This window comes from Pseudomonas frederiksbergensis (assembly GCF_900105495.1).
Taxonomy (GTDB): domain Bacteria; phylum Pseudomonadota; class Gammaproteobacteria; order Pseudomonadales; family Pseudomonadaceae; genus Aquipseudomonas; species Aquipseudomonas frederiksbergensis.
This window is the reverse complement of the sequence record NZ_FNTF01000002.1, coordinates 3,101,867-3,217,209: the sequence shown is the minus strand read 5'-3', so window position 1 is coordinate 3,217,209 and position 115,343 is coordinate 3,101,867. Positions and strand designations below refer to the sequence as shown.

Sequence of the window (115,343 nt, the reverse complement as noted above, 5' to 3'; positions counted from 1 at the left end):
CCCGGCCGAAGGCGCGGACGGTGCGGCACCGAGCAAGATCGAACTGCACTTCTCGGAGAACCTCATGACCCAGTTCTCCGGCGCAAAACTGGTCATGACCGAAATGCCTGGCATGGCGCACTCCCCCATGCCGATGAAAGCCAAAGTCTCCGGCGGCAGCGATCCGAAAACCATGGTCATCACCCCGCTTTCGCCACTGCCCACCGGCACCTACAAAGTCGAATGGCGCGCGGTGTCGTCGGACACCCACCCGATCACCGGCAACGTCACGTTCAAAGTGAAGTGATTGATGAGCGACTCGGTCAGCATTGCACTGCGCTTTGGGTTGTATGTGGATTTGATGCTGCTGTTTGGCCTGGCGCTGTTTGGGCTCTATAGCCTTAAAGGACAGGAACGGATTTCCGGCGCGGTGTTGCCGTTTCGGTCGATGTTGGTGGGCACGACGGTGCTGGGTGTGCTGTTTTCCATCGCCAGCATGGTGATGATGGCGAGCGCCATGAGCGGTGAGACTGACTTTGCCGAGTTGCGCCCGCATATCGAAATGATGGTGCTTGAGACAGATGTGGGATTGGCCTGGGTCGTGCGCCTCATCGCGCTGGTGGTCGGCGGTTTGGCGGTCGTATTCAACCGACGAGCACCAGGATCCAGCCTGCTGATCGCGTCTATTGCCAGCGCTAGCGCCCTCGCCAGCCTGGCCTGGAACGGTCATGGGGCGATGGATGAAGGTGACCTTCGTTTTTGGCATTTCATCACTGACATCTGGCATCTGCTGGCTTCGGGGGCCTGGTTCGGTGCGCTGGTCGCGCTTGCCTTGATGGCAAAGATCAACGCGCTGCAAACCGAGGAACGCATCAGATTGCTGGCTCGGGCTGTCCGCCGATTTGAGTGGGTGGGCGCGGTGATCGTGGCCGTTATCACGGTCACAGGCGTCGTGAATTACCTGTTCATCGTGGGCCCGACGCTCGACGATCTATTGCTCAGCACCTACGGGATTTTACTGTCGATCAAAATCGCGCTGTTTGCCGGGATGCTGGTGCTCGCCGCGTTGAACCGGTTTCACCTGGGACCGTTTTTGGAGCGGTCGTTGCGTGACGGTCAATATCGGGTGGCAGCGAATGCGTTGCGCCGCAGCGTGGTGGTTGAATTGGCAGCGGCGGTGCTGATAGTGGGGCTGGTGGCGTGGTTGGGGACGTTGAGTCCAGGGATGGAAATGGGCGCGGAGTAACGGAAAGAGGCACCACTTGATATGGATCAATCACGGCCTCTTTCTCGGGACTAAGCTCAAGGTAACTCCTCGGATCGGGTACACACTATGCTCTGGTTCCGCACGCACCTACCGCTGCTGATCCGCCAAGTGCTCGCACTGTGGCTGCCAGCACGCCTGCGCTTCGTTCGCTTCAACAATTAAAACAGTCCTCCGAGCGTCTGGAACTCCGGACGCCCTTTGGCTTCACCTCTTTAGCGCTGCTCCATTCCCGTACGTCCCTGACTCACTGGAGATTGCCATGCAAATGCACTTCAAAGCACTCGTCGCCGCACTGCTCATCAGTAGCCCATTGATTGCCCTGGCTGTCGAGGAACATCACCCCGACACAGCGCCAACCGCACCGACCACCGCAGCTACCGCCCCCGCCCCCGCTACCGCGCAAGACAAAGCCATGAGCGAACAGATGGAAAAAATGCAGGCCGCTCACGAAAAAATGATCGCTGCCAAAACCCCGGCCGAACGCCAGGCCGCCATGCAAGAAGGCATGGCCACGATGAAGGACAGCATGGGCATGATGCACAACCATTGCCAAGGCATGGGCATGGGCAAAGGCATGTCCGGCGGCATGGCTCATTCAGACCAGATGATGGACATGATGATGAAAATGATGGATCAGCAGTCGAACATGATGAAAAAGCCGATGAGCAACTAACGCCCTTTAAAAAGCGCTTGACCTTGCCATCGCGGCAAGGTCAACCATCGATCTCATCCATCCCCCCCCTGCCACTCACGGTAAAAGAGGTTTACGTAATGAACAGCACTGAACTGCAAGTCGATGGCATGAGTTGCGGGAGTTGCGTCAAACACATCAACGCCGCATTGCAACCACTCGCAGGAGTGGGTGAAGTGACAGTCGATCTGACGGCCGGTCGGGTCAAGGTGACTGGAGATGCCGAGAGCGATGTTCTGTTATCGGCACTGAAAGAGGCCGGGTATCCAGCAAGCGTACTGACAGAAGACAAACATGAAGGCGTAAAGAAGAAGTCTGGCTGCGGCGGTTCAAGTTGCTGCTGTCACTGAGTCCGGCCCGGCGAGGATGATGTTGAGCAGAGCAGCAGAAAGTCAGTACTCTCAGCACCCACTCCATCATGGAAGCCGGATAACAATGAACAACCTGAAAAGCACAATGCTGCTCGGTGGCCTGCTCGCTCTATCGTTTGCCGCTCAGGCAGAGCCATCGCATCTGGACAGCGTCATCCAACAGGGCCAACTGCGCGTGTGCACAACAGGCGACTACAAACCCTATACCGTCAAAGCCGAAGACGGCGAATACTCGGGCATCGACATCACCATGGCCCGCTCGCTGGCCGACAGCCTGGGCGTCAAGGTCGAGTGGGTGCAGACCACCTGGAAAACCCTGATGCCCGACATGCTCGCGGGCAAATGCGACATCGGCGTCGGCGGCATATCGGTCACGCTGGAGCGCCAGAAAAAAGCCTTCTTCAGCACCACGCTGGACGTCGACGGCAAAATCCCGCTGGTGCGCTGCGAAGATCAGGCGCTGTACCAGACCGTCGAGCAAATCAACCAGCCTTCGGTTCGTTTAGTCGAACCGGCCGGCGGCACCAACGAAGCCTTTGTTCACGCCTTCCTGCCCAAGGCGCAATTGCGCCTTCACGACAACGTGACCATCTTCCAGGAACTGCTGGACAAGAAGGCTGACGTGATGATCACCGACGCTTCGGAAGCGCTCTATCAGCAGAAACTCAAACCCGGTCTGTGCGCGGTGAACCCGAAGCAATTCATGCAATACGGCGAGAAGGCTTACTTGCTGCCGCGTGATGACATGACCTGGAAGTTGTACGTCGATCAGTGGCTACACCTGGCCAAAGTCACGGGCAACTACCAAAAAATTCTGGGCCAGTGGATAGCAACACCCGAACCCAAATAACCGCCACCTACTCGATCCATGTAGCAGCCGGCGAAGCCTGCGTCCGGCTGCGCAGCAGTCGCCAACTCAGCACTCACCATGTCTCAGGCAAACCACGCAACGGCAAAAACACTTCGGCCGTTGCGTCCGCCCTTAGTCGTGCAGCACCCCCACTGTACTCAATGAAGCTGCTACCGATCGCGCTCCCGCCTAAGTTCAACATGTTGGGGTCGAGGCAGTGATTGCAGGTGCGAATCACGAAGAGAAGGAAGGGCCGGCCGTACGGATGTTTCAGGAGATGATCTGGAAGCGGCTGCAGCGATCCGCGAAATAGAACTCTAGAAGAAAGATCTAAGTCCCCAGCAACTCACCGCCCAACTGGGGTTGAGAACAAATAGGTGCAAGGCCGCTGCATTTATGAGGTGCGGCCTGACCCCTAAGGAAATTCTGTAGGTGAAAACAGAGCCAACGGGAGTCAGGTACGATTGATTCTTTTACCTGATTGTCGCTCGCTACATTTTGCTGTTTCTAGGGTCGTCCGCCGGGTTGAGGTAGGTGATCCCCCAAGGCCCCGTGCCGTGGAGTTGGAGTACGGTTTCCTGCTCTCGACTGGCGCCGTACATCGGCATGCCGACGGGAATGATCAGGGTATCACCCGGTTGATAGGCCTTGGCCCGTGCCGAATCGAATGTGTCTCCGGTGGCGAAGTAGAAAATGCCTGAGATAACGGTTACGCGTTCGGTCACGGGATGGGTATGCACGCCGATTTTCGTATTTGCCGGCAGCTTCAAGCGCAGAGTGAAAGGCTCGGCGGCTTTCAAGTCACCTTCAATCACTGCAATCATCGCACCGGGCCCCACCGACGGCGCGGCTGTCCACTTGAGTTCGGATGGGGTGGAGGCAATCAAACCCGCTCCCTCGGCCAGGGCGGCAGATGTGAAGAAGGCTGCGCTGAGCAAGGCCAGCGAAACAGCGACAGCTTTGTGGGAGTTCATCATGGTTTCCTCGTGTTTGGGAGCTGTGGGTGTATCGCAGCAGAGGCAAATAAATATAGCTTCAACGCACAGGAGCAGAGCCTGCGCAATCAAGTCATATACGATGACGGTAGCCGAATGTTGAAGCGTGGATATACCCATTATGAACAGCGCTATAACGCACAGGTATGGACTGTGGCCTCCTACAGCAGGCGCTGTGCTGTTCGCTGTCAGGTCAGCCATTGGCGGTGCCAAGGATGACGGCCGCAGATCAGCAGTAGCAAGACTCACCAACGCTCCGCCAGCCCAATCCTGATAAACTCCCCACCTTCCAGCCTCACCGATCCAGATTCCTAATGTCCATAACCAACGCAACACCCGCCCCGCTCTCCCGCCGCTTCAGCGTTGCGCCCATGATGGATTGGACTGATAGGCATTGCCGTTTTTTCCTACGCCTACTCTCCAAGCACGCCCTCCTCTACACAGAAATGGTCACCACCGGCGCGCTCCTAAACGGCGATCACGACCGCTTCCTGCGTCACAACGAAGCCGAACACCCGCTCGCGCTGCAACTCGGCGGCAGCGTCCCGCTGGACCTGGCGATGTGCGCGCGCATGGCGCAGGAGCACGGTTACGACGAGGTGAATCTGAATGTCGGCTGCCCGAGTGATCGGGTGCAGAACAATATGATTGGTGCGTGCCTGATGGGGCATCCGCAGTTGGTGGCGGATTGTGTGAAGGCAATGCGTGATGCGGTGTCGATTCCTGTGACGGTGAAGCACCGCATCGGGATTAATGGGCGGGACAGTTACGAGGAGTTGTGTGATTTCGTCGGTACGGTTCGGGATGCCGGGTGCACGAGTTTTACGGTGCATGCGCGGATTGCGATTCTGGAGGGGTTGTCGCCGAAGGAGAATCGCGACATTCCACCTCTGCGTTATGACGTGGCGGCGCGGTTGAAGACGGATTTTCCGGAGTTGGAGATTATTCTCAACGGCGGGATCAAGACGCTGGAAGCCTGTCACGAGCATTTGCAGACGTTCGACGGCGTGATGTTGGGCCGTGAGGCTTATCACAACCCTTATGTGATGGCTGAGGTGGATCAGCAACTGTTCGGCAGCACGGCGCCGGTGATCAGCCGGGCTGAGGCGCTGGCGCAGTTGCGGCCTTATATAGCGGCGCATATTGATGCGGGCGGCTCGATGCACCACATCACTCGGCATGTGCTGGGGCTGGGCACCGGGTTTCCCGGGGCGCGGAAGTTTCGGCAGTTGTTGTCGGTGGATATTCACAAGGCTAAAGAGCCTTTAGTGTTGCTGGATCAGGCGGCGGAGTTGCTTGAAGGGCGTTAACGGTCGCTTGGGTTGAACCTGTGGTCAGATTTGGCATCGTATTTACCGATACCGCGCCCCGCCATTCAAACAGCCGTTTTCCGGTTGTTGCCGCTGGGGCCCTCGATACGTACACGCACCCTTGAGTGGCTGTCAGCGCTCGGGTAATGTCATTAGACCCATAGGACAGAGCACGCCCATGACTTCCAAGCTGGAACAACTCAAACAAATGACCACCGTGGTTGCCGACACCGGCGACTTCGAAGCTATCGCTCGCGTTAAACCCGTGGACGCTACCACCAACCCTTCCCTGCTGCTCAAAGCGGCGGCCATTCCCAGTTATGCCGAGTTGCTGAACGCTTGCGTCAGCGACTGCAAGAGCGATGTGGGCCTGGCCAGCGACCGTTTTGGCGTTGCGGTAGGGCAAGAAATTCTGAAAGTGATCCCCGGCCGTATTTCCACCGAAGTGGATGCGCGCCTGTCGTTCGACACTGACGCCGTATTGAAGCGTGCGCACCGTCTGATCGACTTGTACGACAAGGCCGGCATTGGCCGTGACCGCGTGCTGATCAAGATCGCTTCCACCTGGGAAGGCATCCGTGCTGCCGAAATTCTGGAAAAAGAAGGCATTCAGACCAACCTGACGTTGCTGTTTTCGTTTGCTCAGGCTGCGGCGTGTGCTGACGCCGGGGTGTTCCTGATTTCGCCGTTCGTGGGTCGCATCTACGACTGGTACAAGAAAGCCAACGGCAACGACTACACCGGCGCGGATGATCCGGGCGTGCAGTCGGTGACACGCATATACAACTACTACAAGGCCAATGACTACAAGACTGTGGTCATGGGTGCGAGCTTCCGTAACCTGAATCAGATCGAGCAGCTGGCCGGTTGCGACCGTCTGACCATCAGCCCGGATCTGATTGATAAGCTGGCGGCGGACACTGGCAAGCTGGAGCGCAAATTGGCGCCGGGTCATGCTGGTGAAGCGCGTTTGAGCTTGAATGAAGCGCAGTTCCGTTGGTTGTCCAACGAGGATGCGATGGCGACCGAGAAACTGGCTGAGGGTATTCGCCAGTTCGCTCGCGACCAGGAGAAGCTTGAGGCGTTGCTGCAAGCCAAGCTGTGATCCAGTAAGAAAACGCAAAAGGGCGAACCTTTACGGGTTCGCCCTTTTTTATATGTCGATTTTGGGGCTGCTTCGCAACCCAGCGGGAGCAAGCTCCCTCGCCACAGGTATGCGGTGAATCAGTGACGCTCGAGGGCGTTCACCAGATCATGGAACGCTTCACGATTGGAGTCGTTCAGGCCCATGAGGATCTTGTGCGCTTCGAGCACTTTGATCCGTACCACTTCTTCGGACTGATCCTGGTCTGGCAGGTCGGTCAGGCACTCAGGGCACGGGATCGGGCGGTCAACAATGTTGAACACTTGCTCGAAGCCCATGGACTGCAGCAGACGGGTGATGTCTTCGTGGGTGGTGACGACGGTCGGCAGCAAGCCGACCTTTTGCCGCGACAGGATCGACAGCTTGGCCAGCAGGCCCAACGTCGTGCTGTCGATGCTGCGGGTTTCGGTCAGGTCGATCACGATTGTGTTGAAGTTCAACGCCGTGAAGATCCGCTCGATAGTCGCATCCAACGCCGAACACAGGGTCAGGCGAACTTCACCGACGAACTTCAGGACGAAGGTGCCATCCTGCTCGGCGAACTGGATTCTACCGGTACTCATTAAAGATTCCTGCTCAACACCAACAGGGCGATATCATCCGGCATCTCCCCTAGCGTGGCCAATCCAAAAACCTGCCGCAGACCATCCAGGCTGCCGCCCGCTGCCTTGACCCGCTGGGGCAAAGCCGCCTCTTTTTCTTTGAGTGTAGGTTCTGGCAAAAGGTCCAGAATGCCATCGGACATCAGCGTCAGGCTGAACGTCGGTGGCAGTTCCAGTACGTGATCTTCGTAGGTGGCTTCATTGAAGAGGCCCACCGGCAGACCACGCCCTTCCAGGTAACGAACACTGTCTGGCGTGTACAACACAGGCAACGGCAAATGACCACCGATGCTATAGGTCAACAAACCTGTCTCCTCGTCGATGACTCCACCGACCATTGTGACGTGTTTACCCAGCTTACAACTGATCAGGCCTCGGTTGATATGACCAAGGACCTCTGAAGGCTTGAATTCCGGCAATGTACCGCTGCGCTTGGATTCGAACAGCAAGCGCGTGGTCATGAACTTCAGCAGCACGGTGACAAAGGCTGAAGAGGCGCCATGACCGGAAACGTCCGCCAGGTAGAACGCTACCCGACGCTCGTCGACCCGAAAGTAGTCGACGAAATCACCCGACAGGTACAGCGACGGGATGATCTGGTGAGCAAACTGGAACTCGTCGATGGTCCAGGGGCTGACCGGCAGCATGTTCATCTGCACCTGGCGACCGGCGTTCTGGTCTTCCTGGAGCAGGTTCAGGCTGGCGGCGAGTTCGCGGTTGGCCTTTTCCAGCTTCTCGCGGTAGCGCTGGTTTTCCAGCAGCAGGCGCGCACGATCCAGGGCCCGGCGCACAGAGTGCTCGAGCACAGCCAGATCTTCGAGAGGCTTGATCAGGTAATCCGCCGCGCCCAGGCGCAGGGCCTCGACCGCGTCGTTCATCACGCCGGCGCCCGAAACCACGATCACCGGGGTTTGTGGTGACAGCTCGGTGACCTGGCGAATGAGTTCGAGCCCGCCCATCTGTGGCATGCGCAAATCGCAGATGACCAAGTCGGGCTTGTCTTGCTCGAATACCTGAAGACCCTGCTGGCCATTGCTGGCCTGCAAGACGCTGAAACCACTGTCTTCCAAATAGGCGGCGAGGCTCGCGCGCACTACTTCGTCATCATCGATTATCAGCAGCGTGGCACTGGTTTTTGGCATGTGGGCAAACGGCGCCAGAATTAGGTTGGCGTAGCAGGCAGGGGCTTTGTCCCGGCTCATACTACTGGATTCGCTTTCTAGCCTCTCTAGCGCACTGTTTTCGAGCATTTGCCCTACACACAGGTACACCAGAGGTGCCCTTCTAAGGCGCAGACGGTACTCCCATCCGCGGGTCGTTTCAAGCTCACGCCGATGGTCGCTTGACGTCTTTCAATTTCAAATCACCGGGAGTTATAAGAACCGGCAAAACCGTAACGTAATGGAAGGTTCAAACCATCGCTGAAACTGGTCAAAAAGCCAAACGAAAGAAGGCGGCCTACTGGCCGCCTTCTTCACGTTTTACCGGTCGAGATCAAAAATCGTCTTCAACCTGGCCGTCCTTTACTTTGAATTCGCGGTTCTGCAAGTACGCATTACGGATGAATATGTATTTGTCGCCGCTGATCAGCTTCTCGCTCGACAGCAGGCTGGCGCGGGTGTCAACGATGTTCAGGCCGAAGATGGAGTTACGCACAGGCACGTCGTGGATGTAAGGGTACGGGCCGGTATAGCCGTCGACATACTTGGATGGCGCGTCACGCAAGGTGCTAGGGCCCAGAAACGGCAGCATCACGTACGGGCCGCTGCCTACGCCCCAGTAGCCGAGGGTCTGACCGAAGTCTTCGTCATTGCGTTGAAGGCCCATCTTGGTGCCGACGTCGATAAAGCCCAACAGGCCAAACGTAGTGTTGAAGATCAAGCGCGCGGTGTCGACGCCAGCGGCGGCCGGTTTGGCCTGCAAGATATCGTTGGCAAGGTTGGTGACATCGCCGACGTTGCGGAACATGTTGTGGATGCCGTCCTCAAGAAATTGCGGCGTCACGAACTGATAGCCCTGGGCCAAAGGCTTCAGCGCATAGGTGTCGAGCACATCGTTGAACTTGTAGATCGGGCGGTTGATGCTTTCCCAAGGGTCGTCTTCCGAGGCTGCCTGGGCAACGACCGGAACCAGCAATACGCTGGCAAACACACAAAGCTGAGCTAGATGATTGCTCCAGCGCATAGAAAAACTCCTTGGATTGTACTGACGCGTGGGCTTGGCCCAAGCGTAAAGCTGGCTAGTATAAGACGGAAAAGCCGCTTAAGGCAGCACCGTGCGAGTCAGCCTGCGGATCATTCGTGATGATTGTGAGCGATTCACATCAGTGTCACTCAACTGTCACCGTCGCCCCCTAGCCTTGAGGCTATTTCAGGGACGTTGATATGCCCCATGCCGAAACCTTGCCCCACATTGCGCCCAACCTGACCGCCGTCCTGTTTGGCCTCAGTGGTTGCCTGGTGGATTTCGGTGCCCGCACACGCGCACAGGGAATCCCCTCTTCCATCTATGCCGAGGCCACGCCCGGCGCCCTGGATAGCTTGCGCAGCTTGCAGCATCAGCAGATTCCCTGTGCCTGGCTCGAAGAACTCCCCCCTGCCCTCAGCCATTCCCTGGCCGCTGCCTTGCCTTCATGGATCAAACCCTCGCAACACCCCGAAACAAACAATCCATGGCCGGCACCACATGCCTGTTGGCAAGCCCTGATGACGTTGAATGTTGAACGACTGGAAGGTTGCGTGCTGGTCAGCGGCGAACCACGATTGCTGCAAGCGGGGCTCAACGCTGGATTGTGGACGATTGGGCTGGCGTCCTGCGGCTCACTCTGCGGCCTGGCGCCCAACGAATGGCAGGCGCTGACGCAGCAGGAACGGGAATTCAAACGCGGCAAGGCAACGATGCAATTGTTCGGCCTGGGTGTGCATTCGGTGATCGATCACCTCGGTGAACTCGACACCTGCCTGGCCGACATCAGCCTGCGCCGGCTCAAGGGCGAAAAGCCCTGATCGAGATCATGCAGGTTACGCGCGAGTGGATTAATCTAAAGATCAAGCCATAGACCTTTGGCGTGCTGCTGCGGTCTATGCCAGTGCCTATCGATAAAAGGAAGAACGCCATGCCTGCCCGCGAACTGCAACAACAGCTCAATACTCTGCGCGAGCAATTGGAACAGAATCCACCGCTGACCGAAGCCGAGCGCGACGACCTGCACGCGCTGATGCAACAGATCGAACTGGAACTGGAGCTCGAAACCAAAACCCAGGACTCCAGCCTTGCCGACAATGTGAACCTGGCCGTCGAGCGCTTTGAAATCGAACACCCGACCCTTGCTGGCACCTTGCGCAATATCGTGCAAGCCCTGGCTAACATGGGGATCTGAACCCGCCGAATACAAAAAGCCCCGCTAGTGATAGCGGGGCTTTTTAGTTTCTGCGATTTGCAATGCAATCCCTTGTGGGAGCGAGCCTGCTCGCGATGGCTGAGTGTCAGTCAACATCAATGTTGAATGTGCTGGACTCATCGCGAGCAGGCTCGCTCCCACCGTAGATCTTTATTGGCGGACCAGCCGGTGGTTCGGCAGTTGAACGGTTTCAGTACTGCGATACGGGTTGATGTCCAACCCACCGCGTCGCACATAGCGCGCATACACCGTCAATTTCTCCGGTTTCAACAACCGCTGCAGGTCGAGAAAGATCCGCTCCACGCACTGCTCATGAAAGTCCGAGTGCTGACGGAAGCTCACGATGTATTCCAGCAAACTCGCGTGATCCAGCGCCGCGCCACGGTATTCCACCGCCACACTGCCCCAGTCCGGCTGGCTGGTGACCGGGCAGTTGGATTTGAGCAAATGGCTGTGCACGCTCTCCTCCACCACACGCGATGCATCGCAACGCAGCAGTTCCGGGCGCGGATGCTCATAGTTGCTGACGCTGATATCCAGATCATCAATGCACACGCCCGGCAACGCCACGACGCCTTCGGCTTCGACGTCCTTCAGGCTGCGAATCCGCACGCCCACCGGTTTACCGGCAGCAGCCGACAGGTCTTTGACCAATGTCGCTTCAATGCTCGCGGTGTCGGCAAACGGCGTCTGGTTCAGGGAGTTGAGGTACAGCTTGAACGACTTCGATTCGATGATATTCGGCGAATCCGCCGGAATACTGAATTCGCCAATCGCCACCACTGGCTTGCCGGACGGCAACAGCCACGACAGTTCGAAGCAGTTCCAGAAATCCACGCCCTTGTACGGCAGGGTTTCAGCCGTCAGGCCCAGCTCGGCCCATTTCGCGGTGCGCGGGATCGGAAACAGCAAGGATGGCGTGTAGGTGGCGATGTATTCGCTGGATTTGCCCAGCGGCGAATGTTCGGCTGCGGGATGCATGGCGGAAACCTGACTGAAGAATCAGCGGATTCTACCAGCCTTTGCTCCCGCCTTTGAGTGCTTACTGACTGACAGTCACCTTGCCGACCATGCCGGCCTGGTAATGACCGGGGATGTTGCAGGCGAATTCCAGGTTGGTGGCCTTGGTGAAGGTCCAGGTCAACTCAGCGGTTTTGCCCGGCTCGACGAGCACGCTGTTGGGGTCGTCGTGTTTCATTCCATGCTCCATACCGGCCATACCGGCCATGGCGCCGTGGTCCATTTCCTTCATGCCTGCAGGCATGAGCATGCCGCTCTGCTGCATCTTCATCATTTCCTTTTGATGTTTGGCATGCATTGCCGCGTTACCGAGGTTGAATTCATGCAACAACTGACCTTTATTCACCAACACGAAACGAACCGTCTCACCGGCCTTGATATCAATCGCCTTGGGTGTGAACGACATGTCGCCCATGATGAACTCAACGCTACGAGTCGCCTTGGCCGCCGAGGCCGGATGGCCGAAGTCGTAGGTATGCGCCGGGGCAGCCCACGCCGGCGAGCTCAGCGCCAGCAGACACGCGACGCACAGCAGTGATTTGCGCAAAAACATAGTCGTACTCCAACAAGATAAGGTTCAGCCTGTGGAAAACTCTAAACTGCTGCGACTGCCCGCAACCTGACAGGCAAATTACAACTTTGTCAGGTTGACCTGCATTAACGCCGCCCACGGTATAAAGCGTTCGTTCCATTTGCCTCGAGTCGCCCATGAAACTGCTGATCGTCGAAGACCAACCAAAAACTGGCCACTACTTGCGCCAAGGCCTGACCGAGGCCGGTTTCAATACTGAACTGGTGGCGGACGGCAGCACCGGCCAGCAACTGGCGCTGACCGGCGATTACGCGCTGTTGATTCTTGATGTGATGCTGCCCGGCCGCGATGGTTGGCAGATCCTGCAAGCGGTGCGCGGTGCCGGCCTCGACACGCCGGTACTGTTTCTGACAGCGCGCGACGCGGTGGAGGACAGGGTCTACGGCCTCGAACTGGGCGCCGACGACTACCTGGTCAAACCGTTCGCCTTCTCCGAACTGCTGGCCCGGGTCCGCAGCCTGTTGCGCCGTGGCAACGCCACAGCTCAGGAAACCAGCCTGCAACTGGCGGACTTGCGCCTTGACCTGATCCGCCGTCGGGTCGAACGCAATGGTCAGCGCATCGACCTGACGGCCAAGGAGTTCGCCCTGCTGGAAATGCTTCTGCGCAGGCAAGGCGAAGTCCTGCCCAAGTCGTTGATCGCTTCCCAGGTATGGGACATGAACTTCGACAGTGACACCAACGTCATCGAAGTGGCGATCCGTCGTTTGCGCCTGAAGATCGACGATGATTTCCCCAACAAGTTGATTCACACCGTGCGCGGCATGGGTTACGTCCTTGAAGAGCGTCCCGCCTGATGCGTCGACTTTCGTTAAGCAGTCGCCTGGCGCTACTGTTTGCGGCGTGCACCGCCGTGGTGTCGCTGTTCGCCGGGGTGTTGTTCAGCCGGGCCAGTGAAGCGCATTTCGTTGAACTCGACCAACAGTTGCTGAACGGCAAGTTGATTGGGCTGCGTCGGGCACTTCATGACATTCAGTCGAGTGAAAGCGAAGTCAAACTGGCCGATGAATTGAGCCGACAGGCTGATCTGTCGCTGCGGATCACCGGCAGCGACGGCAAGCGCTGGTATGACAGTTCGACGCACCTACCCCAGGAACTACCGACCCAGGCGGGCTTGTCCACGGTGAGCAGCGAAGGCACCGACTACCGCGTCCTCAACGCTCCGTTGTACCTCGACAAACCTGACTCACCGCAGTTGACCTTGCTGCTGGACATCACTCATCACCAGCACTTTCTGCAGCGCATGCAACACCTGATCTGGTTGACAGTCGGCTTGTCGGCACTGGCCACCGCCCTGCTCGGGGCCTGGGCTGCGCGCAGTGGGTTGCGGCCGTTGCGGCGCATGAGTGCGGTTGCCAGCGGCGTTTCAGCGCAGTCGCTCAATGCACGCCTGCCTGAAGAAAACATGCCACCAGAACTCGCGGAAATGGCCCACAACTTCAACGCCATGTTCGGACGCCTCGACGACTCTTTTCAGCGGCTCTCGGCCTTCTCCGCCGACATCGCCCATGAATTGCGCACACCGTTGTCGAATCTGTTGACCCACACCCAGGTCACCCTCACCCGCCCACGCCCCATTGAAGATTACCGCGAAGCACTGCACAGCAATCTCGAAGAACTGCAATGGATGGCGCAACTGGTCAACGACATGTTGTACCTGGCCAAGGCTGACCACGGGTTGTTGATGCCCAGGCGCGAACCGCTGGAGCTGGCGGAAGAAGCGGATCTGTTGTTGGAGTTTTTTGCGCCGTTGGCGGAGGACGCTCAAGTCAGGTTGAGTCGTGAAGGCAATGCGCGCATGGAAGGTGATCGCAGCATGTTGCGGCGGGCGCTCTCCAATTTGCTGGACAATGCGTTGCGGTTTACGCCGGTCGAAGGCGAGGTTCGGGTGCGGATTGTTGATCAGCCAAAGGGATTGCGACTGACGGTCGAGAACAGCGGCGACGGAATTGATCGGGCGTTGCTGCCGCGAGTGTTTGATCGGTTCTACCGGGCTGATCCGGCGCGCCAGGAAGGCAGTAGTGAGCATGCGGGATTGGGGTTGGCGATCACTCAGTCGATCATCCGCGCCCATGGCGGGCAGATTCATTGCGAATCGGATAACGGGTGGACGCGGTTTGTGATTGAGTTGCCCAAGGGGGATTGAGGCCAGCAGGGCCGGCCCCTTCGCGAGCAAGCCCGCTCCCACAGTGACCGAGTTAAATCACAATGGTGTGAACGACTCGAAACCCTGTGGGAGCGGGCTTGCTCGCGATAGCGATCTACAGGCTTACGAATACCGCAACGCAGTAGCCGGTTCGACTTTCGCCGCACGCCATGCCGGGTAAACGGTGGCGAGGAAGCTCAGAATGAACCCGGCGGAGCAGATCAACAGCACATCCGCACCCTGCAATTCGGACGGCAGGTTACTGACGAAGTACACGTCGGAACTGAAGATGTGCTGCCCGCTGACCCGCTCCATCCAGCCCACCAGTTCACTGACGTTCAGGGCCGCGATCACGCCAAGCACACCACCGATCAACGTACCGACGACCCCGATCACGGTGCCCTGCACCATGAAGATCGCCATGATCTGTCGCGGCGTGGCGCCGATGGTGCGCAGGATCGCGATGTCCGCGCCCTTGTCGTTCACCACCATGATCAGGGTTGCGATGATGTTGAACGCTGCCACGGCGACGATCATCAGCAACAGCAAGCCGATCATGGTTTTTTCCATCTTCATCGCACTGAACAGACTGCCCTGGGTGTGAGTCCAGTCATCAGCCTTGTAAGCGCTGCCCAGTCCGCCAGCAATATCGCTGGAAACCTTCGGCGCATCGTACAAATCCTTTACCGCCAGGCGCACGCTCTGGACCTGATTGGGCGCCCAGTGCTGCATCTGCGCCGCATCGGCCACGTGGATCAGCGCCATGGAACCGTCCAGTTCGGCGCCAACCTTGAACACGCCGACCACGTTCAACCGCTGCATGCGCGGGGTGATGCCGCCCGGTGCAGTGCTGATTTCCGGCACGATCAGGGTGATCTTGTCGCCAACGTTCAAGCGGAAGCGGCGCGCCGTGATCTCGCCGATCACCACGCCGAACTCACCCGGCTTCAAGGCATCGAGACGCCCCTGGACAATGTGCTGGGCAACGATCGACACCTTGCCTTCGAGCGCCGGATCAACGCCGCTGACCTGGATCGGCTGCATCGTCCCCTTATAGGACAGCATGCCTTCCATCTCAGTGAACGGCACGGCGGCCGTCACTTCCGGGTTCTTCATGGCCGCCGCAGCGACGGGTTGCCAATCGTCGATCGGATTGACGCCGACGATCGTCGCGTGAGGCACCATGCCGAGGATGCGCGAGCTCATTTCGCGCTGGAAGCCGTTCATCACCGACAGCACCACGATCATCGCCAGCACGCCCAGGGCGAGACCGATCATCGAGGTCATCGAGATGAAGGAAACAAAGCGATTGCGGCGCTTGGCGCGGGTATAGCGCGCGCCGATAAAGATCGATAACGGTCTGAACATTCGCTGGGGCACCGTATAAAAATAAGAGACCCGGCGTACTTTTCAGTCACGCCGGGTTTCGGCCAGTCAGATGGGCGTCAGGTAACCTTCCTGCAGATGCAGGACGCGATCCATCTGGCGAGCCAGGTTCATGTCGTGAGTCACCACCAGGAACGCCGTGCGCATCGAGGTGCTGAGTTCCAGCATCAAATCCTGAATGCCCTGGGCGGTGTGGGAATCGAGGTTGCCGGTCGGCTCGTCGAGCATCACCAGGCCTGGCTTGTTCACCAGGGCGCGGGCGATGGCCACACGCTGACGTTCGCCACCGGACAACTCGGCCGGTTTGTGTTCCAGGCGATGGCCCAGCCCTACCCGCTCCAGCAATGCCGTCGCACGCTGACGCGCTTCAGGAATAGCCGTCTTGCCGATCAGCAGCGGCATGCAGACGTTTTCCAGCGCGGTGAACTCAGGCAGCAAGTGGTGGAACTGGTAAACGAAACCCAGCGACCGATTGCGCAGCAAACCGCGAGACTTTTCGTTCAGCGCCGACAGCTCTTCACCGGCCAGCCAGACGCTGCCCTTGGTCGGTGTATCGAGGCCGCCGAGCAGGTTGAGCAAGGTACTTTTGCCCGACCCCGACGTACCGACAATCGCCACGCGCTCACCCGGATGCAGCTCCAGTTGCAGACCGGCCAGAACCTCTACCGACTCAGGGCCTTCCTCGTAGGATTTGCCCAGGTTGCGGCAGCTCAAGATTGCTTTATCACTCATGCCCGACTCACTCATAACGTAGCGCCTCCGCAGGCTGGGTGCGCGCGGCACGCCAGGCTGGATACAGGGTGGCGAGGAAACTCAGGACCAACGCGGCGGCGCAGACCATCAACACATCCTGGCTCTGCACTTGCGACGGCAGGTAATCGATGAAGTACACGTCGGCGTTGAGGAATTTGTGCCCGATCAGCCCTTCGAGGGCCGAGATCGCGGCGCTGACGTTCAGCGCGGCGAAGATCCCGACCACAGCGCCGATCAGCGTACCAATCACGCCAATGACCGTGCCCTGGACCATGAAGATCGCCATGATCTGCCCCGGCGTGGAACCCAGGGTGCGCAGAATCGCGATGTCGCCCTTCTTGTCGTTCACCACCATCACCAGCGTGGAAATGATGTTGAAGGCCGCGACCGCAACGATCAGCAGCAACAGCAAACCGATCATGGCTTTTTCCATGCGGATCGCCTGGTACAGATTGCCGTGGGTGCGCGTCCAGTCGCGGGCATAGAAATGGTCTTCGCCGAGCTGCTGGGCGATGGTCCACGCAACGCGTGGCGCCTGGAACAGATCGTCGAACTTCAGGCGGATGCCCTGGACCTGATCCGGTTTCCAGCGGTGCAGCTTGGCCAGATCCTGCAGATTGGTGATGCCCAGGTAGCCATCCAGCTCACCGGCGCCGACATGGAAGATGCCGACCACGGTAAAGCGCTTCATGCGCGGGAACATCCCGGCCGGGGTCACGGTGACTTCCGGCGCCACGAATGTCAGCTTGTCGCCGATCGCCGCACCCAACTTGGCCGCGGCCTTGTCACCGATGACGATGCCGAAACTGCCCGGCGCCAGGTCATCGAGTTTGCCCTGCTGCATGAAGTTATCAATGATCGAGACCTGCCGTTCCAGCGCAGGGTCGATGGCATTGAGCAGGACTTTGGACACCTTGCCGTTATTGGTCAGCAACCCCTGCATCTGGGTAAACGGCGCCACGGCCGTCACCTGCGGGTTCTGCTTGACCTTGGCGGCCAGGCTTTGCCAATCGCTGATCGGCTCACCGGACTCGATGGTCGCGTGGGGCACCATGCCCAGCACGCGGGTGCGCATCTCATGATCGAAGCCGTTCATGACCGACAGCACCACTATCATCACGACCACGCCGAGGGCGAGTCCGATCATCGAGGTCAGGGAAATGAATGACACAAAATGATTGCGACGCTTTGCACGGGTATAACGCGTGCCAATAAATACGAAGAGAGGTCTGAACATGTCGGGGCTTGTTCGGAGGGAAAAGGAACGTCCTTGTGGCGGGGGTCGATAACCAGCTTTACACTCAGACCACCGCCGCTACCATGGGTTCGCCATGTCGACATTAGATGAAGAAGATCGCCGCGAATACTACCGTATCGAGGACACGATCGCACTGGAAATTCGGCCCCTGTCCGCTCCCGAAGCCGCAGGCCAGGAAGTGTTGCAGGATGCTTCCCCTCTGTTCAACTTGCTCAGCGAACTGCACCTGAGCGAATTCGAGTCACAGCACCTGTTGCGCCAGATCAGTGAGCGCGACCGCAACCTCGCCGCATTCCTGAAATCCCAGAATAAACGCATCGATTTGCTGAGCCAGGTGATCGCAATCACCGTACTCGGGCAGATCGGCGAACCGCAGCCGGTGATCATTTCCGAAGGCGGGATCGACTTTCAACATCCGACCCCCATTGCCGAGGGCGCACACCTGTCGATCAAACTGGTGCTGATGCCGCAAGCCCTCGGGCTTTTGTTGCGGGCTCGCGTCACCCATTGCGATCGCAAAGGCGACGGCTACGACGTCGGCACCGAGTTCGAATACCCGAGCGATGCCCAGCGCCAATTGCTGGCCCGCTATATTTTGCAGAAGCAGGCCCAGGAACGACGTCTGGCCCGCGAACAAAACGAATCAGGCATTTAATTTAAGGAAGAACCGTGACCCTCATCTACGGCCATCGCGGCGCCAAGGGCGAAGCACCGGAAAATACGCTGACCAGTTTTCAGCAATGCCTCAAGCACGGCGTGCGCCGTTGCGAACTGGACCTGCACCTGTCCATGGACGGCGAGTTGATGGTCATCCATGACCCGACACTCAAGCGCACCACCGACCGTCGCGGCAAAGTCGTCGAGCACACGGCGGCCGAGTTGGTGACCTACGATGCGCGCAAGGGTGGCCCGGGCTGGATCAAACCGTGCCCGATTCCAACACTGGAAGAACTGTTCGAGAAATGCGACTTCGAGCACTGGCAACTGGAGGTCAAAAGCGCGTCACGCACCCGCGCCGCGACTACCGTACTGGCGATTCGCGAAATGGCTCAGCGTTTCGGCTTGCTCGACAAGGTCACGATCACCTCGAGTTCGCGGGAAGTATTGAAAGCTGCGCTGGACCTGGTGCCGGATGTGTCCCGCGGATTGGTGGCCGAGTACGCCTGGCTCGATCCGTTGAAGGTCGCGCAAAGCTATGGCTGCGAGATTCTGGCGCTGAACTGGACCCTGTGTACGCCGGAACGCCTGCAGAAGGCGCAGCGCCAAGGGCTGCATGTGTCGGTATGGACAGTCAACGAGCCCGCGCTAATGCGCAGACTCGCCGACTTCGGCGTTGACAGCCTGATTACAGACTTTCCCGGTTTGGCCATCGCCACGCTCGAGAATTGCTGAAATCGGTCTCCCCGGCCGGCTCAGGCCACCGGCCGGAGCCGCTCAAAAAAGCCGGTTGAGGCCATCGTACGCCGCTACCCGATAGGCTTCGGCCATGGTCGGGTAGTTGAACGTCGTGTTGACGAAGTACTTCAGCGTGTTCTGTTCGCCCGGCTGGTTCATGATCGCCTGACCGATGTGAACGATCTCCGACGCCTGATAACCGAAGCAGTGAACGCCCAGCACTTCCAGGGTATCGCGGTGGAACAGGATCTTCAGCATGCCTTGCGGTTCGCCGGCAATCTGCGCACGCGCCATGCCCTTGAAGAACGCCTTGCCCACTTCATACGGCACCTTGGCCTGAGTCAGCTCCTGCTCGTTCTTGCCGATCGAGCTGATCTCCGGAATGGTGTAGATGCCGGTCGGCACGTCGTTGACGAAGCGCCAGCTTTGATTATCAACGATGCTGCCAGCGGCCGAACGACCCTGGTCGTGAGCAGCACTGGCCAGGCTCGGCCAACCAATCACGTCACCGGCGCCGTAGATGTTCGGCTTGCAGGTACGGTAGGCCTCGTCCACTTCGATCTGGCCACGGCTGTTGACCTTCACGCCGATGTTTTCCAGACCCAACTGATCAGTGTTGCCGGTACGGCCGTTGCACCAGAGCAAGGCGTCGGCCTTGATTTTCTTGCCGGACTTGAGGTGCAGGATCACGCCGTTGTCCACGCCTTCGACGCGGTCGTAGTCTTCGTTGTGGCGAACCGTGATGTTGTTGTTGCTGAAGTGATAGCTCAGGGCCTGGGAAATTTCCGAGTCGAGGAAGCTCAGCAACTGACCGCGGTTGTCCACCAGTTCAACCAATACACCCAGACCGCTGAAGATCGACGCGTACTCGCAACCGATCACGCCAGCGCCATAAACAATGAGTTTGCGCGGGGTGTGGCCGAGGCTGAGGATGGTGTCGCTATCGTAGATACGCGGGTGGTGGAAATCGATGTCCGCCGGACGATAAGGGCGCGAGCCGGTGGCGATGATGATGTGCTTGGCCACCAGTTTTTCGACCACGCCGTTGGCGCAGACCACTTCGATGGTTTGCTCGTCGGCGAAGCTGCCGGTGCCGAAGAACACGTCGACACGGTTACGGGCGTAGTAGCCGGTGCGCGAGGCGACTTGTTTGGAGATGACTTTTTCAGCGCTTTTCAACACGTCCGGGAACGAGAACCAGCGTGGCTCACCAATGGCCCGGAACATCGGGTTGGTGTTGAACTGCATGATCTGCCGGACCGAGTGACGCAGTGCCTTGGACGGGATGGTGCCCAGGTGGGTGCAGTTGCCGCCGACCTGGCGACGGCTATCGACCATCGCCACTTTGCGCCCTGCTTTGGCGGCGTTCATTGCCGCGCCTTCTCCCGCCGGGCCGGAACCCAGCACCACCACGTCGTAGTTGTAGACAGCCATGCATACTCCTCAGAACAGGCCGCGGCGCCCTCGGCACCTGCGGCTAAATCACGCCGATCTGCGGCGTGAAGGAACAATTTGGGGCCAGTGCAGAACCCGGACACAGTCTATATAAGCGTCAACGCCGCGCACATTAACCCTTGGTCGCGTCGTAGGCTAGTTTTGCCTGCACTACACCGCCAGTCTTTACTGCTTGAATCGCCGTGATCACTCGGCTTTTGCGCCACTCAGGCGTTCAAAAGCCTGCGTGGTTCGTGTGACGAATCCTGTATCGGCACGAATCACAAAGAATGCACCGATGTCATGCGTTTCGGCATAGTCCCAACCCCTTTCGGGCCCCAGAATCAGCAACAGCGTCGATAAGCCATCGGCCATCAACGCTGAAGGATGAATCACCGTGACTGACGCCAGGGTGTGTAGGACCGGCGCCCCGGTGCGGGCATCGAAGGTGTGGGAATAACGCCGACCGTCCCGCTCGAAATAGTTGCGGTAATCGCCGGAAGTGGAAACGCCGTAGCCGTCTACGGCGATGATGCGCTCGGCCACTCGCTGGTCGTCGCGGGGTTCTTCCAGGGCGACGCGCCACGGCGATCCGTCGAGTTTTTTGCCCGCCGCCTTGAGCTCACCCGTGGCTTCGGCGAGGTAGTTGTGGATGCCCATTGCTTCGAGTTTTGCGGCAATTGCATCGACCGCGTAACCGGCGGCGATGCTGTTGAAGTCGACCTCTACCGCGGCGTCCTTGCACAGCTGATCGCCGTCGATGCGCAGGTGTGCGTGACCGACGCGCTGCCTGACTTCGGCGAGCACTTCGGCAGTCGGGATTTTTTCCTCACGGCCCTGCGGGCCAAATCCCCAGAGATTGAGCAGCGGTTCCACGGTCAGGTCGTAGGAGCCTTCGCTTTGCGAAGACAGTTGCTCGCCCACACGGATCAATTCGAGCACCGGGCCAGGCATGACCTGACAGCGGCCGGCCGGCAGTGCGTTGAAGCGTTCGATAACCGAGTCGCTGCGATAGGTCGAGAATTGTCGATCCACTTCAGCGAGGATATTTTCTACTTCAGCCTGCACCGCTTTCAGCCCGGGCGTGGAGGAATGCCTTACGTATTGAATGGAATAACGACTGCCCATGGTCGGGCCGTCGAAGCGTTCCAGGCTGTCGCCGTTGCCACAACCGGACAAAACACCGGCCAGCATCACAACCCCAGTCCACCGTCCAGTTAACAAATCTTCATCCCCCCCTCAAAACCGCGCCCGCCATTATGGGCTTCAGAGCGCACGAGAGCGAGGTCTGCCAGCGCCTGCCAGTCAAACGCAAAACCTGTGGGAGCTGAGTTGCGGACAGCGTAGGCCGCTGTGGTTGGCGGCGCCTGATCGATCACTCTCGTCGACAAGATCGTTCCCACGCGCGCGGGAGCGATCACCGCACAAACAAAAACGCCCCGACCAAAGTCGGGGCGTTTTCATGTGCAGCTAATGCTTAGCGCGGGAATGCAGGCGGGTTTACACCGGCCATGTCTTCCATCACGCGAACCACCTGGCAGCTGTAACCGAATTCGTTGTCGTACCAAACGTACAGAACAACGCGGTTGTCTTGGCTGATGGTTGCTTCAGCGTCCACTACGCCTGCGTGGCGCGAGCCAACGAAGTCGGTGGAAACCACTTCCTGCGAATTGACGTAGTCGATTTGCTTATGCAGGTCGGAGTGCAGCGCCATGTAGCGCAGGTACTCGTTCATTTCTTCACGAGTGGCGGCTTTCTCAAGGTTCAGGTTGAGAATGGCCATCGACACGTTAGGCGTCGGAACGCGGATCGCGTTACCGGTCAGCTTGCCGGCCAGCTCAGGCAGTGCCTTGGCAGCAGCGGTGGCAGCACCGGTCTCGGTGATTACCATGTTCAACGCGGCGCTACGGCCACGACGATCGCCTTTGTGGAAGTTGTCGATCAGGTTCTGGTCGTTGGTGTACGAGTGAACCGTTTCAACGTGACCATTGATGATGCCGAACTTGTCGTTGACAGCCTTGAGCACCGGCACGATGGCGTTGGTGGTGCAGGAAGCCGCGGAAACGATCTTGTCATCAGCGGTGATTTCACCGTGGTTGATGCCGTGAACGATGTTCTTCAGCTTGCCTTTGCCAGGCGCGGTCAGAACAACGCGATCGATACCCGGGCATGCCAGGTGCTGGCCCAGACCGTCGGCGTCACGCCATACACCAGTGTTGTCCACCAGCAGCGCGTCTTTGATGCCGTACTGGGTGTAGTCCACTTCAGTCGGGTTTTTCGCGTAGATAACCTGGATCAGGTTGCCGTTGGCGGTGATGGTGTTGTTGGCTTCATCAATGGTGATGGTGCCATTGAACGAACCGTGTACCGAATCGCGGCGCAGCAGGCTGGCGCGTTTGATCAGATCGTTTTCGGCGCCCTTGCGGACAACGATGGCGCGCAGACGCAGGCCGTCGCCACCACCGGTTTTCTCGATCAGGATGCGCGCCAGCAGACGGCCGATACGACCGAAGCCGTACAGAACAACGTCGGTGCCTTTGCGCGCGGAAACATTTTGCTGACCAACGACGTCAGCCAGTTCTTCACGGACGAACTGCTCGGCAGTGCGGCCATTGCCTTCAGCCTTGAATTTGACTGCAAGCTTGCCCAGGTCTACCGAGGCAGCGCCGAGCTTGAGCTCGCTCATTGCCTTGAGCAGCGGGAATGTTTCGTGGACGGACAATTCGCTGTCATCGGACTGGCGATGGCGAGCAAAGCGGTGAGCTTTGAGAATCGCGATGACAGACTGGTTGATCAGACTGCGGCCATAGATCGAGCTCACCACGTTGTTATTGCGGTAGAGCTGACCGATAAGCGGAATCATCGCTTCTGCGAGTGCTTCACGGTCGATCCATTCACCAAGACACTGGTCGGGCTTCTGAGTCACGGGAACCTTCCACATGTAGGGGCAGAAAAAAGGGGCTACATTATGCCGCCGAGTGCCTCCCGTAGCAATGCGCGCTTGTCGCGCGACCAGTAACAAAATCAACTTCAAAAAAATGACGCACGGCTCAAGCCCAATAAAACCGGGGCCTGCAACGCAGTCATTTTTTCGGAGACATCGCTGTCTTGTCTGTAACCCTCCGTAACACCCAATCGTTTTGCCACTACATATTCGGTCTTTTTTACTAAAAAACGGGCCGATTTTGTCTTTACCACTACATTTCGCCCAACCTGCGTAATAGACACATCTGCAACTGACAGGCGGCACCCGGGACCGCTACAATTACCGACTTTGTCGCAACGCTTGGAGCTCAACCTTCCGTGCCCGTTCTGCGTCTACCGCTTCTCCCTGCCGCGGCAGGTAAACAGCACTGGGGCAACCTGCCCGGTGCCGCCCTGAGCCTGGCCATTGCCGAGGCCGCCAGCGCTGCCAAGCGCTTCACCCTGCTGCTGACCGCCGACAGCCAAAGTGCCGAACGGCTGGAACAGGAGCTGAGTTTCTTCGCCCCGGATTTGCCGGTGCTGCATTTCCCGGACTGGGAAACCCTGCCCTACGATCTGTTTTCGCCGCACCAGGACATTATTTCCCAGCGCATCTCCGCGTTGTATCGGTTGCCGGAGCTGAGTCATGGCGTTCTGGTCGTACCGATCACCACGGCCCTGCATCGCCTGGCGCCGACCAAATTCCTGCTCGGCAGCAGCCTGGTGCTCGACATCGGTCAGAAACTCGATGTCGAGCAGATGCGCACCCGGCTTGAGGCCAGCGGCTATCGCTATGTCGATACCGTCTACGAGCACGGTGAATTTACCGTCCGCGGCTCGCTGATCGATCTGTTCCCGATGGGCAGCAAACTGCCTTTCCGAATTGACCTGTTCGACGACGAAATCGAGACCCTTCGTACCTTCGACCCGGAAAACCAGCGCTCCATCGACAAGGTTGAAACGGTTCGCCTCCTGCCAGCGAGAGAATTTCCGCTGCAAAAGGATGCGGTCACCCGCTTCAAGGCGCGCTTCCGCGAGCGTTTCGATGTCGACTTCCGTCGCTGCCCGATCTTCCAGGACTTGAGCAGCGGGATTACACCGGCCGGTATCGAGTACTACCTGCCGCTGTTCTTCGACGACACTTCCACGCTGTTCGATTACCTGCCCCAGGACACGCAAGTGTTTTCCTTGCCGGGTATCGAGCAGGCGGCGGAAAACTTCTGGAACGACGTGCGCAATCGCTATGAAGAGCGTCGCGTCGATCCGGCCCGTCCTTTATTGCCGCCCGCCGAGTTGTTCCTGCCGGTGGAAGATTGCTTCGCGCGCCTGAAAAACTGGCCGCGCGTGGTTGCCAGTCAACAGGACGTGGAAACCGGCGTCGGCCGCGAGCGGTTCCCCGCTCGAGAGCTGCCGAACCTGGCCATCGAAGCCAAGGCCACCCAACCGTTGGCGGCGCTGGCGGGTTTCCTCGACGAATTTCCCGGTCGCGTGCTGTTTACCGCCGAATCCGCGGGCCGTCGTGAAGTGCTGCTGGAATTGCTGGAACGCTTGAAGCTGCGGCCGAAAACCGTCGACAGCTGGCCGGATTTCGTCGCGAGCAAAGAACGCCTGGCGATCACCATTGCGCCACTCGACGAAGGCCTGGTGCTCGACGACCCGGCGCTGGCCCTGGTCGCCGAAAGCCCATTGTTCGGTCAGCGCGTGATGCAACGCCGTCGCCGCGAGAAACGCGCCGACGCCAACAACGATGCCGTGATCAAAAACCTCACCGAGCTGCGCGAAGGCGCGCCGGTGGTGCATATCGATCACGGCGTCGGTCGCTATCTCGGGCTGACAATCCTGGAAATCGACAGTCAGGCCGCTGAGTTCCTGACCCTCGAATACGCCGAAAACGCCAAGCTGTACGTGCCGGTGGCCAACCTGCATCTGATCGCCCGCTATACCGGCAGCGACGATGCCCTGGCCCCGCTGCACCGTCTAGGCTCCGAGACCTGGCAGAAAGCCAAACGCAAAGCTGCCGAACAGGTGCGCGACGTGGCCGCCGAGTTGCTCGACATCTATGCCCGCCGCGCCGCTCGCGAAGGCTATGCGTTCGCCGACCCGAAAGCCGATTACGCGACCTTCAGCGCCGGTTTCCCATTCGAAGAAACCCCGGACCAGCAAACCACCATCGACGCCGTGCGCGCCGACATGCTCGCGCCGAAACCGATGGACCGCCTGGTCTGCGGCGACGTTGGCTTCGGCAAGACCGAAGTGGCGATGCGCGCCGCGTTCATCGCGGTACACGGCGGTCGTCAGGTGGCGATTCTGGTACCGACCACCCTGCTCGCCCAGCAACACTACAACAGCTTCCGCGACCGCTTCGCCGATTGGCCGGTGAGCGTGGAAGTGATGAGCCGCTTCAAATCGACCAAAGAAGTGAATGCGGCGGTCGCGGACCTGGCCGAAGGCAAGATCGACATCGTCATCGGCACGCACAAGCTGCTGCAGGACGACGTAAAAATCAAAAACCTGGGGCTGGTGATCATCGACGAAGAGCACCGTTTTGGTGTCCGTCAGAAGGAACAGCTCAAGGCGCTACGCAGTGAAGTCGATATCCTGACCCTGACCGCCACGCCGATTCCGCGCACGCTGAACATGGCCGTGTCGGGCATGCGCGATCTGTCGATCATCGCCACGCCGCCGGCCCGTCGCCTGTCGGTACGCACGTTCGTCATGGAGCAGAACAAGAGCACGGTCAAAGAGGCCTTGCTCCGTGAGCTGTTGCGTGGCGGTCAGGTCTACTACCTGCACAACGATGTGAAAACCATTGAGAAATGCGCCGCCGACCTCGCCGAACTGGTGCCGGAAGCACGGATCGGCATCGGCCACGGGCAGATGCGCGAACGCGATCTCGAACAAGTAATGAGCGACTTCTACCACAAGCGCTTCAACGTGCTGATCGCCTCGACCATCATCGAGACCGGCATTGACGTGCCGAGCGCCAACACCATCATCATCGAACGCGCCGACAAGTTCGGCCTGGCGCAGCTGCACCAGTTGCGCGGCCGGGTCGGTCGCAGTCACCACCAGGCTTACGCTTATTTGCTGACGCCGCCGCGCCAGCAAATCACGCCTGACGCCGAAAAACGTCTGGAAGCGATCGCCAATACCCAGGACCTCGGCGCGGGCTTCGTGCTCGCCACCAACGACCTGGAAATCCGTGGTGCCGGCGAATTGCTCGGCGATGGGCAGAGCGGACAGATCCAGGCTGTCGGTTTCACCCTGTACATGGAAATGCTCGAGCGCGCGGTGAAGTCGATCCGCAAGGGCGAACAACCGAACCTCGACCAGCCGCTCGGCGGTGGTCCGGAAGTCAATCTGCGGGTACCGGCGTTGATTCCCGAGGACTATCTGCCAGACGTACACGCCCGACTGATTCTCTACAAACGCATCGCCTCGGCCACCGACGAGGAAGGCCTCAAGGACTTGCAGGTGGAGATGATCGATCGTTTCGGTCTGCTGCCGGAGCCGACCAAGAACCTGATGCGCATTACCGCGCTGAAATTGCAGGCCGAGCTACTGGGCATCAAGAAAGTCGACGGCGGCCCGCAAGGTGGCCGAATCGAGTTCGCGGCACAAACACCGGTCGACCCGCTGACGCTGATCAAGTTGATCCAGAGCCAGCCAAAACGCTACAAATTCGAAGGCGCCACGATGTTTAAATTCCAGGTGCCGATGGAGCGCCCGGAAGAGCGCTTTAATACTGTAGAGGCGCTGTTTGAGCACCTCATTCCGAAAACTGCTTGAAGGACGCCGCATGCGCCTGTTCCGCTCACTGACCTCGTTGACCATGTTATTAACAGCGCTGGTCAGCCCTACGGCATTTGCCGATGACTTGTATCAGATTGAAATGATTCTGGTCCGCCAAAACGCCGTGCCCGCTATCGTCAGCCGCGCCGCGCCGGAAGACTGGGCGGCTGGAGCTCAGCCCATCAGCCCCGACAGCCTGCGCACACCAAGCCTCAATGCCGAAGTGGAAAAACTCACCGCCAGCAATGAATACACGGTGTTGCTGCACAAGGCCTGGCAACAGAACCTTGGCGAAGAGGCCAGCAAAGTTGCGATCAGCGAGGGCAAGGAACAGTTCGGCCAGTACCCGATCGAGGGCACGCTGAGCATGAAACTGGGGCGTTTCACCGACGTCGACGCCGACTTCTGGGTTAACCAGATCGACGCCAACGGCATGGTCACCGCCAGCGAACGCATGAAACAGGAAAGCCACACCAAGAACGGCCAGTTGAACTTCCTCGACAATGGCCACTTGGGCCTGTTGATCAAGATCACCTCGCTCACCTCCCCTGCGCCTCGGCCAGTCCCCGAAGAAATTCCGGACTGATTGAGTCCTTATGTCAGCGACCCTGAGCAAACCCCTGGCACCTTCCTGGGTCAGCCGATTCAAGGAACAGAGCCTGGAGCGTGGCCGTCGCTACGCTTTGGAGAACCGCGTCAGGATCATCGAGGCCGGTGACGCCACCATCATTGCCGTCTGCGAGGGCTCTGGCGGCAATGTTTACCGTCAGACCATTCGCCTGCGCGAGTCAGCCAAAGCCACGTTGCTGATGATCGACGCCACCTGCACCTGCCCGGTTCACAACAACTGCAAACACTGCGCAGCGGTGCTACTGAAAGTGCAGGAAACCCTGGCCTACCCCGCCGCCGCGCAAGACGCCGAGCTACTCGAGAAACTTCAAGCCGTACTGGAAAACCGTATCCCGAAGCCCCCGCAAGTACTGGTGGATAACGTGCAGCCGGTGCCGCGCTTGTGGCTGGCGAGCATCGAGTTCAGCGCCTTCGAACCGCGTAACGGCAAGATGCAACGTTACATTCAGCATCGCGCGGCGTTGTCATTCGGCTATCTGGATGAATACGTTTCCGGACAGAAGAACGCCGACATCCTGATTCGCCAGGAGACGCAAACGCTACGGATAAAACGCCACCCGGAAGTCGAACAGACCTACAGGGAACAGCTACGAATCCTTGGCTTCAAGGTCGCCACCCGGCAAAGCAAAGCCTTGCCGGAAAGCGCCGGCGAACTTTTCGAGATGGTCAACGACAGCGCCTGGCTGACCTTCACCCTCAATGAACTGCCGAAGCTGCGCACCCAGGGTTGGGAGTTGCAGATCGACGAAGACTTCGGCTTCGACCTGACCGCCGTGGACGATTGGTACGCCACCGTAGAACAGGCGCCGGAGCGTGACTGGTTCGATCTGGAGCTGGGAATCATCGTCAACGGCGAACGGCTGAGCCTGCTGCCGATCCTGCTGAACCTGATGCGTTCTCACACCGAGATCCTCAACCCGGAACGCCTTGCACGGCGGCGCGACGACGAGTTGATCCTGGTGAACATCCCCAATCGCCCGAACTCCGAGCACGGACCATTGCAAGTCGCCCTGCCCTTCGGCCGATTGAAACCGGTACTGGCGACCCTCGGCGAGTTCTACCTGCAAGAACCCGGCGAAACGACGCTGCGCCTGAGCAAGGCCGATGCCACGCGCCTGAATCCGCTGGAGGACCTGCCGCTGCTTTGGGAGGGCGGCGAGCAAATTCGCACCTTTGCCCAGCGGCTGCGGGACATCAAGGACTTTACCTCGACTGCACCGGAAGGCCTGAACGCGACCTTGCGCCCCTATCAGCTGGAAGGCTTGAGCTGGATGCAGTCGTTGCGACAACTGGAAGTCGGCGGGATTCTCGCGGACGACATGGGGCTGGGCAAAACCCTACAGACCTTGGCGCACATTCTCAGCGAGAAGAACGCCGGACGCCTTGATCGGCCGTGCATGGTGGTGATGCCCACCAGCCTGATCCCCAACTGGCTGGATGAGGCGGCGCACTTCACGCCGCAACTCAAAGTGCTGGCGCTGTACGGTGCCAGTCGCAAAAAGCATTTCGACACGCTGGCCGATTACGACCTGATCCTGACCACCTATGCGCTGCTGCCCAAGGACGTCGAACGTCTCGCCGCGCAACCTTTGCACGTACTGGTTCTGGACGAGGCGCAATACATCAAGAACCCCAACAGCAAGGCCACCCATGCTGCCCGCGAATTGAATGCCCGCCAGCGTCTGTGTCTGAGCGGCACACCACTGGAAAACCACCTGGGTGAGCTGTGGTCGCTGTTTCACTTCCTGCTGCCCGGCTGGCTGGGTGACGTGAAAAGCTTCAACCGCGATTACCGCGTGCCCATCGAAAAGCGCGCCAGCGAAGTACGACTTCAGCACCTCAACGGTCGGATAAAACCGTTCCTGCTGCGTCGAACCAAAGAGCAAGTGGCAACCGAGTTGCCGCCGAAAACCGAAATCATCCATTGGGTCGAGCTCAACGAAGCCCAGCGTGACGTGTACGAAACCATGCGCCTGGCGATGGACAAGAAAGTCCGCGACGAGATCACCCGCAAGGGCGTGGCGCGCAGCCAGATCATCATTCTTGAGGCGCTGCTGAAGCTGCGTCAGGTTTGCTGCGATTTGCGCCTGGTCAACGATGCCACCCTACCCACTCGCGGCAGCACGTCGGGCAAGCTCGACAGCCTGATGGAAATGCTTGAGGAATTGTTCGATGAAGGTCGGCGGATCCTGCTGTTCTCGCAGTTCACTTCAATGCTGTCGTTGATTGAAGATGAGCTGAAAAAACGCGGAGTCGATTATGCGCTGCTGACCGGGCAGACCCGCGACCGGCGCGCACCGGTCAAAGACTTCCAGAGCGGCAAGCGTCAGATCTTTCTGATCAGCCTGAAGGCGGGTGGCGTCGGCCTGAACCTGACCGAAGCCGACACGGTGATTCACTACGATCCATGGTGGAACCCGGCGACGGAAAACCAGGCCACTGACCGAGCGTATCGCATTGGCCAGGAGAAACCGGTGTTCGTCTACAAGATGATTGCCCGGGGCACGGTGGAAGAGAAGATTCAGCATCTGCAGAAGGAAAAATCCGACCTGGCGGCTGGCGTGCTGGACGGACGCCAGACCGGGGACTGGAAGTTGCAGAGTGATGATATTGAAGCGTTGTTTGCGCCACTGCCGGACAAGCTGGAAAAGCGCTGAGATAGTCGCCGCCTGGTAGGTCGCTTTCGCGAGCAAGTCGATCGCCTCACCGCCGCTCCCACAGGGTTAACCTCAACCCTGTGGGAGCGTGGCTTGCCCGCGATGGGGTCACCTCGTATTGACTGAAGAAATCAGCTATCAGGACCTGGGTTCAGGCAACGGCGCAAACAACGCTTCAATGTCACTCTGCTCAAGCTTCCACCCTCCGGTCGTCCCACCTTCAAGCACAGCCCCGGCCAACGCCGCCTTCTCCTGTTGCAGTGCCTGTATTTTCTCTTCCACCGTGCCCTTGGCAATCATCTTGTAGACGAACACCGGTTTGTCCTGACCGATCCTGTAAGCACGATCGGTGGCCTGGTTTTCAACAGCAGGGTTCCACCACGGATCGAAGTGAATCACCGTGTCGGCCGCTGTCAGATTAAGCCCCGTGCCACCCGCTTTCAGACTGATCAGGAACAACGGCACCTTGCCGCTCTGGAAGTCTTTGACTGGCGTGCGCCGATCAGTCGTTTCGCCAGTCAACAACGCATAGCCGACGCCACGCTGCAGCAATTCCTCCTCAATCAATGCAAGCATCGAAGTGAACTGCGAAAACAGCAAAATCTTGCGTCCTTCACTGAGTAACTCCTCCAGCATCTCCATCAAACCGATCAACTTGCCGCTGCCCGCACGAAGTGCTTTCGCCGTCAGGGACATTTTGACCAGCCGCAGATCGCAGCACACCTGACGCAACTTCAGCAAAGCGTCGAGGATGATGATCTGGCTACGCGCAACGCCGCTGCGGGCAATTTCATCACGCACCTTTTTGTCCATCGCCACGCGCACGGTTTCATAAACATCCCGCTGCCCATCGCTGAGTTCGATCCAATGCACGATTTCGGTTTTTGGCGGCAACTCGGTGGCGACCTGTTCTTTCTTGCGGCGCAACAGAAAGGGCTTTATGCGGGCAGTCAGGTGCTGCATCCGTTCGCTATTGCCGTGCTTCTCGATCGGGGTGCGGTAGTCACGATTGAAGGTTTTACTGTCGCCCAGCCACCCGGGCAACAGGAAGTGAAACAGTGACCATAGCTCGCCGAGGTGATTTTCCAATGGCGTGCCGGACAGGCACAAACGCTGCCGGGCCTCCAGATCACGGGCAGCCTGGGCAGCTTTGCTGAGCGGATTTTTGATGTTCTGTGCTTCATCGAGAATCAGTACGCTCCAGACCTGTGGTTGCAAAACCTCAAGATCGCGCGGCAATAACGCATACGTGGTCAGCACCAGATCGTATTCGGCAAGGTTGATGAAATCCTTTTGCCGAGTAGCGCCATGCAGCGCCAGGACTTTCAGCTCCGGGGTGAAGCGTGCCGCTTCGTCGAGCCAGTTGGGAATGAGGCTGGTCGGCATCACCGCAAGTGCCGGAACATCGAGTCGCCCTGCCTGCTTCTCGACGAGTAAATGAGCCAGTGTTTGCAGGGTCTTGCCCAGGCCCATGTCGTCGCCAAGAATACCGCCAACCTCAAGCTCACGAAGAGTCTGCATCCAGTTCAGACCTTCAAGCTGATAAGGCCGCAATGTGGCGTTGAGGCCTTCCGGAACAGCAACGTTCGCCTGAGTCGATTCACGCAAGCGTTTGGCGAAACTGCGCAAGCGCTCACCGCCCTGCCAGACCAGCGGCAACCCCTCCAGCTCGCTCAGTCGCGCCGCATCAGGAGCGCTCAAGCGTAACGAGGCGCTGCTGCTCCCCCCCAAATACAACTCACCGAGCGTTGCCATCAATGGTTTGATTCGTCCCAGGGACAGCGCAATTTTTATACCTGGCTTGGCACCCAACTGCCCACTGTTGAGATCGATCAGCACTTGATCGTCATCGTCACGCATGGCCAGCTCTGTCGGGTTCAGCAGCTGCGGCTGTCTGCGCAACAATTGCAGCAGGATGGGCAGCAAACTGTGGCGCTCGCCATTGACTACGACACCCAACTGCAGATCGAACCACTCGCGCCCCGGAGATTCCTCGACATCGGCATACCATTCATCTACGGGCTGCACATTGAAATGAAAGCTCTCATCGATACGGATCTGCCAATTTGCCTCTCTGAGCGCCGGGACTACGGACTGCACAAAAGTCAGCCAAGCCGAGTCGTCCGGCAAATCGAACATTTCGCCCGCACTGTCGGGTAGCGCATCACTTTTACGGGTGGCCTTTTTGAAGCCCTGTTTTTGCAAAGCTTGGCGCAAGGCTTTTTCAGCCACGGTTTTGCGTTGGATGCGCTGGGTTTCGGTGCCGGACAGTATCAGTACTTCTGAGGATTTTTTGTCCGCCGCCACGTGCCCGTTATAGGTAAACGCCAAAGCCGCGCGATGTTCAACTTCATGCTTCCAGTTCCTGTAACGGTTAGTGCTTGCAAGCGTCAGGAAGGCTTGGGGTTCGACGTCATCGACGATCCGCTCGGTCAATGCATGCGGTGGAGGCACGACTCGAGTTACAGCACTCATCCGATGGCTGAACTGCATGGCCTGAGGTGCGGGAATGTCAGGGACCAATGACAGATGGCAGGCCAGCTTTCCGTCTAGCTCGCTAAGCAGCGGCCCAACTTCCAGCCGTTCGCGATCCAGGTAGTACAAAGGTTCCAGCGCCAGAACCGTTTCTTCAGACACTTCCTCACTACGCCACTGAGGACGGAAGCTGCCGCTGAGTTGCTCGGTCCAGGCAAACTGCCCAGACCTGCTCTTTCCAGCTACCAGCGGCTGCAATTGTTCGAAATCGAGATACAGGCGTGAGGTTTTTAATGCCAATTGAAGAACTTCGGCGCCACTGCTGCCCTGCAGGGGATAGCCGCTGTAAAACGAATGTTGGGAGTGGACGGCGACCAGCAATCTTGCGATTCGCAAGTCAAGCTCCGACAGATAGCCGGGCTCGCGCATCAGTGCATCTGACGGCGAGTACACCGATTTGATGTCCTGCAAGCGGCCATCCTTGAGCTGACGAGCCTTGTAGATTTCCAGCAACCACTTGCCTGTGGTGGACGTTGCTTTGAGTTTGTATACCCAGCAAGTGCCAGCGCTCTGCGCAGCCCCCTCGCGATCTGGAACGTCGTGGGGAATATCATTGAGCCAACGCTCCAACTCACGATTCAGTTGAACCGAGGCAGTGCTTTTGAACGAGTCCATCGGCAGTTCTTGCAAGTTGTAAAGCACGGTTGCGCAGTGCTTGCAATTGATCACCACCGGACACGAACAAGAACAAACCAGCTCAAAATCACCATTAGGGTCTTCGATGAGTTCAATGGCTTGTTCGTAAATATTCCCTTGGGAACCTTTGCAGATGGCGAGAACGAGAGCGTCCTCGATTTCGCAGATTTGCACCCGGTTTTCTACAGCGTATCTGCGAGCCTTATCCAGAGCACGATGACTGAACTCCTCCGCCCATGACAGTTCATGAAGTTGCTCAATAATTGCCAGCATCATATTTACACTTCTGAAAGTGATCGCAGTTCGCAGGTATCAAAACTCAGCATGTAAGCCGAAAGGTCTCAATCGATCAGTTGAGCATCTTTGAGCGCGCCCACGGCTGTCAGCCAGCGAGGATCCTGACGGTATTCAGTGCTGGCGTACGACTGGCCGCGCATCCGCGCAATGCGCTCGGACGGCTTTACCTTCAGGCGCTGGGCGGCGCTCAGGGCCAATTCAGCGGCCGCGCGATCGTTGCACACCAGGCCCATGTCGCAACCGGCCGTCAGCGCCGCTTCGATACGGCTGGCAGCATCGCCGACTACGTGGGCACCGGCCATGGACAGGTCATCGCTGAAGATCACGCCGTCAAATTGCAGTTCGCCACGCAGGATGTCCTGCAACCAGCGGCGGGAGAAGCCGGCAGGCTGCGAATCGACTTGCGGATAGATCACGTGGGCCGGCATGACTGCAGCCAATTGCTTGCTCAGTCGGGCGAACGGCACCAGGTCATTGGCGCGGATTTCGTCGAGACTGCGTTCATCAACAGGGATTGCAACGTGGGAGTCGGCCTCGGCCCAGCCGTGACCGGGAAAGTGCTTGCCGGTGGCGGCCATCCCGGCGCTGTTCATGCCGCGAATGAAGGCTCCCGCCAGCAACGCTGCACGTTCGGGATCACCTTCGAATGAACGGGTGCCGACCACAGCGCTGCGCTGGAAGTCGAGGTCCAGCACGGGAGCGAAACTCAGATCGAGGCCGACGGCCAGCACTTCAGTCGCCATGATCCAGCCGCACTGCTCGGCGAGGTACTCGGCATTCGGGTTGTCAGCGATGGCGCGCATGGCTGGCAGGCGTACAAAACCCTGACGCAAACGCTGAACCCGGCCGCCCTCCTGGTCGACTGCCAACAGCAGATCGGGACGAATGGCGCGGATTGAGGCGCTCAATTCGCGCACCTGACGCGGGTGTTCGATATTGCGGGCGAAAATGATCAGGCCGCCCACTTCGGGCTGGCGCAACAATTGGCGATCTTCAGCCGTCAGCCAGGTACCGGCGACGTCCACCATCAACGAGCCTTGCAGGCCAGCAGTCATAGAGATTCCTTGATAATGATAAATCCGGCTCGCACAAAATCGCCGCCATGGGCAATGCCCGGCAGGTCGGCGATACAAATGGGGAGCGGGTTCAAAACGAGAGTCGGCATGGGCGGCTAGCTTAGCGGATGTCAGCTGCCGCGCCCACCCGTGCGCAGTTAAACCTTGGCGACGGCCGGGGTCGATTTGCTGCGTGGACGCAACTGCGCGGTGGCCATGGCCGTGTCGGTGACCCCGGTTTCGGCGCGCATGCCAGCCGCCAGGAACGGCACCATCAGACGCATTACTTGCTCAATGGAGGTGTTGACGCCGAAGTCGGTCTCGGCAATTGCGCGCAGGGCCTTGATACCGGACATGCTGAATGCGGCGGCACCGAGCATGAAGTGCACGCGCCAGAACAACTCGATCGGCGGGATACGCGGCGCAGCTTCGTTGACCAACATCATGTAGCGGCGGAACACCTTGCCGTACATGTCTTCCAGATAACGCCGCAAGTGCCCTTGGCTCTGACTGAAAGCCAGGCCCAGCAATCGCATGAAAATCGACAGATCGTTGCCGCTACGTGGCTGCACCACCAGAGCTTGCTCGACGAGGATTTCCAGCAGCTCCTCTAGCGTCGGCTTGTTCTCCGGCTTGGCCTGACGCCGCTCGAGCTCTTTATCGAGGCTCAAGCAGAACGGCCCGAGAAAGCGCGAGAAAACTGCCTGGATCAAGGCCTTCTTTGAACCGAAGTGATAGTTCACCGCCGCCAGATTGACACCGGCCTTGCTGGTGATCAGACGCAATGAGGTTTCAGCAAAACCTTTTTCCGCGAACAATTGCTCGGCAGCATCAAGAATGCGTTCAACGGTTTCCGACTGGGCCATGGCTACTCCGCCTGACAAACACTTGTTTGAAACATACGTTTCAGCCCAGGCCTTGTCAAGCCTGACGGTTCGTTTTGGGAATGGCCGGTCAGCTATTTAACCATACAACTCGCAAGCGTGAATCAGCGTGCTCATCGACCGTCTGGCGGCCGGCAAAAAAAGGAGCATTGCCAAGACGGTTTCACTGTATATAATCCCAGTCACTGTATAAAAAGACAGAGCGATCATTATGCTAAAGCTGACGCCACGCCAAGCAGAGATTCTGGCCTTCATCAAACGCTGCCTCGAAGACAACGGCTACCCACCCACCCGCGCGGAAATCGCTCAGGAACTGGGCTTCAAGTCACCCAATGCGGCAGAAGAACATCTCAAGGCGCTGGCCCGCAAGGGAGCGATCGAGATGACACCCGGTGCTTCCCGTGGCATTCGCATTCCCGGCTTTGAAGCCAAGGCCGACGAGTCCACCTTGCCGATCATTGGCCGAGTGGCTGCCGGTGCTCCGATCCTAGCCCAGCAGCACATCGAAGAGTCTTGCAACATCAACCCGTCGTTCTTCCATCCTCGCGCCGACTATCTACTTCGGGTTCATGGCATGAGCATGAAGGATGTAGGCATTTTCGACGGTGACCTGCTGGCAGTGCACACCACCCGAGAAGCCCGCAACGGCCAGATTGTAGTAGCTCGGATCGGCGACGAAGTGACCGTCAAGCGTTTCAAGCGCGACGGCAGCAAGGTCTGGTTGATCGCCGAAAACCCTGAATTCGCCCCTATCGAAGTGAACCTGAAAGATCAGGAACTGGTGATCGAAGGCTTGAGTGTCGGCGTCATTCGCCGCTAAAGGAGGCTTTATGCAGTTCCCACATACATCACAACAAGCCCAACTGCCGTTGTTCGAGGCTTTCATGGTGCAGCCATTGGCGCCGATCCTGAAAGATGTGGTCGAGTCACCCTGGAGCGCCGAGCCCGAAGTCTTCAGTGAGCTGTCGCTGCGTGGTGCCGCCGGGAACTGCCTGAACCTTCTGGCGCCGATTCTCAGGGAACTGAGCCAGGACCAGGACGCGCGCTGGCTAACGCTGATCGCGCCACCCGCCAGCCTGACCCAGGCCTGGTTGCGGGACGCCGGCCTTAACCGCGAACGCATCCTGCTGCTGCAACCGCGCGGCACTCAGAGCGCACAGCAACTGACCTGCGAGGCCTTGCGCCTGGGCCGCAGCCACACGGTGGTCAGCTGGCTCAACCCTTTGAGCACAACTTCACGGCAACAGCTGATCAGCGCCGCCCGGATCGGGGACGCACAAAGCCTGAATATTCGATTGGGTTAACTGACAAACAATGCGCGCGTTGAACAACGCGGGGCTTCTCCAAGGATAGAGAAGCCAAACTGTAGCGAGATCAGCAAAAAACCGACGGGCGGGATCAATGAAGAACCCGAGACGCCTCGTCTGTATTGAAATCGCCTTCAACCAAGCGTCCAGCCATCTGAACGCCGACGCTCAACATCGCCTTGGCGACTTCCACGTGCTGACCCTGCAGAAACGCTTTGGCATCCTCGGAGAAATCCAAAGTAACCAGAGAACCCTCGTCCTCAGCCCTGCGCAGCTCAATACGGCCGTCTGGTAACTCGACAATTTCTAGAAAGGACGTTGGCATATAGGTCTGTTCTCCACGAAAGGCGGGGATTATATAGGCATCGGCCAGGCTTCGCTCGGGATCTTGACCAGATGCCATCATATAGAGAAAGGTCCGACAGCTCTCAGACCTGAACGGACAACCCACCGGGCCATCCATTATTCCGCTCTATCCTTCAGCACTCGTTCAGGCCTTCACGAAACCGAATCGCCAGTCCCTTGAGATTCTGACGCCAGCTCTCCAGCTCTTCCCGGCTCAGCTCCTGCGGAGCCTCTTCTTCATCCAGGTTAACGGCCAGGATCAGCGGCTGCGTCACGTCACCCTTAGGCTTGTGCGGTGCCCGAGGCGGCTGAAACAGCGCAGCATGAGCTGCCAGCAGTTTAGCCAGCCAGGTTTCCGGATTATTGGCCAACTCGACCATCTCGGCCATTTCCGGAATCGCGATGGCTTCAAGTACTTCACGCGTCAGCAGCAACTCGGCCCGAGGCGCGTTGGCTTGAGGCAAGCGATAGAAACCGGCGATTTCATGGCACAGCCCAAGCAATGCACCGTAAAGGTGAAATAACGCCGATTCACGTCCGGCCTGGATCAGCGCCAGGGAATTCATCGCCCGCCCCTCTTCGGCTCTGGCGAGCGCTTCCAGCGACAGGCCGGCGAAGTAAATCTTCTGGTTGGTACGGGTATAGAGTTCGTGGGCCATGACGGCAGCCTCCACAACGAAATAATTGCTTCACGCAGGTCAGACAGTGTCGTGGATCAGCTCCGCTTCCCGCAAGCACAAAACAAAAAGGCCGCATGAAAACCCGAGGGTTGTCATGCGGCCTTTTGTGTTCAGCGCCTTTTAAGCCTTGGCAGTCTTCGCCGGGCGCTTGTCTTCAACTGTCCACTTGCCGCCGTCGTAGTAGGCTTTCCAGCCAGTAGGCTTACCCTCGACTTCAGTCTGCACGTACTGCTCTTTGGTTTTACGGCTATAACGGATCACCGCAGGCAGGCCGTCCGGATCTTTCTTCGGCGCTTCGCAGAGGAAGTGGTACTTCGGATCGATCTCATCCTTGTGCGGCACAATTTCCATGACCAGCGGAGCTCGGGTTTCGCGGTTTTTCGGGAATTGACTGGCCGCCAGGAACAGGCCGGAAGCACCGTCGCGCAGGATGTAAGTGTCGTTGACCTTTTCGCATTTCAGCTCAGGCATCTTCACCGGATCCATCTTCGGCGGTGCTGCATCACCGCTTTTCAACAGTTTGCGGGTGTTCTTGCACGTCGCGTTGGTACAACCGAAGAACTTGCCGAAACGGCCGGTCTTGAGCTGCATCTCGCTGCCGCACTTGTCGCACTCCAGGCTCGGACCTTCGTAGCCCTTGATGCGATAGGTGCCCTCTTCGATTTCGTAGCCAGAGCAATCCGGGTTGTTACCGCAGATGTGCAGCTTGCGCTTCTCATCCAGCAAGTAAGCGTCCATCGCCGTGCTGCAGATCGGGCAGCGATGCTTGCCACGCAGCACCAGCGATTCCGATTCACCTTCGTCGTCCGCCGCGATTTCATCACCCGGCACCAGGTTGACCGTAGCCTTGCAGCGCTCTTTCGGCGGCAGGCTGTAGCCCGAGCAGCCGAGGAACACGCCGGTCGATGCGGTGCGAATCTGCATCGGACGACCGCACAACACACACGGAATATCGGTCATTACCGGCTGATTGGCGCGCATTCCGCCTTCGGCGCTTTCGGCTACTTCGAGCTTCTTCTTGAAGTCGCCATAGAACTCATCGAGTACGTTCTTCCAGTCGCGCTCACCCTGGGCCACGTCATCGAGATTCTCTTCCATGCCGGCAGTAAAGCCGTAGTCCATGAGATTGGAGAAGCTTTCGGCCAGACGTTCGGTAACGATGTCGCCCATCTTTTCCGAGTAGAAACGACGGTTGTGCAGCGCAACGTAGCCACGATCCTGGATCGTCGAAATGATCGCCGCGTAGGTCGAAGGACGACCGATGCCGCGTTTTTCCATTTCTTTAACCAGGCTCGCTTCCGAGTAACGCGCCGGCGGCTTGGTGAAGTGCTGGGTCGGATCAAGCTTGATCAGCTTCATCGCGTCGCCCTGAGCCATGTCCGGCAGCACGTCGTCATCGCCAGGCTTGGCAATTTGCGGCATGACGCGGGTGTAACCGTCGAATTTCAGGATCCGTCCTTTGGCACGCAACTCGAAATCGCCGGCACCGACGGTGACAGTGGTCGACAGGTATTGGGCCGGCAGCATCTGGCAAGCGAGGAACTGGCGCCAGATCAGCTCATAGAGCCGCTCAGCATCGCGCTCCATGCCCGACAGCTTGCTTGGCTCGGTATTGGCATCGGAGGGACGAATCGCTTCGTGAGCCTCTTGTGCGCCTTCCTTGCTGCTGTAGACGTTCGGGTTTTCCGGCAGGTACTTCTTGCCGAACTCGCCTTCAATATAAGTACGCGCCATCGTCACGGCATCAACCGAGAGGTTGGTGGAGTCGGTACGCATGTAAGTGATGTAGCCGGCTTCGTACAAACGCTGGGCCATCATCATGGTTTTCTTCACGCCGAAGCCCAGGCGGTTACTCGCGGCCTGTTGCAGGGTGGAAGTGATGAACGGTGCCGACGGCTTGCTGCTGGTCGGTTTGTCTTCGCGCTTGACGATGCTGTAGCTGGAAGCCTTGAGCTTTTCCAGTGCGGCCATGGCCTGGGTTTCGTTCAGCGGCTTGAAGGCTTCGCCTTTCTCGCGCGCCACATCAAAACGCACAGTCGCGCCCTTGGCGGTGCCGAGGTCGGCATGAACTTCCCAGTACTCTTCCGGGTTGAACGCGCGAATTTCACGCTCACGCTCGACCACCAGCTTCACGGCAACCGATTGCACGCGACCGGCGGACAGGCCACGGGCAACTTTGGCCCACAGCAGCGGCGATACCATGTAACCCACCACGCGGTCGAGGAAACGACGCGCCTGCTGGGCGTTTACACGGTCGATGTCCAGCTCGCCCGGCTTGGAGAAGGCTTCCTGAATCGCCTTCTTGGTGATTTCGTTGAACACCACGCGCTTGTAGCGGCTGTCATCACCACCGATGGCTTCGCGCAGGTGCCAGGCAATGGCTTCCCCCTCGCGATCCAAGTCGGTTGCGAGATAGATGGTGTCAGCATCTTTGGCGAGCCGTCGTAGCTCTTCGATGACCTTTTCCTTGCCCGGGAGGATCTCGTACTTGGCTTTCCAGCCATGATCGGGATCGACACCCATGCGCGAGACCAGCTGCTTGCGCGCCTTCTCTTTCGGCGTGAGCACCGGACCTTCACCCGCGGCGGCCTTGCCGCGCTTGGCGGCTGGCTCTTTGCTGGCGCTAGCCGAACCGCTGGTGGGCAGGTCTCGGATATGGCCGATACTCGACTTCACCACGTATTGGTTACCCAGATACTTGTTGATGGTCTTGGCCTTAGCCGGGGATTCCACAATGACCAGCGATTTGCCCATGGATCAGAAAATTCCTGAATTCTAGAAGTGAAAGGCGGTTGGCGCCTGACGCGGCACCGCTATATATAGTGGCTACAAGGTGAGGTCAAGCGCAGGGTTCTGCGCGCACTCCCCTTATGGCTGCGGAAATATGCTCGGTTCGGCTTGCACCAAAGCAAAGCGTGGCACCTGTTCGCCGTCAACCTCGACCGACTCCAGGAACATGCTCAAGGGGCGCACCCAAAAGCCGTAATCGCCATACAGGGCTTGGTAGAACACCACTTCTTCTTCGGTTTCCGAATGCCGCGCAACACTGAATACACGGTACTGCGGACCTTTGTAATGTTGGTAGAGCCCAGGTTGTATCGGCATGGTTTGGCCCTCGCTCAAATCTTTTCAAAATAAAAACAAAAATAAATTCAGAAAAACAAAAACCGGGGCACTTGGCCCCGGCTTCCTTCGACGAAACGCTTAAACGCGTTCGAAGACGGTGGAGATGCCTTGGCCGAGACCAATGCACATGGTAGCCACCCCGAAGGTGCCGCCATTTTGCTTCATCACGTTCAGCAGAGTGCCGGAGATACGCGCACCGGAGCAACCGAATGGGTGACCCAAGGCAATCGCACCGCCGTGCAGGTTAACCTTCTCGTTCATCTTGTCGAGTACTTTCAAATCTTTCAGCACTGGCAGGGCCTGTGCGGCGAAAGCTTCGTTGAGCTCGAAGAAGTCGATATCGTTAATGCCAAGACCCGCGCGCTTCAGTGCTTTTTGTGTGGCCGGTACTGGACCATAGCCCATGATCGCCGGGTCCACACCTGCCACTGCCATCGAACGAATCACCGCCATAGGCTGAATGCCCAGGTCCTGTGCACGCTGCGCCGACATCACGATCATGCACGAAGCACCGTCGGTGATTTGCGACGAAGTACCGGCTGTCACGGTGCCGCCCTTAGGGTTGAAAGCAGGCTTGAGAGCCGCCAGGCTTTCCAGGGTGGTTTCCGGACGAATGGTTTCGTCATAGTCGAACAGTTTCAGGAAACCGTTCTCGTCGTAGCCCTGCATCGGGATGATTTCGTCTTTGAACTTGCCTTCCAGTGTCGCCTTGTGAGCGAGCTGGTGGGAGCGCACGCCGAAAGCGTCCTGTTGTTCGCGACTGATGCCGTGCATTTTGCCGAGCATTTCTGCGGTCAAACCCATCATGCCCGAGGCTTTCGCCGCGTACAGGGACATGTGCGGGTTCGGATCGACACCGTGCATCATGCTCACGTGACCCATATGCTCGACGCCGCCAACCACGAACACGTCACCGTTGCCGGTCATGATCGCTTGCGCAGCAGTGTGCAGAGCGCTCATCGACGAACCACACAGACGGCTGACGGTCTGGCCGGCAGCGGTGTGCGGGATCTGAGTCATCAGGGACGCCATGCGAGCGATGTTCCAGCCCTGCTCCAGGGTCTGGTTCACACAGCCCCAGATCACGTCTTCGACTTCGCCCGGATCAACCTTGACGTTGCGTTCCAGCAATTTGCTGATCAGGTGCGCCGACATGTCTTCAGCGCGGGTGTTGCGGTGCATGCCGCCCTTGGAGCGGCCCATCGGAGTACGACCAAAGTCGACAATCACGACGTCTCTAGGATTCAAGCTCATATATTCACTCTCACTCTAGTTGGGGGCGCTTAACCGAAGAACCGCTGGCCGGTTTTGGCCATTTCGCGCAGTTTTGCGGTCGGGTGGTACAGCGCGCCCAAATCAGCGTACTGGTCAGCCAGGGCAACGAACTCTGCAACACCCATCGAATCGATGTAGCGCAGCGCACCGCCACGGAATGGAGGGAAACCGATACCGTAGACCAGGCCCATGTCGGCTTCTGCAGCGGTTTCGACAATGCCGTCTTCCAGGCAACGCACGGTTTCCAGGCACAGCGGGATCATCATCCAGTTGATGATGTCTTCGTCGGTGACTTCACGCTGCTCGAACACGATTGGCTTAAGCACTTCCAGTACCGACGGATCGGCGACTTTCTTCTGCTTGCCGCGTTTGTCAGTCTCGTAGGCGTAGAAGCCCTTACCGTTTTTCTGACCCAGGCGCTTGGCTTCGTAGAGCACGTCGATGGCCGAACGACGGTCGTCTTTCATGCGGTCCGGGAAGCCTTCAGCCATCACGTCGCGACCGTGGTGACCGGTGTCGATGCCGACCACGTCCATCAGGTACGCCGGGCCCATTGGCCAGCCGAATTTTTCCATGACCTTGTCGATGCGCACGAAATCTACGCCGGCGCTGACCAGCTTGGCGAAACCGCCGAAGTACGGGAACAGCACGCGGTTGACCAGGAAGCCCGGGCAGTCGTTGACGACGATCGGGTTCTTGCCCATTTTCTTGGCGTAGGCAACGGTGGTGGCAACGGCCACTTCGCTGGACTTCTCGCCACGGATCACTTCAACCAGCGGCATCATGTGCACCGGGTTGAAGAAGTGCATGCCGACGAAGTTTTCCGGACGCTTGAGGGCTTTGGCCAGCAAGCTGATGGAAATGGTCGAGGTATTGGACGCGAGGATGGTGTCCTCTTTGACCTTGCCTTCGACTTCAGCCAGAACGGCTTGCTTGACCTTCGGATTCTCGACAACGGCTTCGACGACCAGGTCGACGTGACCGAAATCACCGTAGGACAGGGTCGGACGAATGCCATTGAGCACTTCGGCCATTTTCGCCGGGGTCATGCGACCTTTATCAACGCGGCCCACCAGCAATTTGGCAGCTTCTGCCAGACCTTGCTCGATGCCGTGCTCGTTGATGTCCTTCATCAGGATCGGCGTACCTTTGGAGGCCGACTGATAAGCGATACCGCCGCCCATGATGCCAGCGCCCAATACGGCAGCCTGCTTCACTTCCTTGGCGATTTCGTCGTAGGCCTTGGCCTTTTTCTTCAGCTCCTGATCGTTCAGGAACAGCCCGATCAAGCTCTGCGCGGCAGAAGTCTTGGCCAGTTTGACGAAACCATTGGCTTCGACTTCCAGCGCCTTGTCGCGACCGAAGTTCGCGGCTTTCTGGATAGTCTTGATCGCTTCGACCGGTGCCGGGTAGTTCGGGCCCGCCTGACCGGCCACGAAACCCTTGGCGGTTTCGAACGACATCATCTGTTCAATGGCGTTGAGCTTGAGCTTTTCGAGCTTCGGCTGACGCTTGGCCTTGTAGTCGAACTCGCCGGAAATGGCGCGTTTGATCAGCTCCAGAGCAGCTTCCTGCAGTTTCTCAGGGGCAACCACTGCGTCGACTGCGCCGACTTTCAGCGCGTCTTCAGGGCGGTTTTCCTTGCCGGCGGCAATCCATTCGATGGCGTTATCGGCACCGATGATGCGCGGCAGGCGCACGGTACCGCCGAAGCCCGGGTAGATGCCCAGCTTGACTTCCGGCAGACCGATCTTGGCCTTGGTGGACATGACGCGGTAGTCCGCCGCCAGGCACATTTCCAGACCGCCACCCAGGGCGATGCCGTTGATCGCGGCGACAGTCGGGACGTTGAGGTCTTCGAAATCGCTGAAAATCTTGTTGGCTTCCAGATTGCCAGCAACAAGCTCTGCATCAGGCAGCTTGAAGTTCTCGACAAATTCGGTGATGTCGGCGCCGACGATGAACACGTCCTTGCCACTGCTGACGATCACACCCTTGATCGAAGCATCTGCCTTGATGGTGTCTACGGCCTGACGCAGTTCGTTCAGGGTTAGACGGTTGAACTTGTTGACGGACTCACCCTTGAGGTCGAATTTCAATTCGACGATGCCACTTTCAAGAGCCTTAACCGTGATGGCTTTACCTTCGTAAATCATCAACTGATCTCCACGATATGGAAGCTGAACAGTACACGTCGGACGCAGGCGAATGGTTCGGCAGGGACGTTTAACGTCAATGCTACGCCCATTCACCCGGCACACCCGCCAACGCGATAGTCGGGATTCTGTAGGAGCGGTCTGTAATACAAACGCTCAATTCATACGCCCGTTTGATTTGGGTACGTCACCTTCACGGAATTTCCGACAATTGTCAATCGCCCAAAATACTGGTTGAAACGCGACTTTCCGGTCATTTCCGTACCGCGAAGCCCTGCAACACGCGTCTGCATGTAAGGCCATTCATAGGATCAATAGTTAGAAAAGTCGCCCTAATTCGCTGCAGCCTTTGTTTAACAAGCTACGCTGGCGGGACCTTGTGGAAAAAAACATGAACGCTTTTGGCGAATGCCCAGCGTAAGATCAGTGTGACCCAGAATTACCGGCCTGCCTGGCCAACTCCAGCCCGATGATGATGTCGGGCTTTTTATTGCCTGTCTGCCGGAAATTTCGCGCCATTGCGGCGCGAAATTTCCGTGATTTAAGCCAGCGCCTTCAGCACCGCATCAATATCCTGCAAAACCGTCGCTTCGCCCTTCTCACCCCAATACAACGTGATCATCTGCTTGTCTGCTTCGACCTTGTAAACGTTGTCGGGCAATTTTTCGAAATGAATCAGCAACGCTGGCTCCTCGCAGACCTCCTGCCACTGATTGACCCACACACCCGGCGCTTTTTGCCAGTAACTCCAGCACGCCGGCCGATTGCCACGCCGCGGTCGATGGTATTGGGCGCAAGGGCTCGGCGGCTCCTTGCTCAGCCAGTGCGGCCAGTCCTGAGGCGCCAGCTGCATCGCCAATCCGATGCGTCGCGCCTCCATGCGCAGGGCCATGCGCCCGCTCTGGTGACGCGACGGACGCAACCATGCCAGCGGACTCAGAACCACCAACAAGATTGACACCACTATCCAGACCGTCATATCTGTACTCCCGATTCTTGATGAGCGCATTGGGTCACTGTGGAAACAATGCGCTTGAAACCAGCCATACTTACCAATATTGCAACCCTCAGGAGGAGCACCTCATGCCCTACAACCACATTCTGGTCGCTGTAGATCTAACCGAAGAGTGCGATCCTGTAATCCACCGCGCTCGCGAACTGTCAGTGAGCAACGGGGCGAAGCTGTCCCTGGTGCATATTGTCGAACCAATGGCCATGGCCTTTGGCGGCGACGTCCCCATGGACCTGTCACAACTGCAACAACAGCAGTTCGATCAGGCCAAGGAACGCCTGGACCGACTGATCGTGAAGTATCCGGAACTCTCCAAGGAATACAGCCACCTGACCTACGGCCAGCCACGCCAGGAGATCCACCACCTGGCCAAGGAACAGACCTGCGACCTGATCGTGGTGGGCAGCCATGGCCGACACGGCCTGGCATTGCTGCTGGGCTCGACTGCCAATGACGTGCTGCACGGTGCGCCTTGTGATGTGCTCGCGGTGCGCCTGATCAAAAGCTAAACCACAGCACTTACGAAAAGCCCGGCGCTCATCACTGAACGCCGGGCTTTTTTATAGCAGGATCAATCAGGCATCCAGCTCGGCCCAACGCTCGACCATTACGTCGTGCTCAGCCTGCAACTGCTCCAACTGAGCAATCACGGCAGCGGTCTCGGCCGCAGGACGCTGATAAAAACCGGCATCGGCCATTTGCGCCTCGACGGTAGCGATCTGCTGCTCCATGGCTTCGATCTGGCCCGGCAACATTTCCAGCTCACGCTGCAACTTGTAGCTGAGCTTCTTCTTCGCCACCGGCGCTTCGACTGCAGCAGCAACTGGCGCAGCTTCGGCCGTCACGACAGCAGAGGTCAGGTCGGCTTTGCCGGACTTGCTCTCGGTCACGCCCAGCAGGCGCGGCGAGCCGCCCTGACGCAGCCAGTCCTGATAACCACCGACGTATTCGCGAACCTTGCCTTCACCTTCGAAGACCAGGGTACTGGTGACCACGTTGTCGAGGAACGCCCGGTCGTGACTGACCATCAGCACGGTGCCGTTGAAGGTCAGCAAGACCTCTTCCAGCAACTCGAGGGTTTCGACGTCGAGGTCGTTGGTCGGTTCATCGAGGACCAGCAGGTTCGCCGGTTTGCTGAACAGTTTCGCCAGCAGCAGACGGGCACGCTCACCACCGGACAGCGCCTTCACCGGCGTGCGGGCACGCTGCGGGCTGAACAGGAAATCGCCGAGGTAGCTCAGCACGTGGCGGCTCTGACCATCGATATCGATGAAGTCGCGACCTTCCGCAACGTTGTCAATTACGGTCTTTTCCAGGTCCAGCTGATGGCGCAACTGGTCGAAGTAGGCCACGTCGATGCGCGTCCCTTCTTCCACTGTGCCGCTGGTTGGCTGCAGACCGCTGAGCATCAGCTTCAGCAGTGTGGTTTTGCCGGTGCCGTTGGCGCCGAGCAGACCGATACGGTCGCCGCGCTGCAGGACCATCGAGAAATCCTTGATCAGGAACGGGCCGCCCGGGTGAGCGAAGCTGACGTTCTCGAGGACCATCACCTGCTTGCCGGACTTGTCGGCGGTATCCAGCTGGATGTTGGCCTTGCCGGTGCGCTCACGACGCTCGCTGCGCTCGTTGCGCAGGGCTTTGAGGGCGCGGACGCGGCCTTCGTTGCGAGTGCGGCGAGCCTTGATGCCCTGGCGGATCCAGACTTCTTCCTGGGCCAGTTTTTTGTCGAACAGCGCGTTGGCGGTGTCTTCAGCGGCCAGCGAGGCTTCCTTGTGCACGAGGAAGCTGGCGTAGTCGCCGTTCCAGTCGATCAGGCCACCGCGATCCAGTTCGAGAATGCGCGTCGCGAGGTTCTGCAGGAATGAACGGTCGTGCGTGATGAACAGCACGGCGCCCTGGAAATCCTTCAGCGCTTCTTCGAGCCAGGCAATTGCACCGATGTCCAGGTGGTTGGTCGGTTCGTCGAGCAGCAACAGATCGGGTTCGGAAACCAGAGCCTGAGCCAGCAGGACGCGACGACGCCAGCCGCCGGACAACTCGGCGAGGGTCTTGTCGGCCGGCAACTGCAGACGGCTCAAGGTGCTGTCGACCAATTGCTGCAAACGCCAGCCGTCACGGGCTTCGAGGTCGTGCTGGACGTGCATCAGTTTGTCCAGATCGGCGTCGGTGACGATGTTCTGGCTCAGGTGGTGATACTGCGCGAGCAGTTCGCCGACACCGTCCAGGCCTTCAGCCACCACGTCGAACACGGTCCGCTCGTCGGCTACCGGCAATTCTTGCGGCAATTCGCCAATCTTGAGGCCGGGTGCGCGCCAAACGGAGCCGTCATCGGGCTTCTGGTCGCCCTTGACGAGCTTCATCATGCTGGACTTGCCAGTGCCATTGCGGCCGATGATGCACACCCGCTCACCACGGGCGATCTGCCAGGACACCTTGTCCAACAACGGCGTAGAGCCGAAAGCAAGGGACACATCGCTGAATTTGAGCAGGGTCATGAGCTTCTCCAAAAACCGGGCGCGCATTCTACCTGAATTGAGGCTTCAGAAGGCCGGCAATTTCACCTTCGCGACACTCTGCATGACAAATGTTGCGAACTGATGCTGACAGGCCGGCAAAGCTTTCGCCCGCTGCTGGCAAAAGGCTAAGCTACAGTTAATTCAGTGTTGGTATCTTCAACGCTTGTCATGATTTCTCTGTTCGGACGTCTCATGCGCAGTCGCCTTTTTGGTCTTTTATCCTGTTTTCTTCTTTCTGCCACTGCCATCCAAACAGCACAGGCGGTGGACCTGTCTACCCAGCGTCAATACTACGATGAAGCCAAGCGTGCCCTGGCCAAGGGTGATACAGGTCCTTACTTCCGTTACAGCCAGGCTCTTAGTGATTACCCGTTGGAGCCTTATCTTGCGTATGACGAACTGACCGCACGTCTGAAAACCGCGAGCAATGCCGAAATCGAGAAATTTCTCGCCGAACACGGCGACCTGCCGCAAGCCAACTGGATGAAACTTCGCTGGTTGCGCTGGCTGGCCGATCGCGGCGACTGGGAGACCTTCGTCAAGTACTACGACCCCAAACTCAATTTCACCGAACTGGACTGCCTGAACGCGCAGAATCAGATCGCGCGCAAACAGAAGACCGAAGGTTATGCCAACGCCGAAAAACTCTGGCTGACCGGTAAATCGCTGCCTGGGGCATGTGATGGCTTGTTCGGGATCTGGGCCGCCGAAGGTCAACTGACCGAACAGAAACGCTGGGAGCGCACTAAACTCGCCGCCCAGGCGCGCAACTACCCGTTGGCCAACAGCCTGGTGAGTGGCCTGACCACCCTCGCCCCTCGCGGTCGTTTGTTGATAGATGTGGCGCAGAAACCCGAGCTGCTCAATCAGCCGTCGCGCTTCACCCCGGCCGATGAGCCAATGTCCGACATCGTCAGCCTCGGCCTGCGCCGCCTGGCCAAACAGGATCCGGACAAGGCCATGGCCTTGCTCGACGGCTATGCCAGCAGCATGCACTTCTCGCGAGACGAAAAAGTGGCCATCGCCCGAGAAATCGGGCTGACCCTTGCACGACGTTTCGACAGCCGCGCGCTGGACGTGATGACCAAATACGACCCGGAGTTGCGGGACAACACCGTTTCTGAATGGCGCCTGCGCCTGCTATTGCGTCTGGCCCGCTGGGATGATGCCTATCAATTGACGCGTCGCCTGCCTCAGGATCTGGCCACCACCAACCGCTGGCGTTACTGGCAGGCTCGCAGCCTGGAACTGGCCCAGCCACAGAATCCCGAAGTACAGACGCTTTACAAGAACCTGGCTCAAGAGCGCGACTTCTACGGTTTCCTGGCCGCCGACCGCTCGCAATCCCCCTATTCACTGAACAACAAACCGCTGGTGCTCAGTCAGGCGCTGATCAACAAGGTGCGCAATACCCCAGGCATACGACGCGCCCTGGAATTCCATGCTCGCGGGCAGATCGTCGACGGTCGTCGCGAGTGGTACCACGTCAGCCGCCACTTCAACCGCGACGAAATGGTCGCCCAGGCGAAACTGGCCTACGACCTGAAATGGTATTTCCCGGCAATTCGCACCATCAGTCAGGCGAAGTACTGGGACGACCTGGATATCCGCTTCCCGATGGCCCACCGCGAAACCCTGGTGCGCGAAGCCAAGGCTCGCGGCCTGCACTCGAGCTGGGTGTTCGCCATCACTCGCCAGGAAAGTGCCTTCATGGCCGACGCCCGCTCCGGCGTCGGCGCCAGCGGCCTGATGCAGCTGATGCCCGGCACCGCCAAGGAGACTGCGCGCAAGTTCAGCATTCCACTGGCCTCGCCGCAGCAAGTGTTCGATCCGGACAAGAACATCCAGCTCGGTGCCGCCTACCTGAGCCAGGTTCACAGCCAGTTCAATGGCAACCGCGTCCTCGCGTCCGCAGCCTACAACGCCGGCCCCGGCCGCGTGCGTCAGTGGCTACGCGGTGCGGACCATCTGAGCTTCGACGTCTGGGTGGAAAGCATCCCGTTCGACGAAACCCGTCAGTACGTGCAGAACGTGCTGTCGTACTCGGTGATCTACGGCCAGAAGCTCAACTCACCGCAGCCGTTGGTGGATTGGCATGAGCGCTATTTTGACGATCAATGAGCCTTCGAAGCACTGACAAAAAATGCCCGCATCGATTGATGCGGGCATTTTTTATTCGCGTCCAGAACGACTACGCCGACTTGAGCCGTGCGGCAATCCGCTTGCCATGCTGGGTCAGTCGATATTTTTGAGCAGGGCTGCTTGGCGACCCGGGATTGGTCATTTCAATCAAGTTGGCAGCCAATGCGGACCTGAGATAGTTAGCCCGAAAGGTCGCCTTGTGAGCCAAACCGACCTCTGTCATTAAGTCGCTGATTTTAAGCGGGCCGTTAATATGGAGCGCTGAAAGCAATTTCCCTACTGGGTCGCTTACCAGGTCGGTTACTGGGTCGGTTACTGATTCACCAAGGGCTGCTTCCTCAAGCGCGAGACTCAATGCTTGCAGCATGAACTCGACAAAAGGCGTCGCCTCAGCCAACTGATCAGCCGCCGACAATGCCGCGTAATATGCATCCTGCTGATCTCGAATGACCGCTTCGACAGGCAAATATGCCAACACCGGGCGCCATTGACTGAGTATCAAAGTCTGCCAAAGACGGCCCATGCGTCCGTTACCGTCAGTGAAGGGATGGATGAACTCGAATTCGTAATGGAAGACGCAGCTGATGATTAGCGGATGCCAATCAGTCGCCGAGCATCCCCGCGACCAACGCCAACATTCTGGTGGTCAGGGTCAACGGGGGTTGATAACGACTCATATCTCTTTCCAGGCTCGCAACTGGGGTCGACATAATGCCCGACTCCGACAACATTCAGCAGCTCTCTTCACGCGGCCTCATGTCCATCGTTGAACTGCAACGCCGCCAACCGCGCATACAGCGCGTTACTCGCAATCAATTCCTGATGCGTCCCCACCGCCACCAGTTTCCCCTGGTCCATCACCGCGATCCGGTCAGCGTTTTTTACCGTCGCCAGCCGGTGGGCGATGACCAGCGTGGTGCGGTTTTTCATCAGGCTCGGCAGGGCTTGCTGGATCAGGTGTTCGCTCTGGGCGTCGAGAGCGCTGGTGGCTTCGTCCAGTAGCAGGATCGGTGCGTCCACCAGCAATGCCCGGGCGATGGCCAAGCGCTGGCGTTGGCCGCCGGACAAACCGAGGCCACCGTCGCCAAGGTGGGTCTGGTAGCCGTTTGGCATTTGTTCGATGAAGTCGTGGGCGTAGGCGATTTTCGCCGCTTCCTGAACCTGGGCCAGGGTGGCCGTCGGGTTGCCGTAGCGCAGGTTCTCTTCGATGCTGCCAAAGAACAGCGCCGGGGATTGCGAGACCAGTGCGAAGCAGCGGCGCAGGTCCAACGGATCGAGTTGAGTCAGCGGCACGCCGTCGAGCAAGATGCGTCCTTCGGCGGGGTCGTAGAAGCGCAGCAGCAAGTCATAAACCGTCGACTTGCCAGCACCGGACGGCCCGACCAATGCGAGGGTTTCGCCGGCATTGATCGTCAGATTCAAACCATCGACCGCATAGCTTTCGGGACGCGACGGGTAGGAAAAGCGCACGTCTTGCAGCACCAGGTCACCCTTTACCCGTTCAGGCAAGGTCACCAGGCCAGTCGTCGGTGGCTGGATGATGTTTTCCGAGCGCAGCAACTCGGCTATCCGCTCGGCGGCGCCAGCGGCACGCTGCAGTTCGCCGATCACTTCGCTCAACGTGCCGAATGCACTGCCGACAATCAGGCTGTAAAACACAAACGCCGCCAGCTCGCCCGCGGAAATCCGCCCGGCGATCACATCCATTCCGCCGACCCAGAGCATTACCCCGACGGCGCCCAGCACCAGCACGATCACCAGCGTTATCAGCCAGGCCCGTTGGAAGATCCGTTTGCGAGCGGTGTTGAAGGCCTCCTCCACGGTCGCGGCAAAGCGCTGCTCATCCTGGACTTGATGGTTGTAAGCCTGCACGGTTTTGATCTGGCCCAGGGTTTCGGAAACATAGCTGCCGATATCGGCAATCCGGTCCTGGCTCAGGCGCGACAGACTACGCACCCGACGGCCGAAGATCAGGATCGGCGCGATCACCAACGGCAACGCGACCACCACGATGCTGGTGAGTTTGGGGTTGGTGATAAACAGCAGGACAATCCCGCCGATCACCATCAACAGGTTGCGCAAAAACAGCGACAGCGAAGAGCCGATCACCGATTGCAGCAGCGTGGTGTCAGCAGTCAACCGCGACTGGATCTCGGAGCTGCGGTTGTCTTCGTAGAATCCTGGGTGCAGATAAATCAGATGATTGAACACTTGACGACGGATGTCCGCGACAACGCGCTCGCCGATCCATGAGACCAGGTAAAAACGCGCGAAGGTGCCAATCGCCAGCCCGACCACCAGCAACATGAACAAGCCGATGGACTGGTTGAGCAAATGCGGCGACTGGGTCATGAAACCCTGATCCACCAGCAGGCGAATCCCCTGCCCCATGGACAAGGTAATACCCGCCGTGACGATCAATGCGAGCAAGGCACCGACGGCCGGCCAGCGATAAGGCGCGATGAAACGCAGGGCCAGGCGCATGGCGCGACGGTGACGGGAAGAGAGGATGGAGATCATTCGATGGCGCAACCAATAGGGTTTGACGCGATCAAGCCTACACCGGTCGATGGGATTGAACGCTGTAAATCAAAATGAGTCAGGTTAAATATGACCGCAAAGACTAGGCCCTAGACGGTATTGGTCTAAAGTCCGAGTGGCAACGCCGCGGTATTTCTGGTGGACTGATGTCGCCGCCCTGGAAAGATCGCAAGAAGCTGTCACAGCCCGGTCACGTGGCGGTTCTACAGTTAGTACACAACCTGATGAGGAGACAGGCCATGTCCTTGCAAAACAGCAGCGAAGACAAGATTCCAGTGATCCGCACGCAGCCAGACCAGTCTTTGGGTTGCTCGATTATCGATAAGGATGGGCGAGAAGTACCGATCACTGAAAACATGATCCAGGACGCTTGCCGCGAACTGGAAAAGCGATTGGTCAAGCCTGCCGAACAAGAGTGATATAGCCACCGTCTTCTTGACCCGGCCTCTGATGGCCGGGTTTTTTATGGCTGCTGATCCAGAATTGAGGTGCAGCCATTCGCGAGCAGGCTCGCTCCCACAATACGACTGAGATTAATGTGGGAGCGAGCCTGCTCGCGAAGGGGCCAACTCGATGTTCAGACAGCAGAAGCCCCCAACCCCGCGACGATCTTCTGCAATGCCGGCGAATCCCCCTCGATCCGCACCCGCAACCCATCAATCTCACGCCGCAATGGATAATGTTTGCGCAGTGAATCGAACGCCGCACGCTGTTCGCTCACATTGCCTACAAGGCTGCGACGGAAATCCGCATCGTCGCGGCGCGGGTCGTACACGCCACGGCACAACATGGCCAGCGACCAGGCCGGATCGCTGTTGGCGTTCAAGGTCACTTGCGACAACCAGGGCGCGGGCAGCAAATCGTTCAAGTTGATCGGGGCCGCTTGCCCGAGAAAAGCGCAATAGGCCTGATAGATCTGCGCAGTCCCACGTTGTCTGCCATCGAGGCTGTAACCGGCAATGTGCGGCGTTGCCAGCACGCAGAGTTCGGCCAAGGCCACATCGACCTCCGGCTCGCCTTCCCAGACGTCCAGCACTGCTTGCAGGTCTTCACGTTGCAGCAGCACCTCGCGCAGGGCGGCGTTGTCCACCACCGGGCCACGACTGGCGTTGATCAACCAGGCGCCAGGCTTGAGCTGGTTCAAGCGGTTTTTATCCAACAGATGCCAGGTCGACTGGGCACCGTGTTTCTTCAACGGCGTGTGCAGGCTGATGACATCGCACTGCTCGATGATCTGTTCGAGGCTGACGTAATCGCCACCTTCTGCCGCTTGCCTTGGCGGATCGCAGACCAGCACGTTCCAGCCCAGACCTTGCAGAACCTTGACCAATCGGCCGCCCACTTCACCGGCACCGACGATGCCGTAGGTGCGTTGTGCCAGGTCGGCGCCTTCGATTTCGGCCAGGGTCAGCAGACTGCCGAGCACGTAGTCGACCACGCCGCGGGCGTTGCAGCCGGGTGCACTGGACCAGGTGATGCCGGCCCGCTGAAAGTAATCCAGATCCAGGTGATCGGTGCCGATGGTGCAGGTGCCGACAAAGCGGACCTTGCTGCCTTCGAGCAACGCGCGGTTAACGTTGGTCACCGAGCGCACCAGCAGCACATCGGCCTGTTCGACGGTGGCGCGGTCGATTGAACGTCCCGGCACCCGGCGGATTTCACCGAAACCTTCGAAGAAGGCATCGAGCAGCGGGATATTTTCGTCGGCAACAATCAGCATGGCAGGCTCCTTTGGCGGATCGGCAGTGTAGGCGGAGATGGCCGGTGTGAGCCAGCAAGCATTGCACAGACCCTGTAGCAGCTGGCGCAGCCTGCGTTCGGCTGCGAAGCAGTCGTAAACCCTGTGCTCGCGGTTTACCTGATACACCGCGCTGCCTGATTTCACGACTGCTTCGCAGCCGAACGCAGGCTGCGCCAGCTGCTACAGGGTCTGCGGCGCCATAGAGAATCGAAAACCGATTACAAATCCCTAACACAGCTCTTTTCCTGACCACTGCGTCAGGGCGTAGAATGCGCCGCCTTGCGCATCAATATCTCTGGACGTTTCGCCCTTGAATTCCGTGACTGACCGCCCCGCCGCTACCTCCCTCACCCGCCCGGCCCGGGTTCGCCTGGAGCTGAAAAACCTGCTCGGCCTGGCCTTGCCGATCATGATCGCGCAGCTGGCGACCACCGCCATGGGCTTCGTCGATGCGGTAATGGCGGGCCGGGTCGGGCCACGGGATCTGGCAGCGGTGGCGCTGGGCAACTCGATCTGGGTGCCGGTGTTTCTGTTGATGACCGGCACGCTGCTGGCGACCACCCCGAAAGTCGCCCAGCGTTTCGGTGCCGGCACCCACAGCGAAATCGGCCCGATCGTGCGCCAGGCTCTGTGGCTAGCATTGGTGGTGGGCTTGATGGCGACCGGCATGTTGTTCAGCGCCGAACCGATTCTGCACATCATGAAGGTCGATCCCGAATTGATCGGCCCGTGCATGCAATACCTGCACGGCATCGCCAGTGGTTTGCCCGCCGTTGCCTTCTACCATGTGCTGCGCTGCTTCAGTGATGGACTGGGACGTACGCGCCCGGCCATGGTGCTGGGGCTGTGCGGACTGGCGTTGAACATTCCGCTGAATTACATCTTCATCTATGGCCACTTCGGTGTGCCGGCCATGGGCGGTGTCGGTTGCGGTTGGGCCACGGCGATCGTGATGTGGGTAATGGCGCTGGGCATGGCCGGGTGGGAGCGCTGGGCGCCAGCGTATCAGTCGAGTGAGTTGTTCAGCCGTTTCGACTGGCCGCAGTGGTCGGTGATCAAACGCCTGCTGGGCATCGGCCTGCCGATCGGCATCGCGGTGTTCGCCGAGTCGAGCATCTTCGCTGTGATTGCGCTGCTGATCGGCAGCCTCGGCGCGACGGTGGTGGCCGGGCACCAGATTGCGCTGAACTTCAGCTCGCTGGTGTTCATGATCCCCTACTCCCTCGGCATGGCCGTGACCGTGCGAGTCGGTCAGGCGCTGGGCCGCGAGGAGCCACGTGAAGCCCGCTTCGCCGCCGGTGTCGGCATGGGCACCGCCCTGGCTTATGCGTGTTTGTCGGCGAGCCTGATGCTATTGCTGCGTGAACCCATTGCTGCGATTTACACCGCCGACCCGACGGTGATTCATGTCGCGGCGATGCTGATTGTGTATTCGGCGCTGTTCCAGTTTTCCGACGCGATCCAGGTGACGGCTGCCGGCGCGTTGCGCGGCTATCAGGACACGCGGGTGACGATGATCCTGACGCTGTTCGCTTACTGGGGCATTGGTCTGCCGGTGGGTTACGCGCTGGGCCTGACCGATTGGTTCGGCGCGCCGAGCGGCCCGAGCGGGCTGTGGCAGGGATTGATCGTGGGCTTGAGTTGCGCGGCGTTGATGCTGTCGATCCGCCTGACGCGCAGTGCACGCAAGCGGATCCGCATCAGCCATTCGGCGGGTTAAGCGAGTTTCTTGCGGATCCAGTAGAGGTAGGTGCCTGCCTCTTCGTGCTGCGCCACCAGTTCGTGGTCGAGAAACACACAGAACTTGGGAATGTCGCGACGGGTCGACGGGTCGGTGGCGATCACCTTGAGCAGGCCGCCGGGCACCAGGTCACGGATGTGCTGGTGCAGCATCATCACCGGTTCCGGGCAGTTGAGGCCGGTGGCGTCGAGGGTGCCGTCAACCGGCGTATCAATCATTTCACTCATGATTCACTCCTGAAACTTGCCGGCATTGTCGCGCATTGCCGGGTGTTCGGTCATCTGTGGCGTTACACCGCTGATCGTTCCCACGCTCTGCGTGGGAATGCATCCCGTGACGCTCCGCGTCACATTCAAAGGCGGAACGCGGAGCGTCCCCGGCGGCATTCCCACGCAGAGCGTGGGAACGATCAGTGTGCAAGATCAGCGGGACTTGGGTTTCTTCACGTCTAGCCGGCGCAGGTGGCAGGTCACTTCTTCACGGTCGTGATACAGCTGCTTGCAGCCGATCTCGACCCGAATCCCGCGTTCCTTGAACCCGTCGGCAATGCGTTCCAGCAAGCGCTTCACTTCGGCGTAACGCTGTTTCATCGGCAGCTTGAGGTTGACCACCGCTTCGCGGCAATGCCCTTCGCCAATCCACTCTTCCAGCATCGCGGCGTTGCGCGCCGGTTTCTCGACGATGTCGCAGACCATCCAGTCCACCGGCTGCTTGGGCTTGAAGGTGAAACCGTCGGCCATCAAGTGTTGCACCAGACCTGTGTCCATCAGGCTTTCGGCCATCGGGCCGTTGTCGATGGCAGTCACCAGCATGCCGCGGTTGACCAGTTGCCAGGTCCAGCCGCCGGGTGCGGCGCCAAGGTCGACGCCAGTCATGTCGCTGTGCAGACGCTCGTCCCACTGGTCGCGCGGGATGAAATGGTGCCACGCCTCTTCGAGTTTCAGCGTCGAACGGCTCGGCGCTTCACGCGGAAACTTCAGGCGCGGAATGCCCATCGGCCACATCGCCGAGTTGTTCGACTCGGCCAGGCCCATGAACACTTCTCGGCCACTTTTGAAAGTCAGCAGCAGGCGCGGTTTGTGGGCATCTTCAACCAGTTTTCCAGCGGCCATCAGCGCCTTGCGCAGGTGGCCTTCGAACTTCTTGCAGAAGTTCGACAGTTCCTTGCCATCGTTGGTGTCGACCATTTCCAGCCACAGGCTGCCGCACAGCGGAAAGTCCGCCATGTGCGCGAGGATCACGCTGATGCGGTCGGTTTCCGGCAGATCGATGAAGATCCCGCGAGCCCACTGCCGCGGGAAGATCAGATCGGCGAAACGCTGGCCACGCATCAGGCGCTCGGCACCGTCTTCTTCGGTGCAGATGAATTCGGCGCAGGCGCTGGCGGTCTTGGCCTTGGCATAACCGGCCACGTTCAGCCGCGCGGCGTGTTCGGAAATCTCGGAACAGACTTCGCCTTCGAAGCCCGGCCGGCAATGCATAAAGAGGGTGTTCATTCTTACTCCTGGGCAGATGGCGAGAAATTCAACCACTGCGCGATGCCCAGACTTGCGTTGAAGCAAAGCCTGTCACGAAAACCGGCGCATGATAGCTGAGTTCGGAACCCTGGGCTTGGCCATAGAGTCCAGTTATTAGCGTTAACGAATGAACAGGGCTAGGTTAAAGGCTCTGTCTGTCCCGTCAGTCCGTAGCCGTGCGGACTCAAAGGAGTCATTTCAATGCCGTCCCTCGATAGCCTGAAAACCCTTAAAACCTTACAAGTCGACGACAAGACCTATCACTATTTCAGCCTGCCGGATGCCGCCAAAAGCCTGGGCGACCTGGACAAGCTGCCCATGTCGTTGAAAGTGCTGCTGGAAAACCTGCTGCGCTGGGAAGATGAAAAAACCGTCACCGGCGCCGACCTCAAGGCGATTGCCGCCTGGCTCAAGGAGCGTCGCTCCGACCGCGAAATCCAGTACCGTCCCGCGCGGGTGTTGATGCAGGACTTTACCGGCGTTCCCGCGGTGGTCGATCTGGCCGCCATGCGCGCCGCGATGGCCAAGGCCGGCGGCGACCCGCAGCGTATCAATCCGCTCTCCCCCGTGGACCTGGTGATCGACCATTCGGTGATGGTCGACAAATTCGCCAGCGCCAGCGCCTTCGAACAGAACGTCGACATCGAAATGCAACGCAATGGCGAACGTTATGCGTTCCTGCGCTGGGGCCAAAGCGCCTTCAACAACTTCAGCGTGGTGCCGCCGGGCACCGGGATCTGCCACCAGGTAAATCTGGAATACCTGGGGCGCACGGTCTGGACCAAGGACGAGGACGGTCGCACCTACGCCTTCCCCGACACCCTGGTCGGCACCGACTCCCACACCACCATGATCAACGGTCTCGGCGTACTCGGCTGGGGTGTCGGCGGGATCGAAGCGGAAGCGGCGATGCTGGGTCAACCGGTGTCGATGCTGATCCCGGAAGTGATCGGCTTCAAACTCACCGGCAAGCTCAAGGAAGGCATCACCGCCACCGACCTGGTGCTGACCGTCACCCAGATGCTGCGCAAGAAAGGCGTGGTCGGCAAATTCGTCGAGTTCTACGGTGACGGCCTCGCCGACCTGCCGCTGGCCGACCGCGCGACCATCGCCAACATGGCCCCGGAATACGGTGCCACCTGCGGCTTTTTCCCGGTGGATGACATCACCCTGGACTACCTGCGTTTATCCGGTCGCAGCAGCGAAACCGTGAAACTGGTCGAGGCCTACAGCAAAATCCAGGGCCTGTGGCGCCTGCCGGGTCAGGAACCGGTGTTCACCGACAGCCTAGCGTTGGACATGGGCAGCGTCGAAGCCAGCCTTGCCGGGCCGAAACGCCCACAAGACCGGGTATCGCTGCCGCATGTCGCGCAAGCGTTCAGTGACTTCGTCGATCTGCAATTCAAACCCACCAGCAAGGAAATCGGTCGTCTCGAAAGTGAAGGCGGCGGTGGCGTTGCGGTGGGCAATGCCGACCTGGCTGGTGAAGCCGACTACGAGTACGAAGGTCAGACCTATCGATTGAAAAACGGTGCGGTGGTGATCGCGGCGATTACCTCCTGCACCAACACTTCCAACCCGAGCGTGATGATGGCCGCCGGCCTGGTGGCGAAGAAAGCCGTGGAAAAAGGCCTCAAGCGCAAACCGTGGGTCAAGAGTTCGCTGGCCCCGGGCTCGAAAGTGGTCACTGACTACTACAAGGCTGCCGGCCTGACTCAATACCTTGATGAACTGGGTTTTGCCTTGGTCGGTTACGGCTGCACCACTTGCATTGGCAACTCCGGGCCATTGTCGGAGCCGATCGAAAAAGCCATTCAGGCCGCCGACTTGACCGTCGCCTCGGTGCTATCGGGCAACCGCAACTTCGAAGGTCGTGTGCATCCGTTGGTGAAAACCAACTGGCTGGCCTCCCCACCGCTGGTCGTCGCTTATGCCCTGGCCGGTACGGTTCGCATCGACATCAGCAGCGAGCCTTTGGGTACCGACAAAGAGGGCAATCTGGTGTATCTGCGGGACATCTGGCCAAGCACCAAGGAAATCGCCGACGCGGTGAACCAGGTCAATACCGCGATGTTCCACAAGGAATACGCCGAAGTGTTTGCCGGCGATGAGCAATGGCAGGCAATCGAAGTGCCGCAAGCGGCGACCTATGTCTGGCAGGACGATTCGACGTACATCCAGCATCCACCATTCTTCGACGACATCGGCGGGCCGCCGCCGGTGGTCAAGGACGTCGCCGGTGCCAGAGTCCTCGCGCTGCTGGGTGATTCGGTGACCACCGACCACATCTCCCCGGCCGGCAACATCAAGGCCGACAGCCCCGCAGGCCACTACCTGCGCGACAAAGGTGTGGAACCACGGGACTTCAACTCCTACGGCTCGCGACGGGGCAACCACGAAGTGATGATGCGCGGCACCTTTGCCAACATCCGCATTCGTAACGAGATGCTCGGCGGCGAAGAAGGCGGTAATACGATTTACATTCCCACCGGGGAGAGGATGCCGATCTACGATGCGGCCATGCGTTATCAAGCCTCGGGCACGCCGCTGGTGGTGATTGCCGGGCAAGAATACGGCACCGGTTCGAGTCGCGATTGGGCGGCGAAGGGCACCAATCTGTTGGGGGTCAAAGCGGTCATTGCCGAGAGCTTCGAACGGATACACCGTTCCAACCTGGTGGGCATGGGCGTGTTGCCGTTGCAGTTCAAACTGGATCAAAACCGCAAGAGCCTGAACCTGACCGGCAAGGAGACACTGGACATTCTCGGCTTGACCGGCGTCGAGCTGACGCCGCGGATGAACCTGACGCTGGTGATCACCCGTGAAGACGGCAGCCGCGAGAAAATCGAGGTGTTGTGCCGGATCGATACCCTCAATGAGGTGGAGTACTTCAAGGCCGGGGGGATTTTGCATTACGTGTTGCGGCAGTTGATTGCCTCGTAATAGCCAACTGACACAGACACCGCCTTCGGGCGGTGTTTTTGTTTGGGCCGCGAGCCACCCTATACTCCCGCGCCCTATGTAGCAGCTGCCGAAGGCTGCGTTCGGCTGCGAAGCAGTCGTAAACCCTGAATCCACGATAAATCTGAAAGACCGCGGTGCCTGATTAGCGACTGCTTCGCAGCCGAACGCAGCCTTCGGCAGCTGCTACAGGTTATCCGCTGACCAAAAACCAAGGACTTCAAATAATGACTCTGCCATGGAACTACCTGGCCCTTCTTTCTATTGGCTATGGTCTGGCACTGAGCTACGGCCATCTCGGATGGCTCGCCGGGATATCCGTCGCGCTGCTGCTGACTGCCGGTTTTGCGGTGCGCCAACAACAGGTGCGGATCGGCCACTACCTCGGTCATGGCTTGTTCATTTTCATGGCCTTGGCGTTGGCGCTGCACTGGCTCCCCGGGTTCTACAACGGTCGAGGGATCAACCCTCAACGTTTTACCGATGATGCCGTGACGTTTGCCATGTACCTGAATCTGGACAAGCCCCTGATCGGTTTCTGGCTACTGCTGGTCTGCCCGTGGATTGTCGGCCGACGTTCGCTGCGCCTCGGCGTTTATGCCTCTGCGCTGGCGCTGTCCCTGAGTGCCGTGCTGGCCTTGGGTGGCGCGCTGTTGCTGGGCGTGATCAGTTGGGCACCGAAGTGGCCGGATCAAGCCTGGTTGTGGCTACTGAACAACCTGCTGCTGGTGACGCTGGTCGAGGAAGCGCTCTTTCGCGGCTATATCCAGGGTGGTCTGACCCGGTGCTTCAAAAACCTGCCCTACGGTGAAAACCTCGCCCTTCTCCTTGCCTCGCTGTTGTTCGGCCTGGCGCATGTGGGGGCCGGTTGGCAATGGGTGTTGCTGGCGAGCCTGGCAGGTGTCAGCTATGGTCTGGCCTACCGTTTTGGTGGCTTGGGTGCGGCCATCGCCACCCATTTCGGCCTGAACCTGCTGCATTTCGGACTGTTCACCTATCCGATGCTTGCCAGCTGACGCAAGGGTCGTTTTGCGACGCGCCACTGATTACCGAAAAATAATCTCAATAAATGGCTGACGATGCCGACAACCCGTCAAAGCCTTGCGGATTGAAAAAGCCATGCGTAACAACCAGCCTATTACACAACGCGAACGGACCTTCCCGGCTCAGCAACGGTTGATTTCCACCACCGATGCCAAGGGCGTGATCACCTACTGCAACGACGCTTTCGTCGAAATCAGCGGGTATTCTCGTGAAGAGCTGATCCGTGCGCCGCATAACCTGGTCCGTCACCCTGACGTCCCGGCCGCGGTATTCGCGCACATGTGGGGCACACTGAAACAAGGCTTGCCATGGATGGGCATTGTCAAGAATCGCTGCAAGACCGGTGATCACTACTGGGTTAACGCCTATGTCACGCCGGTTTTCGAAGGCAATCAGGTGGTCGGTTACGAATCGGTGCGGGTCAAACCCACCGCCGAGCAGATCCGCCGTGCCGAAGCGCTCTACCAACGCATCAACCAGGGCAAGTCGGCGATTCCTTCAACGGACAAATGGCTGCCGGTGCTACAGGACTGGCTGCCGTTCATTCTGGTCAGCCAACTGAGCTTCATGATCGGTGCGTCGCTCAATTCCCAATGGGGTTTTGCGTTGGCCGCCGGTCTGTCGGTGCCATTGGGTCTGTTGGGCTTGAGCTGGCAACAGCGCGGCCTCAAGCGTCTGCTGCACCTGGCTGGGCAGACCACCTCCGACCCGCTGATCGCGCAGATGTACACCGACAGCCGTGGCGCTCAAGCGCGTCTGGAAATGTCGATCCTCAGCCAGGAAGCCCGCCTGAAAACCTGCCTGACCCGTCTGCAGGACACCGCCGAGCACCTGAGCGAACAAGCGAAACAGTCCGACACCCTGGCGCATAACAGCTCCAATGGTCTGGAACGCCAACGCGTCGAAACCGAGCAAGTGGCCACTGCCGTCAATCAGATGGCCGCCACCACGCAGGAAGTCGCCAGCCACGTGCAGCGCACGGCCGATGCGACTCAAGAAGCCAATCGCCTGACCGGTCGCGGTCGCGACATCGCTGGGGAAACCCGCGAAGCCATCCAGCGCCTGTCGGTGGTGGTGGGTGAAACCGGGCTGACCGTGACCCAACTGGCCAAGGACAGCGACGAAATCGGTGGCGTGGTCGATGTGATCAAAGGCATCGCCGACCAGACCAACCTGCTGGCCTTGAACGCGGCTATCGAAGCGGCCCGTGCCGGTGAAATGGGTCGTGGCTTCGCGGTAGTCGCCGACGAAGTTCGCCAACTGGCGCAACGCACCAGCGAATCCACCGGGCAGATCCACGCGTTGATCGCCAAGCTCCAGCAAACCGCCAGCACCGCGGTGCAAACCATGGAGGCTGGCCATCGCCAGGCCGAAGAAGGTGTGGCGCGGGTTCTGGAAGCGGATCAGGCGCTAGTGGGGATCAGCGAAGCGGTGGCCAACATCACCGACATGACCACCCAGATCGCGGCGGCGACCGAAGAGCAAAGCGCTGTCGCCGAAGAGATCAGCCGTAACATCAGCAACATCTCGCACCTGGCGGATCAGACCTCGGAACAGGCGCAACACTCGGCATTGTTGAGTGAAGAGCTGACGAAGACGGCGAATACCCAGTATTCGTTGGTGGAGCGGTTTAACCGCTGATAGCGCCTCGCCTGATCCTGATCGTTCCCACGCTCTGCGTGGGAACGATCGCTTAGCGCAGGAAATCAGCAACCTTCTGCGCCGCAGTCTCCAAATGCTGCTCATGGGTAAACCCGGAAGCCTTCAACGGCTTCAAATCATGATCCCCCGCCGCCAGCCAGAACACCTCGATACTCGGTGCCAACGTGTAAGCCTCGACGGCCTCACGATTGCCCAACGCATCCCGCTCGCCCTGCACGATTAACGTCCGCGTCTTCAGCACGGCCAAATGCTCGACCCGTGGCTTCTCAGGTTTCCCTACCGCATAAAACGGATATCCGAGGCACACCAACGCATCGGCCTCCAGTTCATCCGCCAACAAACTCGCCATCCGCCCGCCCATGGACTTGCCACCAATGGCCAGACGCCCAGCGACATGGCGTCGCACCACGGCATAGACCTCACACCAGCACTCGAGCAGTTTCGGCGCTGGGTTCGGTGGACGTTTACCCCCATCAACACGCCGTTGCGCCATGTACGGAAACTCGAAGCGCAGCACGTTGATCCCAGATGCAGCAAGGCGCGCAGCCATGTCGTTCATCCAGGCGCTGTCCATGGGTGCGCCGGCACCGTGAGCGAGAATCAGCGTCGCCGATGCTGGAGTGGTGGCGGCATTCCATAACCATCCATGATCCCGTACACACCGCGCCCATTGATCCTCGTCAATACTGGCCTTGTGCTCTTTGTCCATGCTTGCCTCGCTTTTAGTCTGCCTATAACTCCAGGCGAAGGGAGCGTCTGCCGTGCGGCTTACTCGCAAAGGCAGGCCCTCACTTCGGCTGAACCGTGGATGGGGAACCATGAACACTTCTATCAGTACCGCCTACAACTACAAGGTGGTCCGCCAATTCGCCATTATGACGGTGGTGTGGGGCATCGTCGGAATGGGGCTCGGGGTTTTTCTCGCGGCTCAATTGGTCTGGCCTGAACTCAACTTCAATCTGCCGTGGACCAGCTTCGGGCGTCTGCGCCCGCTGCACACTAACGCAGTGATCTTCGCCTTCGGCGGTTGCGCCCTGTTCGCCAGTTCGTTCTATTCGGTGCAACGCACCTGCCAGACCCGACTGTTCGCGCCGAAAATCGCCGCATTCTGTTTCTGGGGCTGGCAGCTTGTGATCCTGCTGGCGGCCATCAGCCTGCCGCTGGGTTACACCAGTTCCAAGGAATACGCCGAGCTTGAATGGCCGATCGACATTCTGATCACCATTGTCTGGGTGGCCTATGCCGTCGTGTTCTTTGGCACGATCATGCAGCGCAAGACCAAACACATCTATGTCGGTAACTGGTTCTTCGGTGGCTTCATCATCACCGTGGCGATCCTGCACATCGTCAACAACCTGGAATTGCCGGTGAGTTTCACCAAGTCCTACTCGCTGTACGCCGGTGCGACTGATGCCATGGTGCAGTGGTGGTACGGGCACAACGCCGTAGGCTTTTTCCTCACCGCCGGTTTCCTCGGGATGATGTACTACTTCGTGCCGAAACAGGCTGAGCGTCCGGTGTACTCCTATCGCTTGTCGATCGTGCACTTCTGGGCGCTGATCACCCTGTACATCTGGGCCGGTCCGCACCACTTGCACTACACCGCGCTGCCGGACTGGGCGCAGTCGCTGGGCATGGTGATGTCGCTGATCCTGCTGGCGCCGAGCTGGGGCGGGATGATCAACGGGATGATGACGCTCTCGGGCGCCTGGCATAAGTTGCGCAGCGACCCGATCCTGCGCTTCCTCGTGGTCTCGCTGGCCTTCTACGGCATGTCGACCTTCGAAGGGCCGATGATGGCGATCAAGACGGTCAACGCCCTCTCCCACTACACCGACTGGACCATCGGCCATGTTCACGCCGGCGCCCTCGGTTGGGTCGCGATGATCTCCATCGGCGCGCTGTACCACATGATCCCGAAAATCTTCGGTCGCACGCAGATGCACAGCATCGGCCTGATCAACGCGCACTTCTGGCTCGCGACCATCGGCACCGTGCTGTACATCGCGTCGATGTGGGTCAACGGCATTGCCCAGGGCCTCATGTGGCGCGCGGTCAACGAAGACGGCACGCTGACCTACTCCTTCGTCGAAACCCTGGTGGCCAGCCACCCAGGCTTCGTCGTGCGTCTGGTAGGCGGTGCGATTTTCTTCAGCGGCATGTTGCTGATGGCCTACAACACCTGGCGCACCGTACGGGCCTCGCAGCCTGCCGAAGCCGCCGCTGCCGCGCAGATCGCCTGAGGAGTCCGTCATGAAACACGAAACAATCGAGAAAAACGTCGGCCTGCTGATGCTGCTGATGGTGTTGGCTGTGAGCATCGGCGGTCTGACCCAGATCGTCCCGCTGTTCTTTCAGGACGTGACCAATAAACCAGTGGAAGGCATGAAGCCCTACACCGCGCTGCAACTGGAAGGTCGCGACATTTACATCCGCGAAGGCTGCGTTGGTTGCCATTCGCAGATGATCCGCCCGTTCCGTGCTGAAACGGAACGCTATGGCCACTACTCGGTGGCCGGTGAAAGCGTCTGGGATCACCCGTTCCTCTGGGGCTCCAAGCGCACCGGTCCGGACCTGGCCCGCGTCGGCGGTCGCTACTCCGAAGACTGGCATCGCGCGCACTTGTACAACCCGCGCAACGTGGTGCCGGAATCGAAGATGCCGGCCTACCCGTGGCTGGTGGACAACAAGGTCGATAGCAGCCACACCGAAACCAAGATCCGCGCCATGCGCACCCTCGGCGTGCCGTACACCGATGAAGACATCACAGGTTCAGTCGCCTCGCTCCAGGGCAAGACCGAAATGGACGCACTGGTCGCTTACCTGCAAGTGCTCGGCACATCCATCAAGAGCAAGAGGTGAGCCATGGCCATGCCCTTTGAAATCGTAAGCGTAATGAGCAGTGGAATGATCCGCGGCCTGGGCACGGTCGTGGTGTTCCTGGCCTTCGTCGGCCTGACGCTGTGGGTGTTCAACAGAAAGCGCAATCCGGAATTCGCCGAAGCGCGCTTGCTGCCGTTCGCCGATGAACCCCTGCCCGATGACGCCACCCAAGAACCTGAAACAAGGAGTACCCGGCCATGACCACTTTCTGGAGTACGTGGATCTGCGTACTGACCATTGGCAGCCTGATCGGCTTGACCTGGCTGCTGATCGGCACCCGCAAGGGCGAAACCAAGGGCAGCGTCGACCAGACCATGGGCCACAGCTTCGACGGCATCGAGGAGTACGACAACCCACTGCCGCAATGGTGGTTCCTGCTGTTCGCCGGCACGCTGGTGTTTGCCGTCGGTTATCTGGTGCTTTATCCGGGCCTGGGCAACTGGAAAGGCATTCTGCCGGGTTACGAGAACGGTTGGACCGGCGTCAACGAGTGGGAAAAGGAGATGAACAAGGCTGACGCGAAGTTCGGGCCGATCTTCGCCAAATTCGCGGCGATGCCCGTGGAAGAAGTGGCGACGGACCCGCTGGCGTTGAAAATGGGCGGTCGCCTGTTTGCCTCCAATTGCGCGGTTTGCCACGGCTCGGATGCCAAGGGCGCTTTCGGCTTCCCGAACCTGGCGGACACCACCTGGCGCTGGGGCGGCAACGCCGAAACGATCAAAACCACGATCATGGGTGGTCGCATGGCCGCGATGCCGGCCTGGGGTGAAATCCTGGGTGATGCCGGGGTGAAAAACGTTGCGGCTTATGTGCGCCATGACCTGGCCGGACTGCCGTTGCCTGCCGACAATGGCGCCGATCTGCACGCCGGACAGCAAGCGTTCAGCACCATGTGCGTAGCTTGTCATGGGGCAAACGGCAAGGGCACTGAAGCCATGGGTGCGCCGAACCTGACGCAACCGGCCGGCTTTATCTACGGTACAAGCCTGGCGCAGTTGCAACAGACCATTCGTCATGGCCGCCAAGGTCATATGCCGGCGCAGAACGAACTGCTCGGCAACGACAAAGTGCAACTGCTGGCGGCTTACGTTTACAGCTTGTCCCACGGTTTGAGCACCGAACGTTTGCAGGCTGAAGGCAAACACGAATAAATCTCGACTGCTCTGCTGCCGCATTCTCCCGGATGCGGCAGTTCCCTGCCCCTTTGCGACCAAGTGTCGCACCCCTGCGCTGGTCCTCCTTTCAGTTCCCCGGATTCAGGTCTAAGCTTCCCCCGATGCGGACTGGCATGAGCCGGTTCCAGGTCGACCCGACCCGATGTGTTCGACGAATCTACTCGATGACAGGCCGCAAAGGCTGGTAGATACCGGCTGTCATGCCAATTGCCATCTGTCACCCGATCGTCGGGTTTGAACACACCCCGTTACATCCGACCTGACCCCCTCACCCATTTCGTCTGCTGCGACATTTTGCCCTTGGCCAATTTTGTCCTTACGCGGCGCATGGAAAGGCCGCAGAATCAGCTTTTGAAAGCATTGACCCAGGTCATGGCGCGTTGCAATGACCCCCCGCTTTCTCCATACTTGCGGCCGATTTTTACTCCTAATAAAACACCCAAACCGTGGAACCTTAGAATGAGCACAGCAATCAGTCCGACTGCTTATAACTATAAGGTAGTCCGCCAGTTCGCCATCATGACGGTGGTCTGGGGGATCCTTGGCATGGGGCTTGGTGTCTTCATCGCCTCACAGCTTGTATGGCCGGAATTGAACTTCGGTCTGCCGTGGACGACTTTTGGACGCTTACGCCCGTTGCACACCAACCTGGTGATTTTCGCCTTCGGTGGTTGTGCTCTGTTTGCCACTTCTTATTACGTCGTGCAGCGAACCTGCCAAACGCGACTGATTTCCGACAGCCTCGCCGCCTTCACCTTCTGGGGTTGGCAAGCGGTGATCGTCGGCGCGATCGTTACCTTGCCGTTGGGTTACACCACCACCAAGGAATACGCGGAACTGGAATGGCCCCTGGCTATTCTGCTGGCCATCGTCTGGGTTACCTACGGTCTGGTGTTCTTCGGCACCATCACCAAGCGCAAGACCAAGCACATCTATGTGGGTAACTGGTTCTACGGTGCCTTCATCGTTGTGACGGCGATGCTGCACATCGTCAACCACGCCTCCCTGCCGGTCAGTTTCTTCAAGTCCTACTCGGCCTACGCCGGTGCGACTGATGCGATGATCCAGTGGTGGTACGGCCACAACGCGGTGGGTTTCTTCCTGACCACGGGCTTCCTGGGGATGATGTACTACTTCGTTCCGAAGCAGGCCGAGCGTCCGATCTACTCCTATCGCCTGTCGATCGTGCACTTCTGGGCGTTGATCACCCTGTACATCTGGGCCGGTCCGCACCACCTGCACTACACCGCGCTGCCGGACTGGGCTCAGTCCCTGGGCATGGCGATGTCGATCATCCTGCTGGCACCGAGCTGGGGCGGCATGATCAACGGCATGATGACCCTGTCGGGCGCCTGGCATAAGCTGCGCACCGACCCGATCCTGCGCTTCCTCGTGGTATCGCTGGCGTTCTACGGCATGTCGACCTTCGAAGGCCCGATGATGGCCATCAAGACCGTCAACTCGCTGTCCCACTACACCGACTGGACCATCGGCCACGTGCACGCTGGCGCCTTGGGTTGGGTAGCGATGATCTCGATCGGCGCGATCTACCACATGATCCCGAAACTGTTCGGTCGTGTGCAGATGCACAGCATCGGCCTGATCAACACGCACTTCTGGCTCGCAACCATCGGTACCGTGCTGTACATCGCTTCGATGTGGGTCAACGGCATCACCCAGGGTCTGATGTGGCGTGCAATCAACGACGACGGCACCCTCACCTATTCGTTCGTCGAAGCGCTGCAAGCCAGCCATCCTGGTTTCATCGTTCGCGCCCTGGGCGGTGCGTTCTTCGCCAGCGGCATGCTGTTCATGGCCTACAACGTATGGCGTACCGTACGTGCCTCGAACCCGGCTGAAGCCAAAGCTGCTGAACAGATTGCTGTAGTTGGAGCTCACTGATGAAGCATGAAGCAGTCGAGAAGAACATTGGCCTGCTGGCCTTCTTCATGGTTATCGCCGTCAGCATCGGCGGCTTGACCCAGATCGTTCCGCTGTTTTTCCAGGACGTCACCAACAAGCCGGTCGAAGGCATGAAGCCTCGCACCGCCCTTGAACTGGAAGGCCGCGACATCTACATCGCCAACGGTTGTGTCGGCTGCCACTCGCAGATGATCCGCCCGTTCCGTGCTGAAACCGAACGTTATGGCCACTACTCGGTCGCTGGTGAAAGCGTCTGGGACCACCCGTTCCTGTGGGGTTCCAAGCGTACCGGTCCGGACCTGGCCCGTGTCGGCGGTCGTTATTCCGATGACTGGCAGCGTGCGCATTTGTACAACCCGCGCAACGTAGTGCCTGAGTCGAAAATGCCGGCCTACCCGTTCCTCGTGGAAAACAAGCTCGACGGCAAAGACACCGCCAAGAAAATGGAAGTCTTGCGCACGCTCGGCGTCCCTTACACCGACGAAGACATCGCCGGTGCCCAGGATGCTGTGAAGGGCAAAACCGAAATGGACGCGCTGGTGGCCTATCTGCAAGGCCTGGGCACCATCATCAAAAGCAAACGGTGATTTAGATGGATATCGGGATGATTCGTGGCCTGGGCACCGTTGTTGTGATGGTGGCCTTCATCGGTCTGGCGTTGTGGGTATTCAGCCCCAAGCGCAAGTCGGAGTTTGAAGACGCGACCTTGCTGCCTTTCGCGGATGATCCCGAAGCCATCAAGCACGTCGAGCAAGCTTCTAGGAGTAACAAAGAATGACTACGTTCTGGAGTCTGTACGTCACAGTCCTCAGTCTCGGCACGATCTTCGCCCTGACCTGGCTGCTGCTGTCCACCCGCAAGGGCCAGCGCAGCGAAGCCACCGAAGAAACGGTTGGCCACTCCTTCGACGGGATCGAGGAGTACGACAACCCACTGCCAAAATGGTGGTTCATGCTGTTCGTGGGCACCATCATCTTCGCCCTCGGCTATCTGGTGCTATACCCGGGCCTGGGTAACTGGAAAGGCCTGCTGCCGGGGTACAACTACCTCGATAACGAAAAGCAGACCGCGTTCGCCAACGGCCAGAGCGGCTGGACCGGCGTTCACGAGTGGGAAAAGGAAATGGCCAAGTCGGACGCCAAGTTCGGCCCGATTTTCGCCAAATTCGCTTCCATGCCGATTGAAGAAGTCGCCAAGGACCCGCAAGCCCTGAAGATGGGTGGCCGCCTGTTCGCCTCCAACTGCTCGGTCTGCCACGGTTCCGATGCCAAGGGCGCCTACGGCTTCCCTAACCTGACCGACGCCGACTGGCGCTGGGGCGGCGAAGCGGAAACCATCAAGACCACCATCATGGGCGGTCGTCACGCGGTCATGCCGGCGTGGGCTGAAGTGATCGGCGAACAAGGCGTTGCGAACGTTGCCGCGTTCGTACTGACCAATCTCGATGGTCGCAAACTGCCGGAAAACACCAAGGCCGATCCGGTTGCCGGGCAGAAACTGTTCGCTGCCAACTGCGTGGCGTGCCACGGTCCGGCCGGCAAAGGTACGCCAGCCATGGGCGCACCCGACCTGACCCACCCGGGCTCGTTCATCTACGGTTCGAGCTTCGCGCAACTGCAGCAGACCATCCGTTACGGCCGTCAGGGCCAGATGCCTGCGCAAGAACACCTGCAAGGCAACGACAAGGTTCACCTGCTGGCCGCTTACGTCTACAGCCTCTCTCACGGTGAGAAAGCGCCAGTGGCGGACGCCCAGTAAGGCAAACGCCTGACTGCAACACCAAACGGCCCCGCCAATGAGAATTGACGGGGCCGTTTTCATTTCATGCTTACTTGAGCAGCGGGATGACCCTGTCGACTTTGCGACTTGGCCAATTGCTGTTTCGAACGACGCTGACAGTGAGCGACTGCTTCTCAATGGAAAGATCAGCAATCAAATACGTTTGCTGCGAAGCGGAGCCGCTGAGGAATACCGGCACATCACCAAAATGCTTGGTTCGATCCCAAGAATAATAAGTCCCCGCACCCCAATGGTCATGCCCACCGAAGACTGCCGTCACCTTGTATTGCTCGATCATCTGCTTGAATCTCGAAATTTGCTCATCGTTACCGTTCCACCGGTAAACCTTGTGCATATTCAGAATGATGATCTTGCCCTGCTCCCGAGCCTTTTTTAAATCGTTCTCCAGCCAGTCAAGCGCAGGCGTGATTTCAAAGTCTGTGGGAAAAAGCGGATTGCCAGAGCTAAAACTGACGGTATAGGTCGGCTCGTTATTCAATTGAACGAAATGCACATCCCCGACACTTTTCGAGTAGGCGAGACTGCCGTAATAGATCTTTCCCAGGCCTGAACTTCTTGCCGCCAGATCCATGGATTCGACCTTCCCCCAGTAACGATCCTTGAGGTCGTTGACACTTCCCGCCGCACAGTTATTCCAGAAGCATTCATTCACATTATTGGCATAGTCATGATTACCCAAACCATAGTCATAGAGGCCCTCCAGCTTGTTATCGAAAACCGACTTTATGTATGAGCGCTCGCCTCCATGACCAAATGCAGTGATGTCACCATTGATCATCACCGGTATACGGGACGCACCGCCATTCAGCTTCCTGAAGCTTGAAATATCGGAGTATTGCAACTCTATTAGTTCCTTTGAGCGCGCTTCCTTATTTGGGTCGGTGATGTCTTGATCGGTAAGATCACTCCAGGGGTATTGCGAGTCTGAAGCAAACACCAGGTGGTGCGGTGTTTCTGTAGAGGAGGCTCCATAGGCCACGGGAACAACCATCACCAACGCAAAACACACCAACAACTTACTCTTTTTATAAAGCTTCATAGAAATCCATTTCGTTTAATATTTATCAGCCACCCAATGGCAGCAACTGCAAAATATATCGACCACTGACAATTAACAAATGATTAGCCCTTTTAGATCAACAGAAGATATGTCCAACACTTCCCAACACTTACAAGTTAAAAACATAAAAAATATGCCCTATGCATTACAACTCATATAAATGCAAAGGCCGGATAAGGTATGCAGCAAGCAAACCGGATTCGTTACGCCCCTTGCGGGCGCACTGACGCAACCCCTGCTGAGCGGGCAGCTATACTCAATAAGTCAATTGACCTGCATCACGTTTTGTTACATCTGCTACACCATTCGTGATTTTTCCCCAACGCGACCAAAGGTCGCACCCCCGGACTAGAGCTACAGGCGTATCATTGCGCCACTGCAGCACCTCTTTTTGACCGCGGTCGGCATGTACTGACCGGGGCATTTTTCCACTGCCGTGGGATGCAATGATGAGCAATCAGATTCCGGTACACGACGTCACCCCTGCCAAGAACGCGAACACCAGCGTCGATCTTTACGCCTCTCGAGAAAAAATCTACACCCGCGCCTTCACCGGTCTGTTCCGCAACTTGCGGATGATGGGCGGTGCCGGGCTGTTTCTGCTGTATTTCGGTACGGTCTGGCTGAACTGGGGCGGGCATCAGGCCGTCTGGTGGAACCTGCCGGAACGCAAATTCTTCATCTTTGGCGCCACCTTCTGGCCTCAGGACTTCATCCTGCTTTCGGGGATCCTGATCGTCAGCGCCTTCGGCCTGTTCTTCATTACCGTGTACGCCGGCCGGGTCTGGTGCGGTTATACCTGCCCCCAGAGCGTCTGGACGTGGATTTTCATGTGGTGCGAGAAGGTCACCGAAGGCGACCGCAACCAGCGCATCAAGCTCGACAAAGCGCCGATGAGCGCCAACAAATTCCTGCGCAAACTCAGCAAACACTCGATGTGGCTGTTGATCGGCTTCGTGACCGGCATGACCTTCGTCGGTTACTTCTCGCCGATCCGCGAGCTGACCATCGACTTCTTCACCGGCGAAGCCGACGGCTGGTCGTATTTCTGGGTCGGCTTCTTCACCCTCGCCACCTACGGCAATGCCGGCTGGTTGCGCGAGCAGGTGTGCATTTACATGTGCCCGTACGCGCGCTTCCAGAGCGTGATGTTCGACAAAGACACCCTGATCGTTTCCTACGACCCGCGTCGTGGTGAAAGCCGCGGCCCGCGCAAGAAAGGCGCCGACTACAAGGCCATGGGCCTGGGCGACTGCATCGACTGCACCATGTGCGTCCAGGTCTGCCCGACCGGGATCGACATCCGCGACGGCCTGCAAATCGAGTGCATCGGTTGTGCGGCCTGCATCGATGCCTGTGACAGCATCATGGACAAGATGGATTACCCGCGCGGTCTGATCAGCTACACCACCGAGCACAACCTGTCCGGGCAAAAAACCAATAAACTGCGCCCGCGACTGATCGGCTATGCCATGGTGCTGCTGGCAATGATGGGATTGCTGATGACCGCGTTCTTCATGCGTTCGCTGGTCGGTTTCGACGTCAGCAAGGACCGCGTGCTGTACCGCGAGAACGCCGAAGGCCGGATCGAAAACGTTTACAGCCTGAAGATCATGAACAAGGACCAGCGCGACCACACCTACGTGCTCGAAGCCACTGGCCTGCCGGACCTCAAGCTGCAAGGCAAGCGCGAGATCAAGGTCGCCGCCGGGGAGATTTTCAGCCAGCCGGTCGAACTGTCCAGCGCACCGGAGAAACTGCCATCGAGCACCAACGAGGTGAAATTCATCCTCAAGGATGCCGATGACGACAGCGTCCACATTGAAGCCAAGAGCCGGTTCATCGGCCCACAAGTTCGTTGAGAGAAGTGATCATGCCCACAGCAACTGCCGCAAGCCCCTGGTACAAGCACCTTTGGCCGTGGATCATCATCGCCATCCTGGCGTGTTCCGTGACCCTGACCTTGTCCATGGTGACGATCGCGGTGAACAACCCGGACAACCTGGTCAACGATAACTATTACGAGGCCGGCAAAGGCATCAACCGCTCCCTCGACCGTGAGTTGCTGGCGCAGACCCTGCTGCTGCGTGCCAGCGTTCATCTGGACGACGTGACCGGCGAAGTCGACCTGCGCCTGAGCGGCAACAGCCAACCGAAAACCCTGGAACTGAACCTGATTTCGCCAACCCAGCCGGAGAAAGATCGCAAGATCACCCTGGCACGCAGCGAAACCGAACAGGGCCGCTACATTGGCCAGTTGAACGACAAGGTCGACGGACGCCGTTTCGTAGAGCTGCTGGGCGTACAGGATGACAAGACCTGGCGCATGTTCGAAGAAGAACAGGTCAGCCATGACAAGGACCTGCTGCTGGGTGATGAACCGCTGCAAGGCGCGGAAGACCTGAAGAAGTAAGCCTTACACTGATCGTTCCCACGCTCTGCGTGGGAACGCAGCCAGGGACGCTCCGCGTCCCAGCCGAAGCGGACGCGGAGCGTCCGGGGAGGCATTCCCACGCAGAGCGTGGGAACGATCATCGGACAACGCCTCATGACCACCCAACTCCCCTGCTACCACTGCGCCCTGCCCGTCCCGGCCGGCAGCCGCTTCACCGCTGCCGTCCTCGGTGAAACCCGCGAGTTCTGCTGCCCGGGTTGCCAGGCCGTGGCCGAAGCCATTGTGGCCGGTGGACTGGAAACCTATTACCAGCATCGCAGCGAGTCATCGGCTAACCCCGAAGCGCTGCCAGTGCAGTTGGTGGACGAACTGGCGCTGTACGACCGCGCCGACGTGCAAGCCCCTTTCGTTCGCCACGAAGGCGAACTGGCCGAAACCACCCTGCTGATGGAAGGCATCAGTTGCGCCGCGTGCGGCTGGCTGATCGAGAAACACCTGCGCAGCCTGCCCGCAGTGGCCGAAGCGCGCCTCAACCTGTCAAACCATCGCCTGCATGTGCGCTGGGCCGATGCGCAACTGCCGCTGAGCCAGGTACTCAGCGAATTGCGCCACATCGGTTACGCCGCGCACCCGTATCAAGCCGACCGCGCCAGCGAACAACTGGCCAGCGAAAACCGTCTGGCCCTGCGCCAGCTCGGTGTCGCCGGGCTACTGTGGTTCCAGGCGATGATGGCGACCATGGCCACCTGGCCGGAATTCAACATCGACCTCAGCCCCGAACTGCACACCATCCTGCGTTGGGTCGCGCTGTTTCTCACCACCCCGATCGTGTTCTACAGCTGCGCGCCCTTCTTCAAAGGCGCCATGCGCGACTTGCGCACCCGCCACCTGACCATGGACGTCTCGGTGTCGCTGGCTATTGGCAGTGCCTACATCGCCGGGATCTGGACCTCGATCACCGGCGTCGGTGAGCTGTACTTCGACGCGGTCGGCATGTTTGCACTATTCCTGCTGGCCGGACGTTATCTCGAACGTCGTGCCCGCGAACGCACCGCCGCCGCCACCGCACAACTGGTCAACCTGTTACCTGCCTCGTGCCTGCGCCTGAGTGCCGACGGCCAAAGTGAGCGGATCCTGCTCAGCGAACTGCGCGTGGGCGATCAGGTGCTGGTGCATCCCGGCGCGATCCTCCCGGCTGACGGCAAGATCCTCGACGGCCAATCGAGCATCGACGAATCCCTGCTCACTGGCGAATACCTGCCGCAACCGCGCATACCAGGCGATGCGGTTACTGCCGGCACCCTGAACGTCGAAGGCGCGCTGACCGTGGAAGTCCTGGCGCTGGGTCAAGATACCCGACTGTCCGCCATCGTCCGCCTGCTGGACCGCGCCCAGGCCGAGAAGCCGCGACTGGCGGAAATTGCCGACCGCGCCGCGCAATGGTTTTTGCTGCTGTCGCTGATTGCCGCGGCCGTCATCGGCCTGATCTGGTGGGAACTGGATTCGGCACGAGCCTTCTGGATTGTGTTGGCGATGCTCGTTGCGACCTGCCCGTGCGCCTTGTCCCTGGCCACACCGACCGCCCTCACCGCCGCCACCGGCACGCTGCACAAACTCGGCTTGCTGCTGACTCGCGGCCACGTGCTGGAAGGCCTCAATCAGATCGACACGGTGATTTTCGACAAGACCGGCACGCTGACGGAAGGTCGCCTGGCCTTGCGCTCGATTCGCCCGCTCGGCGCGCTCAACAGCGATCAATGCCTGAGCCTCGCCGCCGCCCTGGAAAACCGCTCCGAACACCCGATCGCCCGCGCGTTTGGCCGGGCGCCGCTGGCCGCCGAAGAAGTCCACAGCACGCCGGGGCTAGGCCTAGAAGGGTTGGTCGGTGAGCAACGCCTGCGCATCGGTCAACCGGGTTTTGTCTGTGAACTCAGTGGCGCGGCCGTGCCTTCGATGCCAGATGAAGCCGGCCAATGGCTACTGCTCGGCGACAGCCAGGGACCGCTGGCATGGTTTGTTCTCGACGATCGCCTGCGCGCCGACGCTCCCGCGCTGCTCGCCGCCTGCAAGGCTCGCGGCTGGCGCACATTGCTGCTGTCCGGTGACAGCTCGCCGATGGTCGCCAGTGTCGCTGCGGAACTGGGCATCGATGAAGCCCGAGGCGGCTTGCGTCCGGACGATAAATTGCAGGTCCTGCAACAGTTGCACAAGGAAGGTCGCAAGGTGTTGATGCTCGGTGACGGCGTCAACGACGTGCCCGTGCTGGCCGCCGCCGACATCAGCGTGGCCATGGGTTCGGCTACCGATCTGGCGAAAACCAGTGCCGATGCCGTACTGCTGTCGAACCGCCTCGACGCCTTGGTCCAAGCCTTCAGCCTGGCTCGACGCACCCGCCGGGTAATCATCGAGAACCTGCTGTGGGCCGGGCTGTACAATGGCCTCATGTTGCCGTTCGCCGCCCTCGGCTGGATCACCCCGGTATGGGCCGCGGTCGGCATGTCCATCAGTTCGTTGACCGTGGTGCTGAACGCCCTGCGCCTGACACGCATGCCCAACACGCCTGCGCTCAGCGCCACGCCAGAAACCCGTCCGCTACCGGCCTGAGCCGCGCGGGCATGGAGTCAAGATGCCAGCTCTCTACGTGATGATCCCGGCCGCGCTGCTGATCGTGGCCATCGCCATTTACATCTTCTTCTGGGCAGTCGACAGCGGTCAGTACGACGACCTCGATGGCCCGGCCCACAGCATTCTGTTCGACGACCAGGACCCGAACCACAAAGCCGCGGTGGACGAAGCCAGCGGTCAGCCAGCCAAACCGGAAGACAAGGCGCCGCCTCATGCTTGAATTGGCGCCGCTGCTGGTGTCTGCGGTGATCCTCGGCCTGCTCGGCGGCGGGCATTGCCTGGGCATGTGCGGCGGCTTGATGGGCGCGTTGACCCTGGCGATTCCCAAGGAGCAACGCAGCCGGCGTTTTCGACTGCTGCTGGCCTACAACCTGGGGCGAATTCTGAGCTACGCGACGGCCGGCCTGCTGATCGGTCTGGCCGGCTGGGCGGTGGCCAACAGCCCGGCGGCGATGTTCATGCGCGTCATCGCCGGATTGCTGTTGGTCGCCATGGGCCTGTACCTCGCCGGTTGGTGGAGCGGCCTGACTCGCATCGAAAGCCTCGGTCGCGGCTTGTGGCGGCACATCCAGCCCGTTGCCAACAAACTGCTGCCGGTGTCGAACGTCCCCCGCGCGTTGCTGCTGGGCGCGCTCTGGGGCTGGCTGCCGTGCGGGTTGGTTTACAGCACCCTCCTGTGGTCGGCGAGTCAGGGCAATGCACTGGACAGTGCGCTGTTGATGCTCGCGTTCGGGCTCGGCACCTGGCCGGTGCTGCTCGCCACGGGGCTGGCGGCTGAGCGGGTCACGGCGCTGTTGCGCAAACGTAGCGTGCGGATGACGGGCGGATTACTGGTGATCCTGTTCGGCATCTGGACGTTGCCGGGGCCGCATCAGCATTGGCTCATGGGCCACTAGGTCGGCGGCGCCCCCATCGCGAGCAGGCTCGCTCCCACATTGAAATGCATTCCCCTGTGGGAGCGAGCCTGCTCGCGATGAGGCCGGCACCAACAACACAAATCCTGACCGTTGATGCAAATCAAGATGCCCCACCGCCGCGCCCCCTAGACTCGCCGACATTGCCAGCCTATCCGGGGGAATGCCCGCATGATGCTCGACGCCATTCGTTGGGATACCGATTTGATCCGCCGTTACGACCTGGCGGGACCGCGCTACACCTCCTACCCGACCGCGGTGCAATTCGACGGCCAGGTCGGCACGTTCGACCTGTTCCACGCCCTGCGCGACAGCCGTAAAGCCCTGCGCCCGTTATCGCTGTATGTGCACGTGCCGTTCTGCGCGAACATTTGCTACTACTGCGCCTGCAATAAAGTCATCACCAAGGACCGCGGCCGGGCCCAGCCCTATTTGCAGCGCCTTGAGCAGGAAATCCAGCTGATCGCCTGCCACCTCGATCCTGCACAGAAAGTCGAGCAACTGCACTTTGGCGGCGGCACTCCGACTTTTCTCAGTCACGATGAACTGCGCCAGTTGATGGCCCAGTTACGCAAGAACTTCAACTTGCTGGACGACGATTCCGGCGACTACGGCATCGAAATCGACCCCCGCGAAGCCGACTGGTCGACCATGGGCCTGCTTCGTGAACTGGGTTTCAACCGGGTCAGTATCGGCGTGCAAGACCTCGACCCGGCAGTGCAACGAGCCGTCAATCGCCTGCAAAGCCTGGAGGAAACCCGGGCGGTGATCGACGCTGCCCGCACGCTGCAGTTTCGCTCGATCAACATTGACCTGATCTACGGCTTGCCAAGGCAGACACCCGAGAATTTTGCCCGCACGGTTGATGAGGTGATCAACCTGCAACCGGACCGTCTCTCGGTATTCAACTACGCGCACCTGCCGGAGCGCTTCATGCCGCAACGGCGAATCAACAGCGACGAACTGCCGACACCCGCGCAAAAACTGGAAATGCTCCAGGGCACCATCGAGCAGCTGACCAAGGCCGGTTATCGCTACATCGGCATGGACCACTTCGCGCTGCCTGACGATGAACTGGCGATTGCTCAGGAAGAGTCGACCCTGCAACGCAACTTCCAGGGCTACACCACCCACGGTCATTGCGACCTGATTGGCCTGGGCGTATCGGCCATCAGCCAGATCGGCGACCTGTATTGCCAGAACAGCAGCGACCTGAATCAGTACCAGAACACGCTGGCCAGCGCGCAACTGGCCACCAACCGTGGCTTGCTGTGCAACGCCGATGACCGCCTGCGACGTGCTGTCATCCAGCAACTGATCTGCAGTTTCAGCCTGGAGTTCGCCGAGATCGAACACGCCTTCAACATCGACTTTCAGGGTTACTTCGGCGAACTCTGGCCCCAGTTGCAGGCAATGGCTGCAGACGGCCTGATCGAACTGGATAACGAACGGATCAACGTATTGCCCGCCGGACGATTGCTGGTGCGCTCGGTATGCATGGTGTTCGACGCGTACCTGGAACAGCACAATCGCCAGCGGTTTTCGCGGGTGATCTAGCCGTCACCTCACTGGCCGGTCCATAAAACGCTGACTTTACGACCCTGCGACAAAATCGCCGCGTGCCTGAATGTCCTCCCGTGAGTTACCCTTACGGCTTATGTGTGTTTTTTCCCACAAGGATTGAAGAAATGTCCGAGCCAGTAAAGCTGCGCGCTCATAGTCAGGCCCATTGCAAGGATTGCAGCCTGGCCCCTCTCTGTTTGCCACTTTCCTTGAATCTGGAAGACATGGAAGCGCTGGACGAAATCGTTAAACGTGGCCGCCCGCTGAAAAAGGGCGAATTCCTGTTCCGCCAGGGCGACACCTTCGATTCTGTTTATGCAGTACGTTCTGGCGCCTTGAAGACCTTCAGCCTGAGCGATGGTGGTGAAGAACAACTCACCGGTTTCCACCTGCCCAGCGAACTGGTCGGCCTGTCGGGCATGGACACCGAAAAACACCCAGTCTCGGCGCAAGCCATGGAAACCACTTCGGTGTGTGAAATCCCTTTCGAACGCCTCGACGAACTGGCGCTGCAACTGCCGCAACTGCGCCGTCAGTTGATGCGTGTGATGAGTCGCGAGATTCGCGACGATCAGCAAATGATGTTGCTGCTGTCGAAAAAAACTGCCGACGAGCGTATCGCCACATTCCTGGTCAACCTGTCGGCCCGTTTCCGCGCCCGGGGTTTCTCGGCCAACCAGTTCCGCCTGAGCATGTCGCGCAACGAAATCGGCAATTACCTGGGCCTGGCGGTGGAAACCGTGTCCCGGGTGTTCACGCGCTTCCAGCAAAACGAACTGATTGCGGCTGAAGGCAAGGAAATCCACATCCTCGACCCGATCCAGCTCTGCGCCCTGGCCGGCGGCTCGCTGGACGGCTGATCTCGGCGACGGCGGCTGAGCGAAACGGTTCAGCCGCCGTTATACTGCGTCGTTTGCAGCCTGCCAGGACACCTCGACGATGGTCTTCGACTCCTTCGACATCAAATCCCTCATCCGCCCTGTGATCGACTTTCCCAAGCCGGGCGTGATCTTTCGCGACATTACCCCGCTGTTCCAGTCGCCCACGGCCCTGCGCCTGGTGATGGACAGTTTCGCCCATCGTTATGTCGAGGCCGACTTCACCCACATCGGCGCGATGGACGCCCGTGGTTTTCTGATCGGTTCGATCCTGGCCTATCAGCTGAACAAGCCGCTGGTCCTGTTCCGCAAGCAAGGCAAGTTGCCGGCCGACGTACTGGCCGAGGGTTATGCGACCGAATACGGCGAAGCCTTCCTCGAAGTCCACGCCGACAGCCTGTGCGAGGGCGATTCGGTGGTGATGTTCGATGACCTGATCGCCACGGGCGGGACACTGATTGCAGCGGCGAACCTGATTCGACGCATGGGAGCGCGGGTTCATGAAGCGGCGGCGATCATTGATTTGCCGGAGCTGGGCGGGTCGCAGCGCCTGGAAGACATGGGGATTCCGACGTTTTGCCTGACGCAGTTTGCGTTGAGCGATAAGTAACCCCCTGATAGATCGTTCCCACGCTCCGCGTGGGAATGCAGCCCGGGACGCTCCGCGTCCCACAGCGGACGCAGAGCGTCCATTGAGGCATTCCCACGCAGAGCGTGGGAACGATCAGCTCGGCCCCATCTGCTTGCTGATGATCTCGTTCATCACTTCCCGCGTCCCGCCGCCGATCGACAAAATCCGGTTATCGCGGTACAGCCGCTCCACCAGGCTCTCGCGCATGTACCCGAGGCCACCCAAAATCTGCACAGCATCCGTGGTAATCCGATCAGCCGTGTCGGTGGCAAAATTCTTGGCCATGGAAATCTCCTTGATCACACTCTGCCCCGCCGCCATTTTCGCTGCCTGGCGGTAGGTGAATTCCCGTGACACCTCCAGCGCCGTGGCCATTTCGGCGAGACGATGCTTGAGCACCTGAAACTTGCCGATGGGTTTGCCGAAGGCTTCACGCTGGCGAGCCCATTTCAGGCTTTCTTCCAGAGCCAGTTGCGCAGTCATGTTGGCCATTAGCGCCAGCGCCAGGCGTTCACTCTGGAAGTTGCCCATGATGCAGGCGAAGCCCATGTTCTCAGCGCCGATCAGATTTCCTGCCGGCACCCGGCAATCGTCGAAGAACAGTTCGGCAGTGTCCGACGCCCACCAACCCATTTTCTTCAACTGACGGCCGACGGTAAAACCGGGGGTGCCCTTCTCGATCAACAGCAGGCTGATGCCAGCGAAACCCGGCGCACCGGTGCGCACCGCGACGGTGTAGAAATCCGCGCGGACGCCGCTGGTGATAAAGGTTTTGCTGCCGCTGACCCGGTAAAAGTCGCCGTCACGCATGGCGCGGGTTTGCAGGTTGGCGACGTCGGAGCCACCACTGGGCTCGGTCACGGCCAGGGCGCTGATCTTCTCGCCGGCGAGCACCTGAGGCACAACGCGATCGCGGACTTCGGGCCTGGCCCACTTGAGGATCGGCGGGAGGCCGATGTCCAGCGAGCCGAGCCCCGCCACCAAGCCGCCGGAGCCACAACGCATCAGCTCTTCGCTGGCGGCGACCTTGGCGAACAGATCACCTTCATGGCTGCCACCCAGGGCTTCGGGGTAACCGATCCCCAGAATCCCCGCCGCGCCGGCCTTGAGGTAGAGCTCGCGGGGAAAGCTTTCGGCTTCTTCCCACTGGTCGATGCCCGGCAAGATCTCGCGCTCGACGAAGCGTCTGACGCTGTCGCGGACCAATTGATGGCTGGGGTCGAAGTATTCCTGAAAGGCAGGCATCGGCGAGCTCCACTGAAGGTTCAGCGAAGTTAACCGAGCGCTTGCTTGGTTTTCAAGAAGATTGTCTGAATCAGATAGATCAAGGCGCCTGCATCGCGGGCAAGCCCGCTCCCACAGAATCTGCGGTCGCCACAATACCTGTGGGAGCGGGCTTGCCCGCGAAAGCGTCAGTTCAGACGCTACAAGGTAATGGGTTTACGCCCGGCAAACGAATGCGCCAACGTCCCGCCATCCACCAACTCCAGCTCGCCACCCAATGGCACGCCGTGGGCGATGCGCGAGGCGATCAGGCCTTTGTTGTTGAGCAATTGGGCAATGTAATGCGCTGTCGCCTCACCTTCCACGGTCGGGTTGGTCGCCAGAATCACTTCAGTGAACGTGCCCGCCTCTTCGATCCGCGCCAGCAGTTGCGGAATACCGATGGCCTCAGGCCCGAGTCCGTCGAGTGGCGACAGATGCCCCTTGAGCACGAAATAGCGACCCCGGAAGCCGGTCTGCTCCACCGCGTAGACGTCCATCGGCCCTTCCACCACGCAGAGCAAGGTGTCGTCGCGACGGGTATCGGCGCATTGCGGGCAGAGATCGTCTTCGGTGAGTGTGCGGCACAACCGGCAATGGCCCACCCCTTCCATGGCCTGGCTCAGTGCCGAGGCCAATCGCGAGCCGCCGCTGCGATCACGCTCGAGCAGCTGCAACGCCATGCGTTGGGCAGTTTTCTGACCCACACCTGGCAAAATTCGCAGGGCATCGATCAGTTGGCGAATCAAAGGGCTGAAGCTCATGGGGAAAAGTCCGACAAAACAACGAGACGCGGTTTATACCCGCGCCTCTGTTTAGCGTCAATTATTCAGTCCTGGGTGACCCGCACAACCAGTTTGCCGAAGTTGCGTCCTTCCAGCAGACCGATGAACGCTTCGGGTGCCTGCTCCAGGCCATCGACCACGTCTTCGCGGAACTTCACCTTGCCGTCGCGCACCCACGGCGCCATGGCGCTGACGAATTCCGGCTGACGATCACCGTAGTCGTCGAACACGATGAAGCCCTGGATTCGCACGCGCTTGGTCAGCAGCGTGCGCTGCAATTGCGGCAGCCGATCGGGGCCGGTCGGTGCTTCTTGAGCGTTGTAGGACGCGATCAGACCGCAGAGTGGAATTCGCGCCTTGGGATTGAGTAACGGCAGCACGGCATCGAACACCTTGCCGCCGACGTTTTCGTAATAGATGTCGATGCCTTCGGAGCACGCCTTGGCCAATTCATCGGCGAAGTTCGGGCTCTTGTGATCGATGCAAGCATCAAAACCCAACTCCTCGACCACATAACGGCACTTTTCCGCGCCACCGGCCACGCCGACCACGCGCAAGCCCTTGATCTTCGCCACTTGACCGACCACCGAACCGACGGCGCCGGATGCAGCCGCCACCACCAGGGTTTCACCTTCCTTTGGCTGGCCGATGTCCATCAGCCCCATATACGCGGTCATTCCGGGCATGCCCAACACACCCAGCGCCATCGACGGGCTCGGCAGCCCGGACGGCAGCGGAATGATGTCGCGACCGTCACTGATGCTGTGGCTTTGCCAACCGGTGGAGCCGACCACCAGGTCACCTTCGTGGAATTTCGGATTCAGCGAGCGCTCGACCCGGCTGACAGCGCCACCGGTCATCACCTCGCCGATTTCAACCGGTGCGGCGTAGGACGGCGCGTCGCTCATGCGTCCGCGCATGTAGGGATCAAGTGACAGGTAGAGGGTCTTGAGCAGCACCTGACCGTCAGCCAGTTCCGGCAGCGCAACGCGCTCCAGACGGAAATTCTCCGGCGTCGGCGCGCCTGCCGGGCGGGATGCCAGGACGATACGTTGGTTGAGGGTCAATGCTTGTGGCATGTGAGCTTCTCCTTTTGATCGATGAATTCGGCGGTATAGGAGAGCAGACCTTTTTGACGATGGTGCGTTCGATGTTTCTGACTCATCAGCACTGATCGTTCCCACGCTCTGCGTGGGAATGCGGCCCGGGACGCTCGGCGTCCCTTGCGAAGCGGACGCAGAGCGTCCATTGAGGCATTCCCACGCAGAGCGTGGGAACGATCGGTGCGGCAGAAACAAAAATGCCAGGCGCGATGCCTGGCATTTTTTTGTAGCCCATCCGAAACGCTTCAGCGCATCAGAATGGCAGTTTCATACCCGGTGGCAGTTGCATGCCAGCGGTCATGCCGGACATTTTGTCCTGGCTGTTGGCTTCGATCTTGCGCACGGCATCGTTGACGGCGGCGGCGAACACAGCCTCCAGCATCTCTTTGTCGTCTTCGCTCAAGCCTTCGACCAGGCTTGGATCGATGGTCACGCGCTTGACGTCGTGACGACCGGTCATCACCACGGTGACCATATCGCCACCGGCTTTACCGGTGACTTCGGCGTTGGCCAGTTCTTCCTGCATCTTGGCCATTTTTTCCTGCATCTGCTGTGCCTGCTTCATCAGGCCGGCCATGCCACCTTTCATCATGGGAATCACCTCAAAAGTACTTGGATAAATACAGCGCCCGGCCCTTTCGCCCGAACACCTTCAGTTATTAGCCCTGAGTGACCAGGGTCTCGACAGGTTCAATAGTATCGTTACGGACCACCGCACCGAACTGCTGCATCATTTGCTGGATGAACGGATCACCATGAATCGACTCCTCGGCCTCGCGCTGACGGTTCGCACGGCGACGGGACGCGGCCTGGGCCGGGGTTTCCTGCTCGGGCTTGATCAGTTCCATGCGCAAGGTCAGCGTACGTCCGTGAAACTGGTTCAACGCATCGTTCAAGCGGCGCTGTTGAGTCGCGTTGAACAGCGCGCTGTGAGCCGGGTCGAGGTGCATCAGCCAATTGTCACCTTCGACGGCGATCAGCGTGCAGTTGGCGGCGATGCTGCCGGTCATGCCGGAGATCGGCAGTTTCGGGAACAGCTCCAACCATTGCGCCGCCAGACCGGTGGCCGGCATGGCGGCCGGTTCAGGTTCGGCTTCCGGCGCTGGCTCGGCAGTGTGTTCGCTGGCCAGTTCATCGAGGTAGCTGTAAGCCGACTCCATGTCCGGCTCGATATAGTCCTCGTCCAGCGGCGGCTCGTCGTCCAGGTCCATGCCCGGCGTCGCGGCATCGACGTCGGCCACCGACGGCTCTGGAATCGGCGCAGCGGCCCACTCCGGCGCGTCAGGCACCGCGCTGTCCGGCGTCGGCAAAGGCATCGGCTGCAATTCGGGCTGTTCGCTGGCGGTTTCCAGCACCGGCTCGACGGCAGGCTGCTGAACGGCTTCAGGTTCTATCGGGTCATTCCAGGGCAAATCGACAACGGCTTCGACCGGTGCTGCTTCAATGACAGGCTCAGGCGCAACGACGGGCGCAACCGGCTCAGGCTCAGGCTCGGGCGCTGGTACTGGAGCAACCACTGCCGCAACCGGCACAGGCGCGACGGGTGCAACTGCCGCAGCGACTACCGGCGCAACAACCTGCGCGGCAGCCACTGAATTTGCGGAATCAACTGTGGCCTGGCTGATCCCCACTGTCTTTAGCGGTTGCCTCGGGGCGTCCGCGGTGTCTGCCGGGCGGAACGCGAGCATCCGCAACAGAACCATTTCGAAGCCACCACGCGGGTCCGGCGCCAGCGGCAAGTCGCGCCGACCGATCAGGCCCATCTGGTAATAGAACTGCACGTCTTCGGCCGGCAATGCCTGGGCCAGTGCCAGCACCCGGTCACGGTCGCCATGACCGTTGTCGACGCCTTCAGGCAGGGCCTGGGCGATGGCGACACGGTGCAGCACGTTGAGAATTTCCGAGAGCACGCCGTTCCAGTCCGGGCCTTGTTCGGCAAGGTGACGGACGGCTTCGAGCAAGGCCTTGGCGTCGCCTTCGATCAGCGCATGCAGGACATCGTAGACCTGACCGTGATCGAGCGTGCCAAGCATCGCCCGTACGTCGGCAGCCATGACTTTGCCTTCACCGAAGGCAATGGCCTGGTCGGTCAGGCTCATGGCGTCGCGCATCGAACCGTCGGCAGCACGGCCCAGCAGCCACAGTGCATCCTCGTCGAACGGCACGTTCTCGACACTCAGCACGTGGGTCAAATGCTCGACCACGCGCTCCGGCGTCATGTTCTTCAGAGAGAACTGCAGGCACCGCGAAAGAATCGTTGCCGGAAGTTTCTGCGGATCGGTGGTCGCCAGGATGAACTTGACGTAGGGCGGCGGCTCTTCAAGGGTTTTCAACAGCGCATTGAAGGAATGGCTGGAGAGCATGTGCACTTCGTCGATCAGGTAGACCTTGAAGCGCCCGCGGCTCGGCGCGTATTGAACGTTGTCGAGCAGTTCGCGGGTATCCTCGACCTTGGTCCGGCTCGCGGCGTCGATCTCGATCAGGTCGACGAAGCGACCCTCATCGATCTCGCGGCACACCGAACACTCGCCGCAAGGCGTTGAAGTGATACCTGTTTCACAGTTCAGGCATTTGGCGATGATCCGCGCGATAGTGGTCTTGCCGACCCCGCGGGTGCCGGTAAACAGATAGGCGTGGTGCAGCCGCTGGCTGTCCAAGGCATTGATCAGAGCCTTGAGCACATGGGTCTGGCCGACCATTTCGCGGAACGAGCGCGGACGCCATTTACGTGCAAGAACCTGATAACTCATCGAAAACCGTCGCAACGAAGGAACACAAGCGGCTAATGCTAGCGGAGCAAGGCCAAAATTGCATCCGGTGCGCTCGTCTAATCTGGCTAAGATGGTCTTTTGGGGGCTTTTATCGGCTCGGGTTTTATCAGTACCGGAGCGTTTATGCGGCTGGCCTTTGGGGCACTGCTATTGATCAGCCTGAATATCGCTGGCGCCGAACCGCCACTGCGCTTCGTGGTGCCCGACAGTTGGGCAATGCCGATGACGCAACTGGAACGCGGGCATCCAACCCAAGGCATCCTGCACGACGTGATGGTCAGCCTCGCGACCCAGGTCGGCATGCCGGCCGAATTTCACGTGCTGCCGCGGGCGCGGGTGCAACACGCCATGGAACACGGCGAGGTCGATATCCGCTGCTATGCGGCGCAGTCCTGGCTGCCGAATCAGTCCGGGGACTACATCTGGAGCATCCCACTGTGGTTCCAGCGCGACATGCTGATCAGCCGGTCCGATCCGCTGACCTCATTGACACCTGCGGACTTGTCGCAACAACCCATCGGCACGGTACTCGGCTACAGCTATCCGACCCTGCAACCGCTGTTTGACGCCAGCCGACTGCATCGCGAAGACGCGCGCAACCAGGAGCAGGTGCTGGAAAAACTCCTGGCCGGACGCTATCGCTACGCCGTGAGCAATCAATGGACGCTGGACTGGTTCAACCAGCGCCTGCTGCCTGGCCGGCAACTGCAAGGCGTGGCGGTCTTGCAGGAACAGAGTGTCGGTTGTTATGTGCGCAACGATCCAAAAGTGCCGGTGCAGCGAATTTTGCGCACCTTGGTGCGAATGAAAATGTCCGGGGAAATCGACGACATCATTCGGCTCTATATAGGTTCCGAGCCGAGCACACCCTAAGCGATCCCTCTGATCGACACGAGACCCATGTGGGAGCGAGCCTGCTCGCGATAGCGGTATGTCAGCCCCATCAATGTTGAATGTAAGACCGCTATCGCGAGCAGGCTCGCTCCCACATGAGGCCGGTGTTGGCCACAAAAATTCAGCTGACCTGATCCAGCACCTGCCATTGCAATGGCGCGACAAACCCCGCAACCCAGCCCGCTACTTCGGCGGGCGGCATGGGCCGGGCAATGAAACAGCCTTGAGCCACTTCACACCCCAGGCGCAGCAGCAATTCACCTTGTTCGATACTTTCCAGCCCTTCGGCGATCACCTGGCGGCCAAAGGCCCGAGCCAGGCCAATGACCGCCATGGTCAGGGCCAGATCATCACGATCGTTAACGATGTCGCGCACAAACGACTTGTCGATCTTGATGGTTTGGGTTCGCAAACGCTTGAGGTAGCTCAGGGACGAATAACCGGTGCCGAAGTCCCCCAGTGAAAACTGCACCCCCAGCGCCTGACAGGCCTGTAAACAAGCGCTGACATGCTGAATATTCTCAATCGCCACCGACTCGACGATTTCCAGATCGAGCATCTGCGGAGCCACCTGGGCATGCCGGGCGAGCATGTGCTTGAGCCGGTCGACAAAATCCGCGCGCTGGAAATGTCGTGCAGCAATATTAATGCTGACTGGCCAACCCTGCCCCGCTTGCTGCCAATGGTGTAACTGCGACAAGACCTGATCCATCATCCACTCACCAATATCGATGATCAGGTCCGTTTCTGCCACCAGCGGCAAAAACTCACGCACCGGCACCATGCCGCGTTGCGGATGCTCCCATCGCAACAACGCCTCGAAGCCGACAACCTCGCCAAGACGCATGTTCACCTTGGGCTGGAAATGCACACGCAACTCACCGCCAGCCAGCGCCTGGCGCACTCGCCCGACCGTTTGATGAGTGGCCTTGACCTCCTGATCCCGCGACACATCGAACAAATGAAAGCGATTTCGACCGCGTTGTTTCGCCACGTACATGGCCTGATCGGCATGACGTAAAAGGGTTTCGGCATCTTCATTGTCGTCGGGGAACAAGGTGACGCCGATACTGGCAAACACATTGACGTCTTTACCATGCAGCGAGTACGGCGCCGAAATGGCGCCGAGTACCCGGTTCAACGCCGCACGCAGTTCCGGCAGGTCTCGCACGTAGCGCAGCACCAGCACAAACTCGTCACCGGCCAACCGTGCCACCACATCCTCGCCGCGAACGATGGTTCGCAAACGCTTGGCCACTTCGACCAACAGCAGATCGCCGCTGGCATGCCCGTAGCCATCGTTGACCGCTTTGAAACCGTCGAGATCGAGCATGCAAACTGCCAGCGGGATGTTTTCGTGACGGGAAAACTCCAACGCCTGATCCAGCAAATCCGAGAGAAACGCGCGATTCGGCAGCCCGGTCAGCACGTCATGCCCCACCCGCCATTGCAGTGAATGCAGCAATTGGCGTTTTTCGCTGATGTCGAAACGAATCGAAAGATAACGGTCAACCCGCCCGGTAGCATCATCGAGCACCGGCACCATGGTGCTGTCGACCCAATACAGGCTGCCGTCTTTGGCGCGATTACAAATCTCGCCTTTCCAGACCTTGCCCAAGGCGATGGTGCGCCACATCGCCGCGAAGAAATCGGCGGAGTGCAGGCCCGAGTTGAGGAGACGATGGTTCTGCCCGAGCAGTTCTTCGCGGCTGTAGCCGGATATGGCACAGAACTGATCATTGACGTGGGTGATCCGGCCGCTCAGATCGGTCTCGGAAAAAATCGCGGCGGCATCCACGGCCCTGCGGTATTTCTCATCCATGAGTCAGGCTCGCTGTGGCTAGCGGTGATACCGCTCGACCAGTGCAGGATGCCCGGAAGAGATGTTTGAATAGATAATGCGCAGCAACACGATATCACTCCATGAACAGCGTTTGATGGCCTCCTGACAGCAGAGATCAACTAACCTTAAAGGCCCCAAATCTCCATTTCGCGCGGCGATTCTACGAAACGCATCACATTTTGCAAAGCAAGGTGATGGATCATGCAGTTGTCTAATGCAAAAATCTATCGTTAAGTTCTTGATTCTAAATGGGAATTAAGCGATGCAAATTTCAAGTTTGGGTGCGGCCATTCGGCGCTACCGCAAGGTCGCTGGGCTTACTCAGGCTGAACTCGGTGAAAAAACCGGTTTTGACCCCAAAACCATCAGCCGCTTCGAAACCGGCACCTACACCCCCAGCGTAGAAACCTTGTTCCTGTTTGCCGATGTGTTGGGTGTGAAGCTGAAAGTCTTTTTCGCAGATTTAGGCGATGAAGATGAACAGCGGGCGTATCTGTTCGGTGTCATACATAAAGCCACCCCGAAGGATCTGGGAAAGCTGATTGCAGCGGTTGACCAGGCCTTGTCCAAGCCTTAGCACCAAAAATAAAAAAGGAGGCCGAGCTGTCGCACTCGACAGCTCGGCCTCCTTTTATATGTTCGCACTGAAAAGCGGAAACGAGAAAACACCGCCCTGGACGAGATCCATGGCAGGGCAACAGGTATGTGTTTTTGAGACAGGTAACGCGAAAGAGGATTCGCGGTGCGTTATGGAGGCAACCCCACCAGCCACACCCCGGCACACAATGTTCCCGCTGTGGCTGCTTCCTTCCGGATCTGACCAGGTTCACGGGTAATCGTTGCGGGGGGACCGATGGGGTCACCATAACGACGCTCACCTGACGGCGAGCCGCGCCATTGTACCTATCTGAGACGAAGTTACAACCGTTCGGGCGGATTAAAAATATGTGCCGCTTCAAGGACATGCATATCTCTTGAAAAGATCGCGACCTGTAGTAACTGGCGTAGCCTGCGTTCGGCTGCGCAGCAGTCGTCAGTACGGTGATCGTGGTTTGCCTGAAAAACCGCACGGTCTGTTTTTACGGCTGCTGCGCAGCCGGACGCGGCCTCGCAGGCTCGACCGCTGCTACATTAAGTGAGCGCCGTGGCGGGGGGTTACAAGTCCTGCAACACCTCATCCGCCCGGCCGCCCTCCTGCTGGATCACCAGATGGATGAAGTGCAGCTTGGCGATCACTGCCGGCGGCAGGACAAACGGATAGAAATCCGGCTGCCCCATGCTGCGCGACAACTCATTGAGCATGCCCGCCAGTTCGATCCACGCATTGACGAACGACAGGAACGCCGCGCCGCCGGGATGCTGTGGGTCGTAGAGGGTGCTTGGAGGAAACGGCTGATAGTCGAAATCCATCTCCCGGGCACTCATTCCGAACCCCAACGCCGTATCCACTGCATCCATCATGTGCAGGTAGTGAGCCCAGGTTTCGGCCCAATCCTCCCATGGATGCATGGTCGCGTAGGCGCTGACGTAATGTTGCTGCCAATCGAGCGGTGCGCCTTGCTGATAATGCCGTTCGAGAGCGTCGGTGTAGCTGGCGCGCTCGTCGCCGAACAGGCTGCGAAATGGTTCCAGCCATTGGCTGTTGGCGATCAACCGATCCCAGTAGTAATGCCCGACTTCATGCCGAAAATGCCCGAGCAGCGTGCGATAAGGTTCGTGCATCTGCACCCGAACCTGCTCGCGATGAGCGTCGTCGGCTTCCTTGATATCGAGGGTGATCAGACCGTTGGCGTGACCGGTGGTTGGCGGCTTGCCTTCGAGGTCGACACCAATGAAATCGAAAGCCAGCCCCGTCTCTTCGTCCACGGTTTTGGGAATCACCTGTAAACCCAGGCTGACCAACTGTGCGACCAGTCGCCGCTTGGCCGTTTCAACCTTGCGCCAGCGTTCGTGGTTTTCGGCAATCGACAGGTCGGGAATGGTGTGGTTCAGGCTACAGGCGATGCATAGCGCATCGTGGTCATTGGCGGGCAATAGCCAATTGCACGCGGCCGGGGAATCGAGGTTGGCGCAGCGGCGAAAGCCCCCGGCGTCGGGATCGGCGTCGAGCAACCAGGTATCAGCCTGCAAGCCGGGCTGCAGCGACGACAGGCGGCTTTGCTCCGGTTGATAACCCAAGGCCGCGGAACACGCCAGACACTGGCTGTTGCGAAAAAACAGCGACTGCCCGCAACGGCACTGCCAGACCTTGCTGTTGCGCGAGCTTTCGCCGATGAAAGGCGCGGCGATGCGTGAACTGAGCTGTTCGAAGAAGCGGTACATGACGATCTCTCCCTGAGGCTTGCCAAGACTAGATCATTACTCGCGGATGATCGTTCCCACGCTCTGCGTGGGAATGCCGCCCCCGGACGCTCCGCGTCCGCTGTGACGCAGAGCGTCACGGGATGCGTTACCACGCGGAGCGTGGGAACGATCGACTAAACAGAAATATCGTGCTTCTTCAGGAACTCGACAAACGCTTCTTCATCGAGCACTTTCAATCCCAGCTCATTAGCCTTCGTCAACTTGGAACCTGCACCCGGCCCAGCGACCACACAATGAGTCTTGGCCGACACTGAGCCCGCCACCTTGGCACCGAGGCTTTCAAGTTTGTCCTTGGCGATGTCGCGGCTCATCAACTCCAGCGAACCGGTCAGCACCCAGGTCTGCCCGGCCAGCGGCAAGCCTTCGACGACTTTCTTCTCGCTCTGCCAATGCATGCCGAAATCGCGCAGCTGTTTCTCGGCGGCTTCGGCAATCTGGCGATTTTGCGCAACCGCAAAAAACTCTCGAACCGAAGTGGCCTGTTTTTCCGGCAGTGCCTGGCGCATATCCAGCCAGTCGGCGCTGAAAACACCCTCAAGCGAACCAAACTTGTCCGCCAGCTTCTGCGCCCCGCCCGGCCCGACCGAAGGAATGTGCAGCTTGTCGAGGAAGCCACCCAACGTAGTGCTGGCGGAAAACTCGGCACCGAGTTCTCCCTGATCCTGAATCTGCATGCCGTGCTTGAGCAGATCCTTGATCACCTGCTGGTTATGCGCATCTTCGAAGAAGCTGTGAATCTCATGAGCCACTTCCAGACCCACATCCGGCAAATACGTAAGCACTTGCGGCAAGGCTTGCTGAACCCGCTCCAGCGAGCCGAGAGAACGCGCCAGTACCTTCGCCGTCTCTTCGCCGACATCGGGAATCCCGAGGGCGTAGATGAAGCGCGCCAGGCTTGGGTGCTTGCTGTCTTCGATGGCGCTGAGCAAGTTCTTGCTCGACAACTCGGCAAAGCCTTCCAGATCGACAATCTGCTCGAACGTCAGCGCGTACAAATCAGCCGGCGAACTCACCAGCCCTTCGTCCACCAGTTGCTCAACGCTCTTTTCGCCCAGGCCTTCGATGTCCATGGCGCGACGGGAGACGAAGTGAATGATGGCCTGCTTGAGTTGCGCACCGCACGCCAGACGACCGACGCAGCGGTACACCGCGCCTTCGCTGACGGTCTCGCGACCTTTGCTGCGCTTGACCAGTTGCGTGCGCTCGACATGCGAGCCGCAGACCGGGCATTTCTCGGGAATCTGTACTGGCCGTGCGTCGTCCGGACGGCGCTCGATGACCACTTGCACCACTTGCGGAATCACATCGCCCGCGCGACGGATGATCACGGTGTCGCCAATCATCAGGCCCAGGCGCGCCACTTCGTCCATATTGTGCAACGTCGCGTTGGCCACGGTCACACCCGCGACCTTGACCGGCTTCAAGCGCGCCACCGGCGTCACTGCACCGGTACGACCGACCTGGAATTCCACATCGAGCAATTCAGTGAGTTCTTCCATCGCCGGGAATTTGTGCGCGATCGCCCAGCGCGGTTCACGAGCACGGAAACCCAGCTCACGCTGGGAGGCAATGCTGTTGACCTTGAACACGACGCCGTCGATTTCGTAGGGCAGCGAATTTCGGCGCTCACCGATGTCGCGGTAATAATCCAGGCATTCAGCGATGCCGTGAGCCAGTTTCAACTCATGGCTGATCGGCATGCCCCAAGCCTTGAGCTGCTTGAGATTGCCAATGTGCGTATCCGCAATGTCGGCCGAAATCTGACCGAGGCCATAGCAGCAGAACTCCAGCGGACGGTTGGCGGTGATCTTCGAATCGAGCTGGCGCAAGCTACCCGCCGCCGCGTTGCGCGGATTGGCGAAAGTCTTGCCGCCGACTTCCAGCTGCGTGGCGTTGAGGCGCTCGAAACCGGCCTTGGACATGAACACTTCGCCGCGCACTTCCAGGGTCGCTGGCCAGCCCGTACCGTGCAGCTTGAGCGGAATGTTGCGCACGGTACGGACATTGACGCTGATGTCTTCGCCAGTGGTGCCGTCGCCACGAGTCGCGCCGCGCACCAATACGCCATCCTGATACAACAAACTGACCGCCAGGCCATCGAGTTTGGGTTCACAGCTGTATTCCACCGCCGCGCCGCCGCCGAACAAGTCGCCCACCGGCAGGTCGAGACCTTCGGTTACCCGCCGATCGAACTCGCGCATGTCGGTTTCTTCGAAGGCGTTGCCGAGGCTGAGCATCGGCACTTCGTGACGCACCTGTGTGAACGCCGACAGCGCCGCACTGCCGACGCGCTGGGTTGGCGAGTCGCTGGTGATCAGTTCGGGATGGGCCGCTTCGAGGGCCTTGAGCTCGTGGAACAACCGGTCGTATTCGGCGTCCGGAATGCTCGGCTCGTCCAGCACGTGGTAGCGATAGTTGTGCTGATCGAGTTCAGCGCGCAGCTCTAGAATGCGGTTTTTGGCGGCGGTCATGGGTGTTCTCTCATAAAGCAAAAGAGCAGCCGAGGCTGCTCAATTTTCTAATCACGATAGCCTGATGGCTTGCACTTTGTGGCGAGGGGGCTTGCCCCCGCTCGGCTGCGAAGCAGTCGTAAAACCAGAGAGTGCGATGTATTTGAATAACGGAGCTACCTAAATGAAGGGGGCTGCTTCGCAGCCCAACGGGGGCAAGCCCCCTCGCCACAAGAGCCCGCTCCAACCTTTTGAATCAACGTTTCTGGGTCAGGGCGCGGCGTTCGAATTCAACGATGCGCTGACGGTAATGCTCAATCGTCTGAGCGGTGAGCACGCTGCGCTGGTCGTCTTTCAGTTCGCCGTTCAGCTCCTGGGACAGTTTGCGCGCCGCGGCCACCATCACGTCGAAGGCTTGCTTGGGATGACGCGGGCCTGGCAGACCGAGGAAGAAGCTCACTGCCGGTGTGCTGAAGTGGTCGATGTCGTCCAGATCGAAAACGCCCGGCTTGACCGCATTGGCCATCGAGAACAGGACTTCGCCATTGCCAGCCATGCTTTCATGGCGGTGGAAGATGTCCATCTCGCCGAAACGCAGACCGCTTTCCAGAATGTTCTGCAACAGCGCCGGACCTTTGAAGCCGGCGGCGTCGCGGCATATCACGCTGATCACCAGCACTTCTTCGGCTTGCGGTTGTTCCTTCTCGCTGGTCGAACTCGAAGCCTTGGTGTCATCCGGGAAATCGTCGTCCCGACTGCTGAAGCTCGGGCCGCCGTCCAGATCCAGACTGAGGTTCATGTCGCCTTGCGAAGGCTCGCCATGGCCACGCTTGCCGCGCTTGGAACCCGACTCACGCGGCTCACGGGCAGGCATGCTCACCGACGGCAGATCGTGCTCGTCCAGTTGCGGCTCTTTATGCGTATCCAGCACACGGGGCGGGCCCAACAGCTCGGCGCTGGTGTCCTCGTCCGGCAAGTTGGACAAACTTCGGTCGAGACGGAATTTCAGTTTCCCCTTGCCGCCGCGCATGCGACGCCAGCCATCGAAAAGAATACCGGCAATGACAATAATGCCGATGACGATCAGCCACTCGCGCAGACCGATTTCCATGTAATCCCGTGCCTCTATAAAAAATGCTGAAAAATAAGGGGTTTACATTGTGTAAACCGCTTTAAAACGTGGCGCCAACTCTATGTTCTGACAGGCGTTTTGCCCACGTATACGAAAAATTGACATTAAACTAGCACGACCAAAGGCAACTTTACACCGTCTGTCACAATGGCTTGCGCGAATATGTCGATTGGCCAGCAAGTCAGGACAGGTAAATAAGTCCTACAACTCACAAATACCTCTCCTACAAACGCCGACTCAGGCATCCACCATCGCCATCGCCTCCTCGACATCCACTGCCACCAGACGCGAGCAACCCGGCTCGTGCATCGTCACCCCCATCAGTTGCTCGGCCATTTCCATGGCGATCTTGTTGTGGGTGATATAGATGAACTGCACCGTCTGCGACATCTCCTTGACCAGCCGTGCGTAGCGTCCAACGTTAGCGTCATCCAATGGCGCGTCAACCTCATCGAGCATGCAAAACGGCGCCGGATTCAACTTGAAGATGGCAAAAACCAGAGCCAGGGCTGTCAGGGCTTTTTCGCCACCGGAGAGCAAATGGATGGTGCTGTTCTTCTTTCCTGGCGGCTGCGCCATGATCGTTACCCCTGTATCGAGTAGATCTTCGCCCGTCAGTTCCAAATACGCGCGTCCTCCACCGAAAACTTTTGGGAAAAGGGCCTGTAAACCGCCATTGATCTGATCAAAGGTATCTTTGAAGCGGTTTCGGGTTTCCTTGTCGATCTTGCGAATCACGTTCTCGAGCGTGTCCAGCGCTTCCACCAAATCGTCGTTCTGCGCATCCAGATAACGTTTACGCTCGGATTGTTGCTGGTATTCGTCGATGGCCGCCAGGTTGATCGCACCGAGACGCTGAATTCGCGCGGCGATGCGTTCGAGTTCTTCTTCAGCGTCCTTCTCGTTGGCGTCGGCCACCAGGGTGGCGAGCACGCCGTGGAGGTCGTAACCGTCTTCCAGCAACTGATCTTCCAAGGTCTTGCGGCGCACGGTCAGGGCCTGCCATTCCATGCGCTGGGTTTCCATCTGCCCTCGAATCAACTGCGATTGCTGCTCGGCCTGGTTGCGACGTTTTTCCGCATCGCGCAATTCGCGGTCAGCGTCTTCCAGAGCGATCTGCGCCGTCTTGAGTTCTTCGTCGACGGTCATGCGCTTGTCGAGCAGTTCTTCAAGTTTCAACCGCAGTTCTTCCAGCGGCGCCTCGCCCTCTTCCAGGTTGAGACTGAGCTGTTCGCGCTTCTCGGTCAGGCGCTCGGATTGCATTTCCAGACGCTCCAGCGCCTGACGCGTCGAGTCGTGCTGCGCCTTGAGCGACCCCAGACGCACCGCCAGTTGATGGGCGTGATCCTTGTGCTGCCGGGCTTCCTGCCGCACCCGATCAAGTCGCTCGCGCAAGCTGTCACGCTGGGCCAGCAGTAACTCGCGCTGCTCGGTGTCCAGCGCCATGCTGTCGAGGGCCTCCTGCAATTGCAGACGCGCCTCGCCGATATTTTCGTGCTCCAGAGCGCGTTGCTCAGCCAACTCCGTGAGCTCTTCGTCCAGGCGTGTACGGCGCAAGGTCAGTTGTTCGGCCTTGGCTTTGCCGGCGGACAACTGGGCTTTCAACTCACCTTGCTGACGGGCTTCGTCTTGCAGCAGTCGGCGCAGATGCTCGCGACCGTTTTCCTGCTGACGCTGTTGCGCCCTGAGATTCTGAAGTTGGGTTTCCAGGGTTTCGACCGTAGCTTCGCGCTCTTCGCGCTCAAGGTCCAAACGCTGGATTTCCTGACCACGAGCCAGCACGCCGCTTTCCGCTTCGCTGGCACGGCGGACACGTAAAAAGTGCCGACCGACCCAGTAACCATCGCGACTGATCAGGCTTTCGCCAGGTGCCAATTGACCACGCAAGGCCAAAGCCTGTTCAAGACTGTCGACCGGTTTGACCTGCCCCAGCCATGGCGACAAATCAATCTGCGCCTCGACCTTATCGAGCAAGCTGCCCGCCACTCGCACGCCATCGCTGCCGGGACTGAGCAAGCGTAAATCGCCCTGGGCAAAACCGGCCAGATCGAAATCGCCGAAGTCATCCACCAGCACCGCTTGCAGGTCGGCGCCGAGCACGGTTTCTACCGCCAACTCCCAACCGGCGTCGACTTTCAGGCCTTCGGCCAGACGCGGTCGGTCGGCCAGATTCTGTTCACGCAACCATTCGGCGGTGCCGGTGCCCGGATCGAGTGCGGCTTGTTGCAAGGCTTCAAGGGAGGCGAGACGACCGTTCAGACGCTGTAAATCGCCTTGGGCCTGTTGCTGCGCCGTCAGCGCGTGCTGCAATTCCTGACGCAGTTGTTCAAGCTTTTCGACCTGAGCTTGTTCACTGGTCTGCAAATCCTCAAGCGTCGCTTCGGATTCAGCGAGCTGCTCGCTGAGTTCCATGATCGCCGCGTCTTCCGGGTCTGCCGAGAGCAACGCGCGCTCCTCGCCCAGACGCTTCTGACGATCGGCCAAACGCTCCATGCTGGTTTCCAGCTGCTGGATGCGCGACTGCTGAACTTCGGATTGGCGACGCGGTTCGGCGGCCGTCAGGTTGAAGGTGTCCCATTGCTCTTGCCAGGCGTGCATGGTGGTTTCGGATTCTTCCAGCGCGGCGGCAGCCTCTTCGGCGGCGGCGCTGGTGACTTCCTGTTCGGGGGTGAGCATGTCCAGCTCTTCGCCCAGGGTCAGCAGCAAGGTGCGGTCGTGGCCCAAGTGAGACTCGGTTTCCAGACGCGCCCGCTCGGCTTCTTTCAGATCGTCCTGCAGTTGGCGCAGGCGTTGTTGACCGTGCTGGATGCTCTGTTCGACCCGGGCAATGTCGCCACCGACCGAATAGAAGCGCCCCTGCACCAGATTGAAGCGTTCGGACAGGTCGTGGTGCCCGTCCCGCAAGCGTTCGATAGCCGCATCGGCGTTACGCTGCTCGGCCACCAGCGCTTCGAAGGTGACTTCCTGATTGCCGATGATCGCTTCGCGCTGACCGACCTGTTCATTCAACGCCTGCCAGCGCAGGGCCGACAGTTGGGCCTTGAGCTGACGCTCCTCGCCTTTGTATTCCTGATACTTCTTGGCGGCCTCGGCCTGGCGGTACAAGCGTTCAAGCTGGCGCTCGAGCTCTTCGCGCAGGTCGGTCAGGCGGGCCAGGTTTTCGTGGGTGCGGCGGATGCGGTTTTCGGTCTCGCGCCGGCGCTCCTTGTACTTGGAGATGCCCGCCGCTTCTTCAATGAAGTTGCGCAGGTCTTCGGGTTTTGACTCGATCAGCTTGGAGATCATCCCCTGCTCGATAATCGAGTAGCTGCGCGGGCCCAGGCCGGTACCGAGAAAGATGTCAGTGATATCGCGACGGCGGCATTTGGTGCCGTTGAGGTAGTAAGTGGTCTGGCTATCGCGGGTCACTTTGCGGCGAATGGAAATTTCCGCGTAGGCCGCGTATTCGCCGAGCAGGGTGCCGTCGGAGTTATCGAACACCAGCTCGATGCTCGCCTGGCTCACCGGTTTACGGCTGGTCGAGCCGTTGAAGATGACGTCGGTCATCGACTCGCCGCGCAGGTTCTTGGCCGAACTCTCGCCCATCACCCAGCGCACGGCGTCGATGATGTTCGACTTGCCGCAACCATTGGGCCCGACCACCGCCGCCATGTTACTGGGGAAGTTCACCGTGGTCGGGTCGACGAAGGACTTGAACCCCGCCAGCTTGATGCACTTTAGCCGCACGCTCAGGCGTCCGTCAGGGCAGAAACCACCAGATCACTGCTGCGCTGGGCATACGCCGTCAGCACAATGCGGATCTGCGGAAAATCACGGGCCAGCACGGCGGCGAGCAAGCGTTCGAACAGTTCGAGGAACTCGCTCATCGAGGCTTTGCGCTGATCCAGGGCGAGGAAATACGCGCGGCTCATCGCCGGCTGCAGATTCTCGACGGTTTCCTGCAAGTACGGGTTGTTGGCGAACGGGTACGCGGCGCGCATCACACTGAAGCTGTCATCGACAAAGGTGCGAATGTCCTGGCGCTCATAGCTGGCCGTCAGACGCTGCTGGATTTGCACGAACGGCGCCATGTCGGCCTGGACTTGCCAGCCGCTGGCCACTGCATTGCCCAGCAGGATGTAAAGCTCGCTCATCAGCGTGCACAGGCTCTGGACCTTGTGGGCCGTCAGCTCGGTCACATGGGCGCCACGTCGCGGCAGGATCGCGATCAAGTGGCGGCGCTCGAGGATCAGCAAGGCTTCACGGACCGAACCGCGGCTGACATTGAGGGCCAGCGTGACCTTCTGTTCCTGGATGCGCTCCCCGGGCTTCATTTCGCCGCGAATGATACGTTCGGCGAGGTGGTGAGCAATTTGCTCGGCGAGGCTGTCCGGCGCCTTGAACGTCATGGTTGTCCTTCAAACTCTTCGATTTGCACAAGCGGCGCAGTGTAGCGCAATTGATACGACATGGCGGAGTGCCCACTCAGCGGTTTTTGGCACGAATCCAGCAAAAAGCAGGCTATCCCGAGAGGGTCAATAATGAAGGAACGAGTCGTTGATCGACAAAATGCTATTTCCTGACCTTTAAGTCAGAAAATCATTGACCGAAAAGTCAGACCTGATAAATTCGGTTCAAGTCGGTTAACAACAATAATGAGTCTGCGAGGCCTTCCGTGATCCAGTTTTTACTTAACCAGGAACTCCGTAGCGAGCACGCCCTGGACCCAAACCTGACCGTGCTCAATTACCTGCGCGACCATGTGGGCAAACCCGGCACCAAAGAAGGCTGCGCCAGCGGTGACTGCGGCGCCTGCACCGTGGTGGTTGGCGAGTTGCAGACGGACGACGATGGCCGCGAACACATTCGCTATCGCAGCCTCAACTCGTGCCTGACGTTCGTTTCGTCACTGCACGGCAAACAATTGATCAGCGTCGAAGACCTCAAGCACCAAGGCGAGCTGCACAGCGTGCAGAAAGCCATGGTCGAGTGCCACGGTTCGCAATGCGGTTTTTGCACACCCGGTTTCGTCATGTCGCTGTTCGCGCTGCAAAAGAACAGCGATCAACCGGATGCTCATAAAGCTCACGAAGCACTGGCCGGCAACCTCTGTCGCTGCACAGGCTACCGGCCGATTCTGGCGGCCGCCGAACAATCCTGCTGCGGCAAGCAAACGGACCAGTTCGACGCCCGTGAAGCCGACACCATCGCTCGCCTGAAGGCCATCGCCCCCACCGATATCGGCGAACTCAACAGTGGCGACAAACGCTGCCTGGTGCCGCTGACCGTGGCCGATCTGGCTGACCTCTATGACGCCTATCCACAAGCCCGCCTGCTGGCCGGCGGTACGGACCTGGCGCTGGAAGTCACACAGTTCCACCGCACCCTGCCGGTGATGATCTACGTCGGCAATGTCGCCGAGATGAAGCGCATCGATCGCTTTGACGATCGCCTGGAAATCGGCGCCGCCACTGCCCTCTCCGATTGCTACGAGGCGCTGAAAGCCGAGTACCCGGACTTCGGCGAATTACTGCAACGCTTTGCTTCCCTGCAGATCCGCAACCAAGGCACCCTCGGCGGCAACATCGGCAATGCCTCGCCGATCGGTGACTCCCCGCCCCTGCTGATTGCCCTCGGTGCGCAGATCGTTTTGTGCAAAGGCGAAGTCCGCCGCACGATGGCGCTGGAAGATTACTTCATCGATTACCGGGTCACCGCGCGCCAGGAAAGCGAGTTCATCGAAAAGATCATCGTGCCGCGTGCCAGCGCCGAACAACTGTTCCGCGCCTACAAAGTCTCCAAGCGTCTGGACGATGACATTTCCGCCGTTTGCGCCGCGTTCAACCTGCGCATCGACAACGGCGTGATCGCCGACGCTCGCGTAGCGTTCGGCGGCATGGCCGCGATTCCGAAACGTGCGAATAACTGCGAAACGGTGTTGCTCGGCGCGCCATTCAATCACGACACCGTTGAACGCGCCTGCGCTGCACTCGCCGAAGATTTCACACCGCTCTCGGACTTCCGCGCCAGCAAGGAATACCGCCTGCTCAGCGCGCAGAACCTGTTGCGTAAATACTTCATCGAACTGCAAACACCGCACATCGAGACTCGGGTGACCGCTTATGTCTAATCATCACGCTGTAGAGAAGACCCAAGCCGAATTGGCTGAACTGTTCGCCAAGGACCTGACCACCGGTGTCGGCCGCAGCGTCAAGCACGACAGCGCCGCCAAGCACGTGTCCGGTGAAGCGCAGTACATCGACGACCGGCTGGAATTTCCGAACCAGTTGCACGTTTACGCACGCCTGTCGGACCGTGCCCACGCGAAAATCATCAGCATCGACACCAAGCCCTGCTACGCCTTCGAAGGCGTGCGCATCGCCATTACCCACGAAGACGTGCCAGGCCTGAAAGACATCGGCCCCTTGCTGCCGGGCGACCCATTGCTGGCCATCGATGACGTGCAATTCGTCGGTCAACCGGTACTGGCCGTTGCGGCGAAAGACCTGGAAACCGCACGCAAAGCCGCGATGGCCGCGATCATCGAATACGAAGACCTCGAACCCGTTCTGGACGTGGTTGAAGCCCTGCGCAAACGCCATTTTGTGCTCGACAGCCACACGCATCAGCGCGGTGATTCGGCCGCGGCCTTGGCCACGGCGGAACATCGTATCCAGGGCACATTGCACATCGGCGGCCAGGAACACTTCTATCTGGAAACCCAGATCTCTTCGGTGATGCCGACCGAAGACGGCGGCATGATCGTCTACTGCTCGACGCAGAACCCCACCGAAGTGCAGAAGCTCGTCGCCGAAGTGCTCGATGTGTCGATGAACAAAATCGTCGTCGACATGCGCCGCATGGGCGGTGGTTTCGGCGGCAAGGAAACCCAGGCCGCGAGCCCCGCGTGCCTGTGCGCAGTGATCGCGCACCTCACCGGCCAGCCGACCAAGATGCGCCTGCCGCGGGTCGAAGACATGCTGATGACCGGCAAGCGTCACCCGTTCTACATCGAGTACGACGTGGGCTTCGACAGCACTGGTCGGCTGCATGGCATTGCCCTGGAACTGGCTGGCAACTGCGGTTGCTCGCCGGACCTCTCGGCATCGATTGTCGACCGCGCGATGTTCCATGCCGACAACTCTTATTACCTGGGCGACGCGACCATCAACGGTCATCGCTGCAAGACCAACACCGCGTCGAACACCGCTTACCGTGGTTTCGGCGGCCCGCAAGGGATGGTCGCCATCGAAGAAGTGATGGACGCCATCGCCCGCCATCTGGGCCTTGATCCGCTAGCGGTGCGCAAGGCCAACTACTACGGCAAGACCGAGCGCAACGTCACCCATTACTACCAGACCGTCGAGCACAACATGCTCGAGGAAATGACCGCCGAACTTGAAGAAAGCAGCCAGTACGCCGAACGCCGCGAAGCGATTCGTCGCTACAACGCCAACAGCCCGATCCTGAAAAAAGGCCTGGCGCTGACCCCGGTGAAATTCGGTATTTCCTTCACCGCCAGCTTCCTCAACCAGGCCGGTGCGCTGATCCACGTCTACACCGACGGCAGCATCCACCTGAACCATGGCGGCACCGAAATGGGCCAGGGCCTGAACACCAAAGTCGCGCAGGTCGTGGCTGAAGTGTTCCAGGTGGAAATGGACCGTGTGCAGATCACCGCGACCAACACCGACAAGGTGCCGAACACCTCGCCGACCGCCGCTTCCAGTGGCGCTGACCTGAACGGTAAAGCCGCACAGAACGCAGCTGAGATTATCAAGAAGCGCCTGGTGGAGTTTGCCGCGCGGCAGTACAAAGTCAGCGAAGAAGACGTGGAATTCCACAACGGTCATGTTCGCGTTCGCGATCACATCCTGACGTTTGAAGCGCTGATCCAGCAGGCGTATTTCGCCCAGGTTTCGCTGTCGAGCACCGGGTTCTACAAAACTCCGAAAATCTTCTACGACCGTAGCCAGGCGCGGGGCCGGCCGTTCTATTACTACGCCTTCGGCGCAGCGTGCTGCGAGGTGATCATCGACACCCTCACCGGCGAGTACAAAATGCTGCGCACCGATATCCTCCACGACGTCGGCGACTCACTGAACCCGGCGATCGACATCGGTCAGGTCGAGGGTGGTTTCATCCAGGGCATGGGGTGGCTGACCATGGAAGAACTGGTGTGGAACAACAAGGGCAAACTGATGACCAACGGCCCGGCCAGCTACAAGATCCCGGCGGTGGCGGACATGCCGCTGGACCTGCGAGTGAAGCTGGTGGAAAACCGTAAAAACCCGGAAGACACGGTGTTCCACTCCAAGGCCGTGGGCGAGCCGCCGTTCATGCTCGGCATCGCGGCGTGGTGTGCGATCAAGGACGCCGTGGCCAGTCTGGGCGACTACAAGCATCAACCGAAAATCGATGCGCCGGCGACGCCGGAGCGGGTGTTGTGGGGCTGTGAGCAGATGCGGCAGTTGAAGGTGGCGAAGGCTGTTGAAGCCGAGGCTGAGTTGGCTTCGCTCTAAACAGCGGCGCGGCCAATCGCCAGCAGGCTGGCTCCCACAGGATTTGCGTATGTGGACACCACAAACCCTGTGGGAGCTAGCCTGCTAGCGATGACGGCCGAACAGACAACAGAAATGTTGAGGTGAATATGTACAACTGGATCGACGCCCTCGCCGACCTGCAATCCCGGGGTGAACCCTGCGTGTTGGTCACCATCATCGAAGAGCTCGGCTCGACGCCGCGTAATGCCGGCTCGAAGATGGTCATCAGCGCCAACCAGACCTTCGACACCATCGGTGGCGGGCATCTGGAATACAAGGCCATGCAAATCGGCCGCGAGATGCTGGCCAGCGGCAAGCAGGACACGCACCTTGAACGCTTCAGCCTCGGCGCCAGCCTGGGACAATGCTGCGGCGGCGTGACCGTATTACTGTTCGAACCGATGGGCCAGGTTCAGGCGCAGGTCGCCGTGTTCGGTGCCGGCCACGTCGGCCGGGCGCTGGTGCCGCTGCTCGCCAGCCTGCCCTGCCGAGTGCGCTGGATCGATTCGCGGGAAGCCGAATTCCCGGAACAGATCCCCCACGGCGTACGCAAAATCGTCACCGAAGAACCGGTGGACGAAGTCGATGACCTGCCCGCTGGCAGCTACTGCATCGTCATGACCCACAATCACCAACTCGACCTCGAACTCACCGCTGCGATCCTCAAGCGCAACGACTTCGCCTACTTCGGCCTGATCGGTTCGAAGACCAAACGGGTGAAATTCGAACATCGCTTGCGTGACCGTGGTTTCGACAGCGCCGTGCTGCAACGCATGCGCTGCCCGATGGGCATCGGCGAAGTCAAAGGCAAGTTGCCTGTGGAAATCGCCATCTCCATCGCCGGCGAAATCATCGCTACCTATAACGCCAATTTCGGCCAGCACACTGCCCGCGCCGGATCATCGATCGCCAAACTGCTGCCTGCCTCACGCCGCAACCAGGCTTCGAACCAAGCCACGAATTGAGAACGACAATGCCTTTGACTCGCAAAGCCTACCGCGCCGCCATTCTGCACAGCATCGCCGACCCCGCCGAAGTGGGCATCGAAGCCTCTTATGAGTATTTCGAAGACGGCTTGCTGGTGGTCGATAACGGCCAGATCAGCGCCCTTGGTCACGCCAGCGACTTGCTGCCGACCCTGCCAGCCGATATCCAGATCACGCATTATCAGGACGCGCTGATCACCCCGGGCTTCATCGACACCCACATTCACTTGCCGCAAACCGGCATGGTCGGCGCCTACGGCGAACAGCTGCTGGACTGGCTCAACACCTACACCTTCCCGTGCGAAAGCCAGTTTGCCGACAAGGATCACGCTGACGAAGTCGCGGACATTTTCATCAAGGAACTGCTGCGCAACGGCACCACTACGGCCCTGGTGTTCGGCAGCGTGCATCCGCAATCGGTGAACTCGTTCTTTGAAGCCGCCGAACAGCTGGACCTGCGGATGATTGCCGGCAAGGTGATGATGGACCGCAACGCGCCGGACTACCTGACCGACACCGCCGAATCCAGCTACGTCGAAAGCAAGGCGCTGATCGAACGCTGGCACGGCAAGGGTCGCCTGCACTACGCAGTCACCCCGCGCTTCGCCCCGACCAGCACCCCGGAACAGCTGACCCTCGCCGGCCAGTTGCTCAGCGAATTCCCAGACCTGTACATGCAGACCCACATTAGCGAAAACCTCAAGGAAATCGAGTGGGTCAAGGAACTGTTCCCGGAGCGCAAGGGCTACCTGGACGTCTATGACCACTACAAACTGCTCGGCGAACGTTCGGTATTCGCCCACGGCGTGCATCTGTGCGATGACGAGTGCGCGCGACTGGCGGAAACCGGCTCGGCGATCGCTTTCTGCCCGACGTCGAACTTCTTCCTCGGCAGCGGCCTGTTCAACCTGCCGATGGCCGAGAAGCACAAGTTGAATGTCGGCATCGGTACGGACGTCGGTGGCGGCACCAGTTTCTCGCTGCTGCAAACGCTGAACGAAGCGTACAAGGTGATGCAGCTGCAAGGTGCGCGACTGAGCCCGTTCAAATCGTTGTACCTGGCGACCCTCGGCGGTGCTCGTGCGCTGCGTCTGGAAGACAAGATCGGCACCCTGCAACCGGGCACTGATGCGGACTTCCTGGTGTTGGACTACAACGCCACACCACTGCTGAGCTATCGCTTGAAGCAGGCCAACAACATTGCCGAGACGTTGTTTGTGTTGATGACGCTGGGGGATGACCGGACGGTGTTGCAGACCTATGCGGCGGGGAATCAGGTGCATCAGCGCTAGTTTTCTTCGGGCATAAAAAATCCCCCGTACTCTTCAGTCAGGGGGATTGATCGTTCCCACGCTCCGCGTGGGAATGCAGCCCGGGACGCTCCGCGTCCCAATCCAGAACCGAACGCAGAGCGTCCGTTGAGGCATTCCCACGCAGAGCGTGGGAACGATCAGTGTCAGGAAGTCAGAGTTTCGCAGCAGGCCGCCCTGGCTTTTTGGTCTGCAACAAATGCGAGAACACCGCATGCAAATCATCCGACGCGCTTTCTTCGTCGAGGTTGAGTTTGCTGTCGATGTGATCCATGTGATGCATCATCAGATCCACCGCCAGCTCAGCGTTGCGCGCTTCGATGGCGTCGATCAACTGGGTGTGCTCGTCGTAGGAACAGTGGGAGCGATTGCCGCTTTCATACTGGGCAATGATCAACGACGTCTGGGACACCAGGCTGCGCTGGAAGCTGATCAACGGCGCGTTTTTCGCCGCTTCGGCCAACTTCAAGTGAAACTCGCCCGACAGACGAATACCGGCGCCGCGATCGCCACGGGAGAAGCTGTCGCGTTCGTCGTTGACCATCTGGCGCAACTCGGCAATCTGCTCGGCAGTGGCGTGCTGCACCGCCAATTCAGTGATCGCACGCTCCACCAGACGCCGGGCCATGAACACCTGGCGAGCTTCTTCGACACTCGGGCTGGCCACGACAGCGCCACGGTTCGGCCGCAGCAGCACGACGCCTTCATGGGCCAGGCGCGACAGCGCGCGGCGAATGATGGTGCGACTGACCCCGAAAATTTCCCCCAGCGCTTCTTCGCTCAACTTGGTACCGGGCGCCAGACGCTGTTCGAGGATGGCCTCGAAAATATGCGCGTAGACGATATCGTCCTGGGTACCGCTGCGGCCGGCTTTGCCTGCTCGCGGTTGTTTCTTGAGGGGTTGCAACTGTTCGTTCATGGGCACTCGAGTCGGAAGAACTGCGGCGAATTGACCGTGACTGTAATACGGCACAGTGGGTCGCTGGCAAGTATCGCGTAAAAAACACTGCGATTGTACACAATGGATGGTGGCAACACGACTGTACGGCTGTTTGTCACTTCCGCTGTATTGCAACGACTCCTTACGTTTGAGTTTAGGCTTGAACGCAGAATCCGCCGCCTAAATGCAATCCCCTGTGGGAGCGTGGCTTGCCCGCGAAGGCGTCGTGTCAGTCAACATTGATATCGACTGACACGACGCCTTCGCGGGCAAGCCACGCTCCCACAAGGTTCAGCGTTGATTCGACATCTTTATCAGAACAAGGAACACCGCTGTCATGAACGACGCCACGCACACGCAGATCCGCCCTTTTGCCGATACGTCGCCTTCTGCGATCGTCGCCGGCTTCATTGCGATGATGACCGGTTACACCAGTTCGCTGGTCCTGATGTTCCAGGCCGGGCAAGCGGCGGGGCTGACCAGCGGGCAGATTTCCTCGTGGATCTGGGCGATCTCGATTGGCATGGCGGTGTGTTCGATCGGCCTGTCCCTGCGTTATCGCACACCGATCACCATCGCCTGGTCGACACCCGGCGCGGCGTTGCTGATCACCAGTCTGGGCGGCGTGGCCTACGGCGAAGCCATCGGCGCCTACATTACCTGCGCGGTGCTGGTGATGATCTGCGGCCTGACCGGCAGCTTCGAGCGGCTGATGAAAAAGATTCCAGCGGCATTGGCCGCGGCCCTGCTGGCGGGGATTCTGTTCAAAATCGGCAGCGAAATCTTCGTCGCCGCGCAGCATCGCACCGCACTGGTGCTGGGCATGTTCTTCACTTACCTGGTGGTCAAACGCCTGTCGCCGCGTTATGCCGTTCTCGCCGCGCTATTGATCGGGACGGCACTTTCCGGGTTCATGGGCCTGCTGGATTTCAGCGGTTTTCATCTGGAAGTGGCGACGCCGGTCTGGACCACACCACATTTTTCCCTCGCCGCGACCATCAGCATCGGCATTCCGCTGTTTGTCGTGGTCATGACCTCGCAGAACATGCCCGGCATCGCCGTGCTGCGCGCCGACGGTTATACCGTACCGGCCTCGCCGCTGATTACCACCACTGGCATCGCTTCGTTGCTGCTGGCGCCGTTCGGTTCCCACGGGATCAACCTGGCAGCCATCAGCGCGGCGATTTGCACCGGGCCGCATGCCCATGAGGATCGCAACAAACGCTATACGGCGGCCGTGTGGTGCGGGATTTTCTACGGGATTGCCGGGGTGTTCGGCGCGACACTGGCGGCACTGTTTGCCGCGCTACCGAAAGAACTGGTGCTGTCGATAGCGGCACTTGCGTTGTTTGGCTCGATCATCAATGGCTTGAGCATCGCCATGAGCGAAGTGAAGGAACGTGAAGCGGCGCTGATTACCTTTATGGTCACGGCGTCGGGGCTGACGCTGTTTTCCATTGGTTCGGCGTTCTGGGGGATTGTGGCGGGGGTTCTAACGATGGTGATTCTGAACTGGCGCAAAAGCTAAAAGCACGCAGCCTCGTTTCACTCGACAGCTGCTACAGGACAGTGCAATCCATGTAGCAGCTGTCGAGTGAAACGAGGCTGCGTGCCGTTGATCGTCACAAAAAAACGGCGACCCTTGGGTCGCCGTTTTTTTACAACATCAAGCTACCGGATTGATCGGCTTTTCCGGGTACCAGACGTCGATCAGCGGGCTGACAGTCGCTTCGGTCAGTTCGCTGCGGCCTTTGAGCCAGGCTTCAACAGCAGCACGCTGCTCTTCGGATACCGAGCCACGCTTCTGCAGGCAAACCAGACCGAAGTCGTCGCCACCAACATAGCCCAGACCGTTGGCTTCCATGGCTTCTTTGAGGAACGCGTCGAGGAAAGCATCAATGGCTTCATCAGCCAAATCTTCTTTGAAATCCAGGTTCAGTTCGAAACCCAGCTCTTGAAATTCATCGACGCACAGTTTTTTGCGCAGACGCTGGGAACGGTTAGTCGCCATTGGAACAATCCTCATAAGTAATAACGGGCGGCACTTTAGCAGTTTAAGGCGCCGATTGCCCGTTTCTCTGGGCTGCAAGCCCTACCGTCGGTAAAAAATAGCGGATTGGAAGGCCAGCGCACGGCACAAGCCGCTACACCTTGGGGCATAATGCCGACACTTTCATGACCGCTGAGGGAATTTATCTTCATGCCCTCGTCTTTTTCCCCCTCGGCTGTAGGGTTTTATTTCAGATGATCAAATCTTTGCGTCCACTGTTACTGGCCGGTTTTCTGCTCCCACTGGCCTTCTCTGTTTCCGCCGCCCAGATCAATACCGCGCTGTCGCCCAACGTTGAAAAAGCCCTCAAGGCCAGCAAAATGCAGGACAACGCCCTGTCGCTGGTGATGATCCCGCTCAACGGCCCTGGCACCCCGACGATTTTCAACGCTGACGTCTCCGTCAATCCGGCCTCGACCATGAAACTGGTCACCACGTACGCGGCGCTGGAAATGCTTGGCCCGAACCACCAGTGGAAAACCGAGTTCTACACCGACGGTACGCTCAGCGGCGGCATCCTCAACGGCAACCTCTACCTCAAGGGTGGCGGCGATCCGAAGCTGAACATGGAAAAACTCTGGTTGCTGATGCGTGACCTGCGCGCCAACGGTGTGACGCAAATCACCGGCGATCTGGTACTGGACCGCAATTTCTTCGCACAACCGCAATTGCCGCAGTTCAACGACGACGGCAATGACGATAACAAGCCGTTCCTGGTCAAACCTGACGCGCTGATGGTCAACCTCAAGGCCCTGCGCTTTGTGGCGCGCAACGACAACGGCCGGGTGCTGGTGTCGGTGGAACCGCCGATTGCCAGCATTCGCATCGAAAACCAGGTCAAAGCCGTCAATTCCAAGCAATGCACCGGTGGCGTGCGTTACAACCCGGTGACCCAGCCCGATGGCAGCGTGACCGTGACGGTTGGCGGCCAGTTGGGCGAGGGTTGCAGTTCCCAGACCTACCTGTCGCTGCTCGACCACGCGACTTACACCGCAGGGGCCGTACGAGCAATCTGGAAGGAACTGGGCGGCAGCATTCAGGGCGTGGACCGTATGGCGCCAACACCCAAAGGCGCCAAGGTCCTGGCTCGGGCTTTCTCGCCGGACCTGGCGGAAATCATCCGCGACATCAACAAATACAGTAACAACACCATGGCCCAGCAGCTGTTCCTGAGCCTGGGTGCGCAGTACCGCACCGAGGCCGACGGTGACGATGCCAAGGCTGCACAACGTGTCGTACGTCAATGGCTGGCGAAGAAAGGCATCACCGCGCCACATCTGGTGATGGAAAACGGTTCCGGCCTGTCCCGTGCCGAACGAGTGAGTGCGCGTGAATTGGCCGGCATGCTGCAAGCAGCCTGGAAAAGCCCGTATTCGGCCGAGTTCATCAGCTCAATGCCGATTGCCGGCACCGACGGCACCATGCGCAAACGCCTGAAGACCACGGCGATGCGCGGTGAAGCGCACATCAAAACCGGCACCCTGAATACCGTGCGGGCGATTGCCGGTTTCAGCCGTGACATCAACGGCAATACCTGGGCGGTCGTGGCGATCCTCAACGACAAGGCACCGTTTGGCGCGTCGTCGGTACTGGATCAGGTGCTGCTGGACCTGTATCGCCAACCGAAACTGCCGCAAACGGCTTCGGTGCTCTAACCCCCACACCTGATCGTTCCCACGCTCTGCGTGGGAATGCAGCCCGTGACGCTCCGCGTCACTGGACGCAGAGCGTCCCTAGAGGCATTCCCACGCAGAGCGTGGGAACGATCATGCTGCCAGCTCTAGTTCATCTCTTCTTCTACCCGATCCCGTCCGGCCTGTTTCGCCGCATACACCCCCGAATCCGCCCGCAGCAGCAGGGCATCCGCGCCCTCCCCGACTCGCCAACTGGCAATCCCGAAACTGGCGGTCACTGTCCCGACGCCTTCAATCGGCGAACCGCGCAAGCCTTGCCACAGCTGCAAGGCCAGGACATGGGCATGCTCGCCGCTGATGTCCGGGCAGAGCACCATGAATTCCTCGCCACCCAGGCGACAGAACACGTCGGTGCGTCGCAGCCGATGGCTGATGCGTTCGCACACAATCTGCAACACCCGATCGCCGACCGCGTGGCCATGCTGGTCATTGATGCGTTTGAAGTGGTCGATATCGAGCATGATCACCGACAACTCGCCGCCACCGCGTTCGACCCGGACCATTTCCGTGGTCAGGCGCTCCTGGAAATAGCGACGGTTGTGGATGCCGGTCAGAGAGTCGGTGATCGATAGCGCCCGCAGTTCTTCTTCCACCCGTTTCAAGTCGGAGATGTCCGAGATGTAGCCGTGCCAGAGCACGCCGCCACCGGGCAATTCCTCCGGTGTCGCCTCGCCACGAACCCAACGCAGGCCGCGCAGGGGTAATTGCACGCGGTATTCCTCGCGCCAGGGGCTGAGGGTATCCGCCGACGCCCGGATCGAAGCGCGGACCCGGGTGCTGTCCTGCGGATGAATCCGCGTGAAAATCGCTTCGGCGTTGAGCAACAGTACGTCGGGCTCGAGTTCGTAGATCTCGCGAATACCGTCGCTGGCGTAGATCACGCTGAAACGCCCATCGAACTCCATCTTGAATTGGTAGATCCCGCCAGGCACATGAGCGCTGAGTTTCTTCAACAACAGGTCCCGTGCCGCCAGGGCCTCGTGGACCCGCTTACGCTCGGTGATGTCGATACAGATCGCCAGGTGTCCGACCCACAAGCCTTGCTCGTCGAGGACCGGGGTCGCCAGCATGTTCACCGTCAAATGGCTGCCATCGCTACGCAGCAGCGTCCATTCTCGTGCTTCATGTCCGCCCTCCTCGCCGCCCTCGACCAACATCGCCTGGCAGGTCGGAATCGGTTTGCCATAGCGCGCGCTCAACTCCGCCGAACGGGCCACGAGCTCTCGGGGCAGGTGCAGGTTTTCCAGGGTCATGTGGCCGACCACCTCGGTGCTGGTGTAGCCAAGCATTTGTTCGGCTCCGGCATTAAAGGTACTGATAACCCCGCGCAGGTCAGTGGCGATGATCGCCACTTGGGTCGCGGCATTCAGCACACCCCGCAACTGCCCATGGGTGCCGCGTAGCTCCTGCTCGCGGTCGTGCAGTTCCTGGGTCCGTTGCTCGACCATTTTCAGGGCCCGTTGACGCTGACTGACCAGCACATAGAGCAAGGCACTGAGCAACAGACTGAGCAAACCACCCAGCACCACCAGGGAGGACACCGAAGAGTGATTGGCTTTCAGGAAGGCATCGCTGGGCTGAATGTCGACTTGATAGTCATGGTCGGCAAGCCGCAGCAGCCGGGTCGCGGCCAACTCACTGGGGGGCGACGTGTTGGGGGACTCATAAAGCACTTCGTGCTGATCGTCTGTGGATAAGTCGAGGATGCGCACCGAAAGATAGTCACGACCAGCCTCCGGCAGCCCGTCCGCCAACAACTGATGCATGCTGATCACGGCCATGACATAACCGTAAGGTTTCGACCCCGCCGGACTATTGCGCATCAACACCGGTGCGACCAGCAATACGCCGCGGGCATAGGCGGGCTCGATACTGACCAGATGCATTGGTTGCGATACCGCCATGCCGCCGTGCTGATCGGCCCGTTCAAGGGTGGCACGGCGCAAGGGTTGAGCCCACAAGTCGTAGCCCAGCGGCGAGCCGAGTTTACTTTGGGTCTGGCTATACAGCACCGCCACGTACTCATCCCGTTCGGCCGCCAGTTGCAGTTGGCCGTCGGCATTGAGTTCGCGCAGGGTGAAGTCGGGCAAACCCTCGGCACGCACCTGGCGTTCAAATTCCGCCCGTTCGGCACCGGTTATCCGCTTGGCGAAGGAATAGGCCTGGGTCCGGTGCAGCAGCGGTTGGGTGTAGCCGTCGAACTCCGCGCGGGAGACCGAATCGGAATTGGCAAAGAACCGGCGCAGGCCATCGAGGCGCTGTTCCTGATCTTCGAAGCGTTCTTCGATACGGCTGTAACGTTCACTGGCCAGCAGTTGGAAACGTTGCCGCAATTGATGGTGGAACAGATTCAGCGTCGACCACGCCAGCAATCCGGTGAGAATCCCGCCGACAACCAATACCAGCAGTGCGACCAGCCAGGCCGACGCATCTTCACTGATAAAACCCAGGATTTTCGGGCGCACGGCGTGTAACGACATAGACGCAACTCAAAACGCCAGGTGCGGGAAAGCCCATTGGCCATGGATTGAGTTATAGCTATTAGCCATCAATTTGACCAGCCCAGAAAGAAGCCAAGAGCCTTTAAAAATCAAGGCTCTGTGGATCCAATTCCTTCAAGTGTCAACGAGCCGTGATTTTCCAGGCACGGTGGATTTTGCCATTACGGGCGAAATCCGGATCGATGGTCTGGGCGGTGATTTCCTCGACCGCATAACGCTCGGTGAGGTTTTCCTCGAGCTGGAACTTGCGGAAGTTGTTGGAGAAGTACAACACCCCGCCCGGGGCCAGACGCGCCATGGCCAGGTCGATCAATTGCACCTGGTCACGCTGCACATCAAAGATCCCTTCCATGCGCTTGGAGTTGGAGAACGTCGGCGGATCGATGAAGATCAGGTCGAATTCGTCACGGCAGGCATCGAGCCAGGCCATCACGTCGCCCTGCTCCAGACGGTTCTTCTCGGAGAAACCGTTCAGCGACAGGTTGCGACGCGCCCAGTCCAAATAGGTTTTCGACAGGTCGACGCTGGTGGTGCTGCGGGCGCCGCCCTTGGCTGCGTGAACACTGGCGGTTGCGGTGTAGCTATACAGGTTGAGGAAGCGCTTGCCGGCCGCCTCTTTCTGAATCCGCATGCGCATTGGCCGGTGATCGAGGAACAGCCCGGTGTCGAGGTAATCGGTGAGGTTGACCAGCAGCTTCACGCCGCCTTCATTGACCTCGACGAACTTGCCCTGCGCCGCTTGGCGTTCGTACTGCTTGGTGCCGCTCTGCCGCTCGCGACGCTTGACCACCACGCGGCTCTTGTCGATGTTCAGGGCCTGCGGAATGGCGGCCAGGGCATCGAACATGCGCGCCGAGGCTTTTTCCGGATCGATGGATTTCGGCGCGGCGTATTCCTGGACGTGGACCCAATCCTGATACAGGTCGATGGCCATCGAGTATTCCGGCATGTCGGCATCGTAGACGCGGTAGCAGTCGATGCCTTCACGCTTGACCCATTTGCCCAGGGCCTTGAGGTTCTTTTGCAGGCGGTTGGCAAACATCTGCCCGCCTTCACTCAAGCGCGGCTGCTCGATCACC

93 protein-coding genes, 1 other RNA gene and 1 pseudogene (2 of these 95 running past the window's edge) are annotated in these 115,343 nt (G+C 59.3%); 49 read left to right on the top strand and 46 right to left on the bottom strand.

Annotated features, from left to right (window positions below):
• The 5 genes from copC to BLW70_RS15030 form a co-directional block, all read left to right on the top strand.
• Positions 1–286: the 3' portion of a copper homeostasis periplasmic binding protein CopC gene (gene copC / locus BLW70_RS15050; protein WP_074875185.1), read on the top strand. Its footprint begins 86 nt before the window's first position; 286 of the gene's 372 nt are visible here — the last part of the coding sequence; the start codon falls outside the window, past its left edge; the stop codon is at positions 284–286.
• A gap of 3 nt (positions 287–289) precedes the next feature.
• Positions 290–1,225, top strand: coding sequence for a copper homeostasis membrane protein CopD (gene copD / locus BLW70_RS15045; RefSeq protein WP_074875183.1), 936 nt, complete (start codon positions 290–292; stop codon positions 1,223–1,225).
• A 280-nt stretch (positions 1,226–1,505) separates the two neighbouring features.
• A complete protein-coding gene (locus BLW70_RS15040) occupies positions 1,506–1,919 on the top strand; it encodes a hypothetical protein (protein ID WP_074875180.1) in 414 nt (137 codons plus the stop codon).
• A gap of 98 nt (positions 1,920–2,017) precedes the next feature.
• Positions 2,018–2,287, top strand: coding sequence for a heavy-metal-associated domain-containing protein (locus BLW70_RS15035; RefSeq protein ID WP_074875177.1), 270 nt, complete (start codon positions 2,018–2,020; stop codon positions 2,285–2,287).
• 85 nt (positions 2,288–2,372) lie between these two features.
• Positions 2,373–3,158 carry a transporter substrate-binding domain-containing protein gene (locus BLW70_RS15030; RefSeq protein ID WP_074875175.1) on the top strand — a complete coding sequence of 262 codons (786 nt, stop codon included), beginning with the start codon at positions 2,373–2,375 and terminating at the stop codon, positions 3,156–3,158.
• 491 nt (positions 3,159–3,649) lie between these two features.
• Here the strand turns inward: BLW70_RS15030 and BLW70_RS15025 are convergent, their stop codons facing one another.
• Positions 3,650–4,132, bottom strand: a complete 483-nt coding sequence (locus BLW70_RS15025) for a cupin domain-containing protein (RefSeq protein WP_074875173.1) — start codon at positions 4,130–4,132, stop codon at positions 3,650–3,652.
• A 335-nt stretch (positions 4,133–4,467) separates the two neighbouring features.
• Here BLW70_RS15025 and dusA point away from each other — a divergent pair, with 335 nt between their 5' ends.
• Together dusA and tal are read left to right on the top strand one after the other, a co-directional pair.
• Entirely contained in the window at positions 4,468–5,463 is a 996-nt protein-coding gene (gene dusA, locus BLW70_RS15020; RefSeq protein WP_074875171.1) for a tRNA dihydrouridine(20/20a) synthase DusA, read from the top strand.
• A gap of 178 nt (positions 5,464–5,641) precedes the next feature.
• A complete protein-coding gene (gene tal, locus BLW70_RS15015) occupies positions 5,642–6,568 on the top strand; it encodes a transaldolase (RefSeq protein WP_074875169.1) in 927 nt (308 codons plus the stop codon).
• A gap of 119 nt (positions 6,569–6,687) precedes the next feature.
• On the opposite strand, the gene rssC is transcribed toward tal, so the two are convergent.
• The 3 genes from rssC to BLW70_RS15000 all read right to left on the bottom strand — a co-directional run bounded on the left by rssC (position 6,688) and on the right by BLW70_RS15000 (position 9,393).
• A complete protein-coding gene (rssC, locus tag BLW70_RS15010; protein ID WP_074875167.1) occupies positions 6,688–7,170 on the bottom strand; it encodes an anti-sigma factor antagonist RssC in 483 nt (160 codons plus the stop codon).
• Positions 7,170–8,351: a two-component system response regulator RssB gene (gene rssB, locus BLW70_RS15005; protein WP_010456296.1), complete on the bottom strand. Its 1,182-nt coding sequence runs from the start codon at positions 8,349–8,351 to the stop codon at positions 7,170–7,172. Before rssB ends, rssC begins: the two co-directional genes overlap by 1 nt.
• Before the next feature lie 352 nt (positions 8,352–8,703).
• Complete coding sequence (locus tag BLW70_RS15000) at positions 8,704–9,393, bottom strand: MlaA family lipoprotein (RefSeq protein ID WP_074875165.1); 690 nt, start codon at positions 9,391–9,393, stop codon at positions 8,704–8,706.
• 200 nt (positions 9,394–9,593) lie between these two features.
• On the opposite strand from BLW70_RS15000, the gene BLW70_RS14995 reads away from it, so the two are divergent.
• Entirely contained in the window at positions 9,594–10,214 is a 621-nt protein-coding gene (locus BLW70_RS14995; RefSeq protein WP_074875163.1) for an HAD superfamily inactivated hydrolase PcrP, read from the top strand.
• Positions 10,215–10,324: 110 nt separating this feature from the next.
• The gene (locus BLW70_RS14990) at positions 10,325–10,588 is read left to right on the top strand and encodes a DUF4404 family protein (RefSeq protein WP_074875161.1); all 264 of its coding nucleotides are present in this window, start codon (positions 10,325–10,327) and stop codon (positions 10,586–10,588) included.
• 171 nt (positions 10,589–10,759) lie between these two features.
• Here the strand turns inward: BLW70_RS14990 and queF are convergent, their stop codons facing one another.
• Together queF and copI are read right to left on the bottom strand one after the other, a co-directional pair.
• Positions 10,760–11,590: an NADPH-dependent 7-cyano-7-deazaguanine reductase QueF gene (gene queF, locus BLW70_RS14985; RefSeq protein ID WP_074875159.1), complete on the bottom strand. Its 831-nt coding sequence runs from the start codon at positions 11,588–11,590 to the stop codon at positions 10,760–10,762.
• Between the two features lie 61 nt (positions 11,591–11,651).
• Entirely contained in the window at positions 11,652–12,182 is a 531-nt protein-coding gene (gene copI / locus BLW70_RS14980; protein ID WP_074875157.1) for a copper-resistant cuproprotein CopI, read from the bottom strand.
• A gap of 155 nt (positions 12,183–12,337) precedes the next feature.
• Between copI and BLW70_RS14975 the strand changes: the two genes are divergently transcribed.
• Together BLW70_RS14975 and BLW70_RS14970 are read left to right on the top strand one after the other, a co-directional pair.
• The gene (locus BLW70_RS14975; protein WP_074875155.1) at positions 12,338–13,018 is read left to right on the top strand and encodes a heavy metal response regulator transcription factor; all 681 of its coding nucleotides are present in this window, start codon (positions 12,338–12,340) and stop codon (positions 13,016–13,018) included.
• Entirely contained in the window at positions 13,018–14,367 is a 1,350-nt protein-coding gene (locus tag BLW70_RS14970; RefSeq protein WP_074875153.1) for a heavy metal sensor histidine kinase, read from the top strand. Before BLW70_RS14975 ends, BLW70_RS14970 begins: the two co-directional genes overlap by 1 nt.
• A 123-nt stretch (positions 14,368–14,490) precedes the next feature.
• Here the strand turns inward: BLW70_RS14970 and BLW70_RS14965 are convergent, their stop codons facing one another.
• From BLW70_RS14965 to BLW70_RS14955, 3 genes are all read right to left on the bottom strand, one after another.
• On the bottom strand, positions 14,491–15,735 hold the full coding sequence (locus BLW70_RS14965; protein ID WP_074875150.1) for a lipoprotein-releasing ABC transporter permease subunit: 1,245 nt from the start codon (positions 15,733–15,735) through the stop codon (positions 14,491–14,493).
• 66 nt (positions 15,736–15,801) lie between these two features.
• The gene (lolD, locus tag BLW70_RS14960; protein ID WP_162842853.1) at positions 15,802–16,485 is read right to left on the bottom strand and encodes a lipoprotein-releasing ABC transporter ATP-binding protein LolD; all 684 of its coding nucleotides are present in this window, start codon (positions 16,483–16,485) and stop codon (positions 15,802–15,804) included.
• 7 nt (positions 16,486–16,492) lie between these two features.
• Positions 16,493–17,743, bottom strand: coding sequence for a lipoprotein-releasing ABC transporter permease subunit (locus BLW70_RS14955; protein WP_074875146.1), 1,251 nt, complete (start codon positions 17,741–17,743; stop codon positions 16,493–16,495).
• Positions 17,744–17,837: 94 nt separating this feature from the next.
• On the opposite strand from BLW70_RS14955, the gene BLW70_RS14950 reads away from it, so the two are divergent.
• Together BLW70_RS14950 and BLW70_RS14945 are read left to right on the top strand one after the other, a co-directional pair.
• Positions 17,838–18,419, top strand: a complete 582-nt coding sequence (locus tag BLW70_RS14950) for a PilZ domain-containing protein (RefSeq protein ID WP_074875144.1) — start codon at positions 17,838–17,840, stop codon at positions 18,417–18,419.
• Positions 18,420–18,433: 14 nt separating this feature from the next.
• Positions 18,434–19,156, top strand: a complete 723-nt coding sequence (locus BLW70_RS14945; RefSeq protein WP_074875142.1) for a glycerophosphodiester phosphodiesterase — start codon at positions 18,434–18,436, stop codon at positions 19,154–19,156.
• A 42-nt stretch (positions 19,157–19,198) separates the two neighbouring features.
• On the opposite strand, the gene sthA is transcribed toward BLW70_RS14945, so the two are convergent.
• The 3 genes from sthA to BLW70_RS14930 all read right to left on the bottom strand — a co-directional run bounded on the left by sthA (position 19,199) and on the right by BLW70_RS14930 (position 23,534).
• A complete protein-coding gene (gene sthA / locus BLW70_RS14940; protein WP_074875140.1) occupies positions 19,199–20,593 on the bottom strand; it encodes a Si-specific NAD(P)(+) transhydrogenase in 1,395 nt (464 codons plus the stop codon).
• 207 nt (positions 20,594–20,800) lie between these two features.
• Positions 20,801–21,787 (bottom strand): FAD:protein FMN transferase, encoded by a 987-nt coding sequence (locus tag BLW70_RS14935; protein WP_074875138.1) that lies wholly within the window; start codon positions 21,785–21,787, stop codon positions 20,801–20,803.
• A 283-nt stretch (positions 21,788–22,070) separates the two neighbouring features.
• Positions 22,071–23,534, bottom strand: coding sequence for a glyceraldehyde-3-phosphate dehydrogenase (locus BLW70_RS14930; RefSeq protein ID WP_074875136.1), 1,464 nt, complete (start codon positions 23,532–23,534; stop codon positions 22,071–22,073).
• Positions 23,535–23,896: 362 nt separating this feature from the next.
• On the opposite strand from BLW70_RS14930, the gene mfd reads away from it, so the two are divergent.
• From mfd to BLW70_RS14915, 3 genes are read left to right on the top strand one after another with little or no spacing between them, the layout of a single operon-like run.
• A complete protein-coding gene (mfd, locus tag BLW70_RS14925; RefSeq protein ID WP_074875134.1) occupies positions 23,897–27,346 on the top strand; it encodes a transcription-repair coupling factor in 3,450 nt (1,149 codons plus the stop codon).
• A 10-nt stretch (positions 27,347–27,356) separates the two neighbouring features.
• Positions 27,357–27,935 carry a CsiV family protein gene (locus BLW70_RS14920; protein ID WP_074875132.1) on the top strand — a complete coding sequence of 193 codons (579 nt, stop codon included), beginning with the start codon at positions 27,357–27,359 and terminating at the stop codon, positions 27,933–27,935.
• 10 nt (positions 27,936–27,945) lie between these two features.
• Positions 27,946–30,636, top strand: coding sequence for a DEAD/DEAH box helicase (locus tag BLW70_RS14915; protein WP_074875130.1), 2,691 nt, complete (start codon positions 27,946–27,948; stop codon positions 30,634–30,636).
• A 138-nt stretch (positions 30,637–30,774) separates the two neighbouring features.
• Here the strand turns inward: BLW70_RS14915 and BLW70_RS14910 are convergent, their stop codons facing one another.
• The 3 genes from BLW70_RS14910 to BLW70_RS14900 all read right to left on the bottom strand — a co-directional run bounded on the left by BLW70_RS14910 (position 30,775) and on the right by BLW70_RS14900 (position 36,025).
• A complete protein-coding gene (locus tag BLW70_RS14910) occupies positions 30,775–34,080 on the bottom strand; it encodes a DEAD/DEAH box helicase (protein ID WP_074880575.1) in 3,306 nt (1,101 codons plus the stop codon).
• A gap of 68 nt (positions 34,081–34,148) precedes the next feature.
• Positions 34,149–35,147: a beta-N-acetylhexosaminidase gene (gene nagZ, locus BLW70_RS14905; RefSeq protein WP_173860483.1), complete on the bottom strand. Its 999-nt coding sequence runs from the start codon at positions 35,145–35,147 to the stop codon at positions 34,149–34,151.
• Positions 35,148–35,317: 170 nt separating this feature from the next.
• Positions 35,318–36,025, bottom strand: coding sequence for a TetR/AcrR family transcriptional regulator (locus BLW70_RS14900; protein WP_074875128.1), 708 nt, complete (start codon positions 36,023–36,025; stop codon positions 35,318–35,320).
• 229 nt (positions 36,026–36,254) lie between these two features.
• Here BLW70_RS14900 and lexA point away from each other — a divergent pair, with 229 nt between their 5' ends.
• Positions 36,255–36,863 (top strand): transcriptional repressor LexA, encoded by a 609-nt coding sequence (gene lexA / locus BLW70_RS14895; RefSeq protein WP_007933171.1) that lies wholly within the window; start codon positions 36,255–36,257, stop codon positions 36,861–36,863.
• Positions 36,864–36,873: 10 nt separating this feature from the next.
• Positions 36,874–37,347 carry an SOS-induced cell division inhibitor SulA gene (gene sulA / locus BLW70_RS14890; protein ID WP_008151409.1) on the top strand — a complete coding sequence of 158 codons (474 nt, stop codon included), beginning with the start codon at positions 36,874–36,876 and terminating at the stop codon, positions 37,345–37,347.
• Positions 37,348–37,441: 94 nt separating this feature from the next.
• Here the strand turns inward: sulA and BLW70_RS14885 are convergent, their stop codons facing one another.
• From BLW70_RS14885 to BLW70_RS14855, 7 genes are all read right to left on the bottom strand, one after another.
• Positions 37,442–37,675 carry a hypothetical protein gene (locus BLW70_RS14885; protein WP_008151412.1) on the bottom strand — a complete coding sequence of 78 codons (234 nt, stop codon included), beginning with the start codon at positions 37,673–37,675 and terminating at the stop codon, positions 37,442–37,444.
• A 154-nt stretch (positions 37,676–37,829) separates the two neighbouring features.
• On the bottom strand, positions 37,830–38,354 hold the full coding sequence (locus BLW70_RS14880) for a DUF6586 family protein (protein ID WP_074875126.1): 525 nt from the start codon (positions 38,352–38,354) through the stop codon (positions 37,830–37,832).
• Between the two features lie 141 nt (positions 38,355–38,495).
• The gene (gene topA, locus BLW70_RS14875; RefSeq protein WP_074875124.1) at positions 38,496–41,129 is read right to left on the bottom strand and encodes a type I DNA topoisomerase; all 2,634 of its coding nucleotides are present in this window, start codon (positions 41,127–41,129) and stop codon (positions 38,496–38,498) included.
• A gap of 114 nt (positions 41,130–41,243) precedes the next feature.
• Positions 41,244–41,480, bottom strand: a complete 237-nt coding sequence (locus tag BLW70_RS14870) for a DUF1653 domain-containing protein (protein WP_007933188.1) — start codon at positions 41,478–41,480, stop codon at positions 41,244–41,246.
• Between the two features lie 99 nt (positions 41,481–41,579).
• Positions 41,580–42,755 carry an acetyl-CoA C-acyltransferase FadA gene (fadA, locus tag BLW70_RS14865; RefSeq protein ID WP_046047846.1) on the bottom strand — a complete coding sequence of 392 codons (1,176 nt, stop codon included), beginning with the start codon at positions 42,753–42,755 and terminating at the stop codon, positions 41,580–41,582.
• A 29-nt stretch (positions 42,756–42,784) separates the two neighbouring features.
• Complete coding sequence (fadB, locus tag BLW70_RS14860) at positions 42,785–44,932, bottom strand: fatty acid oxidation complex subunit alpha FadB (protein ID WP_074875122.1); 2,148 nt, start codon at positions 44,930–44,932, stop codon at positions 42,785–42,787.
• A 541-nt stretch (positions 44,933–45,473) separates the two neighbouring features.
• Entirely contained in the window at positions 45,474–45,911 is a 438-nt protein-coding gene (locus BLW70_RS14855) for a hypothetical protein (protein ID WP_074875120.1), read from the bottom strand.
• 104 nt (positions 45,912–46,015) lie between these two features.
• Here BLW70_RS14855 and BLW70_RS14850 point away from each other — a divergent pair, with 104 nt between their 5' ends.
• On the top strand, positions 46,016–46,453 hold the full coding sequence (locus tag BLW70_RS14850) for a universal stress protein (RefSeq protein WP_008151425.1): 438 nt from the start codon (positions 46,016–46,018) through the stop codon (positions 46,451–46,453).
• 66 nt (positions 46,454–46,519) lie between these two features.
• On the opposite strand, the gene BLW70_RS14845 is transcribed toward BLW70_RS14850, so the two are convergent.
• Positions 46,520–48,439 carry an ATP-binding cassette domain-containing protein gene (locus BLW70_RS14845; protein WP_074875117.1) on the bottom strand — a complete coding sequence of 640 codons (1,920 nt, stop codon included), beginning with the start codon at positions 48,437–48,439 and terminating at the stop codon, positions 46,520–46,522.
• A 213-nt stretch (positions 48,440–48,652) separates the two neighbouring features.
• Between BLW70_RS14845 and BLW70_RS14840 the strand changes: the two genes are divergently transcribed.
• On the top strand, positions 48,653–50,581 hold the full coding sequence (locus tag BLW70_RS14840; protein WP_074875115.1) for a transglycosylase SLT domain-containing protein: 1,929 nt from the start codon (positions 48,653–48,655) through the stop codon (positions 50,579–50,581).
• A gap of 70 nt (positions 50,582–50,651) precedes the next feature.
• Here the strand turns inward: BLW70_RS14840 and BLW70_RS14835 are convergent.
• Positions 50,652–51,212 (bottom strand): annotated as a pseudogene (locus tag BLW70_RS14835) (Fic family protein); the annotation flags it as partial.
• Between the two features lie 134 nt (positions 51,213–51,346).
• Complete coding sequence (locus tag BLW70_RS14830; RefSeq protein WP_162493956.1) at positions 51,347–53,122, bottom strand: ABC transporter transmembrane domain-containing protein; 1,776 nt, start codon at positions 53,120–53,122, stop codon at positions 51,347–51,349.
• A gap of 260 nt (positions 53,123–53,382) precedes the next feature.
• On the opposite strand from BLW70_RS14830, the gene BLW70_RS14825 reads away from it, so the two are divergent.
• Positions 53,383–53,562, top strand: coding sequence for a PA1571 family protein (locus BLW70_RS14825; protein WP_074875113.1), 180 nt, complete (start codon positions 53,383–53,385; stop codon positions 53,560–53,562).
• A gap of 158 nt (positions 53,563–53,720) precedes the next feature.
• On the opposite strand, the gene pdxB is transcribed toward BLW70_RS14825, so the two are convergent.
• Positions 53,721–54,863, bottom strand: a complete 1,143-nt coding sequence (pdxB, locus tag BLW70_RS14820; RefSeq protein ID WP_074875111.1) for a 4-phosphoerythronate dehydrogenase PdxB — start codon at positions 54,861–54,863, stop codon at positions 53,721–53,723.
• Between the two features lie 331 nt (positions 54,864–55,194).
• Here pdxB and BLW70_RS14815 point away from each other — a divergent pair, with 331 nt between their 5' ends.
• Positions 55,195–56,604, top strand: a complete 1,410-nt coding sequence (locus BLW70_RS14815) for an MATE family efflux transporter (RefSeq protein WP_074875109.1) — start codon at positions 55,195–55,197, stop codon at positions 56,602–56,604.
• Here the strand turns inward: BLW70_RS14815 and tusA are convergent.
• Complete coding sequence (gene tusA / locus BLW70_RS14810) at positions 56,601–56,852, bottom strand: sulfurtransferase TusA (protein ID WP_007907805.1); 252 nt, start codon at positions 56,850–56,852, stop codon at positions 56,601–56,603. The genes BLW70_RS14815 and tusA overlap by 4 nt on opposite strands.
• Before the next feature lie 195 nt (positions 56,853–57,047).
• Positions 57,048–58,121 (bottom strand): 23S rRNA (cytidine(2498)-2'-O)-methyltransferase RlmM, encoded by a 1,074-nt coding sequence (gene rlmM, locus BLW70_RS14805; protein WP_008157308.1) that lies wholly within the window; start codon positions 58,119–58,121, stop codon positions 57,048–57,050.
• Positions 58,122–58,343: 222 nt separating this feature from the next.
• On the opposite strand from rlmM, the gene acnA reads away from it, so the two are divergent.
• The 3 genes from acnA (at position 58,344) to BLW70_RS14790 (ending at position 63,788) form a co-directional block, all read left to right on the top strand.
• Positions 58,344–61,085 (top strand): aconitate hydratase AcnA, encoded by a 2,742-nt coding sequence (gene acnA / locus BLW70_RS14800; protein ID WP_074875107.1) that lies wholly within the window; start codon positions 58,344–58,346, stop codon positions 61,083–61,085.
• 242 nt (positions 61,086–61,327) lie between these two features.
• The gene (locus BLW70_RS14795; protein ID WP_102616079.1) at positions 61,328–62,119 is read left to right on the top strand and encodes a CPBP family glutamic-type intramembrane protease; all 792 of its coding nucleotides are present in this window, start codon (positions 61,328–61,330) and stop codon (positions 62,117–62,119) included.
• A 103-nt stretch (positions 62,120–62,222) separates the two neighbouring features.
• Positions 62,223–63,788, top strand: coding sequence for a methyl-accepting chemotaxis protein (locus tag BLW70_RS14790; protein ID WP_074875103.1), 1,566 nt, complete (start codon positions 62,223–62,225; stop codon positions 63,786–63,788).
• A 52-nt stretch (positions 63,789–63,840) separates the two neighbouring features.
• On the opposite strand, the gene BLW70_RS14785 is transcribed toward BLW70_RS14790, so the two are convergent.
• On the bottom strand, positions 63,841–64,518 hold the full coding sequence (locus BLW70_RS14785) for an alpha/beta family hydrolase (RefSeq protein WP_074880568.1): 678 nt from the start codon (positions 64,516–64,518) through the stop codon (positions 63,841–63,843).
• Positions 64,519–64,627: 109 nt separating this feature from the next.
• Here BLW70_RS14785 and ccoN (BLW70_RS14780) point away from each other — a divergent pair, with 109 nt between their 5' ends.
• From ccoN (BLW70_RS14780) to ccoP (BLW70_RS14745), 8 genes are all read left to right on the top strand, one after another.
• Entirely contained in the window at positions 64,628–66,052 is a 1,425-nt protein-coding gene (gene ccoN, locus BLW70_RS14780) for a cytochrome-c oxidase, cbb3-type subunit I (protein WP_074875101.1), read from the top strand.
• A 10-nt stretch (positions 66,053–66,062) separates the two neighbouring features.
• Positions 66,063–66,671, top strand: coding sequence for a cytochrome-c oxidase, cbb3-type subunit II (gene ccoO, locus BLW70_RS14775; RefSeq protein WP_074875099.1), 609 nt, complete (start codon positions 66,063–66,065; stop codon positions 66,669–66,671).
• Positions 66,672–66,680: 9 nt separating this feature from the next.
• Entirely contained in the window at positions 66,681–66,893 is a 213-nt protein-coding gene (locus BLW70_RS14770; protein ID WP_371916913.1) for a cbb3-type cytochrome oxidase subunit 3, read from the top strand.
• The gene (ccoP, locus tag BLW70_RS14765) at positions 66,890–67,843 is read left to right on the top strand and encodes a cytochrome-c oxidase, cbb3-type subunit III (protein WP_074875094.1); all 954 of its coding nucleotides are present in this window, start codon (positions 66,890–66,892) and stop codon (positions 67,841–67,843) included. The genes BLW70_RS14770 and ccoP (BLW70_RS14765) overlap by 4 nt, the downstream gene beginning before the upstream one ends.
• A gap of 483 nt (positions 67,844–68,326) precedes the next feature.
• Positions 68,327–69,769, top strand: a complete 1,443-nt coding sequence (ccoN, locus tag BLW70_RS14760; RefSeq protein ID WP_008157290.1) for a cytochrome-c oxidase, cbb3-type subunit I — start codon at positions 68,327–68,329, stop codon at positions 69,767–69,769.
• Positions 69,769–70,377, top strand: coding sequence for a cytochrome-c oxidase, cbb3-type subunit II (gene ccoO / locus BLW70_RS14755; protein ID WP_017337535.1), 609 nt, complete (start codon positions 69,769–69,771; stop codon positions 70,375–70,377). Before ccoN (BLW70_RS14760) ends, ccoO (BLW70_RS14755) begins: the two co-directional genes overlap by 1 nt.
• Before the next feature lie 5 nt (positions 70,378–70,382).
• Entirely contained in the window at positions 70,383–70,568 is a 186-nt protein-coding gene (locus BLW70_RS14750; protein WP_003175465.1) for a CcoQ/FixQ family Cbb3-type cytochrome c oxidase assembly chaperone, read from the top strand.
• Positions 70,565–71,548, top strand: a complete 984-nt coding sequence (gene ccoP, locus BLW70_RS14745; protein WP_074875093.1) for a cytochrome-c oxidase, cbb3-type subunit III — start codon at positions 70,565–70,567, stop codon at positions 71,546–71,548. Before BLW70_RS14750 ends, ccoP (BLW70_RS14745) begins: the two co-directional genes overlap by 4 nt.
• Before the next feature lie 70 nt (positions 71,549–71,618).
• On the opposite strand, the gene BLW70_RS14740 is transcribed toward ccoP (BLW70_RS14745), so the two are convergent.
• Positions 71,619–72,629, bottom strand: a complete 1,011-nt coding sequence (locus tag BLW70_RS14740) for a metallophosphoesterase family protein (protein WP_074875091.1) — start codon at positions 72,627–72,629, stop codon at positions 71,619–71,621.
• Between the two features lie 470 nt (positions 72,630–73,099).
• On the opposite strand from BLW70_RS14740, the gene ccoG reads away from it, so the two are divergent.
• From ccoG to BLW70_RS14700, 8 genes are all read left to right on the top strand, one after another.
• Positions 73,100–74,512, top strand: coding sequence for a cytochrome c oxidase accessory protein CcoG (gene ccoG / locus BLW70_RS14735; RefSeq protein WP_074875089.1), 1,413 nt, complete (start codon positions 73,100–73,102; stop codon positions 74,510–74,512).
• Positions 74,513–74,523: 11 nt separating this feature from the next.
• Positions 74,524–75,063: a FixH family protein gene (locus tag BLW70_RS14730; protein ID WP_008146825.1), complete on the top strand. Its 540-nt coding sequence runs from the start codon at positions 74,524–74,526 to the stop codon at positions 75,061–75,063.
• 135 nt (positions 75,064–75,198) lie between these two features.
• Positions 75,199–77,649 (top strand): heavy metal translocating P-type ATPase, encoded by a 2,451-nt coding sequence (locus BLW70_RS14725; protein ID WP_074875086.1) that lies wholly within the window; start codon positions 75,199–75,201, stop codon positions 77,647–77,649.
• A gap of 22 nt (positions 77,650–77,671) precedes the next feature.
• On the top strand, positions 77,672–77,890 hold the full coding sequence (gene ccoS / locus BLW70_RS14720) for a cbb3-type cytochrome oxidase assembly protein CcoS (protein ID WP_074875084.1): 219 nt from the start codon (positions 77,672–77,674) through the stop codon (positions 77,888–77,890).
• Positions 77,883–78,566, top strand: a complete 684-nt coding sequence (locus BLW70_RS14715) for a sulfite exporter TauE/SafE family protein (protein ID WP_008146819.1) — start codon at positions 77,883–77,885, stop codon at positions 78,564–78,566. The genes ccoS and BLW70_RS14715 overlap by 8 nt, the downstream gene beginning before the upstream one ends.
• 192 nt (positions 78,567–78,758) lie before the next feature.
• A complete protein-coding gene (hemN, locus tag BLW70_RS14710; protein WP_074880565.1) occupies positions 78,759–80,141 on the top strand; it encodes an oxygen-independent coproporphyrinogen III oxidase in 1,383 nt (460 codons plus the stop codon).
• A 131-nt stretch (positions 80,142–80,272) separates the two neighbouring features.
• Complete coding sequence (fnr, locus tag BLW70_RS14705) at positions 80,273–81,007, top strand: fumarate/nitrate reduction transcriptional regulator Fnr (protein WP_008146816.1); 735 nt, start codon at positions 80,273–80,275, stop codon at positions 81,005–81,007.
• A 79-nt stretch (positions 81,008–81,086) separates the two neighbouring features.
• Complete coding sequence (locus BLW70_RS14700; RefSeq protein ID WP_074875082.1) at positions 81,087–81,635, top strand: adenine phosphoribosyltransferase; 549 nt, start codon at positions 81,087–81,089, stop codon at positions 81,633–81,635.
• Positions 81,636–81,749: 114 nt separating this feature from the next.
• Here the strand turns inward: BLW70_RS14700 and BLW70_RS14695 are convergent, their stop codons facing one another.
• The 5 genes from BLW70_RS14695 to dnaX all read right to left on the bottom strand — a co-directional run bounded on the left by BLW70_RS14695 (position 81,750) and on the right by dnaX (position 87,557).
• On the bottom strand, positions 81,750–82,901 hold the full coding sequence (locus tag BLW70_RS14695) for an acyl-CoA dehydrogenase family protein (protein WP_074875080.1): 1,152 nt from the start codon (positions 82,899–82,901) through the stop codon (positions 81,750–81,752).
• Positions 82,902–83,080: 179 nt separating this feature from the next.
• On the bottom strand, positions 83,081–83,683 hold the full coding sequence (gene recR, locus BLW70_RS14690; protein ID WP_074875078.1) for a recombination mediator RecR: 603 nt from the start codon (positions 83,681–83,683) through the stop codon (positions 83,081–83,083).
• 65 nt (positions 83,684–83,748) lie between these two features.
• Entirely contained in the window at positions 83,749–84,783 is a 1,035-nt protein-coding gene (locus BLW70_RS14685) for an NADP-dependent oxidoreductase (protein WP_074875076.1), read from the bottom strand.
• 277 nt (positions 84,784–85,060) lie between these two features.
• Positions 85,061–85,399 (bottom strand): YbaB/EbfC family nucleoid-associated protein, encoded by a 339-nt coding sequence (locus BLW70_RS14680; RefSeq protein ID WP_008028561.1) that lies wholly within the window; start codon positions 85,397–85,399, stop codon positions 85,061–85,063.
• A gap of 67 nt (positions 85,400–85,466) precedes the next feature.
• Positions 85,467–87,557, bottom strand: a complete 2,091-nt coding sequence (gene dnaX, locus BLW70_RS14675; protein WP_074875074.1) for a DNA polymerase III subunit gamma/tau — start codon at positions 87,555–87,557, stop codon at positions 85,467–85,469.
• Positions 87,558–87,701: 144 nt separating this feature from the next.
• On the opposite strand from dnaX, the gene BLW70_RS14670 reads away from it, so the two are divergent.
• Positions 87,702–88,451: a substrate-binding periplasmic protein gene (locus tag BLW70_RS14670; RefSeq protein WP_074875072.1), complete on the top strand. Its 750-nt coding sequence runs from the start codon at positions 87,702–87,704 to the stop codon at positions 88,449–88,451.
• A gap of 142 nt (positions 88,452–88,593) precedes the next feature.
• Here BLW70_RS14670 and BLW70_RS14665 read toward each other — a convergent pair whose 3' ends face one another.
• Complete coding sequence (locus tag BLW70_RS14665) at positions 88,594–90,294, bottom strand: putative bifunctional diguanylate cyclase/phosphodiesterase (protein WP_074875070.1); 1,701 nt, start codon at positions 90,292–90,294, stop codon at positions 88,594–88,596.
• Positions 90,295–90,577: 283 nt separating this feature from the next.
• On the opposite strand from BLW70_RS14665, the gene BLW70_RS14660 reads away from it, so the two are divergent.
• Positions 90,578–90,892 (top strand): helix-turn-helix domain-containing protein, encoded by a 315-nt coding sequence (locus BLW70_RS14660; RefSeq protein ID WP_074875068.1) that lies wholly within the window; start codon positions 90,578–90,580, stop codon positions 90,890–90,892.
• A gap of 182 nt (positions 90,893–91,074) precedes the next feature.
• Here the strand turns inward: BLW70_RS14660 and ffs are convergent.
• The 6 genes from ffs to BLW70_RS14630 form a co-directional block, all read right to left on the bottom strand.
• An RNA gene (gene ffs, locus BLW70_RS14655) (signal recognition particle sRNA small type) lies at positions 91,075–91,171 on the bottom strand.
• A 299-nt stretch (positions 91,172–91,470) separates the two neighbouring features.
• Positions 91,471–92,637, bottom strand: a complete 1,167-nt coding sequence (locus BLW70_RS14650) for a zinc-binding metallopeptidase family protein (protein WP_074875066.1) — start codon at positions 92,635–92,637, stop codon at positions 91,471–91,473.
• Between the two features lie 155 nt (positions 92,638–92,792).
• Positions 92,793–95,150, bottom strand: coding sequence for an NAD-dependent DNA ligase LigA (ligA, locus tag BLW70_RS14645; RefSeq protein WP_074875064.1), 2,358 nt, complete (start codon positions 95,148–95,150; stop codon positions 92,793–92,795).
• Positions 95,151–95,385: 235 nt separating this feature from the next.
• Positions 95,386–96,240, bottom strand: coding sequence for a cell division protein ZipA (gene zipA / locus BLW70_RS14640; RefSeq protein ID WP_074875062.1), 855 nt, complete (start codon positions 96,238–96,240; stop codon positions 95,386–95,388).
• Between the two features lie 258 nt (positions 96,241–96,498).
• The gene (smc, locus tag BLW70_RS14635) at positions 96,499–99,987 is read right to left on the bottom strand and encodes a chromosome segregation protein SMC (protein ID WP_074875060.1); all 3,489 of its coding nucleotides are present in this window, start codon (positions 99,985–99,987) and stop codon (positions 96,499–96,501) included.
• A 2-nt stretch (positions 99,988–99,989) separates the two neighbouring features.
• The gene (locus tag BLW70_RS14630; RefSeq protein WP_074875058.1) at positions 99,990–100,649 is read right to left on the bottom strand and encodes a GntR family transcriptional regulator; all 660 of its coding nucleotides are present in this window, start codon (positions 100,647–100,649) and stop codon (positions 99,990–99,992) included.
• Between the two features lie 266 nt (positions 100,650–100,915).
• On the opposite strand from BLW70_RS14630, the gene xdhA reads away from it, so the two are divergent.
• The 4 genes from xdhA to guaD all read left to right on the top strand — a co-directional run bounded on the left by xdhA (position 100,916) and on the right by guaD (position 107,061).
• Positions 100,916–102,370 (top strand): xanthine dehydrogenase small subunit, encoded by a 1,455-nt coding sequence (xdhA, locus tag BLW70_RS14625; RefSeq protein WP_074875057.1) that lies wholly within the window; start codon positions 100,916–100,918, stop codon positions 102,368–102,370.
• The gene (xdhB, locus tag BLW70_RS14620) at positions 102,363–104,762 is read left to right on the top strand and encodes a xanthine dehydrogenase molybdopterin binding subunit (protein WP_074875055.1); all 2,400 of its coding nucleotides are present in this window, start codon (positions 102,363–102,365) and stop codon (positions 104,760–104,762) included. Before xdhA ends, xdhB begins: the two co-directional genes overlap by 8 nt.
• Positions 104,763–104,890: 128 nt before the next feature.
• Complete coding sequence (gene xdhC / locus BLW70_RS14615) at positions 104,891–105,748, top strand: xanthine dehydrogenase accessory protein XdhC (RefSeq protein ID WP_074875053.1); 858 nt, start codon at positions 104,891–104,893, stop codon at positions 105,746–105,748.
• Positions 105,749–105,756: 8 nt separating this feature from the next.
• On the top strand, positions 105,757–107,061 hold the full coding sequence (gene guaD, locus BLW70_RS14610; protein ID WP_074875051.1) for a guanine deaminase: 1,305 nt from the start codon (positions 105,757–105,759) through the stop codon (positions 107,059–107,061).
• A gap of 172 nt (positions 107,062–107,233) precedes the next feature.
• Here the strand turns inward: guaD and BLW70_RS14605 are convergent, their stop codons facing one another.
• The gene (locus BLW70_RS14605) at positions 107,234–107,998 is read right to left on the bottom strand and encodes a GntR family transcriptional regulator (RefSeq protein ID WP_008146364.1); all 765 of its coding nucleotides are present in this window, start codon (positions 107,996–107,998) and stop codon (positions 107,234–107,236) included.
• Between the two features lie 358 nt (positions 107,999–108,356).
• Between BLW70_RS14605 and BLW70_RS14600 the strand changes: the two genes are divergently transcribed.
• Entirely contained in the window at positions 108,357–109,547 is a 1,191-nt protein-coding gene (locus BLW70_RS14600) for a benzoate/H(+) symporter BenE family transporter (protein ID WP_074875049.1), read from the top strand.
• A 138-nt stretch (positions 109,548–109,685) separates the two neighbouring features.
• Here BLW70_RS14600 and BLW70_RS14595 read toward each other — a convergent pair whose 3' ends face one another.
• A complete protein-coding gene (locus BLW70_RS14595; RefSeq protein WP_007896965.1) occupies positions 109,686–110,030 on the bottom strand; it encodes a YggL family protein in 345 nt (114 codons plus the stop codon).
• Positions 110,031–110,263: 233 nt separating this feature from the next.
• Between BLW70_RS14595 and dacB the strand changes: the two genes are divergently transcribed.
• Positions 110,264–111,724 (top strand): D-alanyl-D-alanine carboxypeptidase/D-alanyl-D-alanine endopeptidase, encoded by a 1,461-nt coding sequence (gene dacB / locus BLW70_RS14590; RefSeq protein ID WP_074875047.1) that lies wholly within the window; start codon positions 110,264–110,266, stop codon positions 111,722–111,724.
• 125 nt (positions 111,725–111,849) lie between these two features.
• Here dacB and BLW70_RS14585 read toward each other — a convergent pair whose 3' ends face one another.
• Both BLW70_RS14585 and rlmKL read right to left on the bottom strand, forming a co-directional pair.
• Positions 111,850–114,243: a sensor domain-containing diguanylate cyclase gene (locus tag BLW70_RS14585; protein ID WP_074875045.1), complete on the bottom strand. Its 2,394-nt coding sequence runs from the start codon at positions 114,241–114,243 to the stop codon at positions 111,850–111,852.
• 142 nt (positions 114,244–114,385) lie between these two features.
• On the bottom strand, positions 114,386–115,343 hold the end of the coding sequence (gene rlmKL, locus BLW70_RS14580) for a bifunctional 23S rRNA (guanine(2069)-N(7))-methyltransferase RlmK/23S rRNA (guanine(2445)-N(2))-methyltransferase RlmL (protein ID WP_074875043.1). It continues 1,319 nt past the right edge of the window; only the last 958 of its 2,277 coding nucleotides appear in the window; the start codon falls outside the window, past its right edge — the gene reads right to left on this strand; it ends in the stop codon at positions 114,386–114,388.

Excerpts from the sequence above, each read along its gene's own strand:
- BLW70_RS14600 (WP_074875049.1), top strand. The coding sequence starts at position 108,357 with ATGAACGACGCCACGCACACGCAGATCCGCCCTTTTGCCGATACGTCG.
- queF (WP_074875159.1), bottom strand. The coding sequence starts at position 11,590 with ATGCATCCCGCAGCCGAACATTCGCCGCTGGGCAAATCCAGCGAATAC.
- BLW70_RS15040 (WP_074875180.1), top strand. The coding sequence starts at position 1,506 with ATGCAAATGCACTTCAAAGCACTCGTCGCCGCACTGCTCATCAGTAGC.
- BLW70_RS14730 (WP_008146825.1), top strand. The coding sequence starts at position 74,524 with ATGCCCACAGCAACTGCCGCAAGCCCCTGGTACAAGCACCTTTGGCCG.
- BLW70_RS15030 (WP_074875175.1), top strand. The coding sequence starts at position 2,373 with ATGAACAACCTGAAAAGCACAATGCTGCTCGGTGGCCTGCTCGCTCTA.
- copD (WP_074875183.1), top strand. The coding sequence starts at position 290 with ATGAGCGACTCGGTCAGCATTGCACTGCGCTTTGGGTTGTATGTGGAT.
- BLW70_RS14840 (WP_074875115.1), top strand. The coding sequence starts at position 48,653 with ATGCGCAGTCGCCTTTTTGGTCTTTTATCCTGTTTTCTTCTTTCTGCC.
- ccoN (WP_074875101.1), top strand. The coding sequence starts at position 64,628 with ATGAACACTTCTATCAGTACCGCCTACAACTACAAGGTGGTCCGCCAA.
- lolD (WP_162842853.1), bottom strand. The coding sequence starts at position 16,485 with ATGAGTGATAAAGCAATCTTGAGCTGCCGCAACCTGGGCAAATCCTAC.
- BLW70_RS14880 (WP_074875126.1), bottom strand. The coding sequence starts at position 38,354 with ATGGCCCACGAACTCTATACCCGTACCAACCAGAAGATTTACTTCGCC.
- acnA (WP_074875107.1), top strand. The coding sequence starts at position 58,344 with ATGCCGTCCCTCGATAGCCTGAAAACCCTTAAAACCTTACAAGTCGAC.
- BLW70_RS14680 (WP_008028561.1), bottom strand. The coding sequence starts at position 85,399 with ATGATGAAAGGTGGCATGGCCGGCCTGATGAAGCAGGCACAGCAGATG.
- BLW70_RS14740 (WP_074875091.1), bottom strand. The coding sequence starts at position 72,629 with ATGAAGCTTTATAAAAAGAGTAAGTTGTTGGTGTGTTTTGCGTTGGTG.
- fnr (WP_008146816.1), top strand. The coding sequence starts at position 80,273 with ATGTCCGAGCCAGTAAAGCTGCGCGCTCATAGTCAGGCCCATTGCAAG.
- topA (WP_074875124.1), bottom strand. The coding sequence starts at position 41,129 with ATGGGCAAATCGCTGGTCATTGTGGAATCCCCGGCTAAGGCCAAGACC.
- BLW70_RS14935 (WP_074875138.1), bottom strand. The coding sequence starts at position 21,787 with ATGCTGGCCGGTGTTTTGTCCGGTTGTGGCAACGGCGACAGCCTGGAA.
- BLW70_RS14650 (WP_074875066.1), bottom strand. The coding sequence starts at position 92,637 with ATGTACCGCTTCTTCGAACAGCTCAGTTCACGCATCGCCGCGCCTTTC.
- sthA (WP_074875140.1), bottom strand. The coding sequence starts at position 20,593 with ATGGCTGTCTACAACTACGACGTGGTGGTGCTGGGTTCCGGCCCGGCG.
- BLW70_RS14825 (WP_074875113.1), top strand. The coding sequence starts at position 53,383 with ATGTCCTTGCAAAACAGCAGCGAAGACAAGATTCCAGTGATCCGCACG.
- BLW70_RS14695 (WP_074875080.1), bottom strand. The coding sequence starts at position 82,901 with ATGCCTGCCTTTCAGGAATACTTCGACCCCAGCCATCAATTGGTCCGC.
- ccoN (WP_008157290.1), top strand. The coding sequence starts at position 68,327 with ATGAGCACAGCAATCAGTCCGACTGCTTATAACTATAAGGTAGTCCGC.
- zipA (WP_074875062.1), bottom strand. The coding sequence starts at position 96,240 with ATGGAAATCGGTCTGCGCGAGTGGCTGATCGTCATCGGCATTATTGTC.
- tal (WP_074875169.1), top strand. The coding sequence starts at position 5,642 with ATGACTTCCAAGCTGGAACAACTCAAACAAATGACCACCGTGGTTGCC.
- BLW70_RS14750 (WP_003175465.1), top strand. The coding sequence starts at position 70,383 with ATGGATATCGGGATGATTCGTGGCCTGGGCACCGTTGTTGTGATGGTG.
- BLW70_RS14770 (WP_371916913.1), top strand. The coding sequence starts at position 66,681 with ATGCCCTTTGAAATCGTAAGCGTAATGAGCAGTGGAATGATCCGCGGC.
- BLW70_RS15025 (WP_074875173.1), bottom strand. The coding sequence starts at position 4,132 with ATGAACTCCCACAAAGCTGTCGCTGTTTCGCTGGCCTTGCTCAGCGCA.
- BLW70_RS14830 (WP_162493956.1), bottom strand. The coding sequence starts at position 53,122 with ATGATCTCCATCCTCTCTTCCCGTCACCGTCGCGCCATGCGCCTGGCC.
- BLW70_RS14990 (WP_074875161.1), top strand. The coding sequence starts at position 10,325 with ATGCCTGCCCGCGAACTGCAACAACAGCTCAATACTCTGCGCGAGCAA.
- ccoS (WP_074875084.1), top strand. The coding sequence starts at position 77,672 with ATGCCAGCTCTCTACGTGATGATCCCGGCCGCGCTGCTGATCGTGGCC.
- dnaX (WP_074875074.1), bottom strand. The coding sequence starts at position 87,557 with ATGAGTTATCAGGTTCTTGCACGTAAATGGCGTCCGCGCTCGTTCCGC.
- BLW70_RS14585 (WP_074875045.1), bottom strand. The coding sequence starts at position 114,243 with ATGTCGTTACACGCCGTGCGCCCGAAAATCCTGGGTTTTATCAGTGAA.
- BLW70_RS14665 (WP_074875070.1), bottom strand. The coding sequence starts at position 90,294 with ATGGATGAGAAATACCGCAGGGCCGTGGATGCCGCCGCGATTTTTTCC.
- xdhC (WP_074875053.1), top strand. The coding sequence starts at position 104,891 with ATGTACAACTGGATCGACGCCCTCGCCGACCTGCAATCCCGGGGTGAA.
- BLW70_RS14605 (WP_008146364.1), bottom strand. The coding sequence starts at position 107,998 with ATGAACGAACAGTTGCAACCCCTCAAGAAACAACCGCGAGCAGGCAAA.
- BLW70_RS14915 (WP_074875130.1), top strand. The coding sequence starts at position 27,946 with ATGTCAGCGACCCTGAGCAAACCCCTGGCACCTTCCTGGGTCAGCCGA.
- BLW70_RS14975 (WP_074875155.1), top strand. The coding sequence starts at position 12,338 with ATGAAACTGCTGATCGTCGAAGACCAACCAAAAACTGGCCACTACTTG.
- BLW70_RS14900 (WP_074875128.1), bottom strand. The coding sequence starts at position 36,025 with ATGGCCCAGTCGGAAACCGTTGAACGCATTCTTGATGCTGCCGAGCAA.
- ccoP (WP_074875093.1), top strand. The coding sequence starts at position 70,565 with ATGACTACGTTCTGGAGTCTGTACGTCACAGTCCTCAGTCTCGGCACG.
- lexA (WP_007933171.1), top strand. The coding sequence starts at position 36,255 with ATGCTAAAGCTGACGCCACGCCAAGCAGAGATTCTGGCCTTCATCAAA.
- ligA (WP_074875064.1), bottom strand. The coding sequence starts at position 95,150 with ATGACCGCCGCCAAAAACCGCATTCTAGAGCTGCGCGCTGAACTCGAT.
- guaD (WP_074875051.1), top strand. The coding sequence starts at position 105,757 with ATGCCTTTGACTCGCAAAGCCTACCGCGCCGCCATTCTGCACAGCATC.
- BLW70_RS14660 (WP_074875068.1), top strand. The coding sequence starts at position 90,578 with ATGCAAATTTCAAGTTTGGGTGCGGCCATTCGGCGCTACCGCAAGGTC.
- BLW70_RS14920 (WP_074875132.1), top strand. The coding sequence starts at position 27,357 with ATGCGCCTGTTCCGCTCACTGACCTCGTTGACCATGTTATTAACAGCG.
- BLW70_RS14700 (WP_074875082.1), top strand. The coding sequence starts at position 81,087 with ATGGTCTTCGACTCCTTCGACATCAAATCCCTCATCCGCCCTGTGATC.
- BLW70_RS14995 (WP_074875163.1), top strand. The coding sequence starts at position 9,594 with ATGCCCCATGCCGAAACCTTGCCCCACATTGCGCCCAACCTGACCGCC.
- BLW70_RS14685 (WP_074875076.1), bottom strand. The coding sequence starts at position 84,783 with ATGCCACAAGCATTGACCCTCAACCAACGTATCGTCCTGGCATCCCGC.
- dacB (WP_074875047.1), top strand. The coding sequence starts at position 110,264 with ATGATCAAATCTTTGCGTCCACTGTTACTGGCCGGTTTTCTGCTCCCA.
- hemN (WP_074880565.1), top strand. The coding sequence starts at position 78,759 with ATGCTCGACGCCATTCGTTGGGATACCGATTTGATCCGCCGTTACGAC.
- xdhB (WP_074875055.1), top strand. The coding sequence starts at position 102,363 with ATGTCTAATCATCACGCTGTAGAGAAGACCCAAGCCGAATTGGCTGAA.
- BLW70_RS14790 (WP_074875103.1), top strand. The coding sequence starts at position 62,223 with ATGCGTAACAACCAGCCTATTACACAACGCGAACGGACCTTCCCGGCT.
- BLW70_RS14955 (WP_074875146.1), bottom strand. The coding sequence starts at position 17,743 with ATGTTCAGACCTCTCTTCGTATTTATTGGCACGCGTTATACCCGTGCA.
- ccoG (WP_074875089.1), top strand. The coding sequence starts at position 73,100 with ATGAGCAATCAGATTCCGGTACACGACGTCACCCCTGCCAAGAACGCG.
- BLW70_RS14965 (WP_074875150.1), bottom strand. The coding sequence starts at position 15,735 with ATGTTCAGACCGTTATCGATCTTTATCGGCGCGCGCTATACCCGCGCC.
- tusA (WP_007907805.1), bottom strand. The coding sequence starts at position 56,852 with ATGAGTGAAATGATTGATACGCCGGTTGACGGCACCCTCGACGCCACC.
- pdxB (WP_074875111.1), bottom strand. The coding sequence starts at position 54,863 with ATGCTGATTGTTGCCGACGAAAATATCCCGCTGCTCGATGCCTTCTTC.
- BLW70_RS14870 (WP_007933188.1), bottom strand. The coding sequence starts at position 41,480 with ATGCCGATACAACCTGGGCTCTACCAACATTACAAAGGTCCGCAGTAC.
- dusA (WP_074875171.1), top strand. The coding sequence starts at position 4,468 with ATGTCCATAACCAACGCAACACCCGCCCCGCTCTCCCGCCGCTTCAGC.
- rssB (WP_010456296.1), bottom strand. The coding sequence starts at position 8,351 with ATGCCAAAAACCAGTGCCACGCTGCTGATAATCGATGATGACGAAGTA.
- BLW70_RS15035 (WP_074875177.1), top strand. The coding sequence starts at position 2,018 with ATGAACAGCACTGAACTGCAAGTCGATGGCATGAGTTGCGGGAGTTGC.
- BLW70_RS14595 (WP_007896965.1), bottom strand. The coding sequence starts at position 110,030 with ATGGCGACTAACCGTTCCCAGCGTCTGCGCAAAAAACTGTGCGTCGAT.
- fadB (WP_074875122.1), bottom strand. The coding sequence starts at position 44,932 with ATGATTTACGAAGGTAAAGCCATCACGGTTAAGGCTCTTGAAAGTGGC.
- ccoO (WP_074875099.1), top strand. The coding sequence starts at position 66,063 with ATGAAACACGAAACAATCGAGAAAAACGTCGGCCTGCTGATGCTGCTG.
- BLW70_RS14910 (WP_074880575.1), bottom strand. The coding sequence starts at position 34,080 with ATGCTGGCAATTATTGAGCAACTTCATGAACTGTCATGGGCGGAGGAG.
- ccoP (WP_074875094.1), top strand. The coding sequence starts at position 66,890 with ATGACCACTTTCTGGAGTACGTGGATCTGCGTACTGACCATTGGCAGC.
- BLW70_RS14885 (WP_008151412.1), bottom strand. The coding sequence starts at position 37,675 with ATGCCAACGTCCTTTCTAGAAATTGTCGAGTTACCAGACGGCCGTATT.
- BLW70_RS15000 (WP_074875165.1), bottom strand. The coding sequence starts at position 9,393 with ATGCGCTGGAGCAATCATCTAGCTCAGCTTTGTGTGTTTGCCAGCGTA.
- BLW70_RS14715 (WP_008146819.1), top strand. The coding sequence starts at position 77,883 with ATGCTTGAATTGGCGCCGCTGCTGGTGTCTGCGGTGATCCTCGGCCTG.
- BLW70_RS14930 (WP_074875136.1), bottom strand. The coding sequence starts at position 23,534 with ATGTGGAAGGTTCCCGTGACTCAGAAGCCCGACCAGTGTCTTGGTGAA.
- rssC (WP_074875167.1), bottom strand. The coding sequence starts at position 7,170 with ATGAGTACCGGTAGAATCCAGTTCGCCGAGCAGGATGGCACCTTCGTC.
- BLW70_RS14850 (WP_008151425.1), top strand. The coding sequence starts at position 46,016 with ATGCCCTACAACCACATTCTGGTCGCTGTAGATCTAACCGAAGAGTGC.
- recR (WP_074875078.1), bottom strand. The coding sequence starts at position 83,683 with ATGAGCTTCAGCCCTTTGATTCGCCAACTGATCGATGCCCTGCGAATT.
- BLW70_RS14630 (WP_074875058.1), bottom strand. The coding sequence starts at position 100,649 with ATGACGTTCAAGGCGCCGGACAGCCTCGCCGAGCAAATTGCTCACCAC.
- BLW70_RS14970 (WP_074875153.1), top strand. The coding sequence starts at position 13,018 with ATGCGTCGACTTTCGTTAAGCAGTCGCCTGGCGCTACTGTTTGCGGCG.
- BLW70_RS14725 (WP_074875086.1), top strand. The coding sequence starts at position 75,199 with ATGACCACCCAACTCCCCTGCTACCACTGCGCCCTGCCCGTCCCGGCC.
- BLW70_RS14950 (WP_074875144.1), top strand. The coding sequence starts at position 17,838 with ATGTCGACATTAGATGAAGAAGATCGCCGCGAATACTACCGTATCGAG.
- ccoO (WP_017337535.1), top strand. The coding sequence starts at position 69,769 with ATGAAGCATGAAGCAGTCGAGAAGAACATTGGCCTGCTGGCCTTCTTC.
- BLW70_RS14855 (WP_074875120.1), bottom strand. The coding sequence starts at position 45,911 with ATGACGGTCTGGATAGTGGTGTCAATCTTGTTGGTGGTTCTGAGTCCG.
- BLW70_RS14785 (WP_074880568.1), bottom strand. The coding sequence starts at position 64,518 with ATGGACAAAGAGCACAAGGCCAGTATTGACGAGGATCAATGGGCGCGG.
- sulA (WP_008151409.1), top strand. The coding sequence starts at position 36,874 with ATGCAGTTCCCACATACATCACAACAAGCCCAACTGCCGTTGTTCGAG.
- BLW70_RS14845 (WP_074875117.1), bottom strand. The coding sequence starts at position 48,439 with ATGACCCTGCTCAAATTCAGCGATGTGTCCCTTGCTTTCGGCTCTACG.
- copI (WP_074875157.1), bottom strand. The coding sequence starts at position 12,182 with ATGTTTTTGCGCAAATCACTGCTGTGCGTCGCGTGTCTGCTGGCGCTG.
- rlmM (WP_008157308.1), bottom strand. The coding sequence starts at position 58,121 with ATGAACACCCTCTTTATGCATTGCCGGCCGGGCTTCGAAGGCGAAGTC.
- fadA (WP_046047846.1), bottom strand. The coding sequence starts at position 42,755 with ATGAGCTTGAATCCTAGAGACGTCGTGATTGTCGACTTTGGTCGTACT.
- BLW70_RS14670 (WP_074875072.1), top strand. The coding sequence starts at position 87,702 with ATGCGGCTGGCCTTTGGGGCACTGCTATTGATCAGCCTGAATATCGCT.